General features: G+C 44.2%; 98 protein-coding genes, 1 other RNA gene and 1 other annotated feature (2 of these 100 cut by a window edge). Of the genes, 68 read left to right on the top strand and 31 right to left on the bottom strand.

The features are described 5' to 3' along the window. Positions 1 to 75 carry the 3' portion of a DUF2642 domain-containing protein gene (locus tag BLV90_RS06735; RefSeq protein ID WP_091738246.1) on the top strand. It extends 552 nt beyond the left edge of the window, so the window shows 75 of its 627 coding nt (coding positions 553–627); the start codon falls outside the window, past its left edge; the stop codon is at positions 73 to 75. 198 nt (positions 76 to 273) lie between these two features. Further along, on the top strand, positions 274 to 1785 hold the full coding sequence (locus BLV90_RS06730; protein WP_091738243.1) for an L-lactate permease: 1512 nt from the start codon (positions 274 to 276) through the stop codon (positions 1783 to 1785). A 267-nt stretch (positions 1786 to 2052) separates the two neighbouring features. Here BLV90_RS06730 and BLV90_RS06725 read toward each other — a convergent pair whose 3' ends face one another. The 3 genes from BLV90_RS06725 to BLV90_RS06715 form a co-directional block, all read right to left on the bottom strand. After that, positions 2053 to 2919 (bottom strand): SDR family oxidoreductase, encoded by an 867-nt coding sequence (locus tag BLV90_RS06725; RefSeq protein ID WP_091738240.1) that lies wholly within the window; start codon positions 2917 to 2919, stop codon positions 2053 to 2055. After that, positions 2920 to 3912 carry an SDR family NAD(P)-dependent oxidoreductase gene (locus BLV90_RS06720; RefSeq protein ID WP_091738238.1) on the bottom strand — a complete coding sequence of 331 codons (993 nt, stop codon included), beginning with the start codon at positions 3910 to 3912 and terminating at the stop codon, positions 2920 to 2922. Positions 3913 to 4171: 259 nt separating this feature from the next. Then, positions 4172 to 5077, bottom strand: a complete 906-nt coding sequence (locus BLV90_RS06715; RefSeq protein ID WP_091738234.1) for a sulfotransferase family protein — start codon at positions 5075 to 5077, stop codon at positions 4172 to 4174. A gap of 175 nt (positions 5078 to 5252) precedes the next feature. Between BLV90_RS06715 and BLV90_RS06710 the strand changes: the two genes are divergently transcribed. From BLV90_RS06710 to BLV90_RS06695, 4 genes are read left to right on the top strand one after another with little or no spacing between them, the layout of a single operon-like run. After that, positions 5253 to 6248 carry a CgeB family protein gene (locus BLV90_RS06710; protein WP_091738231.1) on the top strand — a complete coding sequence of 332 codons (996 nt, stop codon included), beginning with the start codon at positions 5253 to 5255 and terminating at the stop codon, positions 6246 to 6248. Positions 6249 to 6281: 33 nt separating this feature from the next. Continuing rightward, positions 6282 to 7274 (top strand): CgeB family protein, encoded by a 993-nt coding sequence (locus BLV90_RS06705; RefSeq protein ID WP_091738227.1) that lies wholly within the window; start codon positions 6282 to 6284, stop codon positions 7272 to 7274. A gap of 32 nt (positions 7275 to 7306) precedes the next feature. Continuing rightward, positions 7307 to 8332 carry a CgeB family protein gene (locus tag BLV90_RS06700; protein WP_177167932.1) on the top strand — a complete coding sequence of 342 codons (1026 nt, stop codon included), beginning with the start codon at positions 7307 to 7309 and terminating at the stop codon, positions 8330 to 8332. A gap of 15 nt (positions 8333 to 8347) precedes the next feature. After that, positions 8348 to 9406 (top strand): CgeB family protein, encoded by a 1059-nt coding sequence (locus BLV90_RS06695; RefSeq protein WP_091738220.1) that lies wholly within the window; start codon positions 8348 to 8350, stop codon positions 9404 to 9406. Positions 9407 to 9471: 65 nt separating this feature from the next. On the opposite strand, the gene BLV90_RS06690 is transcribed toward BLV90_RS06695, so the two are convergent. From BLV90_RS06690 to wecB, 4 genes are all read right to left on the bottom strand, one after another. Then, positions 9472 to 10263 carry a PHP domain-containing protein gene (locus tag BLV90_RS06690; protein ID WP_091738217.1) on the bottom strand — a complete coding sequence of 264 codons (792 nt, stop codon included), beginning with the start codon at positions 10261 to 10263 and terminating at the stop codon, positions 9472 to 9474. Positions 10264 to 10335: 72 nt separating this feature from the next. Next, positions 10336 to 11151, bottom strand: a complete 816-nt coding sequence (locus tag BLV90_RS06685) for a glycosyltransferase family 2 protein (RefSeq protein ID WP_091738214.1) — start codon at positions 11149 to 11151, stop codon at positions 10336 to 10338. Positions 11152 to 11155: 4 nt separating this feature from the next. Continuing rightward, positions 11156 to 12514, bottom strand: coding sequence for a glycosyltransferase family 4 protein (locus BLV90_RS06680; RefSeq protein WP_091738211.1), 1359 nt, complete (start codon positions 12512 to 12514; stop codon positions 11156 to 11158). Further along, positions 12507 to 13598: a non-hydrolyzing UDP-N-acetylglucosamine 2-epimerase gene (gene wecB / locus BLV90_RS06675; RefSeq protein WP_091738208.1), complete on the bottom strand. Its 1092-nt coding sequence runs from the start codon at positions 13596 to 13598 to the stop codon at positions 12507 to 12509. Before wecB ends, BLV90_RS06680 begins: the two co-directional genes overlap by 8 nt. A 223-nt stretch (positions 13599 to 13821) precedes the next feature. Between wecB and BLV90_RS06670 the strand changes: the two genes are divergently transcribed. Then, entirely contained in the window at positions 13822 to 14838 is a 1017-nt protein-coding gene (locus BLV90_RS06670) for a glycosyltransferase family 4 protein (RefSeq protein ID WP_177167931.1), read from the top strand. Positions 14839 to 15040: 202 nt separating this feature from the next. Here the strand turns inward: BLV90_RS06670 and BLV90_RS06665 are convergent, their stop codons facing one another. Then, positions 15041 to 15667 carry a class I SAM-dependent methyltransferase gene (locus tag BLV90_RS06665; protein ID WP_091738202.1) on the bottom strand — a complete coding sequence of 209 codons (627 nt, stop codon included), beginning with the start codon at positions 15665 to 15667 and terminating at the stop codon, positions 15041 to 15043. A gap of 201 nt (positions 15668 to 15868) precedes the next feature. Here BLV90_RS06665 and BLV90_RS06660 point away from each other — a divergent pair, with 201 nt between their 5' ends. The 8 genes from BLV90_RS06660 (at position 15869) to BLV90_RS06625 (ending at position 22550) form a co-directional block, all read left to right on the top strand. Next, positions 15869 to 16300, top strand: a complete 432-nt coding sequence (locus tag BLV90_RS06660) for a hypothetical protein (protein ID WP_091738199.1) — start codon at positions 15869 to 15871, stop codon at positions 16298 to 16300. Positions 16301 to 16483: 183 nt separating this feature from the next. Beyond that, entirely contained in the window at positions 16484 to 16921 is a 438-nt protein-coding gene (locus BLV90_RS06655) for a hypothetical protein (RefSeq protein ID WP_091738196.1), read from the top strand. A 208-nt stretch (positions 16922 to 17129) separates the two neighbouring features. After that, positions 17130 to 17567, top strand: a complete 438-nt coding sequence (locus BLV90_RS06650) for a hypothetical protein (protein WP_091738194.1) — start codon at positions 17130 to 17132, stop codon at positions 17565 to 17567. A gap of 199 nt (positions 17568 to 17766) precedes the next feature. After that, positions 17767 to 18213, top strand: coding sequence for a hypothetical protein (locus BLV90_RS06645; protein ID WP_091738191.1), 447 nt, complete (start codon positions 17767 to 17769; stop codon positions 18211 to 18213). Between the two features lie 187 nt (positions 18214 to 18400). Next, the gene (locus BLV90_RS06640; protein ID WP_091738187.1) at positions 18401 to 18856 is read left to right on the top strand and encodes a hypothetical protein; all 456 of its coding nucleotides are present in this window, start codon (positions 18401 to 18403) and stop codon (positions 18854 to 18856) included. A 169-nt stretch (positions 18857 to 19025) separates the two neighbouring features. Continuing rightward, entirely contained in the window at positions 19026 to 20135 is a 1110-nt protein-coding gene (locus BLV90_RS06635) for a glycosyltransferase (protein ID WP_091738184.1), read from the top strand. After that, on the top strand, positions 20132 to 21895 hold the full coding sequence (locus BLV90_RS06630; RefSeq protein WP_091738181.1) for a bifunctional glycosyltransferase family 2 protein/class I SAM-dependent methyltransferase: 1764 nt from the start codon (positions 20132 to 20134) through the stop codon (positions 21893 to 21895). Before BLV90_RS06635 ends, BLV90_RS06630 begins: the two co-directional genes overlap by 4 nt. Further along, positions 21882 to 22550, top strand: coding sequence for a glycosyltransferase family protein (locus BLV90_RS06625; protein ID WP_091738178.1), 669 nt, complete (start codon positions 21882 to 21884; stop codon positions 22548 to 22550). Before BLV90_RS06630 ends, BLV90_RS06625 begins: the two co-directional genes overlap by 14 nt. A 109-nt stretch (positions 22551 to 22659) precedes the next feature. Here BLV90_RS06625 and BLV90_RS06620 read toward each other — a convergent pair whose 3' ends face one another. Beyond that, on the bottom strand, positions 22660 to 24048 hold the full coding sequence (locus tag BLV90_RS06620) for a hemolysin family protein (RefSeq protein ID WP_091738175.1): 1389 nt from the start codon (positions 24046 to 24048) through the stop codon (positions 22660 to 22662). A 198-nt stretch (positions 24049 to 24246) separates the two neighbouring features. Beyond that, the gene (gene mgtE / locus BLV90_RS06615) at positions 24247 to 25614 is read right to left on the bottom strand and encodes a magnesium transporter (protein ID WP_245726272.1); all 1368 of its coding nucleotides are present in this window, start codon (positions 25612 to 25614) and stop codon (positions 24247 to 24249) included. A gap of 202 nt (positions 25615 to 25816) precedes the next feature. Here mgtE and BLV90_RS06610 point away from each other — a divergent pair, with 202 nt between their 5' ends. Beyond that, positions 25817 to 26350 carry a hypothetical protein gene (locus BLV90_RS06610; RefSeq protein WP_091738172.1) on the top strand — a complete coding sequence of 178 codons (534 nt, stop codon included), beginning with the start codon at positions 25817 to 25819 and terminating at the stop codon, positions 26348 to 26350. Positions 26351 to 26440: 90 nt separating this feature from the next. Next, a complete protein-coding gene (locus tag BLV90_RS16175; protein ID WP_177167930.1) occupies positions 26441 to 26593 on the top strand; it encodes a hypothetical protein in 153 nt (50 codons plus the stop codon). Between the two features lie 83 nt (positions 26594 to 26676). On the opposite strand, the gene BLV90_RS06605 is transcribed toward BLV90_RS16175, so the two are convergent. Then, the gene (locus tag BLV90_RS06605; RefSeq protein WP_091738169.1) at positions 26677 to 27573 is read right to left on the bottom strand and encodes a protease complex subunit PrcB family protein; all 897 of its coding nucleotides are present in this window, start codon (positions 27571 to 27573) and stop codon (positions 26677 to 26679) included. Positions 27574 to 27732: 159 nt separating this feature from the next. Here BLV90_RS06605 and BLV90_RS06600 point away from each other — a divergent pair, with 159 nt between their 5' ends. The 10 genes from BLV90_RS06600 to BLV90_RS06550 all read left to right on the top strand — a co-directional run bounded on the left by BLV90_RS06600 (position 27733) and on the right by BLV90_RS06550 (position 36540). Next, positions 27733 to 29403 carry a DNA repair helicase XPB gene (locus BLV90_RS06600; RefSeq protein ID WP_091738166.1) on the top strand — a complete coding sequence of 557 codons (1671 nt, stop codon included), beginning with the start codon at positions 27733 to 27735 and terminating at the stop codon, positions 29401 to 29403. Beyond that, positions 29403 to 31259 carry a helicase-associated domain-containing protein gene (locus tag BLV90_RS06595; protein ID WP_091738161.1) on the top strand — a complete coding sequence of 619 codons (1857 nt, stop codon included), beginning with the start codon at positions 29403 to 29405 and terminating at the stop codon, positions 31257 to 31259. The genes BLV90_RS06600 and BLV90_RS06595 overlap by 1 nt, the downstream gene beginning before the upstream one ends. Positions 31260 to 31295: 36 nt before the next feature. Next, entirely contained in the window at positions 31296 to 31721 is a 426-nt protein-coding gene (locus BLV90_RS06590; protein WP_091738157.1) for a YlbF/YmcA family competence regulator, read from the top strand. A 103-nt stretch (positions 31722 to 31824) separates the two neighbouring features. Then, positions 31825 to 32085 carry a YlbG family protein gene (locus tag BLV90_RS06585; protein WP_091738154.1) on the top strand — a complete coding sequence of 87 codons (261 nt, stop codon included), beginning with the start codon at positions 31825 to 31827 and terminating at the stop codon, positions 32083 to 32085. Positions 32086 to 32211: 126 nt separating this feature from the next. Then, entirely contained in the window at positions 32212 to 33438 is a 1227-nt protein-coding gene (locus BLV90_RS06580; RefSeq protein ID WP_091738151.1) for an MFS transporter, read from the top strand. 191 nt (positions 33439 to 33629) lie between these two features. Then, on the top strand, positions 33630 to 34031 hold the full coding sequence (locus tag BLV90_RS06575) for a hypothetical protein (RefSeq protein WP_177167929.1): 402 nt from the start codon (positions 33630 to 33632) through the stop codon (positions 34029 to 34031). 123 nt (positions 34032 to 34154) lie between these two features. Then, positions 34155 to 34709 carry a hypothetical protein gene (locus tag BLV90_RS06570; protein WP_091738148.1) on the top strand — a complete coding sequence of 185 codons (555 nt, stop codon included), beginning with the start codon at positions 34155 to 34157 and terminating at the stop codon, positions 34707 to 34709. A gap of 32 nt (positions 34710 to 34741) precedes the next feature. Further along, positions 34742 to 35104, top strand: a complete 363-nt coding sequence (locus BLV90_RS06565; RefSeq protein ID WP_091738145.1) for a YkvA family protein — start codon at positions 34742 to 34744, stop codon at positions 35102 to 35104. Positions 35105 to 35426: 322 nt separating this feature from the next. Further along, positions 35427 to 36227 (top strand): septum site-determining protein MinD, encoded by an 801-nt coding sequence (gene minD, locus BLV90_RS06555; RefSeq protein ID WP_091738139.1) that lies wholly within the window; start codon positions 35427 to 35429, stop codon positions 36225 to 36227. A gap of 22 nt (positions 36228 to 36249) precedes the next feature. Beyond that, on the top strand, positions 36250 to 36540 hold the full coding sequence (locus BLV90_RS06550) for a cell division topological specificity factor MinE (protein WP_091738136.1): 291 nt from the start codon (positions 36250 to 36252) through the stop codon (positions 36538 to 36540). Between the two features lie 23 nt (positions 36541 to 36563). Here BLV90_RS06550 and BLV90_RS06545 read toward each other — a convergent pair whose 3' ends face one another. Continuing rightward, on the bottom strand, positions 36564 to 37379 hold the full coding sequence (locus BLV90_RS06545) for a hypothetical protein (RefSeq protein ID WP_091738133.1): 816 nt from the start codon (positions 37377 to 37379) through the stop codon (positions 36564 to 36566). A 364-nt stretch (positions 37380 to 37743) separates the two neighbouring features. Between BLV90_RS06545 and BLV90_RS06540 the strand changes: the two genes are divergently transcribed. Continuing rightward, the gene (locus BLV90_RS06540; RefSeq protein WP_091738131.1) at positions 37744 to 38190 is read left to right on the top strand and encodes a hypothetical protein; all 447 of its coding nucleotides are present in this window, start codon (positions 37744 to 37746) and stop codon (positions 38188 to 38190) included. Between the two features lie 52 nt (positions 38191 to 38242). Here the strand turns inward: BLV90_RS06540 and BLV90_RS06535 are convergent, their stop codons facing one another. Next, positions 38243 to 38473, bottom strand: coding sequence for a hypothetical protein (locus BLV90_RS06535; protein ID WP_091738128.1), 231 nt, complete (start codon positions 38471 to 38473; stop codon positions 38243 to 38245). An 11-nt stretch (positions 38474 to 38484) separates the two neighbouring features. Then, positions 38485 to 38640, bottom strand: coding sequence for a hypothetical protein (locus tag BLV90_RS16170; RefSeq protein ID WP_177167928.1), 156 nt, complete (start codon positions 38638 to 38640; stop codon positions 38485 to 38487). Between the two features lie 354 nt (positions 38641 to 38994). Between BLV90_RS16170 and BLV90_RS16660 the strand changes: the two genes are divergently transcribed. The 7 genes from BLV90_RS16660 to BLV90_RS06505 all read left to right on the top strand — a co-directional run bounded on the left by BLV90_RS16660 (position 38995) and on the right by BLV90_RS06505 (position 44816). Beyond that, the gene (locus BLV90_RS16660; protein ID WP_281242004.1) at positions 38995 to 39117 is read left to right on the top strand and encodes a hypothetical protein; all 123 of its coding nucleotides are present in this window, start codon (positions 38995 to 38997) and stop codon (positions 39115 to 39117) included. Positions 39118 to 39292: 175 nt separating this feature from the next. Beyond that, the gene (locus tag BLV90_RS06530) at positions 39293 to 39502 is read left to right on the top strand and encodes an alpha/beta-type small acid-soluble spore protein (RefSeq protein WP_091738125.1); all 210 of its coding nucleotides are present in this window, start codon (positions 39293 to 39295) and stop codon (positions 39500 to 39502) included. A 130-nt stretch (positions 39503 to 39632) separates the two neighbouring features. After that, positions 39633 to 41216, top strand: coding sequence for an acetate--CoA ligase (locus BLV90_RS06525; protein WP_091738122.1), 1584 nt, complete (start codon positions 39633 to 39635; stop codon positions 41214 to 41216). An 89-nt stretch (positions 41217 to 41305) separates the two neighbouring features. Then, positions 41306 to 41827, top strand: coding sequence for a hypothetical protein (locus BLV90_RS06520; protein WP_091738119.1), 522 nt, complete (start codon positions 41306 to 41308; stop codon positions 41825 to 41827). A 157-nt stretch (positions 41828 to 41984) separates the two neighbouring features. Then, positions 41985 to 43529 carry a glucose-6-phosphate dehydrogenase gene (zwf, locus tag BLV90_RS06515; protein WP_091738116.1) on the top strand — a complete coding sequence of 515 codons (1545 nt, stop codon included), beginning with the start codon at positions 41985 to 41987 and terminating at the stop codon, positions 43527 to 43529. 27 nt (positions 43530 to 43556) lie between these two features. Continuing rightward, positions 43557 to 44186, top strand: a complete 630-nt coding sequence (locus BLV90_RS06510) for a cyclase family protein (RefSeq protein WP_091738357.1) — start codon at positions 43557 to 43559, stop codon at positions 44184 to 44186. 261 nt (positions 44187 to 44447) lie between these two features. Beyond that, complete coding sequence (locus BLV90_RS06505; protein ID WP_091738113.1) at positions 44448 to 44816, top strand: hypothetical protein; 369 nt, start codon at positions 44448 to 44450, stop codon at positions 44814 to 44816. 36 nt (positions 44817 to 44852) lie between these two features. On the opposite strand, the gene BLV90_RS06500 is transcribed toward BLV90_RS06505, so the two are convergent. Further along, positions 44853 to 45311: a hypothetical protein gene (locus tag BLV90_RS06500; RefSeq protein ID WP_143035007.1), complete on the bottom strand. Its 459-nt coding sequence runs from the start codon at positions 45309 to 45311 to the stop codon at positions 44853 to 44855. 86 nt (positions 45312 to 45397) lie between these two features. Here BLV90_RS06500 and BLV90_RS06495 point away from each other — a divergent pair, with 86 nt between their 5' ends. Continuing rightward, a complete protein-coding gene (locus BLV90_RS06495) occupies positions 45398 to 46525 on the top strand; it encodes a S8 family peptidase (RefSeq protein WP_091738107.1) in 1128 nt (375 codons plus the stop codon). Positions 46526 to 46589: 64 nt separating this feature from the next. Here BLV90_RS06495 and BLV90_RS06490 read toward each other — a convergent pair whose 3' ends face one another. After that, positions 46590 to 47885 carry a S8 family peptidase gene (locus BLV90_RS06490; protein WP_091738105.1) on the bottom strand — a complete coding sequence of 432 codons (1296 nt, stop codon included), beginning with the start codon at positions 47883 to 47885 and terminating at the stop codon, positions 46590 to 46592. Positions 47886 to 48050: 165 nt separating this feature from the next. Here BLV90_RS06490 and BLV90_RS06485 point away from each other — a divergent pair, with 165 nt between their 5' ends. After that, entirely contained in the window at positions 48051 to 50030 is a 1980-nt protein-coding gene (locus BLV90_RS06485) for a peptidoglycan D,D-transpeptidase FtsI family protein (RefSeq protein WP_091738102.1), read from the top strand. A gap of 70 nt (positions 50031 to 50100) precedes the next feature. Here the strand turns inward: BLV90_RS06485 and BLV90_RS16655 are convergent, their stop codons facing one another. Beyond that, entirely contained in the window at positions 50101 to 50619 is a 519-nt protein-coding gene (locus BLV90_RS16655) for a gamma-type small acid-soluble spore protein (RefSeq protein WP_091738099.1), read from the bottom strand. Positions 50620 to 50708: 89 nt separating this feature from the next. On the opposite strand from BLV90_RS16655, the gene asd reads away from it, so the two are divergent. The 4 genes from asd to greA all read left to right on the top strand — a co-directional run bounded on the left by asd (position 50709) and on the right by greA (position 55143). Next, positions 50709 to 51557: an archaetidylserine decarboxylase gene (asd, locus tag BLV90_RS06475; protein WP_091738096.1), complete on the top strand. Its 849-nt coding sequence runs from the start codon at positions 50709 to 50711 to the stop codon at positions 51555 to 51557. 15 nt (positions 51558 to 51572) lie between these two features. Next, the gene (locus tag BLV90_RS06470) at positions 51573 to 52196 is read left to right on the top strand and encodes a rhomboid family intramembrane serine protease (RefSeq protein WP_177167927.1); all 624 of its coding nucleotides are present in this window, start codon (positions 51573 to 51575) and stop codon (positions 52194 to 52196) included. Between the two features lie 131 nt (positions 52197 to 52327). Beyond that, positions 52328 to 53542, top strand: coding sequence for an MFS transporter (locus BLV90_RS06465; protein ID WP_091738090.1), 1215 nt, complete (start codon positions 52328 to 52330; stop codon positions 53540 to 53542). Positions 53543 to 54663: 1121 nt separating this feature from the next. After that, positions 54664 to 55143 (top strand): transcription elongation factor GreA, encoded by a 480-nt coding sequence (greA, locus tag BLV90_RS06460; protein WP_091738087.1) that lies wholly within the window; start codon positions 54664 to 54666, stop codon positions 55141 to 55143. A gap of 163 nt (positions 55144 to 55306) precedes the next feature. Here the strand turns inward: greA and BLV90_RS06455 are convergent, their stop codons facing one another. Next, the gene (locus BLV90_RS06455; RefSeq protein WP_091738084.1) at positions 55307 to 55777 is read right to left on the bottom strand and encodes a hypothetical protein; all 471 of its coding nucleotides are present in this window, start codon (positions 55775 to 55777) and stop codon (positions 55307 to 55309) included. Between the two features lie 140 nt (positions 55778 to 55917). Here BLV90_RS06455 and BLV90_RS06450 point away from each other — a divergent pair, with 140 nt between their 5' ends. The 11 genes from BLV90_RS06450 to BLV90_RS06400 all read left to right on the top strand — a co-directional run bounded on the left by BLV90_RS06450 (position 55918) and on the right by BLV90_RS06400 (position 76261). Continuing rightward, positions 55918 to 57057: a metallophosphoesterase family protein gene (locus BLV90_RS06450; RefSeq protein WP_177167926.1), complete on the top strand. Its 1140-nt coding sequence runs from the start codon at positions 55918 to 55920 to the stop codon at positions 57055 to 57057. Beyond that, positions 57054 to 59963, top strand: a complete 2910-nt coding sequence (locus tag BLV90_RS06445) for an AAA family ATPase (protein ID WP_091738076.1) — start codon at positions 57054 to 57056, stop codon at positions 59961 to 59963. The genes BLV90_RS06450 and BLV90_RS06445 overlap by 4 nt, the downstream gene beginning before the upstream one ends. 162 nt (positions 59964 to 60125) lie before the next feature. Then, complete coding sequence (locus BLV90_RS06440; protein WP_091738073.1) at positions 60126 to 63350, top strand: PD-(D/E)XK nuclease family protein; 3225 nt, start codon at positions 60126 to 60128, stop codon at positions 63348 to 63350. Between the two features lie 18 nt (positions 63351 to 63368). Next, entirely contained in the window at positions 63369 to 66911 is a 3543-nt protein-coding gene (locus BLV90_RS06435; protein WP_091738070.1) for a UvrD-helicase domain-containing protein, read from the top strand. A gap of 83 nt (positions 66912 to 66994) precedes the next feature. After that, positions 66995 to 69025, top strand: a complete 2031-nt coding sequence (locus tag BLV90_RS06430) for a transglycosylase domain-containing protein (protein WP_091738068.1) — start codon at positions 66995 to 66997, stop codon at positions 69023 to 69025. Between the two features lie 35 nt (positions 69026 to 69060). Then, entirely contained in the window at positions 69061 to 69432 is a 372-nt protein-coding gene (locus tag BLV90_RS06425) for a hypothetical protein (protein ID WP_091738065.1), read from the top strand. An 86-nt stretch (positions 69433 to 69518) separates the two neighbouring features. Continuing rightward, positions 69519 to 71666: a RelA/SpoT family protein gene (locus BLV90_RS06420; protein ID WP_091738062.1), complete on the top strand. Its 2148-nt coding sequence runs from the start codon at positions 69519 to 69521 to the stop codon at positions 71664 to 71666. A gap of 31 nt (positions 71667 to 71697) precedes the next feature. Continuing rightward, positions 71698 to 72144, top strand: a complete 447-nt coding sequence (dtd, locus tag BLV90_RS06415) for a D-aminoacyl-tRNA deacylase (RefSeq protein ID WP_091738059.1) — start codon at positions 71698 to 71700, stop codon at positions 72142 to 72144. 177 nt (positions 72145 to 72321) lie between these two features. Continuing rightward, a complete protein-coding gene (gene tkt / locus BLV90_RS06410; RefSeq protein WP_091738056.1) occupies positions 72322 to 74340 on the top strand; it encodes a transketolase in 2019 nt (672 codons plus the stop codon). 148 nt (positions 74341 to 74488) lie between these two features. After that, positions 74489 to 74668, top strand: a complete 180-nt coding sequence (locus BLV90_RS06405; protein ID WP_091738052.1) for a hypothetical protein — start codon at positions 74489 to 74491, stop codon at positions 74666 to 74668. Positions 74669 to 74746: 78 nt separating this feature from the next. Next, positions 74747 to 76261 carry a coproporphyrinogen III oxidase gene (locus BLV90_RS06400; protein WP_091738048.1) on the top strand — a complete coding sequence of 505 codons (1515 nt, stop codon included), beginning with the start codon at positions 74747 to 74749 and terminating at the stop codon, positions 76259 to 76261. A 186-nt stretch (positions 76262 to 76447) separates the two neighbouring features. On the opposite strand, the gene BLV90_RS06395 is transcribed toward BLV90_RS06400, so the two are convergent. Together BLV90_RS06395 and BLV90_RS06390 are read right to left on the bottom strand one after the other, a co-directional pair. Beyond that, positions 76448 to 76906 (bottom strand): macro domain-containing protein, encoded by a 459-nt coding sequence (locus tag BLV90_RS06395; protein WP_091738044.1) that lies wholly within the window; start codon positions 76904 to 76906, stop codon positions 76448 to 76450. A 112-nt stretch (positions 76907 to 77018) separates the two neighbouring features. Next, positions 77019 to 77804 (bottom strand): Cof-type HAD-IIB family hydrolase, encoded by a 786-nt coding sequence (locus BLV90_RS06390; RefSeq protein ID WP_177167925.1) that lies wholly within the window; start codon positions 77802 to 77804, stop codon positions 77019 to 77021. A 215-nt stretch (positions 77805 to 78019) separates the two neighbouring features. Here BLV90_RS06390 and BLV90_RS06385 point away from each other — a divergent pair, with 215 nt between their 5' ends. Further along, positions 78020 to 78934 carry a phytanoyl-CoA dioxygenase family protein gene (locus BLV90_RS06385; RefSeq protein WP_091738040.1) on the top strand — a complete coding sequence of 305 codons (915 nt, stop codon included), beginning with the start codon at positions 78020 to 78022 and terminating at the stop codon, positions 78932 to 78934. Between the two features lie 89 nt (positions 78935 to 79023). On the opposite strand, the gene BLV90_RS06380 is transcribed toward BLV90_RS06385, so the two are convergent. After that, on the bottom strand, positions 79024 to 79983 hold the full coding sequence (locus BLV90_RS06380) for a LacI family DNA-binding transcriptional regulator (protein WP_091738037.1): 960 nt from the start codon (positions 79981 to 79983) through the stop codon (positions 79024 to 79026). A 268-nt stretch (positions 79984 to 80251) separates the two neighbouring features. Next, positions 80252 to 81574, bottom strand: coding sequence for an arsenic transporter (locus BLV90_RS06375; RefSeq protein WP_091738353.1), 1323 nt, complete (start codon positions 81572 to 81574; stop codon positions 80252 to 80254). Between the two features lie 769 nt (positions 81575 to 82343). Here BLV90_RS06375 and BLV90_RS06365 point away from each other — a divergent pair. Further along, positions 82344 to 89930, top strand: a complete 7587-nt coding sequence (locus tag BLV90_RS06365) for a non-ribosomal peptide synthetase (protein WP_091738031.1) — start codon at positions 82344 to 82346, stop codon at positions 89928 to 89930. Positions 89931 to 90315: 385 nt separating this feature from the next. Next, positions 90316 to 90834 carry a GNAT family N-acetyltransferase gene (locus BLV90_RS06360; protein WP_091738028.1) on the top strand — a complete coding sequence of 173 codons (519 nt, stop codon included), beginning with the start codon at positions 90316 to 90318 and terminating at the stop codon, positions 90832 to 90834. A gap of 193 nt (positions 90835 to 91027) precedes the next feature. Here the strand turns inward: BLV90_RS06360 and BLV90_RS06355 are convergent, their stop codons facing one another. The 3 genes from BLV90_RS06355 to BLV90_RS06345 form a co-directional block, all read right to left on the bottom strand. Then, positions 91028 to 91816: a class I SAM-dependent methyltransferase gene (locus BLV90_RS06355; RefSeq protein WP_177167924.1), complete on the bottom strand. Its 789-nt coding sequence runs from the start codon at positions 91814 to 91816 to the stop codon at positions 91028 to 91030. A gap of 20 nt (positions 91817 to 91836) precedes the next feature. Continuing rightward, a complete protein-coding gene (locus tag BLV90_RS06350) occupies positions 91837 to 92607 on the bottom strand; it encodes a class I SAM-dependent methyltransferase (protein ID WP_091738022.1) in 771 nt (256 codons plus the stop codon). Between the two features lie 141 nt (positions 92608 to 92748). Next, positions 92749 to 93588: a glycerophosphodiester phosphodiesterase gene (locus tag BLV90_RS06345; RefSeq protein WP_245726271.1), complete on the bottom strand. Its 840-nt coding sequence runs from the start codon at positions 93586 to 93588 to the stop codon at positions 92749 to 92751. 307 nt (positions 93589 to 93895) lie between these two features. Between BLV90_RS06345 and BLV90_RS06340 the strand changes: the two genes are divergently transcribed. Together BLV90_RS06340 and BLV90_RS06335 are read left to right on the top strand one after the other, a co-directional pair. Next, on the top strand, positions 93896 to 95404 hold the full coding sequence (locus tag BLV90_RS06340) for an FG-GAP-like repeat-containing protein (protein ID WP_091738019.1): 1509 nt from the start codon (positions 93896 to 93898) through the stop codon (positions 95402 to 95404). A 270-nt stretch (positions 95405 to 95674) separates the two neighbouring features. After that, complete coding sequence (locus tag BLV90_RS06335) at positions 95675 to 97336, top strand: glycoside hydrolase family 13 protein (protein ID WP_091738016.1); 1662 nt, start codon at positions 95675 to 95677, stop codon at positions 97334 to 97336. Positions 97337 to 97525: 189 nt separating this feature from the next. Here BLV90_RS06335 and BLV90_RS06330 read toward each other — a convergent pair whose 3' ends face one another. Together BLV90_RS06330 and BLV90_RS06325 are read right to left on the bottom strand one after the other, a co-directional pair. Then, positions 97526 to 98317, bottom strand: coding sequence for an endonuclease/exonuclease/phosphatase family protein (locus BLV90_RS06330; protein ID WP_091738013.1), 792 nt, complete (start codon positions 98315 to 98317; stop codon positions 97526 to 97528). A 4-nt stretch (positions 98318 to 98321) separates the two neighbouring features. Further along, positions 98322 to 99980 (bottom strand): PTS transporter subunit IIBC, encoded by a 1659-nt coding sequence (locus tag BLV90_RS06325; RefSeq protein WP_091738009.1) that lies wholly within the window; start codon positions 99978 to 99980, stop codon positions 98322 to 98324. A 559-nt stretch (positions 99981 to 100539) separates the two neighbouring features. On the opposite strand from BLV90_RS06325, the gene BLV90_RS06320 reads away from it, so the two are divergent. Further along, positions 100540 to 101781 carry a threonine synthase gene (locus tag BLV90_RS06320; RefSeq protein WP_091738007.1) on the top strand — a complete coding sequence of 414 codons (1242 nt, stop codon included), beginning with the start codon at positions 100540 to 100542 and terminating at the stop codon, positions 101779 to 101781. Positions 101782 to 101898: 117 nt separating this feature from the next. On the opposite strand, the gene BLV90_RS16650 is transcribed toward BLV90_RS06320, so the two are convergent. Beyond that, positions 101899 to 102024: a hypothetical protein gene (locus BLV90_RS16650; RefSeq protein WP_281242003.1), complete on the bottom strand. Its 126-nt coding sequence runs from the start codon at positions 102022 to 102024 to the stop codon at positions 101899 to 101901. Positions 102025 to 102203: 179 nt separating this feature from the next. After that, positions 102204 to 102448 (top strand) — a binding site (T-box leader). A 57-nt stretch (positions 102449 to 102505) separates the two neighbouring features. Between BLV90_RS16650 and hisS the strand changes: the two genes are divergently transcribed. From hisS to BLV90_RS06300, 4 genes are all read left to right on the top strand, one after another. Further along, positions 102506 to 103783: a histidine--tRNA ligase gene (gene hisS / locus BLV90_RS06315; RefSeq protein WP_091738004.1), complete on the top strand. Its 1278-nt coding sequence runs from the start codon at positions 102506 to 102508 to the stop codon at positions 103781 to 103783. A gap of 17 nt (positions 103784 to 103800) precedes the next feature. After that, the gene (aspS, locus tag BLV90_RS06310) at positions 103801 to 105564 is read left to right on the top strand and encodes an aspartate--tRNA ligase (protein WP_091738001.1); all 1764 of its coding nucleotides are present in this window, start codon (positions 103801 to 103803) and stop codon (positions 105562 to 105564) included. A gap of 45 nt (positions 105565 to 105609) precedes the next feature. Continuing rightward, positions 105610 to 105783: non-coding RNA, 6S RNA (gene ssrS, locus BLV90_RS06305), on the top strand. Positions 105784 to 105878: 95 nt separating this feature from the next. Then, entirely contained in the window at positions 105879 to 106463 is a 585-nt protein-coding gene (locus tag BLV90_RS06300; protein ID WP_091737998.1) for a 5' nucleotidase, NT5C type, read from the top strand. 51 nt (positions 106464 to 106514) lie between these two features. Here the strand turns inward: BLV90_RS06300 and BLV90_RS06295 are convergent, their stop codons facing one another. Further along, complete coding sequence (locus BLV90_RS06295; protein ID WP_091737994.1) at positions 106515 to 107837, bottom strand: AAA family ATPase; 1323 nt, start codon at positions 107835 to 107837, stop codon at positions 106515 to 106517. A gap of 199 nt (positions 107838 to 108036) precedes the next feature. On the opposite strand from BLV90_RS06295, the gene BLV90_RS06290 reads away from it, so the two are divergent. From BLV90_RS06290 to BLV90_RS06280, 3 genes are read left to right on the top strand one after another with little or no spacing between them, the layout of a single operon-like run. Further along, entirely contained in the window at positions 108037 to 108786 is a 750-nt protein-coding gene (locus BLV90_RS06290) for a YczE/YyaS/YitT family protein (protein ID WP_091737991.1), read from the top strand. Further along, a complete protein-coding gene (gene cymR, locus BLV90_RS06285) occupies positions 108716 to 109132 on the top strand; it encodes a cysteine metabolism transcriptional regulator CymR (RefSeq protein ID WP_091737988.1) in 417 nt (138 codons plus the stop codon). Before BLV90_RS06290 ends, cymR begins: the two co-directional genes overlap by 71 nt. 15 nt (positions 109133 to 109147) lie before the next feature. Then, a complete protein-coding gene (locus tag BLV90_RS06280) occupies positions 109148 to 110290 on the top strand; it encodes a cysteine desulfurase family protein (RefSeq protein ID WP_091737985.1) in 1143 nt (380 codons plus the stop codon). A gap of 3 nt (positions 110291 to 110293) precedes the next feature. On the opposite strand, the gene BLV90_RS06275 is transcribed toward BLV90_RS06280, so the two are convergent. Then, a complete protein-coding gene (locus BLV90_RS06275; protein ID WP_091737982.1) occupies positions 110294 to 111370 on the bottom strand; it encodes an NAD(P)H-dependent flavin oxidoreductase in 1077 nt (358 codons plus the stop codon). A gap of 80 nt (positions 111371 to 111450) precedes the next feature. Then, positions 111451 to 112665, bottom strand: a complete 1215-nt coding sequence (locus BLV90_RS06270; protein ID WP_091737978.1) for a YbfB/YjiJ family MFS transporter — start codon at positions 112663 to 112665, stop codon at positions 111451 to 111453. 258 nt (positions 112666 to 112923) lie between these two features. On the opposite strand from BLV90_RS06270, the gene bacA reads away from it, so the two are divergent. The 3 genes from bacA to BLV90_RS06255 form a co-directional block, all read left to right on the top strand. Continuing rightward, positions 112924 to 113730, top strand: a complete 807-nt coding sequence (gene bacA / locus BLV90_RS06265; protein ID WP_091737975.1) for an undecaprenyl-diphosphate phosphatase — start codon at positions 112924 to 112926, stop codon at positions 113728 to 113730. Positions 113731 to 113981: 251 nt separating this feature from the next. Further along, on the top strand, positions 113982 to 114977 hold the full coding sequence (locus BLV90_RS06260) for a hypothetical protein (RefSeq protein ID WP_091737972.1): 996 nt from the start codon (positions 113982 to 113984) through the stop codon (positions 114975 to 114977). A 212-nt stretch (positions 114978 to 115189) separates the two neighbouring features. Next, a protein-coding gene (locus BLV90_RS06255) for an ABC transporter ATP-binding protein (protein ID WP_091737969.1) crosses the window boundary here: on the top strand, positions 115190 to 115343 show its 5' portion. 581 nt of this gene lie beyond the right edge of the window; the window shows 154 of its 735 coding nt (coding positions 1–154); the start codon lies at positions 115190 to 115192; its stop codon lies beyond the right edge, outside the window.

The following is a 115343-nucleotide window of genomic DNA, read 5'->3' as shown; positions in this document are numbered from 1 at the left end:
CTAGAAAAGGGAGACCGGAAGTTTCATGTTCGCTGGGACGCGATTGTCTATGTGTCTCCTATGGAAAATAAGTAAAACAAGTGGCAGTGAAGCCGCTTGTTTTTTTGTTTTTATAAAATAGTTTTATTTAAATGTTGAAACATTATATATCTTATGTTATCTTGTCTTATTATACATTTCTGTTTTAAATGAAGATTAATGAATCTATTGAAATGAGGGGTGATATCTTTTACTTGATCTATCTTTTTTTGTTTTTGCAAAGGAGCGAATGATATGGTTGATTTTTTTCTTGCGATTTCTCCCATCGTGGCTGTCCTCATTATATTATTTGTCTTGAGACAATCCATTGTACGTGCAGGTATCGCGGGTTGTTTATTGGCGTTGGTCATAGCCATCTCTTATTTTAAGTTAAAATCCGATGAGGTGTTATTCCCATTTATTAAAGGAACACTTACGACCTCATCGGTTGCTTACTTTTTGCTTTTTGGTATATTTTTATTTCATCTGATGAATGAACGCGGGGTTATTCGCTCTTTTGCGGCTATCGTTGCAAAATCCACCCATGATCCGGTGCGCCAAGTGCTCATTTTAGCGGTGGCGTTTTCTCCACTAGTGGAATCAGCGAGTGGTTTTGGATTGGCTGCCATCGTGATTTGTCCCATTCTCATCGCCCTTGGCTTTCGTCCTGTTCAGGCGATTATCATTTCTTTGATTAGTTTAAGTGCCGTCCCCTGGGGCTCTCTTGCTGCTGGGACGGTGATTGGTTCCGACTTAGCTCATTTGGATCCCCAAAATTTAGGAACAGGAACGGCACTTCTTTCGCTTCCGATATTTGCCTACTTCGCCATCATCATGACGATTATTGCTGATGGGTGGAAGGGGTTAAAACGACGGTGGTTCGAAGTTCTCCTTACATCGGGTACCCTTGGATTATCGGTGTGGGCATTTAATGCCTTTGTGGGAGTGGAGTTGGCAGGTGTCTTTGGTGCCTTGAGTACACTGGGGGTTGAACTAGCAGTGATCCGCTTCGTTACCCGTCGAGAGGTGGATCAACAAGCAGAATCGGAGATCGGGGCTGCGCTGGCACAGGAAGAGAACTTTGGAAAATTAAAATCACTTAGTCCATACCTATTTTTGATTGGGATGCTTCTTTTTTCACGGTTAGTACCAGGGGTAGCTGAAGTACTTAAAACCCACGCCGTTTTATCATTACCAACGTATCAATTTACGTTCCCTTTTCTTTATTCCCCTGGTTTTTTCCTCATCTTGGTCTGTATCTTTACGATCTGGATCTTTGGTATTAAACAAGAAACAATCACAAAGAGCATGAAACAAACCTGGATCCATTGGTATCCGGTTATCGTTTCCACCCTTTTGTTTGTGATTATGTCTGAAATGATGTCGCTCTCGGGTATGACTCAAGTACTATCACAAACGGCTGCGGAAACCTTTGGTTCTGCATTCCTCTATATCACACCATTAATCGGAGGATTGGGTGGCTTTTTGGCAGGGAGCAATACAGGATCCAATTCGATGTTTATCAAAATGCAAGTACAAACGGCCCATCAGTTGGGCTTATCCGAACAGTTAGCGGCTTACTCACAAAACGCCAGTTCCTCTCATTTGATCATGGCGAACCCCTCAAAAGTAGTCCTTGGTGCGAGCATTGGGGGGGTGCGAGAGCAGGAGAGTGCCCTATTAAAACGAATGCTTCTAGTGGGATTTGGAACAGTTACGATAATTGGTATTGAATTAGTAGTGATACGGATAGTGGGGTGGATGTAGAAAACCTTACTTGATATAAGAACGGGATAGTTGTGTAGCCATTTACCGAACGGGTAGATGGCTTTTTTGTAGGAGGATGATCCTAGTGTAGGAGAGGAATCGAATGGATAAAGTTCAAATATCTGCTCAACTCAGAAGAAGAATAAAGGCTTTTACATTGATTACAACAATGTAAAAGCCTTTAAATTGATTATTATCGAGAAAATAGAATAGGAAGTCTAAGATATTCAGATAAATGCTCAGTAGATGAGTGTGTTTAAGAGCTGTTTAACGTTTCCATTGATAATGAGAGTAACGAGATTGTGGAGCTGCTTCCATCCATTGTTTTAGCTCAAGCAACATATCGCGATAGTGTGGGGGGTGGTATGGGAAATCAGCCCGGGTATTGACGAGGCTTTTGTCTGAGTGAAGGGTATCGCTAGGGTTGATGGGAGCACGCTTCCCTGGAAATACATCTTGGATGATTCGCAGTAGGTCATGTTTGGAAATTTTATTTTTGACACATAGATGAACAAGGCCAGTCAGTGGTTGCTGGATGGCCCAAAGAATAGATTTGGCTAATTCCAGTGTTGTGACACCGTTCCACCATACCTGACGATAGCCTTGTACAGGATTTTGTTGTGCCAAGTACCAATGCAAGAGACCGATCCCAGTTCGTAGTTCGGGACCGATGATGGAAGTACGGATAACGAGGTGCCTGGAATCGATGTCTTCCCCACGTTTTTTAGTTTCTGGATAGGCTCCAGTTGCATCGCGAATGTCGGCTTCGATATAGTTTCCTTTTGTGCCTGAGAAGACACAATCTGTGCTGATATGAATAAGTCGATAGCCGAGAGTAATCCCATAGGTAGAGAGTAGTTGTGGGAGGTCCCCATTGATTTTATCAGCTTGTTCAGGGTGGTTTTCGGCATCTTGATTGAGTAAGCCGACGGCATTAATAACAAGGTCTGGTTTGAGGGTGATTAGCAATCCACTAAGTCGATTGGTATCTAACACATCCAAATAAAGACGTCGGTGGCTTGATTTTTCGGAACGAGTGGTAGCCCATATTTCATGATGGGTGTGTTGGATTAAATAATCCTGGATCATGTGCCCAGCCATTCCGTTTGCTCCGATCACCAGGATTTTTTTCATTTAAACCAACCCGCCCTTCTTCAACAGTTTGTTAATTTCCTCATCATCCATTAGGTATTTGTCAGAGGAGTAGGTGTCAAAATTGCAAGCGGGGAGATGGCTATATTGCTGACGGACAGCAGGAGAAGAATGGGGGGAGAGAATAACATAGTATTTTTCATCATACTGATAGGTGGATTGGCTTTCATAAGCGGAAACAAGGACTTCATGAATTTTTTCTCCTGGACGAATGCCAATTTCGCGGATTGTAGGATTGTGTACTCCAAAATGCTTACCCATTACACGAATGAGATCGAGAATGCGACAAGATTTCATTCGCATAACGAAGATTTCTCCTCCTTTGGCTGCCTGGGCTGCTTGGATCAAGAGGTCAATTGCCTCATTGACAGTGAGGAAAAAACGAGTCATCTCAGCAGAAGTGAGGGGAATCTCCTGTTTTCGTTGCAGTAAGTCCTTAAATAAGGGGACTACACTCCCATTTGTGCCAAAAACGTTGCCTCCACGAATACATGCGAAGCGAGTGTGAGGGCTCCAATCGTTGGCGCGAATGATCAATTTTTCACCGATTGCCTTGGTCATACCATAGAAATTGACAGGATCACAAGCTTTATCTGTTGAGACATCGATCACTTTCTTTACTTTGTGGCGAATGGCTGCCCGGATAACATTTTCAGTTCCCACTACATTCGTTTTTAATGCTTCATCCGGTTGATCTTCACAGATTGGGACATGCTTTAATGCCGCTAAATGAAATAGGATGTCGACACCTTTACATGCTTCAAATACAGCATCCTCGTCCCTTACGTCTCCTATGATAAATTTTACTCGGTTTTCGTTAGCGGATAAGAAGGAACGGTGCATTTTCACTTGGGAAAATTCATTCCGGGAAAATACACGAATCTCCTTGGCCGGTGTGTGGAGAAGACGTTTGACAAGGTTTTCCCCCCAGGAACCCGTTCCTCCTGTGATTAAGATAACTTGATTTTTATACATCGATAATCCTCCCAAACTAAAGGTTATTCGATGAGGGTTCCCAGGCTGTAGGCGCTATAAAGTTACTAATGATTCAGACTAGGGTCTAGCGCATACAGCTTACTTCTGGATTTTCATCGTTGTGTTAAAGCTTCTATACTATATTCTCAGAGCTGGAAAAAGTTTAGGTAGGTACCTGATAGAGGATAAAGAAAGGCAGTTGTCTTCTATTGAATGTGGATAGAACAAAGTGACACTAGCTGTTCATGAATCGGCGTCTTCAGTTTGTTTTTTTTCTAGAACGGAGGGGTGAAGGGAGGTCTTTGATCAAAGGCTTTCCGCTATAGTAGCTATCACATAGATGTCTTACATTTCGTATCATCCAGGGAGAGGTCATCCGTTCCGGGAAGCGGTCAACGATTAAGCAGAGACGATAAAGAGTAAGCAGTAGAGGAGAGGCTTTCCCTTGACAGATTAGATCTTGCACTGAGGAATGAGAGTGGCGTAAATCCGGTTGGATCATATAACTCATCGTTTTTTGTAGAGCAGACTCATTGGGAGGCCAGGGAAGGTCAAGAGTAGTAGCGATATGGCGTAGAGAAGGTTGCCAATTGGCTAGAAATTGATCATAGTGGATAAGCACACGGCGGGTTCCTTGGGAGTATTGTAATGAGCTAAGTGTGTGTAATGCCCACATATGAATTGATTTCTCTTGAGCAAGTCCATCTCTTCTTTTTAGGGAAGATGCAACATCTATAGGATTGCGCACCACAAGGACACAGCGTAAATCAATCGCGAGTTCGTTTAGAATCGATTTCCAAAGAGGAAGAAGGAGGCAGGTTCGTGGATCTTTCCACATCCAAAGGTTTTTTGTAGCAAAATCACGAATAATGATTTTTTTTAAGCTCTCTTTATAGGGTTGTATCTCCTTGCTAATCCACCAACGTATAGGAAGTGGCTTAGTCGCATCCCAGGAGCTATTTAGCTTTTTCATGATCTGCTTATGAATTTGCACAATCTCTAGGTGTTCCCAAAATCCAGTAGGGTTTGTCTCGTGGGGAGCCATGAGTAAGTTAGGTGTACCCACATTGGGGCCTAATAAGTTAACTGCACGAGTGATAAGGGATGTACCACTTCGGTGCATCCCAAGTATACAGATCGCTCGGGCGTTTTGTAGTAGTGCCAAGGATAAGTCCGACCTCCTTCCGATATCTTTTTTTACAATATGAATGGACAAAGGTCAGTGCTTATGCAGGAGTTGATTTTTTTAATGCTTTTTGATTTCGGGCGAACAGGAAATTCACATTGGAAATAACATAGGGTGATTACTGACTTTATGGAGAAAGTGGGAAGTGGTTGGAATGCGGCTGTTATTCATTTACTCCGGTATACAGACGTTGTCCCACTTAGGGGAAAATGTAGTGGGTGCCTTCAAGATGCTGGAGAAAGAAATGGGCAATTTCCACATCCAAACGCACTTTCCTACTACGGACCCCTTAGCCAATCTTGCAGAGAAAATCAAAAGCTTTCGTCCCCAGATTGCCCTTGTCTTTTGCAAAGATGCGCATCCGATGACTCGCTATATTAGAAATTGGGCACCGGGTATCCCGATCGGGCTCTGGGTGGTGAATGACCCCTATCATTTAACGGATTATGAATGGATGGTCCCCAGTTATGACTTTATGCTCACCCAGGATTCAGGCTGTGTCCCCTATTACCGCAACGTTAAAAAGAGGCCCGCATTTCATGTTCCACTTGCGGTTAATCCCGTTCTTTATCGTCCGATGAATGTCTCACCTACGTATCAGTCTGATATTTGTTTTGTCGGTAGTGCGTGGCCAGGGAGATTGCCGTTCTTTGATCGATTGCGAGTTCTCTTGATGAAAAAGAAATTCTTAATCATTGGTGAAGGATGGGAGAAACTGAAATATTATCATCAGTTGAAAAGAGGAATTCGCACGAACAAGATCCCACCAGATGAAGTATCCCGCTATTACAATGGAGCAAAAATTGTTCTTAACATCCATCGTACGTCAGACGATCTAGGTCGGAATCCGAGAAAGGTGCCTGCCTTAACTCCAAATAACCGCACCTTTGATATCGCTGCATGTGGCGCTTTCCAGCTTGCTTCTAAACGCTATGACCTCGGTCGCTATTATCAATTGGGTAAAGAGATGGTAGATTATTCAGATATAACGGATCTGAAACGAAAAATGATTTACTACCTTAATCACGAACAACAACGGAAAAAGATCGCGGAAGGAGCCTATCAACGTACTCTACAGGAGCATTCTTATCATGTTCGAATGCGGCGATTAGTGGGGATTTTACATGGTTACTTACGGAGACGGAATTAATCAAGATCCTGATTGACAAGCAGGTGGTATGGATTGCGCTTACTATATGTCGCCTCAGGGATCCCATCCCTTGCTGATTTAGATCCTAATCTTATCCGGGGATTTCGGATGCTAGCAAAGGAACGACCCGATTTTAGCCTGGCAGTCTTTCGCCCTGAAAAACAGCGGATCTATGGTTTGTTGCAAATGATAAGATCTTTTCGTCCGGATGGTCTCCTCTCTTTACGAGGTCAATTACCCGCTTCCGTAGTGCTTCGCATCCGAAAAATGGGTGTACCTGTGGGTCTTTATATGGTAGATGATCCGTATTCCTTTACGAACCATGTGAAGGTGGTAAAACCATATAGTTTCATGATTACTCAGGATTCAGGCTGTGTTCCTCATTATCAACGGCTAGGGATTCCTACTCTCCATCTACCGCTGGCGGTCGATCCGACCAAATATCGACCATTAGTCGTAGGGAAACGATATCAATCAGATATCTGTTTTGTCGGAAGTGCAACAGATGCGCGGATTGCGATGATTGATGAGATGGCAGGACTCCTGCAAGAACGCCGCTTCCTGCTCATTGGTCGTTGGTGGGATCGACTACGCAATTATGAAAAATGGAAACATGCGATTATCAATCAACCGATCCCAGCAGGGGAAGTGGCGCGTTATTATAACGGAGCAAAGATTGTATGGAATTTTCATCGCGACTCAGATGATGTGAATCGCAACCCACGTAAAATTCCAGCCTGCACACCCAACAACAAAACCTTTGAAATTGCAGCCTGTCGCTCCTTTCAACTAGTCTCTCATCGGAGAGACCTTGTGCGTTACTATCGCATAAATCAGGAAATGGTTTCTTTTCAAGGACGGTCGGAATTGGAGAAAAAAACACGCTACTTTCTACAACAGGATCAGCTCCGTGAAGGAATTGCGGCCCGTGCTCGCATGAGGACGACGAAGGATCATACCTATCGTGTTCGTCTCACAGAGTTTATTCGGGAATGGAAGGAAAATCAGTCAAGCTTGCGATGTTGACGGGGAAAATGAATCCTTCAATGGGGGGTCCTATGCGTTTACTTTTTATTTCACAGGGCATTGGTTCCTTGGCCAACCTCAACCCCAATATGATTACTGCACTACGTGGGTTGGAAAGGGAAGATAGAAGCTTTCAGCTACTTTCCCTTCCGACCTTTGACCTGAAGCGATTAGATAAGGTGATTCGTAGTCAACGTCCCGATATCGCGTTAGTGATGCGAGGGTTTGCAGTCCCCAAATTGTTGATCCATTATCTACGGATGAAGGGAATTCCAGTTGGAGTTTGGCTTGCGGATGATCCCTATCATCTGATGGATAGTCATAAAATCGCTCGCCCTTATCATTTCATCATAACGCAAGAAGCAAGTTGTGTTCCTATATACAGAGCTCGGGGAAAGGCGTGCTATTTTCTTCCGTTAGGAGTAAATCCTTCGATTTATCGGCCGATGGAGGTAAATAAGAAGTATGAGAGCGATGTTTGTTTTATTGGCAATGCATTTCCTGGTCGCCTTGAGATAATCGATGCACTTTCCCCGCATCTGAAACATGAGCGACTCGTACTGATCGGCAAGTGGTGGGATCGGTTGAAAAACTATAAGTTACTTCAACGTCATATTCTCGAGGAAGAAATTCCACCTTCTGAGGTTGTTCGTTATTACAATGGAGCAAAAATTGTTCTGAATATCCATCGTTCTTGTAACGATATTCAAAAAAATCCTAGGAATACGCCTGCCTATTCACCCAATAATCGAACCTTTGATATTGCAGCCTGTCGCTCCTTTCAATTGATTACGCATCGGAGAGATCTAGAAAAGTTTTATAAAAATGGGGTAGATATCGTCTCTTATCATAAACCCTTAGATTTACTCAAAAAGATGGATTATTATCTGAGACATCCTGACGAACGAACAGCCATTGCGCAAAATGCTTATCAACGAACGATGCGAGAACATACCTACGATGTCCGGGTGAGGCGCTTGTTGGTCATCCTACAGAACTATCTGATCAATCACGGAAGATCACGACGTAAAAAATTGATCGAGAAGAAACGAAAGTGAAGGAGAGTAGCCACCATGCGTTTGCTTTATATCGCTTCAGGGGGGCACTCCTATTCGGACCTCGACCCTAACTTCATACGTGCATTTGGGCAATTACAGAATGAACTTCATTGGTTCGGGTTTCGAGTGTATCAACCAGATCGTGAAAGTCGATCCCATTTAGAGCATTTGATTCGCACTTTTCGACCAGAGGTTATCCTTTCCTTGCGTGGGGCATTATCTCCGCAAGAGGTTATCCATTTAAAAAGACAAGGAATCTATATGGGGTTATGGATTGTGGATGATCCCTATCTCCTCAATTTGCATAAACGGCAGGTGGTTCCCTATGAATTTATGGTTACCCAAGAGGCAAGTTGTGTTCCCTTCTATCGGAAGCTAAACAAAGTGTGTTTCTACCTTCCATTGGGTGTGAATGAAGATACCTATCGACCGATGGAGGTGGCTCCTCGCTATCATTCAGATATTTGTTTTGTGGGAAGTGCACTTCCGGCGCGGGTGCAAACTATCGATGCGTTAGCAGAATTTTTTCGCGATAAGAAATTTATCTTTGTAGGTCGATGGTGGGAACGCCTTCAAAGTTATGAGCGTTTAAAGCATAGCATTATCAATGAGACGATCCCACCGTCAGAGACAGCTAAGTATTACAATGGAGCAAAAATCACCCTAAACATTCATCGCACAAAAAATGATGTGCGTGGGAACCCCAAAGGATTACCTGTCTATACACCAAATAACCGCACCTTTGATATTGCAGCATGCCGTTCCTTTCAATTGACTACCCATCGGCGGGATTTGAATCGTTTTCTAAAGGTAGGTCATGAGATTGTTTCCTACAAGGGGATCGCGGAATTAAAAAGAAAGATAATCTATTTTCTTAATCACCCTGGTCAACGGGAACAGTTGGCTATCCGAGCCTATCGGAAAACGCTCCAACATCATACGTATAGGGTGAGAATTCGCGAATTTCTTCATAGATTAAGGCTCCATATGAGTAAAGTTCATACAGCCTCCTTTGGGGAGGTTTGGATACCCGATACGAAAAGAGAGTCTATGGAAAGGGGACGAAGTAATTGAGCTCCTCTCGAAAAAATAGGAGGATCTGCATCATGCAGATCCTCCTATTTTTAAAATGACCATATTTAGGCGTGAAATTTTCCGAGCTGGTGGGGAGGGGCATGAAAATCTGATCCCCCTGTTATAAGAAGATCCAATTGCTTCGCAAGTGCACGATAACGACCCGCATCATCCAAGGTGTGAGATCGGTGCCATATTTCTATGCCGTCGAAGGGATAGGTTTGCAGTAAGGTCTGAACGATCGCGTCATTTCTGATCAGAGCAGGGTGCGCCAATACAGCTTGACCGCCCGCTTGATGAATGAGCTGGATCGCTTCTTCTGGATGGAGGGTTCGTTTAGGGACGGCTGCTGGGCGATCATCTGCTAAGTAGAGGTCAAATGCAGCGCGAAGATCCGGGACATAGCCATGTTGGACAAGGGCACGACCAATGTGAGGTCGACCAATACTTCCACCCTCAGCAAAGGTGAGAACCTGATCCATAGTAAGGTTGACACCCAGTTCGTTGAGCCGATCAAGAATGGCTTGCGCCCGATTTTCACGACTTTTTCGGAAGTGAACTAAGGTTACTTCTAGTTCATCACATTGATAGAGATTGTACCCGAGGATATCAACAGCATGTCCTTCATAACGTGAGCTTAGTTCGATACCAGGAATAATCCTTATCCCGTGCTTCTGACCAGCATCAGATGCTTCGGCAAGACCGAGTAAGGTATCGTGATCGGTAATGGCAATGGTAGTTAGACCGGATTGCTTTGCCAGTGTGACTACCTCTGATGGGGTTAAGGTGCCATCAGAGGCGGTGGTATGGATATGAAGATCGAAGGTACCGGGTATTAGATCATTTAAGATAGACATCGCGACTTTCCCTCCTGGTGTTCATTGATACTAGCTTATCGAAAAGGGAGAGTGTGCGCTAGTGGTGGTTGATCAAGGGCGAAATATCGTTAGATGATTCTCCTGGATGAAAGTTTGTATCATTTCATCGTTAATGTCCTGAGAGATCATTCCACGACGTTGCCTTGCTTCACGTAAGGCCTGTTGTAGTGATTGTCGAAAACGATCTTTGCCTTCGGGGGTTTCTAATTCTGTGGAGACACTGTTAGGAGAGCGATGGCGATAAGCCATGAGGATAGGAGGGATAAAGCGAATATCGCAAATTTCGGACATGCGCAGCCAGTAATCATAATCTTCCACAGGCTCTAGACGATAGTTCCCAACTTTTTGTGCCACAGATTTGCGATAGAGGAAGGATGCCCCGATGAAACAATGGTGAAGCAGGTGTCTTTTAGGTAGCCTTTGCCGTTGACGAAGCTGTTGATAGAAAGCACGAGTGTACATCGGTTTTCCCTGGGCATCGATATAACGAAAGGCACTATAAACAAGGCCGATTTTGGGAGGGGACATAATCATTCTCCGTCGCAAGGTAGCCAGAAAGGGAGGGAAATAGTCGTTATCACTAGAGACCCAAGTGAGGTAGCGGATGGAAGGTATTTTGTAAAGGCGAGCAAATCCATCATTGAGTGCACTTGCCAGCCCTTGGTTTCGTGGTTTATGCAAAATAGTGACACGATGGTCTCTAGCTGCAAAGCGACGTGCGATTTGCTGAGTTGGTAGATTGGCTCCATCTAGTACGATAACTAGCTTAAATTGGCGATAGGTTTGCTTGAGCATGGAGTTGAGAGCGATACGTAGATACGCAGGAACCTGATTGTAGACAGGCATAACAACACCGATGTCGATCACAGTTTCAGCCCTTTCTTCGCGAAAGCAGATTATTAAAAATAGAAAACAATCGTTGACGATATAACTGTATCCCAAAGGATCTTTGGATTGCTAGACGATTTCGCAATCCAACTTGGGCTCGTAGGTTGGGGCGTTGTAGGAGAATAGTTGCTTTAGTAGCAAGGGCGGATACATTTCCTTTAGGAGCTAAGAAGCGGCCATTGTTCGTTGCACGGAAGATTTCTTCAAGGCCTCCGGAACGATAAGCGACCACAGGTATTCCAAAAGTCATCCCTTCTAGCGTCGTGAGCCCAAAGCCCTCGTTGATAAGACTAGGTACGATAAGGAGATCTAGAGCAGGATAGATGAGTCGTAAGTCAGATGAGGTAGGAAGAAGATGGAGGCGGGAAAGGAGATGGGGTTTAACAAGTTGACTACAACGTTTTCGAAATCCAGCTGTACCATCAGGAATATCTGATCGAACCAATAAGTGAATCGGTAGCTGATTCATTGGGAGAAGAGAGGCTAAGCGCATAAAATGGTTATAGCCCTTGTTTTGTGTGGCGCGTATAGAAACAAAACCAACTGCAAGGTCCTTCTCTGTAAGTCCTAAACTAGAACGGACGTGTCTTCGGAAGCGAGGCCATGTAGCCGGTGTTTTCTGGGCAACATCATTCGACACAGGGGAGAGGAGATAGGAGGGAAGTCGGCGAGTCATATGTTGCTGGAAAGCAAGGGTGGATTTTGAGATACCTAGGATCGCTGTCGCATGGGTGGACATGAAGGAGAGAAACTTAGAGAGGGATTGTGATACAGGGATTACTTCTTGTATCCACCAGAGTACAGGTATTCCTGTCCGATGAGCAGCGGCAACAGGTACGGTGTTGACAGCGGTGCTGACCACAATTAATTGTGGGTTAATGCTACGGATTAACTGCACCAGATTAGGAATCGGTTGCCGTTGATGGAAGTGTTCCAGGGCTCCCTCTGGAAAGCCACGTTTGGATAAAGCTAAGCTAAAGGTACGAAAAGGGTGGAATTTCACTTTACAACCTAATGATTGTACCGTGATTGTTAAAGTGGAAGCTCCAGGTGCAATTAAATAGCAATCATATCGGGTAGATAGTTCTTGGATCATGGTGAGAAGAGTTTTTTCTGCGCCGGATAATGGACCTTGTTTAGCCATGTGAGTGAAAAAGAGAATCTTTTGGCGGGTGGAAGGTGCACGGAGTGAGAGTTCCTTTTGATAGAGGTCTTTTTTAGGAAGAACTATTTTCCGTAGAAGTGTGGCCTTCATATACGGTTGGCGTTTTAACTTCATTCTCGAATAGGGTTTATTGTTGAGGGGTGGCCGTATCCAAGGAAGGGGTAAGTTGTTATACATGGGAACACCCACCTAAAATCATATTAACAACCACATCAGACACATAATCTTGCATGTATTCTTCAGGGGGGGACCATTTTCGGTGGCCCTGTGTCATCATTGTGACACTAGAATGAATGCGTTCAGGGGATAGTCCCGATACGACAGCTCCACCACAAGTGACTGTCTCAGGACGTTCGGTACTATCACGGATAATGATAGCTGGTACACCGAGAATACAACTTTCTTCCTGGACCGTTCCACTATCGGTGATTACACACCGGGCGTGTTTTTGCAGCTGAATAAAATCAAAAAATCCAAAGGGTGGCAAAAGTTTAACACCTGGATGGGAAGGATGAATCCCAAACCGATCGATCTTATCCTGGGTTCGTGGATGAACACTGACGATGACAGGGATGTCCTCATTCTGAGCAATCTGTTGAAGAGCATCCATTAGATCTGTGAGACGATCCTTTTGATCGACATTTTCCGCGCGATGGGCGGTAACGAGGATATAGGATCCTGATGTTAATCCTAGGGTACGCAAGATGGGATTTTTCTCGATTTCCTTCTCGTGATGTTGGATGACTTCGAAAATGGGGTTTCCCGTAACCCATACCCGTTGCGGATGATATCCTTCTCTGAGTAGATGATCGCGGCTTTGGGAGGTATAGGGCAAATTAAATGTGGAAACCGAGTCGATGAGACGACGGTTGATCTCTTCTGGAACACGGGTATCGAAGCATCGATTACCTGCTTCCATATGGTAGACAGGGATTCCCATCCGTGCTGCAGGGATTGCACATAATGCGCTATTGGTATCCCCTAAGACAAGGAGGCAATCTGGTTTTTCTCTCATTAAAATCTTATCGGCCTCCTGAAACATCATCCCTACCTGGGCTCCAAATGTTTGTCCACCTGAGGCAAAGTGGATATCTGGTGAGCGAACTTGTAGTTGTTTGAAAAAAACGTCACTGAGGGTTGGTACATAATTTTGCCCGGTATGGACGAGTACGTGGTGGGTAGCTAGTTGGTCTAGCTTAGGAATAATGCGACTCAGGCGGATAATTTCAGGACGAGTACCAAGGAAAGTAACCACTTTCAAAGGGGATCCCCCTTTCTTTTTCAAGTGAATGAATTTCATACGTAAGCCATTAGTAATCGAAAAGTCACTTGTTATAGTGTATGGAGGTGATCACAGACGGGTTCAGGATGTTGTGATAATAAGAGAAAGATGGTTATTTGTTGGTTTTAGAAAAAATAGAGCATATGAGGAGAGCGACTATTATGATTTTATCTATGATGTAGTAATTGGATGGAGAGGAACAATGCAGATGAAAGTGATCATCCCCGCAATTGCCTTACCATTGGGAGGAGGGACAAAGTCCCTGGTAAATATCGCTGATGCGTTGGTGGCTAGAGGGCATCAAGTAGAGGTGTTGGTGGTTAAGAGGATGCCAGTTCACTATCCTTTGCATCGATGCAAGGTAACCGTGATCCCCCAATTGCGGAAGGAATTTATCCCCAAGGGTGACTTGATTCTCACTAATTTTTATACAACGTTTAAACCTTGTTTTATGGCATGGCCTCGTCGATGTGTTCGATTATGTCAGGGGTTTGAACCAGATTGGGTAAAGGATCGCAATTTTGCACTGTGGACGTATCGACAAGGAGTACCCACGATTAGTATTTCAAGGTGGTTGGATAAGAAGCTTCTTCGGGCGACGGGTAGACGAGGTGTTGTGGTTCCTCTTGGTGTCGAGCGCGCCGTATTCCATCCAGGTGCGGGCGGTAAAAAAAGTGGACCCATCAAACGGATTTTGTATATTGCTCGAGAGCCGAGAGGATACCATATGAAAGGTTTTGGGGATTTTTACCGGGCCGCTCAGTTACTTCATAGAATGTATAAAGGGGAATTTATCATTGATCTTGTTTGTCCAGAGCGATCGCTTCAAATTAGGGGTGTTCACTGTCATGTGATCGGTCCCCAAGGACCTGCCCAGATGGCTAATTTATATCGAGGAGCCGATTTATACGTGTCCAGCTCAAGAAGTGAGGGATTTGGGCTCCCTGTCTTAGAAGCGATGGCTTGTGGTACACCTGTGGTAACAACTAATTCAGGTGGTGTGATGCAGTTTTGTCGTCCTGGTGTAAACGCCATTGTTACTCAACCTGGCAATGTCCGTACACTCGCTACAGGGATGTTGACTGTACTGACACGCCCGCAAAAAGCGCATCAGTTGGCGAGGGAAGGATTGAAAACCGCCTCAACTTTGAGGAATGCTCATTTTCGCCAACGGATCGTTACCGTTTTAGAACGTTTAGCCACTCAATTAAAAAGGTGATAGAAAACATCTTATCTTGAGCGTTACCCAAAACGGAAAAAGGACTGCGGATACTAACGCTCAAACGCCCGAAGCAAGTACTCTTGGAGTGTGCCCGAAGGATTATGCCGTGGGGCGCTTTTGCTGTGAAAGTGTCAATAACTGAAGACATAGAGGAAGATTCCCTTTTAGCAAGGGAATCTTCCTCTACTTTTATGTTCTTTTAACGATGAGGGGTTATTCGTATATCAGAGAGTTTCCATAGAGCAAGCGATTTGTCAGCAAATTTACCATGGAATTCTGTACACCCTTCATTGATGACGACTAGGGGAGTTGGGAAGCGAAAAGGAGGAAGCAGAAGATTAATAGGGCGCCAGTTATGACCGGTTGTACTATCCGTATGATGTTTGCGGCGGGGAAAGGTAGTCGTTAAGAGATAGGAAGATCCACTTTGCTTAAAGTTAGCCAGGGCAAGCTGGATATGTGCAAAGGAGAAATGAACAAAACAGTCACGGCAAAAAATGAGATCTACACAAGGAAGTCGGCTACGAGTGATATCAAGGAGACGGAAGGTACGATTGGGTGCTGCAAAACGCTTGCGGTTATGTTGGATAAGGTCTGGAACGATATCACCACCGATATAATGCGGGACCCGAGGGGCAACCTCTTTCATCCAATGAAAATCACCACAGGGTGCATCGAGGATAGAACGGATCTTGTATTGATGGAGCAACCGAGGAAGTGCCCGCACAAGAACTCGGGTCTGCTTGTGGTTGGAACCAGTTCCAGAGGAAGATTCTGGATCTGCCCATCGGTTTTTACGGTAGATATCGGTAAAGATTTGCTTCATAAGGAGAAGACCCCCTTTCAAATCTTGATGGGTGACTTTTAGCCATCCTATGGGAAAGAGGAGCAATGGTGTGGGGGAATGCCTCTATTAGAGAGTTTCTATGAAACTATTTTCCACGCCTGCCATTGATAATCAGTCCAAGCGAGAATAGAAGAAATTCATACCATATAGTAACGCTAGTGAAAGGAGGTGAAGTTACACATGGGCACATTTTTGGACATGCGAACCTCTCAAAACGCTAGCAACCCTTTTACTGCAACCCTAAGCACCTTCGCAACGAACCCGAGCTTGATCGGGGTCATTGGACTGCAAACAAGAAGTGTAGCGAACCCAATTGTAAAACTAGAGGGGACCATTGGGATACAAGCGAGCACGCTCACGTTCGCTACCCTTACCGTTCTCTTCGCACGGGGTACAACGAACCCGACGGGTGGAACGATCGTTTATACAGCGGTGGTAGGAATTCCTACTTTGAGTTTGCTAACTAGCCCACAACTCGTCACAGTGTGTGGTGCTGATTTGTTGGCACCGGCAGCAACTGAGACCGTATACACCATGCTCGCTTATGCTAGCACCGATGCAACCCGTACTGGACCTGAATCCTTCCAGGGAATCGCTGCACGAACAACCTAACCGTAAAAACACACGACTTTTTTAGTTGTGTGTTTTTTTACTATGAAATAGCTGATTTGTCCAAGCAAAAGATTGAGAGAAACATATATTGTATGGATACGATGCATTCATCATAGCTTCACAAACCTTAGACAAGGTCTCTCATCCATCTAATATCGCTAGTGAAAGGAGGTGAAGTCATACATGGGCACATTTTTGGACATGAGAACCTCTCAAAACGCTAGTAACCCTTTCACTGCAACCCTAAGCACCTTCGCAACGAACCCGAGCTTGATCGGTGTCATTGGACTGCAAACAAGAAGTGTAGCGAACCCGATTGTAAAACTAGAGGGAACCATTGGAATACAAGCCGACGCTGTCACGTTTGCTACCCTTACCGTTCTTTTTGCACGGGGTACAACGAACCCCACGGGTGGAACGATCGTCTATACAGCGGTGGTAGGAATTCCAACATTAACTGGTGTTATTGAAACTAGCCCACAAATCGTCACAGTGTGTGGTGCTGATTTGTTGGCACCGGCAGCAGCTGAGACCGTATACACCATGCTCGCTTATGCTAGCACCGATGCAACCCGTATTGGACCGGAGTCCTTCCAGGGAATCGCTGCACGAACAACCTAACCGTAAAAACACACGACTTTTTTAGTTGTGTGTTTTTTTGCTATGAAAATAGTTGATTAGGCCGATGTGATTTTGTCCAAGCAAAAAATGATAGAACACATATATTATAGATATGACCTATTTCGAAATAAAAGATTCCCCATGTAGGTTTCAAAGAGGTTTTTATGATTTCAATCCGTTTGGGCATAGTGAAAGGAGGTGAAGTCACATGGGCACATTTTTGGACATGAGAACCTCCCAAAACTCTAGCTCAAATGGTTTTCCAAATACACCATTAAGCACCTTTGCGACGTCCCCGAGTTTGATCGGGGTCATCGGACTGCAAACAAGAAATGTAGCGAACCCGATTGTAAAACTAGAGGGAACTATTGGAATAGAAGCCTCTTCTCTCACTTTTGCTACCCTAACGATTCTCTTCGCACGGGGGACAACGAACCCGACGGGAGGAGCGATCATCTATACGGCGGTGGTAGGAGTTCCTACTATTGCTGTTCTTAAGGCAAGCACACAAGTCATCTCAGTGTGTGCTGCTGACTTGGCGGCACCGGCAGCAGCAGAGACCGTTTATACTATGCTCGCTTATGCTAACACCGATGCAACCCGTGTTGGACCGGAGTCCTTCCAGGGAATCGCTGCACGAACCTAACCGTAAAAACACACGACTTTTTTAGTTGTGTGTTTTTTTGCTATGAAAATAGTTGATTAGGTCTATATGATTTTGTCCAAGCAAAAAATGATAGAACACATATATTATATGGATAAAATGCATTCATCATAACTTCACGAATCTTAGACAAAGTCTCTCATCCATCGAATATCGCTAGTGAAAGGAGGTGAAGTTTCACATGGGCATATTTTTGGACATGCGAACCTCTCAAAACGCTAGCAACCCTTTCAAAGTACCCCTAAGCACGCTCGCGACGAATCCGAGCTTGATCGGTGTCATTGGACTGCAAACAAGAAATGTAGCGAACCCGATTGTAAAACTAGAAGGAACATTGGGAGTAGAAAGGGGTTTTCTCACTTTTGCTACCGTTACCGTTCTCTTTGCACGGGGTACAACGAACCCGACGGGTGGATCAATTGTCTATACAGCGGTGGTAGGAATTCCTACTCTCCCTTTCGATCCGGAGGGTACTAATATAACAGGCACAGATATCATCACAATTTGTGCTGCTGATTTGTTGGCACCGGCAGCAGCTGAGACCGTATACACCATGCTCGCTTATGCTAGCACCGATGCAACCCGTACTGGACCGGAGTCCTTCCAGGGCATCGCTGCACGAGGCTAACTGTAAAAGCACACGACGATTGAAGTTGTGTGTTTTTTTACTATGAAAATAGTTGATAAGCCGATGTGATTTGTCCAAGCAAAGAATGAGAGAACACATATCGTATGGGTACATGCAATCATCATAACTTACGAACCTTAGATAAAGCCTCTCATCCATATAATCGCCAGTGAAAGGTGGTGAACACATGGGCACATTTTTGGATATGCGAACCTCTCAAAACGCTAGTAACCCCTTTACAGCAACCCTAAGCACCTTCGCTACGAATCCGAGCTTGATCGGTGTCATTGGACTGCAAACAAGAAATGTAGCGAACCCAATTGTAAAACTAGAGGGAACATTAGGGGTAGCAACTAGTTTCGATACTTTTGCTACCGTTACCGTTCTCTTCGCACGGGGTACAACGAACCCGACGGGTGGAACGATCATCTATACAGCGGTGGTAGGAGTTCCTACTAATCCTCCCGCTGCTGTTGGTGGTATAACGAGTCCACAAATCATCACAGTGTGTGCTGCTGATTTGCTGGCACCGGCAGCAGCAGAGACCGTTTACACCATGCTTGCTTATGCTAGCACCGATGCAACCCGTACTGGACCGGAGTCCTTCCAGGGAATCGCTGCAAATACTGCTACGACTCCGTAACGAACCTAACTGTAAAACACACGACTATTTTGGTTGTGTGTTTTTTTACTATGAAAATAGTTGATAAGCCGATGTGATTTGTCCAAGCAAAAAATGAGAAAGACACATATCGTATGGATGATTCGAAATAAAAAAAGATACTCCACGTATGGTTTCAAGGAGGTTTACAATGATTTCAATCAGTTTATGCATGATTGTAAAGAATGAAGAGAAAACCTTGGACAAATGCTTATCATCCATCCATGATTTGGTAGATGAGATTAATATTGTGGATACAGGGTCTACGGATAAAACAAAGGAAGTGGTTGGTCGCTACACCGAGCGAATGTTTGATTTTAAGTGGGTGGATGACTTTGCAAAGGCGCGCAATTTTTCTTTTAGTAAAGCGACAAAGGATTATATTTTATGGTTAGATGCGGATGATTTCTTGAAGGAAGAAGATCGGGAAAAGTTTCGTGAATTAAAGAGAGATCTCGATCCTACGGTCGACCAGGTTTCGATGCTATACAACCTTCATTACGATGATAAAGGAAATGTATTTAGCCGCATCCGCCGGGAACGTCTTGTGAAGCGATCGCGTAACTACCAGTGGCATGATCCGGTTCATGAATACTTGGAGATCCATGGAAAGATCATGGATAGCAACGTTGTTATTCATCATGGGAAAATTCATCACAATAAAGCCCGCAATCTATCGATATATGAAAAACGGTTAGAACGAGGGGAAACCTTCTCTCCACGAGATATATATAATTATGGGAATGAACTCATTGAAAACGGGAGATTAGAAGAAGGGCTTGAACAATACGAAAAGTACTTTGCTGCTAATAGCCCCTATATCGAGGACAATATCTCTGCTTGTGGGTATGCAGCCCATTGTTGTCATTTGTTGGGGAAAAGGGAAGAGGAGCTAAAGTATTTACTAAAATCCTTTGAATACCATGCCCCTCGCGCTGAGTTTTGTTGTCGACTGGGTTTGTGGTATCAAAGCAGTAACAACCCTGATGCTGCATTGAGTTGGTACAATCATGCTACTCAGATCGCTCCGCTACATGATTGGGGAATGACCAATGTAGCAGCACGTACGTGGATACCTCATCTACAAATGGCTGTGATTTATGGAGCGCTTGGTGAAATCGAGAAAGCTTATGAACAGAATAAAATTGTTCTATCCTATAACCCAGATGATCCACAGGCATTGAACAATAAAAAGAAACTGGAGTCTTATCTAGCAAAGGGGATTACTGTAGCTACCCAAGCGGGGGGGGAGAAGACTTGACACTGTCTAGTATCACAAGCATTGTGATTCCCGTCCGCAATCAGATGACTTATACAAAACAATGTATCGAAAGCATTCGTGAGTATACAGCAAAGGGCAGTTATGAATTGATCGTTATCGATAATGCTTCCGATGATGGGATAAAAGCATGGCTTGCTGCGCAAGAGGATATTCACTTAATCAGTAATACAGAAAACCTCGGTTTTCCTAAAGCTTGCAATCAGGGTATCCAAGTAGCTAAGGGAATACGGATTCTTCTATTAAATAATGATACCGTCGTCACACCTCGGTGGTTAGAAAATCTAATCGACTGTCTGGAAAGTGACAGGGATATTGGCGCGGTTGGTCCAGTGACCAATCATGCATCTTATGGAACGGCGATACCCGTTCCTTATAAGCACCTAGAGGAGATGCAGTCCTTCGCTATCAACCATAATAAAAGCGATCCTTCTCTATGGGAGGAACGAGCTAAGCTCATTGGATTCTGTCTTCTCATCCGAAGGGATGTTCTGGAGAAGGTAGGTGGATTGGATGAGCGCTTCTCCCCTGGTAATTACGAAGACGATGATTGGTGTTTTCGGGCGCGTGTGGAAGGATATCGCTTATTCCTTTGTCGGGATACCTTTATTCATCATCATGGGAGTGCTTCCTTTGCTCAAGAAGGAAATCGCTTTACCCAACTTTTGGAACGTAACCGTATCGTCTTTCATGATAAATGGGGACTTGATCCGACAAAGGCATTTCATGTACAGCATGAACAAATGGAGTGGATGGATTTAGGGTGGCAAAGGGAACAACGCGTGCTAGAAATCGGATGTGGCGCAGGTGCGACGTTGCTAGCGTTACGAAATCAATACCCTATGATTCGTTTGTATGGAGTGGAATCCAATAAAACCGCTGTGGTAGCTTCCGCTGGAGCAGGAGAGGTTGTGGAACAGGAATTAGATGCTCCCCTACCCTGGCCAGAGGATTTTTTTGATAGCATTCTACTTGGTGATTGTTTAGCCAACGTCAAAGACCCAGCAGTGTTTTTGCAACGTTTAAAAACTCATCTAAAAAAAGATGGGACATTGTATGCTCTATTGCCTAACTTTTGTCACTACGGGACACTTTATCATCTGTTAGAAGGTCGTTTGTTAGATGGTGAGATTCATCGATTCACCTGGTTATCGATCCAGTCCCTCCTTCAAAAGGCTGGCTTGCAACGGATTAAGGTGAAGGGCTTAATCCTCCCGGACTCTTCAGAGGAAACAAAGCAGTGGATTGATTCCTTAACTGCCCTTTCTTCACCAGGGATGAGGGAACAATATTTGATTTATCAGTTTTCCGTAAAAGCTTTACGTGGAGAGTCGGCTTTTCTTCGTAATCTAAAATTCCTCATTCGTCGCGTGGAACAAGAGATTGACGAGGAGGAGAGTGTACAAGAGGTTTTAGAGAAATTGGTCAATCATACTGTCACGATCGAGGAAGTTATTGAGATCATTCATAATGACGTGGTCAACCAAATGGAGACGATTCATAAAATTGCCCAGGTGTGTTATGAAAAAGAACAGGAGCCGCATGCCTTGGCTTTGATGGAAACAGCTGAAGGGTTAATGCCTGACCATCGCGATACCTTGCTCAACTTGGCATTACTTTGGCAAGGTCGAAGAGAGCCACAGAAAGCGCTCTCGTATCTGAAGAGGATTAAAGAAAAGGATGAGAATACGCTGAAATTGGTGGCATACATCCGAAAGGCGGTCGCTGATGGATCCACATAAGATTTGTTTTATCTGGTGTGTCAATGACGAAGCCTGGTTTAGTGAATCGGAACGATATGTCGATTCTCTGCGCGTTCCCAAGGGATTTACGGTGGAAAAAAGGTGTATCCAGGGAGCAAAGATGATGACAGCGGGGTACAATGAGGGAATGAAGAAATCAGATGCTAAATATAAGATCTATTTACATCAGGATGTCCTCATCCTTCATCGCGATTTCTTGATTGATGTCCTCTCTCTTTTTCAAAAGGAACCCAAAGTTGGGATGATCGGTATGGTAGGTGTTACTCATATTCCGGAAAATGGGATTTGGTGGGACGGGGAAGAGAAGGTTGGACAGGTGTATGATAGCCATATTGGACGCATGGAACTCCTTTCCTTTGCCAGGCGGGAGGGGGACATTACTAAAGTAGAAGCAGTGGATGGATTATTGATTGCCACCCAATACGATCTACCCTGGCGGGAGGATCTCTTTGATGGTTGGCATTTTTATGACCTTTCTCAATCGATGGAGTTTATCCGTGCAGGTTATGATGTCGCTGTCCCCCAGCAAAAAACACCCTGGACGATGCATGATTGTGGTGTAGTCAATGTGCAAAATGGGTTTAATGAGGCGCGGCAATGTTTTGTCGCTCACTATCTACAGGAGTCTTCCTAACCACACTTAAAGCGGTTATACAGATCAAGGAATTAGAGCGAACATACCGCTTCATTTTAAGAGCAAAGCAAAACCGCCTTTCCGTGATGAAAAGGCGGTTTTGCTTTCTTTATCGGTTATTTTGAAAGTGCCTGCGCACTTCTTTATTGCTTTCTTCTCTAGCCTCTTCTTCTTGTTCTGTTGAGTCGGGTGTCGACTCTTGACTTACCAAAAGTCGGCTAACGCTTCGTTGCTCAATCTCTTGTACTTTAAAGATAAATTGCTCATAATGAACGACGTTTCCTACTTCAGGAACTTCATTCAACTGGGAGAAGATCCAACCCCCGATGGTATCATTATCTTGGTCTTCAATAGTTGACCCAAAATAATCGTTTACTTCCTCGATCAAAAGGCGAGCATCGATAGAGGTCTCATTGCCTTGCTTTTGGAAGAAGGGGCGTTCATCATCAAATTCATCCTGGATCTCCCCAAATATTTCTTCGATGATATCTTCCGTGGTGACAAGACCTGCCGTACCGCCATATTCATCGACGACGATGGCGACTTCCGAACGGTTTTGTTGTAAAATACGCAACACATCCTTTAGTTCCATCGTTTCGGGCACCATGACGGAAGAGCGAGTTAACTCCTTGAGAACAGGAGTTTCTCCATTGAGTAGCTTTTCATAGATATGGCGAATATGCACGATTCCAACAATGTCATCTTTATCTTCACGACAAAGGGGAAAACGGGTATGGCGTGCTTCCCGAATTGTTTTCAGATTTTCTTCAAGAGAATCGTTAAAGTATAAGCAAACCATATCCACACGAGGCACCATAACTTCACGAGCAACCCGATCCGCAAATTCAAAAATATTGTCAAACAAGGAAAGCTCGGTTTCGTCAATGTGTCCACTTTTTTGACTTTGGGTCATTAACATGCGGATTTCTTCTTCGGTATGTCCCTGTAAGTGTTCAGGATTTAGCTCAACTCCTGCCCACTTTAATACTTTATTAGCAGCACCGTTTAATACATAAATGAATGGGTAGAAAAACCGGTGAAACCAATCTAAAGGTGCCGCTATCCATAGAGTAGTTTTCTCAGCTTGTCGAATCGCCAAGGATTTAGGAGCCATTTCACCAAGTACAATATGGAGAAATGTAATAACTAAAAATGCAATGATTAGGGAAAGAGTGGAGACAAGTAAATCAGGTACTTTGGGTGAGATTAATTGAAGGGCAGGTTCTACGATCATATGGGCGATGGCTGGCTCCCCCACCCAACCTAAACCAAGAGAGGCTAGGGTAATTCCGAGTTGGGTAGCAGAGAGATAGACGTCCATTTTATTGATCAGTTTTTCAGCCGCTTTGGCACGACGATGTCCTTCTTCGCGCAACTGCGCGATCCGAGTCGCACGCACCTTGACGATGGCAAACTCCGAGGCTACGAAAAAACCATTAAGAAAAACGAGGAAGAGCACAAGGAATAGATTCCAAGCGATCTCGATAATACTTCCCAAGCGAACAACGACCTCCCGAAGTCAGTTTGCTTCGTACACCTTAGCCTGCACGAAACTAGGCGAAAATTATTACAGATACTTACAAGCTTATCAGAAAGCCTATGAACTGTATAGTTAAGTGCTGAGGAGAATAACCTACGCTTTTTTACTATTCCCTCATCGTTCAATACAAAAAACCTCTCCAGGAAAAAGAAGAGGCTATTGTATGTACTCAATAAATGTTGTGGCCAGCCCTAAGTAGATAGAGAGTGCGATGACGTCGTTAATCGTCGTGATGAGAGGACCAGAGGCGATTGTTGGATCCACCTTTAGTAGATGTAACAGGATCGGGATCAATGTACCGCCGAGGGTTCCGAGTATCAAGGTAATCTGGAGGGAACCAGCAACAATCAATCCTAAAACCCAATCCCCTTCCCAAAAAGTGACCAAACCGAAAATAAAGAGGCTACATACCATCCCAATGATAACTCCGACAAAGCCTTCTTGGCGGAGGATCTGAAAGTATCGATCCCGGGTCAATTGACCAGTAGAGAGTCCACGGATGACCAAAGCTAGGGATTGTGTACCTGTATTACCTGTCATACCAGAGATCATGGGCATAAAGGTAGCCAATATGGCGACTTTTTTTATGGTTCCTTGAAAAAAGCCGAGGAGGGAGGCGGTTAACATGCCGATACAGAGGAGGAGGATCAACCATGGGATACGACGTCGCGCAGAAGAAAAAGGATGGGTAAGCACATCCATTTCCGTCTGCCCGACGGCGGATAGTTTCGCGATATCTTCCTGTGCTTCTTCGATTAAGACGTCAACGACATCATCGATGGTGATAATCCCGAGTAGCCGTCCTTCTTCGTCTACTACGGGAATAGCAAGGAAGTCGTACCGTTCCATGATTTTAGCGACTTCTTCTTGGTCCATATCAGCAGGTACAGAGATAATCCGTTCGTACATGATGTCGGGAATCGGTGTTTCTGGTTGGGCGATGAGTAGTTCACGGAGCGAGACAACACCAATCACCCGATCATCGGCATCGATGACATAAATATAATAAACCGTTTCCGCTGTAGGAGCTTCTCTGCGTAAGTAAAGAATTGTTTCTTCGACGGTGTAGTAGTCATAGACACTAACATACTCCAGCGTCATCTTCCCGCCAGCAGTATCATCTGGATAATGAAGCAGTGCTCGAACTTTATCTGCCTCATCCCGTTCCATTCCACGAAGAAGGGTTTGTACGTTGGTTTCATCCATCTCGCCCATCAGGTCAGCTACTTCATCAGAAGACATCCGATTGAGTACCTTGGATGTTTTGTCAGCACCAACGTTGCCTAATACCTCTTGTTGCTCATCCGCTTCTAATTCCTCTAGCAAATCAGCGATCTCTTCTGGATCCAACAATTGGATAAAATGATGGCGATAAATACCTCGAAGCTGGAAAAAAATTTGTCCAAGATCATAGGGCTGTAGTTCCTCGATCAGAGGGCGAAGATATCGCCGATCCCGTTTTTGGACTGCTAATTTGATAGCGTCTAGATCGATTTTATGTTGTTGTTCTTCTGTATCCGTCATCGCGTGTCCTCCTTTCTGTAGGGAATCGAAATCTCCATCATCATAACAGATCAAAGGTGCTTTGGAAACGAAAAAGCACGGGGAGAGTCCTTTTGAGGACATGGCTAAAAACATTGGATACATCAAGATGTTAAAGGATAGATAATGTATGAATCTAACACCCATATACTAAGAAGAGGATAGCGAATGGGGGGAATGATCTATGGTTTATTATGATCCAAGTTTCCCAGGAGGTAGTTGGTTCTTCTCGGGGCCACCAGGGATGGGCTCACCTTATCCTGGTCAGCCAGAAAGTGATTGGTCTTATCCGAGTCAACCTGGGGTGATGGGCTCACCCTACCTAGGGCAACCAGGAGGTGGTTGGTCTGATACATCAGGAAGCGAGTGGCCTTTCCCTGGCCCAGGAAAGCCAGGGTTACCCTATCTTCCAGAAGCGTACTCCTTTTTACCAGGGCAATCTACCCCTGGTTGGAGTCCATGGACGGGGCAACATCCAATACGGCATCCGGGACAAGTGCCGATTACTGGAGCTAGTTTTCCACATTACTGGCCAATGAATCCAAAGCCAGGCTCACCTTTCCCCAGATATGGCCCCAACTCACAACCTACTGATTCAGCACCACACTACCCTGAGCAACAATCCACTGCTCAAAAATTGTACCCACTCTGGGAGTCACCAGAGTCACCGGAATCTCCTTGGTTTTTTGTACCAGAAACATCCGAGTCCCATAAATAATCCAGGGTTGTTTCCGAAAAAAATCCGGCATGAGATAAAGGGGGGTGGGGAGACTAAACATGCCTAAAGGCACTGGAAGGGGTGAGATAGATGCGGATCGATGACGGAGCAACACGACGTGAGCCTGAGATTACGACGCCCCGTGAACCCCTGACCACTGCTCCGGAACAACCGGAACGGGGGACAGATCCCGATGAGCGTCGACGAAGAGAGAAGGACGATGAACGACGACACTTGGCATAGAGATCTACGGATCTTAAGTGAAGAATAATCCCCCATAGCTAAAGCTACGGGGGACTTTATATTACCCGATCTAGGTGAGCGGATTAACGGTTTGGTTGGTCCTTAGTGGACTGTTTTTTTATGTGGTATTCAATTTCTTTGTCCTTTTCTACACGAGGGATGGAGATTACCTGGGTAGGGTGAGTGATCATCTGAGCCACCATTCCATCGGGATTTGGGGAGATCTCCTGGGCATAGACATGAATTTTACCGTCTTTCTCAATCACATTTTCTATATTGATGCGATAGCCGCTTGTACGGCGCTCCCCAAGTCCAATAATCAAATAAGTATGATCACGGTGATTGACCATCACATGGCCACCCTTTTTAGAGGAACGCATATCGGATAACTTATCCTTCACGTTTTCTGGAAGGGTTTTCCCCGATTCTACTTGCTTAGAAAGGATTTTCCCTTGTGTATCTGCATCTTTGGGGGGCATTGATTCTTTGCCATCTTGAGAGTCCTTGCTCTTAACTTCTTCAATGTGCGTTTTGTACTTTAGATCGTCATCCGTTTTAATCGAAATGACAGTCAACGGAGAAGTGACGGCTTGGGTGTTTATTGAATCTTTTTTCGGTGGAACTTCCTCAGCGTTTACATGGACCTCTTTACCTTGTTGGGTAACTTCCTTCACTTTGATTGACCATCCACCGGTGTTCTTCTCACCTGAGGCTAGGAAGAGATAGATTCGTCCATTATCCTCAACCTTCGCTTGGATACCTTCTTCGGCTTTAGTGGAGCGCACTTCTGCCCACTGCTCTTTTACTTTACTAGGTAATTTATCTAGGGATTCCTGTTGAAAAGGAAGGGTGCGTTCATCTTTTGCTGATGGTGAGTCACCCGCTTTATTATCTGGGGATAGGAAAGAACCCCCACAACCCATTGTACCAAATAATAATGTGCATCCTAACATCATTGAAATCACCTTCCGTTTTCGCATCCTTATTGCCTCCTGTCTGAGTCTTTATCTTTCAGACGGGGGATCCTACCTAAAAGTTGCAAAAAGTTTTCGAAAGTTATTATTTGCCTACGACAGGGTTCTCTTCGTTATGTTTTCCCGCATTTTTAGGAAAACTAACCGAAAAGGAGTTGGGGACGAATGAAATTTGATACAAAACGACCTCTGATCGTGCAGAGTGATTGGACGGTCCTTCTTGAGGTTCATCATCCAGACTACCATAAGGTAAGAGAAGGATTGGCTGCGTTTGCAGAGTTGGTCAAAAGCCCAGAGCATATTCATACTTATCAAATCACGCCTCTCTCGCTTTGGAATGCGGCGGCGATGGGTTTGAAAGTAGAAGAAGTGATTCACTTCCTGCGGGAAAATGGGAAGTTTCCTTTATCCGTTGCTTTTTGCAAGAGAATAGAGGATAGCTTTTCTCGTTTTGGCCGGATTGTCTTGCTGCAAGATGAAGATCGCTTACTGTTGAAGTGTAATCAACAGGAATTCTTTACAGAACTAATACACACTGAGAAATTGAAAAACATGATTCAGATAGAAAATGGTCAGTTTTATATTGCGGCGGAAACACGTGGATGGATAAAAGAAGAATTGATTCGTTTAGGGTGGCCTGTTTGGGATCAAGTGGGATTTAATGACGGGGAGCCGCTTGCTCTTCATTTTCGGAAAAGAACCCGTTCAGGATATGATTTCCAATTGAGGGACTATCAGCAGAGAGCGATTGAAGCTTATTGTACAACTGAACAGAATAGCCATGGAGTTGTCGTTCTCCCTTGTGGAGCTGGTAAAACGATCGTGGGGTTAGGGGTGATGGAACGAATCGGGCGGGCCACATTAATTCTTACCCCTCATACTACCTCTGTTCGTCAGTGGATCCGTGAATTATTGGACAAGACGGACCTGACAGAGAGCGAGATTGGAGAATACTCAGGAGACCAGAAATCGGTAAAGCCCATAACGGTAGCTACTTATCAGATCCTTACTCATCGTGATTCAACAGGGCAGTTTACCCATATGGATTTATTTAATCAGCGAGATTGGGGTTTGATCGTCTACGATGAAGTTCATCTATTACCCGCTCCTGTATTTCGTGCTACAGCGGATTTACAAGCAAAACGACGCCTTGGTTTAACTGCCACCTTGGTAAGAGAGGATGGAAGGGAGCGGGAAGTTTTTAGTTTGATAGGACCTAAACGAATCGAAGTACCGTGGAAGGAGTTGGAGGAGAGAAGGTGGCTGGCAGAGGCTAGTTGTACAGAAATTAGGACAGGACTTTCTCGGGAGGATCGGATCATCTACACGGATGCAGCGAAAAAACATAAATATCGCATTGCCGCAGAAAACCCTGCGAAGGAGGAGCTTGTACAAAAGATCATTGATCGCCACCAAGGGGATCGCATCTTGGTTATCGGCCAGTATTTGCGACAGTTGAAGGGGTTGGCGACGCGATTACAATTACCTTTATTAACAGGAGAGACCCATCAGGATAAGCGAGAGGCACTCTTTGATGCGTTTCGACGCGGAGAGGTCCCTATCCTTGTCGTCTCCAAAATCGCCAATTTTGCCATTGACCTACCTGATGCAAGTGTTGCCATTCAAATATCAGGTGCCTTTGGCTCAAGACAAGAAGAAGCCCAACGGTTGGGGCGTATTTTGCGACCAAAGAGCAGAGGGAACCATGCGTATTTTTATAACCTGGTCAGTCGGGATACCATCGATCAAGAATATGCGCTCCATCGACAACGGTTTCTAGTAGAACAGGGTTACCCGTATCAGATTGTTGAGGAAGAACAGTGGGGGAGGGCCTGATGGAAAGTTTACATACATGCTTAGCTTCCTTATCGCCTCATGTTCGAGGAAGTATTGCTAAGGAACATAGCTGGGATGGAAATAGCGACGATTTAGCGAGTTTGGCAGAGACTATAATCAATGCCGCAACGGAGCTTGCCATGACTCATCATATGGAAGCCACTTTGCTTAGACGAGTCATCTTTCTTGGAGGGGATCGTTTTATTGGTGTAGAGGATGAGCATGTGAAGGAGGACTTATCACCGCTTCATGCTCGTATGGGTTGGATTGCTCTCCGTAGAAAGGGGTTTGTTTATACCTTTCGTCGATCATGGGGAGAGAGTGGGATATGGTGTCCGAAAGAGATTCGTGATGCGTGTTTAATGGTTTGGTTACCTACCCCCCCTCGCGGAATAGAGGGTGTTTCTGTGGAGGGTACTGATCCGGTATCAGGAGTGTGGAATGATGCCTTCCATCTTTTGTGTATGCTGGATCGAGAGAATTTTCCCTTAACTGTAAAAGGGAAAATTCCACAACATTTTCTACGTAAGTTGATGGCTGAATTGGATTTAGAGGATGAGGGGCTTGAGGAGTCCCCGTGGAATAAGGAAGATATATCGCCTCGTTTATCTCTACTCTTTTCCTTTGCAAAGCAGGAGGGATGGATAGAGAAAACAGAGGAGCAAATTGTATTAAATGAAACATCGGCAAATAAATGGCTACAACTCTCTTGGGAAAAACGCCTGCAAGGGATGTTTTCTTTTGTGCGGCAACAATTCCTTCAAGTTCATCCAGAATGGGATAGTTTATGGCGATGGATGGAGCGCCAAGGAGAAGGTCCAACACTCCTTCGGAGTACATGGCTCGAGTGGAAAGCGATAGCAAATTCTTCATCCACTCTAGAGGAGTGGGAAGTCAAATGGCTGCGCCCCTTGGAGGCAATTGGTTGGGTGGAGATGGGGGAGGTTGATGAAGGAATCTGGTGGAAGTGGTCATCTTGGGCACCTCCCATTTGCGAGCAACTTCCCCAGCTTCCCACTTATGTAAAACCGGACTTTGAAGTGTTGATCCCTGTTTTTACACCTGGAAGTGAGCGAAGATTATTAGCCCAGTTTGCGGATTACATGGGTGGTGAGCAATTCTTTGTTCATTATGAAATTACCGTTTCATCAGTACGTCGCGGGATGGAAAAGGGACTCTTGGTAGCAGATATGGAAAAGGTGCTCACAACCTTGTCTACCTTTCCGTTACCCGAAAATGTACTGCACAGTCTGATCCTTTGGGGAGAGCAACACGCTCGGGTACGGATTGGCCACGAGATTCTTCTTCAAGTAAGTGATTCGGTATTAGCTGATGAATTACTCATAGATCCAATTTTATCGTCCCTTCTTGGTGATCGAATAGGTCCTACTCATTTTTTACTGGATACCAATGATTTGCCTGCTGTTCGGGAACGATTGGAAGCTAGAGGGACTCCTTCCTTGGAGATAACGAAAGGTGATAAGGAGTTTATAGAGGATAAACCTCTTCTCGAAATCCATAACGATCAAAGAATAGAGGATCGTATTCCTGAATGGGAGGAAGCCGTTCCAGGGATAACGCAGATCCCTCGTTTGTGGACCTCTGCACCACGAGGATATCATTCCACGACGCTAAGGAAGTTGCTAGAAAAGTCGATACAAATGGGTCTGACAGTGAAGTGGCTTGACAAAGAGGATCGTGCCCACCAATTTGTAATCCATCGTCTGTTTCGTAAAGAGGGAATATGGAGGGTTGAGGGGCAAGAAACGGCAGAAAGGGAAAAGGTTTCTGTTTCTCTGGAAGAGATGGAGCAGGTTCAAATTATCTTGCCATGGGAAGAGAGCATAACTCCATAGAACGAATTGTGTTAACATGGAAGTGGAGGGATCGTTATGAATTCGTTGGATATGACAGAGTTGCTGTCTGAAGCATATAGTTTAGCTGATCGAATCAATGAATCGAAGGAAGTAAGTCGCTATTTGGAGCTGAAACGTGCATTGGCAGAGGATGAGGAAGCAAGAAAACTGATTAACCGTTTTCAAACGAAAAAAGAACTCTTTGCAGAGGCTCAACGGTTTGGCCATTTCCATCCAGATTATCATCGTGCTAAGGATGAAGCGAAGGAATATTTGGCAGAGATCCGTAAGTATCCGCTCATTAAAGAGTATCTAGAACTTGAGGAAATATTGGATCAATTGCTAAATGGAGTAAGTCAACGCATTGCTAATGCTGTCTCAGAAGATATTAAAGTGCCTGTAAACGATGAGATTCAAGCGATGCGTGAAGCGAACCAAAAGCGACGGAAAAGTTGTGGTTAATTCTAGTAAAGGTTTACTTGCAAGTGTGAACCGTGTTATCATTATACCACTTCAGTGTGTGTAGTTTACGGATGACTGATGTGAAAAAAGGAGACACGATCCCATGTCGATGATCATCGCGGAACGGCTTGGATTGGCCGTATGGGTGAAGGATCTCAAGGCTGCTCGTTCTTTAGGACGTATGGGCAATATCCACTATGTATCGAAACGGCTGAAATATGTTTTTCTATATATCGACGGTCAGAAAGCCGAACAGACGATTCGCAGAATTGAACGATTGTACTTTGTTGATCGAGTACAGCGATCATTCCGCCGAGAGTTGTCGACGGAATTTCATAAACTGAATCAATCCCCGACTGTTTAGGCGGGGATTGATTATTTCTATTTAAGTGGGCTTCTTACGAGTGAGAGGCTATTTTTTTCATCCATATGTTTCGTGTATCGTAATATTTGTAACCAGATAATTTATGAATGGAAAGGGATCTTATATATGGAAACTTGGAAGCGAAACTTGTATATATTGATGGTCTCACAATTTCTTGTGATGGGTGCAATGAGTATGATTATCCCCTTCCTTCCTCTATATCTAAGGGAACTAGGGATGACCGATCCTGATAAGACACAGCTTTGGTCAGGTCTAATTTTTGGCATCAACTTTCTCTCTGCTTTTTTGTTTGCTCCTGTATGGGGAAGCTTAGCAGATAAAGTTGGGCGTAGGATTATGGTGCTTCGATCCGGATTTGGAATGGCGATTGTCATTTTTTTGACAGGCCTTGCTGCAAGCCCTTTACAACTGCTCTTGTTACGGTTGTTAAATGGGACGGTGTCTGGATTTATTCCAGCTTCCATATCCCTCACTGCTACAAATACCCCGAAAGAGAAGTCAGGATATGCTTTAGGGTTGCTACAGTCGGGCGGTGTAGCAGGTAGTATCATGGGTCCCTTTATCGGAGGGGTATTAGCAGAGGTGGTTGGGTTTCGATCCATCTTTTTTCTAACCAGTGCGGTTATTTTCTTGGCAACCGTCGTTGTGCTTGTATTTGTAAAGGAAGAAGTGAAACCAGATCCAAAGGTGGCTCGGAAAGGTTTTTTCTCGGAGGGGTCCTTTATTCTCCATCAAAAACCACTCCTTTTCCTTTTTAGTGTAGGCTTTATGTTGCAATTTGCTATGGTAGCTCCTATGCCGCAGATGTCCTTATTTGTCTCTCAGTTGGGTGCACCAGGGGGATATATTGCTTTTTTTGCTGGTTTAGTCGTAGCTGTGACGGGATTAGCCAATATGCTGGCTTCTCCCTTTTTAGGTCGGTTTGGTGATCGGCATGGTTCGGAACGTGTTCTCTTTTACTCCATGATCGGCACGGCTCTTTTGTTTATCCCGCAAGCATGGGTAGGAAATGTATGGCAGTTGTTGGGGCTTCGCTTTTTGTTGGGCTTATGTGTAGGGGGACTTTTGCCATCTCTTCATTCCTTGATTCGTAAACATGCTCCTGATGGGAAAGAGAGTACAGCATATGGATACAGTACTAGTGCTACGTTTCTTGGCAATATGCTTGGACCGATCACTGGAGGTTTTCTAACAGGGATTATCGGTATTCGAGGTCTATTTCTAATAACATCGATGATGCTTCTAATAGGAGCATGGTGGTTAAAATTAGGATTAAATCATAGAAAGAAAACGTCAAAACAAAGTGTGTCACGCAAAGTTTCCTCAGCCTAATCGCTACTATCAGCGGTTAGGTCTTTTTTTAAGAGCAAAAATCCGCAGTTATCGGGTGGGGGATGTCCAACCTTATTCTCATTACCGACATAGAAATATATAGAAGGGCGTTGGGGGTAGACCCAACAATGGAAAGATTGCTAAAGGAGTGTATCGTGTGAAGCGAATGAAAAGAGCTGGCTTCCGCCGTCGTGCAGTTGGCGCAGGTATCAAAGGTTTTGGCGGCTTTGGCGGCGGTGGCTTTGGCGGTTGCGGCGGTGGCTTTGGCGGTTGCGGCGGTGGCTTTGGCGGTTGCGGCGGTGGCTTTGGCGGTTGCGGCGGTGGCTTTGGCGGTTGCGGCGGTGGCTTTGGCGGTGGCGGCGGCTTTGGCGGTTGCGACGGTGGCTTTGGCGGTTGCGACGGTGGCTTTGGCGGTTGCGACGGTGGCTTTGGCGGCTTTGGCGGTGGCTTTGGTGGTTGCGGCGGCGGCTGTGGTGGCTGTGGTGGCGACGGGGTCTGGTAAGTACACTAGAAAGATAGGAAGTAAATGGAGGAAAAACTCCTCCTTAAAGGTAATTATTGGTTTGCGACCCTATTGGTCGCTTTTTTCATGAAAATAGGGGGTTTTTCGTGAACTTTTTGGTTATGGAGGGTGATTCTTGCCCTATATAGCTGGAAGAACGGGCTTAAATCCCTTACAATGAATAGAAGGGCTGCTAAAAAGGAGCGGAATCGCCGTGGGTATTTTTGATGGTTTGAAGAGTAAATTGGAAAAAGGATTGGAGACGACCAGTCAAAAATCGAAAAAGGTGTTAGATATAAGCCGATTGACATTACAGCTTAGAGGGAAAAAGGAATACGAGAGTGAGTTGCATATGAGATTGGGGCGTTCACTCTATGAGCGCTGGGAAGCACATGGCGATATGGAAATGACCGACCGTACCCGCTCTCTCCTTTACAATATCAAGGAAATACGTGAAGTTATCCAATCGATGGAAGACCAATTGACAGAGTTAAAAAAAGAAGAGGAACGAAAGCATCCTCCAGAAAATATGCAAGCTCCGCCTTCCCGGGAAGTCAAGACGGAACGCCAGGCCCTTCCTAGTGGAGATGATTTGCCAGGAGAAAGGATTCAATCATCCTCTAATCAAACCCCCGTATCCGATCATAAAACTTCATCCTCATGGGATGCTTGGGAAGGGCAAGGGATTTTTCTATGTCCACACTGTAGTAAAGAGGTAAGAGATACAGAGAAGAATTGTATATACTGTCATGGAGAGATATATAGCTAAAGCTATAAGAGGCGAAGGGGTGTGAGTGCCGAATGACTTCAAGTGATCTGGAGCAAAAAGTAAAAAAGGTTCTAGCTTCCTTGATCAAAAAAGCGGACACTCCGAAGGGATCTCGTAGAATTCTGGACGATTTTAATGGGAAGGTGAATCGAGTTGGAGGAATCCAGAAGATTATAGGGAAATTAAAGATTTTATATGACTACTTCAGACATCCGGCCACGAGCCGCACAAAAAAAGCATTAGCTGGGGCAGCGTTACTCTATTTTATTATCCCAAGTGATGTATTGCCTGATCTGATTCCGATTGCTGGGTATGTAGACGATGCAGTAGCTCTAGGAATCGTATGGAAGTTACTTTCAAGAGAGCTGGACCGCTTTGATAGGCGGATCCGATGAACAATGAGAAATTAATGGACGCAAACTATTTCTTTTGCTTCTGTTATGCGGTCAAGTTTGATACAATAATAGGGAATCTTGTTTGTTCATGTCAATTTAACAAAATCATTGGAATTTTTACTGATATGCACATCACCAATCCGTGGCAACTCTTTCTAACAAAAGTCAACCCTTGAAAGCGGATTTGGATCAATCGATATATCGTATAGTGGAATGGGTTGTTACATAGGGACTAAGGATCAATAGACGATGTAGTAGAAGAGGGCAATGGATCCCGAAGGTCGAAGATAGACAGAAGGACAAGGGAAAGGGGCAACGAGTGATGAAGCAGAAGTCCGTAGCAATTACCGTGACAAGCGGAAAAGGTGGTGTAGGAAAATCAACCACCGTCGCATCCGTTGGCCTTGCGTTGGCGAAACTGGGACGTGAGGTTTGTGTTATGGATACGGATATTGGTCTACGTAAGTTGGATTTGATGTTAGGTTTGGAGAACCGCATTGTTTATGATTTAGTGGATGTGGTCGAGGGGACAAGTAAGTTACGGCAATCCTTGGTGAGACACAAGGAATTTCCTACCCTAGGCCTTCTACCAGCTGCCCAGACGAGGTATAAGGAAGAGGTGACACCGGCTCAGGTTAAAGAGTTGGTGGATGAGTTGAAAAAAGAATTTGAAATTATCCTAATTGATTCTCCAGCAGGGATCGAGGGAGGGTTTCGCAATGCGATTGCTCCAGCAGATCGGGCGATCTTAGTTGTAAATCCTGAGATTCCATCCGTTAGGGATTCTGATCGGGTGATTGGTTTATTGGAATCTGCCGATTTGGAGACAATTGATTTGGTAGTAAACCGAGTTCAACCCAATATGATCAAAGATGGCGACATGCTCAGTGTTGAGCGCGTTCAAAATCATCTAGCGATCAATTTACTGGGCATTGTTCCTGAGGACCGACGGATTATTCGTTCATCGAATACGGGTGAACCGGTAGTATTGGATGATAGATCCTTAGCTGGACGTGCGTTTAATAATATTGCGCGGCGGATCAATGGCGAAGAGGTTCCTTACTTAGAATTGGAGGAAAGCAGCCTCATCAATCGGATCAAGCGGATTTTTCATATCGCCTGACTAAAGTTACGAGGTGAATGTCGTGGCCTTTTTGAATATGTTTGGCAAAGATAAAGAGCGCCCTACAGCGGCGACGGCGGATGACCGCCTCTCCCTCGTGCTCAGTTATCAGCGATCAGATATCGATGAACGGAAATTGAAGCAATTTCAGGCAAGGCTGATCGATTTATGTGATGACTTTGGTTATGATGTGGTGGGGCAAGTTGAAATACGCCCGCAATCCCGGCAAAGGGACAATACGACGGTGTTAAAGGCGAGCATACCCGTTCGCTTGAGAGAAAAAGGGGAAAATGAAGAGAGCGCAGGTCTTTAAAGACCCTGCGCTCTCTTTTTTATTTATATGGATTTGTTGCGGTTCAAACATTCTTCTAAAAAGCGAGTAATCACAACGGGAAATTCTTTATTGTCTTGTAATGTGAAGAGGGAGAAGGAGACCCGGGTGTGTCCGTATTCTTCCATAAGTTCCATCAATTTGGTGCGAATGGCAGTATTGGGTCGGCCATAGCGATTTTCGAAGGCTTTAATAACCATGTCTTCCTCTGTGATGTTGCTGGAGGCGTCGAGGTTTTCAAGGAGATTTTCAGATTTTTGGTGGACTCTTTCGAGGGCAGCTGCAGCTTCTGTATCATCTTCTAAATAAGGACGGAAGACAGGAGCGCTACCGTCAAGATCGCGGATGATCGGACGTTGAATCTGCCAACCTTCTAATTTACGGCGACGACGTGGACGTGGCTCAGGCATACGGTTAAACCGTTCGGGATATTTACGACGCAAGGTGTAAATCCGTTGGTAAATTGCACCTTGCGTTCGGTTGAGCTCTTTTTCTAATTTAGCGATTGCAGAAGATAATGACTGTCCTTGGTCCATATAGCGATTAACCCATTCAATAACGACGTCTTCTTCTTGATCAGACCAACTATTAAGACGGTTTTCTCCATCGGCGGATGGCTTATTCGATAAGAAACGTTCAGGATATTCACTACGGAGTTTTCGAACATGAGACATGATACCTGCAAATCCGCGATTCAGATCGTTGGATATTTCACGGAGGATTTCTCGCTCACGAACACCTTCGGCTAAGCCTTTATTGATCTTTCCGATAATTTGTTCATTTTCTTCATCTGTATATTTCCCTTTTTTTGTATCAAACATGCCATCCCTCTCCCCATTTGGTCTTGTTATATTATTTAATATAACAGAAAAGAAATCATCATTTCCACTAAAATATTAGATAAAGTAACTTTATGTAAGTGAGAAGAAGTTGATTATAATAGGTTAAGTACTATGTTGTTCTGTGGAATCCTGGATAAAACGATAAAAAATAAGCGGTTTATAAGTTGAATTTTCATACCAATTATCCCTCCCTTCGTATAAAACTACCTTTCTATGGCGATAAAGGAAATATACTCAGTTAGGGTAATAGAGAACCGGAAAATGGTTCTTTATTAAAATAAAACATAGAAGCATGAAACCACTAGACATCATGATTCCAGTAAAGAAAAAGGAGGGATGAGGGATGACGAATAGGGCCGCATACGATATTAGTTCACTATTAACCTCGCGACAAACATCACTAGAGAGAAGCTATGCTAATCCTTGGGAGTTGGAGGGACCTGTCCACCGAGATTGGGATGTGGTTTCGAGAGCCTCCCTGGTCATCCTATGGGGGTTATTAGTTTACCCTCGGCTGGATCCTGATATGAAAAAAAATGGTGAACCCCAAGTTCATTTAGCTCATGTGCGTTCGATGTTTGCAGAACATTTAGGAGCAGATGAAGAATGGAATCGGATTTTGAATAAATTGACACGAAATGATTACATTCGATGTTCTGAAGGATGTGTATATGCAGGTGCACGCTTGTGGACAGCATTAGATGCCTCGCGGATGTATCATCTTTTTCGAACCTCTGTACTCGTTAGAAAGATGGCTACAGAAAAGAGCAGCAACGACAATAACGGATAAGGTACCCCGATCACTGGGGTACCTTATCCGTTATTTGTGATTGAATGATTTGCTATAGATCGCGGATGGATTCAAGGAAGCGACGCAGAGCCTTCCGTTGTTCAGGAGAAAGGTGAAGGGCAATATGAACCAATTGTTGAATATCCTCAGGCAAATTAGAGTTTGAAGTTGCTTGAAGATTGTTATGCTTGCCCAGGCGATTAATTGCTTCTTCGAGATGGGACCGTGCTTCATCGAGTTCTTTGTAACTCTGGATTAGTAATTTTTCAGTGGGGGAATTCATCCCAGTTCCATTTACTCCTTTGTGGAGTCGAGTAGATGGTCGACCTCCCGTTGGATTCGGATTAATTCATCCGTGTTTAATTTGTTCAAGTCTCTGATCATGGAATTTAACTTCATTGAACGAAATTCTTCCAGTAAGGAAGGCTTTATATGGGTCTCCACAGACATGGGAACCCTCCTTTCCCAACAGCAAATCGTGTACTTATGGTATGAGTGATAATCAACATTCCTGATGAGTGAGTTCTATTTTATCAAAATTTAGGAGAGGGTCAATGACGAGTAGAGTATTAATTTTCGCGAACTTGTCACTTTTTCAATGGAAAGCTTGATCTAGGGGCTTTTTTAGCATCTTTAGGTGGTTGATTGATAAATAGAGAGGAATCTGGGGGTTTGTGTAAGTTGTGCCAAGGGTAAGAGGAAATCATGTCATGAGAATGACGCAATGAATGATGGTTTCATCTCTTAGTAAGCGAGGTGTTTTTCATTCAAGAACAATTGCAGGAAATCAAGAGCAAACTGTTGATGAAAAAGGAAGAGTACAAGCAAGCAATCGAACGCCACGAATTTCTGGAATTACATGTGATTCAGGAGGAAATCGCAGAGCTTCGCACGCAGTGGGAAGCGCTGACTAAAGACTCTGGGTAAGAACGAATATAGGTAAGAATCATAAAAGGGAGGTGGATGATATCATTCACCTCCCTTTTAGTTGTTGTTAAGGTAGTTTTTGGTAGGTGGAAGGTAATTCCCAGAAATTCACACGCATTATGAAGAGACTTGCTCCGCATGATATAGGTACCATCTACAAGGAGGTGAAACCGACATGCCACAATCACGTGACCGTAACTCCAATCAACTGCTCGTTCCTGGCGCTACTCAGGCTCTTGATCAATTGAAATACGAAATCGCTTCTGAATTTGGTGTTCAACTTGGTCCTGACACCACTTCTCGTGCGAACGGTTCTGTAGGTGGGGAAATTACTAAGCGTCTTGTCGCTCTAGCTGAACAACAACTAGGTGGCGGTGCTCGGTAACACAATTTTATAATTTGGTTTCGCCGAGGCAGCGGGTTATCCCGCTGTCTTTGTTATGCTACAGGAATGCCAGGAGATATCGTCGAAGAAATTAATGCTATCATCCATAAGCGGTAGGAGGGTATTGAAAATGGAAATAACGATTCCAAACATGTATAACATGACTCAGGATATTGATCGATACGCTGTAAACCCGGATGCGGTGGCTCTTCGCTGGGAAAATGAACAAGGAGAGCAACGAGTATTAACTTACCAAAACTTAAAGCAACAGTCGGATCGTTGGGCACAAGGATTTCTTGCTCACGATTTGAAGAAGGGGGATCGTATCATGATCCTTCTTCCCCGTATTCCAGAGGCTACCCTGGCCTATATAGGAGCATTAAAGGCAGGATTGACGGTTATACCCGGATCAGAGATGCTACAACCTAAGGATATTCGATATCGGGTCCAACATGGTGAAGTGAAAGCTATCGTCTTTGATAGAACCCTAGAGCGCCAAGTAGCTCGTGGATTAGAGGGCACTTCCTCTGTCAAGGTTGGTTTTGTACTAGGTGAAACGACACGGAGTGATTACTATTCTTTAGAGACATTAGGTGAAGGAATTACGGAACAACCCTTACCTGCCATTCGGAGTGAGGATATGGCTTTTATCTCGTATACCTCAGGAACAACGGGTGGGCCAAAGGGAGTTCTTCACGTACACGGTTGGGCAGTACCTCATCAATGGGTTGCTTCCAAGGAATGGTTAGATATTAGGCAAGGAGATACCGTCTGGGCAACTGCTGGGCCTGGCTGGGCAAAATGGATTTGGAGCCCCTTTATGTCTACATTGGGAGCTGGGGCGACAGCCTTGGTATATCAAGGGCGATTTAATCCAGAAAAAACCCTGGCTCTTATCGAAAAGTATCAGGTCAATGTCCTTTGTTGTACTCCTACGGAATATCGTATGATGGCGAAGGTAGATGGTCTTGAGCAGTTTGATCTTTCCTGCTTACGAAGTGCAGTCAGTGCAGGAGAACCCCTTAATCGTGAAGTGATCGATACCTTTCGCCACTATTTCCATGTCAATGTACGAGATGGATACGGCCAAACAGAAAATACTCTTTTGGTAGGTACAATGAAGGATATGGCTGTCAAGGCAGGTTCTATGGGTAAGCCCACAGCGGGCAACTTAGTTTCAATCATCGACGAAAAGGGGAATCCTGTTTCTGTTGGACAAGTTGGTGATATAGCTGTCCATAAGACGGCTCCGGCGATGTTTAAAGGGTACTATAAGGATCCTGAGCGAACAGCAAAAGCTTACCGGGGAGAATGGTACTTAACTGGAGATCGAGCACGGGAGGATGAAGATGGTTACTTTTGGTTTGAAGGTCGCGGAGATGATATCATCATAAGTGCAGGGTACACTATTGGTCCGTTTGAAGTAGAGGATGCTTTAGTCAAACACCCTGCTGTACAGGAATGTGCTGTCGTAGCTAGTCCAGATGCTGTGCGGGGCTCGGTGGTAAAAGCTTTTGTTGTGTTGAAGGGCAATCAGCCAGGTTCTGAACCCTTAATTAAAGAACTGCAGGAGCATGTGAAGGGGTTGACGGCACCTTATAAGTATCCCCGTCTCATTGAATTTGTAGCGGAGTTGCCAAAAACAAGTAGTGGTAAAATTCGACGTGTAGAGTTGCGTGAAAGGGAACGGTTGAAACATAAAAAAAGCAAATAAAAGTTGAGTAGATGAAGAACGAGGTTGGCTTGAACACCATGATTTGCTGGGGTATAATTTTTCTAATTGCACAGAAGGAGCCGGGTGACATGCGCATATTTCCTCACGGTAATGTGGTCAACTTTAACGATTCGGTTCGGGAGATGACCGCTTCGGAATTGGAGCAATTACTTACTACTCAGATAGAAAAGCAATCTGCTGTGGTGACAGGTCATTTGGATATGAAGGCAGAAGCCGTTTATTTATATGGCCAAGCTGAACAGGTTCGAGTAGACGAGGAAGGCGGGGAAGTCATTGTTACTTCCCGCTCAGAAGATGAGCCTTATGAGGCACGATTCTCTTTTGATGACCTTCTCCTAAGTCATGAGATGCATTTTGATATTATCGTGGATGGAGAAGAGACGATTCGGTATCCGGTCTATTATGTTACATTTGCACAGGAAGGGGAAGAAATCACGCTCTTTTTTGCCCAAAAAGAAGGGGTAAATGAGCCTCTCCACTATGTGACAGAATTTTGGGCGCAGGCGGGAGAGATGGGGCGAGATGCAACATTTGACACAGGAGGCTGCTCCCTTCCCTCTGATTTCCGTAGTCGCCTTAAAAACTGCTAAATCCTAGGTGGTCTTTTGTTCGGGGTTTTCCAAAAACTGTGGACTCGTACTTCCTGTCGACAGTTTTTTTGTGTAATTTTTAGCTGAGAGTGATTTTTCTAGGATAAGCGGGAAGTATGATAAGAGAACCAAGGATCATGAACAGGAGTGAAGGCACATGTCAAAACAAATTAACTCCAAGGAACCCTTTGCAATGGTGATCTTTGGTGGTGCTGGTGACTTGGCACAACGCAAGTTATTTCCGGCTCTATACACCTTGCACCGAAGCGGTTTTCTACCTGACAACTTTTCGGTGTTGGGTGTGGGGCGTTCTCCGCGGGAAACAGAGGATTATCGTCAGTTTTTACGGAATGCAATTACCCAATTCGCTCGAACCGAAGTGGATAATGAGGAGGAGTGGTCCTCCTTTGCTGAACGATTTGATTACCTGTCTATCGATGTCACTGATGCTGGAACTTATGATGAATTGGAAAGAGCTGTAGCAGAGCAGGAGAAGCAATTTTCTTTACCAGGAAATCGACTCTTTTACCTAGCTGTGGCACCAAAGCTCTTTGGCGTAGTAGCTGAGAACTTGAAAGCAGGCGGATTAACAGAAAATAATGGTTGGAAGCGACTCGTGATCGAAAAACCCTTTGGACGAGATTATCTGTCTGCTGAAGCGTTACAAGAACAAATCAACCGTTCTTTTCCAGAGGAAGAGGTTTATCGGATCGACCATTATCTTGGGAAAGAAATGGTTCAAAATATCGAAGTGCTCCGCTTTGCCAATTCCTTATTTGAAAACCTATGGAATAATCGCTACATCAGTAATGTCCAAATCACTGCTGCGGAGATAGTAGGAGTGGAGAATCGTGCGTCGTACTATGATAGCGCAGGGGCACTCCGGGATATGGTGCAAAACCATATTTTACAATTGTTGATGATGGTTGCTATGGAACCACCTAGTCACTTAAACCCTGAGGCTATTCATGATGAAAAAGTGAAGGTGTTACGTTCTCTCAGGCGCTACGAAGAACATGATGTGAGTCAATATATGGTGCGGGGACAGTATACGGGCGGATTTATAGATGATAAGGAAGTCCCTCCCTATCTAAATGAAGAAAATGTACCAGAGGGTTCGACCAATGAGACTTTTGTTGCGGGTAAATTATATATTGATAATTTCCGCTGGTCTGGCGTTCCTTTCTATATACGGACAGGGAAACGAATGGCTGAAAAATCAACGGAAGTGGTAATACAATTTAGGGATGTACCGAAACATTTATATTTCAACAAGGATAATAATTTAGGCTCGAATTTGCTTGTAATCAAGATTAACCCAGAAGAAGGGCTTGCCCTTCAGATGAACGCCAAAAAACCTGGCGTAGCTAACCAAGTGGTTCCGATCATGATGGACTTTTGTAATAATTGCGGTGTAGACACCCCAGAAGCTTATGAAAGTTTGATTCGAGACGCATTGGAAGGGGATCGTACCTTCTTTACAAACTGGGAAGAGGTTTCCCTGGCGTGGAGATTTATCGATCCCATTCGACAAGCATGGGATCAGGAAGGGGAGGAGACCCTTGCACCTTATGAGTCGGGTTCTTATGGTCCAAAGGAAGCCGATGCATTGCTTGATCAGGATGGATTTCAATGGGTTTCTCCTTATCACCCCGAAACCGAAAAAAAACCAGTTGTTCGTGGACAGGAAATTAGTGATTAAAGGCTTGAAGAGAGGAGTTTGCTGATGATGAAACTTTATGATATCTCTATGCCGATTCATGAGGGCATGGCTGTATATAAAAATAAGCCAGAGAAAAAACCAAAGATTGAATGCGTTCAGGATTTCGATACCAGTCCAGCAAGAGAATCCCGAATCACACTCGATGTGCACACAGGTACTCATGTGGATTCACCGCTACATATGCTACCTGAGGGTGGAACCATGGAAACCCTTAATATCGAAACGTTAACGGGGCAAGTAAAAGTAATTGATCTAACAGCAGTATCTGAAGGAATAGGAGCTAATGATTTAAAGGGCTACGAGATTGAAGAGGGAGATTTTATCCTGCTGAAGACGAGAAATTCTGGGCGTGAAGATTTTGATTTTGAATTTGTTTTTCTTGCAGAGGATGGAGCGCGTTGGCTCGCTGAAAGAAAAGTAAGAGGGGTTGGCATCGATGCCCTAGGTATCGAACGGAGTCAACAAGGGCATCCCACTCATAAAATCCTATTTAATGCAGGTGTCATCATTGTCGAGGGGTTACGATTAGGGGAGGTTCCAGAAGGAATATACTTCATGGTGGCTGCTCCGATTAAACTTATCGAGACGGAAGCGGCTCCTGCACGAGTATTGTTGTTCGATAATCTTCCGATATAAATTTAATGAAAGCCTCCTAAGGGTTTTTTATACCCTTAGGAGGCTTTCTCATGATCTAATTTCGTGCAGGAAGATACTTCTGCAAAGACTATATAACTTAATTTATTTGAATATTCAGTTTATAATGGGTTAGATCCTTTTGGACTAGGTTAGCGCCTCTTTTGTCCCCCTAGTGGGTGTCTGACGTGTGCATTACCCCAAAGTGTACATACAAGTAGTGGTGTAAAGGTCAGAGATGACCCACAAAGGAGGAGGGGTCCCATGTCCGATTCCGAACTGACAAAAAAACACTTCGCTGATTGGATCAATCAGACCGTTGGGAGTAATGTAGCCAACGAAAAGATAATGGAACAACTATTACTCGATGCAAAAGAAAGTTACTCTCGTCAAGGTTTAGATGGATTTTTTGAATATATCCGTCAATTAACTCAGGCACCCCTATCGAACACGCAACTGAAGCAAATGATGGACACCGTGGTCGGAGCAGGAAGTGCTACGGAAGCTTTTCGCCAACTCTCAGATCATGCCCAAATGCCTGCAGAGTCTGTTCAATTGGTAGAGGAGGGCAAACAGGCTGTTAGTCCAAATCGCCGCGAAAGAAGAAAAGGGAGAAAAGGAACTCGCGGCTAATAAAACGGGCTGCGTTTTGGCAGCCCGTTTACGGATTCAATTGCGCTTCTTTTTGTTTGTCAAGACCTTGTCGATTAGCGCAGGAAGACTGGGAGAATTGAGAAGATCATAGAAACTATCCCCGTTTTTGGAGTAGGGTGGCGGAGGTGACTTCTCCATCACTGTAGGACTTGAATCTTTTCCCCCCGTAGACGAAGACGCTTTCTTCTCCATCTTGATCTCGGATAAAACTTTTAGAACATTTTGCAGGGCGTCCTTGTCGTGTACCGCTTCTGTTAGGTTGGAGACGGCACTTAGCCATTGGTCCATCTTGGAGGCATAGGAGCGAATCTGCCGGGAAAGTGTGCGCATCTCATCCATCTTCTTTGATAGCTGAAGTGGAGGCGTTACCTTCTCCTGAGTAGCTGATAGTGTGGGGCGATTGACGGTCTTACGATGAGGTCGGGGAGTCCTTTTCCGTGTTGAACGTGAAGTGTACAGTTTTGGTGGTTTCAACGGTACCACCTTCCTAAGTGAGAATCTGGATCGGTCTCAATATATTCAAACAAGGGTTTATCAGTGAGTGAAGGAGATGAGTCGACATGACGAAGCCCGATTGGTTGCCGGGCACGTTACCGATGTTCAACCGTAAACCACGGGTGAGAAAAATCTTCCATCTAAAAGGCTATCGGAGCCCGAATCACTGTCTCCGGGAGATGAACCGTTGTGGTGGGCGTCCGTTACGTGTGCTTCCTCAACTGGGGGTGGTGATCGGAGAATTTTATGGAGAAGAAGGGCTATACAGTCTTGAAGGGCATCCTGATGTAGCCTATTGGGAAGTGGATTCCCGAGTGACGATCACTGATCCTTTTGTTGGTGAAGTATCGGAGAATACCGATCGGCTTCCATGGGGAGTTCAGCGGATTGAGGCCCATAAAGTATGGCGATATACCAAAGGGCGCGATGTAAATGTAGCGGTTATCGATACAGGGATTGCCAGTGATCATCCTGCTGTGCGTGAAAACTATAAGGGTGGCATCAATATCCTCTCCCCCATGTTTACCCCCTATGATTATAACGGCCATGGTACACATGTTGCGGGTACGATTGCAGGTCGGGCGGAGGATCTCCTCGGCGTTGCTCCTCGAGTTAATTTGTTTGCAGTAAAAGCATTTAATCGTAAGGGAAGTGCCAATCTATCCGATCTTCTATCTGCCATCAACTGGTGCATTGAAAATAAGATGCAAGTAGTTAATATGAGCTTTGGGATGGCAAGGGTATCGGATACATTAGAGCAGGCGATTCGAACCGCTTATCAAAAAGGGTTAGTCATGGTGGCTGCTGCAGGGAATCAGGGGACGTCGGGGGATATCGATTATCCTGCTCGTTTTTCAGAGACGATTGGTGTGACGGCTACGGATCGGACTGGAGATATCGCCAGCTTTAGTAACACAGGACCGGGTGTGGATATAGCGGCCCCAGGAGATAAGGTGAGTTCGTGCTGGCTTAACGGAGGTACACGGGTAATGAGTGGGACTTCCATGGCAGTTCCCCATGTAGCGGGTACCGCAGCACTGCTTTTTTATCTTCGTCCAGAATTGACACCGGATCAAATAAGGAAAATTTTAATGAATTCGACGGTTGCTATCTCAGGTACCGATGTGGGTCTATTACAAGCCCATCATTCCGTACAATTATTAGCTCGCTATATGGGGCGATACGTACCATGAAAATGGGATGTTACAAAAAAGAGGGGTCAGAGCACCCATAGGGACGCTCTGGCCTCATTTTAATTTAATCGACGAGTGATGAATCTAAACGAACACAACCGACTCCTTGTTCATTTGCAGGACGATGGATATCCAGTGAATGTTTAGTCAATGCTTCTTTAATTTTATCGGGTGTCCAGTCTGGATGACGAGTGAGAAGGATGGCTACGAGGCCAGCGACAATGGGTGTGGCCATAGAGGTTCCTGATAGCGTGCAATAATGATCCCCTACACGCGTTTCGGGGGACATTTTGTCGATATAGGATCGTTTGACGCGTAAGGAGGTGATATCGGTTCCAGGAGCGACGATATCTGGCTTGGTAATTCCATCAAGAGTAGGTCCTCGACTCGAAAAGGAGGCAATGATTTGTTTTGAACCATCAGGTTCCCCCTGATCATCCGTAGCACCTACAGTGATAATGCGAGGATGGTTGCCAGGACTCGATATCGTCCCGGAATCTGGACCATCATTGCCAGCGGCGGCCACGACAACGATTCCTTTTTCCCAGGCTTTTTCAACAATTTGTGAGACGGGGTCTTCCTGGTAACTGGTTGTACTCCGACTTCCAAGGGAGAGAGAAATGATTCGAATCTGATATTTTTCGCGGTGATCAATACACCATTGAATTCCGGCGATTACATCGGATAAATTACCTGTTCCCTTGCGGGCGAGTACTTTTACCCCAACCAATTTTGCAGCAGGAGCCGTTCCGCGATATCGATTGTTTGAAGAATGCCCGTTTCCAACGGCATCACCTGCACAATGCGTGCCATGACCATTATCATCATAGGGTTTTGTTTTATTTTTGACAAAATCCTTGAAGGCAAGAATTCGTGATTCAGGATAGGTTAAATCAGGGTGAGGATGAATGCCCGTATCGACGATAGCGATTGTTGCTCCTTCTCCTTCGTTGTCGTGTTCCCAGGCAAGGGGGGCGTGAGTAGCTTTGGAGGCGACATCGAGTAACGTATATACCTTTCGGTCGAGATAGATTCTTCGCACTTCAGGGCATGTTACAGTTTCTCGTAATTGGTGAAGTGTAAGATGTACTCGATAGGTTAGGATGCTTGAATAATAATTAGATTCCGATGAATGAGGGCTTTGTAAGGTTTTTTGAAGAGTACTGCTGGTGATGGTTTTCTCATTCAATTGAACCAATACGGGAATGCGCTGAAAGCGCTGTAAAACGGGTAAAAACGCGCGGTGCATGATGCAGGGCACCCAGCGGAGAATGGATAGACGGCGAATCAATGAGCTGCGAAGATCAGAATCCATTTGTTTGCCATGTTGACGGATCCATTGGAATTCAGCTAGGGCCATCTTCTATCGAGCTCCTATCTATGAAATTCGTTTCATAGCAGGATATGTTCTTAACGCGATCATGGTCACCTCATCCGCCTACATTCGTTCCTGCGCTCCAACTGATTTTTATGTTAAACTAATAGGGTAAATTGCAGAGAATGAGAGAGGTTGAAGCTACTTTATATGCTGAATTCTCAACGCCGCGGTACTAAAGAAAAAGAACGAACACTCCACCGTCTCCATGCTTTATGGCTTACTGTATTCCTGCTGTTTGTGGCGCTACTTCTACGATTGAGCTGGGTACAATTGAGTAGCGGAGAAAAATATCATGATTTAGCGGCGAAAAATAATTTCAAACAAATCCCAATTGTCGCTCCCAGAGGAAATATATACGACCGTGGGGGCAAGCTTCTTGTAGGAAACCAACCACTTTATACAGCGATTTACTTGGAGACCGATCAGACGACCGAGCAAAAACTGGCGATGGCCAATAAGTTGGCCACGTCACTAGGGATGCCCCGCAAGGATGTCTTGAAAAGCATGGATGTGGGATTGGATACAAAGGGAAAACAAGTCCCACGCAAACAGCCACCATACTACCCCAAGAAAATTAAGGATCGACTGACGGAAAAGGAAGTGGCTCGTTTATCAGAACATCCCTCGGAGTTTAAAGGGGTGAACGTCATATTAGAACCCTTGAGGGAATATCGAAAGGACTCATTTGCTGTACAGACAATCGGGTATGTTCGGCCCTTTCAAGGGGCAAAGACTGCCCTGGAAAATTATAAACGAGCATCTAAAAAGTCGAATAGCGGCGATTATCTCGATTGGGAACAAGTAGGGATGGATGGCTTAGAGTATAGTTATCAGGACCAACTAAGAGGAAAGAATGGGTACCGCATTGTGCGAGTTAATTCCTCGGGTAAAGTACAGGAAGTTATTAAAAAGGTGAATCCTCGTTCGGGCAATAAACTGTACACGACCTTAGATGAAAAAATGCAGTCAGAGGGAGAAAAAAAGGTACAGCAACACCTTTCCTATCTACGGAATCAAGCACCAGGAAGGGATCGTTCTCCCTATGCCCGAAATGCCTATGCAGTGGCGATGGAAGTGAAAACCGGTCGGATTCGTAGCATGATCAGTTATCCGGATTATGATCCCGATATTTGGAATGGAGCAGTCACTGCCCAGGACTATAAAAAATTAACCTACAGTATACGTAACGGAACGATTACAGAAGCTCCATATGATGCGCGAAATGCGGTTAACCCAGATAAGGAGTATCGACGTCACCCCCTATCAGTGCTACCGCTTGGCTCCACCTTTAAACCGATGATGGCATTGATGGCATTGGATAAGGGGTTAATCAGTCCCTATACATCCTTTAAAGATCCAGGTGCTTTTTACTATGCATCTTCTACTCCTCCGATCCGAAATTCTAGCAACCATAATTATGGCATGTTAAATGTGAAAAGTGCCTTAGCTAAGTCGGCGAACACGTTTTTCACTTGGGTAGGTAGTCGTTGGTACCATAAGGAAGGTAAAAAAAGCATCAAGGAGTTTCAAAAGTATACCCATCAATTTGGACTAGGCTCATCAACGGGGGTTCCACTAAAAGGAGAATCGAATGGCACAGAGGATTATGTATCGATTGCCGCTAAAAACTCTGGCTTGAGTGGAATGGTTCTCGCATCTTTTGGACAAGCTCAACGATATTCAGCGATGCAACTGGCTCAATTTACAGCTACCGTTGCTAACAATGGAAAACGCATGACTCCACAGCTGGTAGAAAAGATCGGCAATAAAGGAAGTGACGGGGTGATTAAGCCCAAAGTGATGAATACTTCTGGAATCGACGCCAGTCACTTTCAAACGGTGAAGGATGGGATGGTAGCTGTTACACAACCAGGTGGAACGGCCTCTCACTTATTTAAAAATTTGCCATTTAAGGTAGCGGCAAAAACTGGAACATCGGAGCAGGATATTCCTGGCCGTGGACGAGTAGAAAACTCTGTGTTTCTTGCCTTTGCGCCAGCTAATGATCCTAAAATCGCTGTTGCTGTTATCGTTCCTGAAGGAGGATACGGTGGTAAAGGAGCAGGTCCGATCGTTGAAAATTTGATTACCAATTATTACGAGCGATTTATGAAAACAAAGCAGTAAGTAATTAGCGTGTTATGATAGTTAATAAAAGATCCCACCCCAAAAAAGGGTGGGATCCAAGGTCATCTGATTACTTCTGTTGCTGTCCTTTGTTCGCCTGAGATTGTTGGTTTTGCTGGCGAACTTGCTGAGCATTTGTTTGCTGAGCATTGGAAGCAGAAGCAAATTCATTCTTGTACTGTTTTTGCGCAGCTTTTTGCTGAGCGTTTGCAGCAGAAGCAGCAGAAGCGAATTCGTTTTTATACTGCTGTTGAGCGTTCTGCTGCGAACTCTGAGCAGCAGATTGCTGATTTTGCTGACGAACTTGTTGCGCGTTCGTAGCAGATTGAGCGTTCGATGCAGCATTGGAAGCAGAAGCGAATTCATTCTTATACTGCTGTTGAGCGTTCTGCTGCGAACTTTGAGCAGCAGATTGCTGATTTTGCTGACGAACTTGTTGCGCGTTCGTAGCAGATTGAGCGTTCGATGCAGCATTGGAAGCAGAAGCAAATTCATTCTTGTACTGCTGATTTTGCTGATTTGCTTGCTGATTTTGCTGGCGAACCTGTTGGGCGTTAGTTTTGGATGCCCCTTTTGGTTGGTAAGCCATGGGTATCACCTCCGTGGCTAGTATTGTGTCCCGAAACAAGGGAATCACTCATATAAATGTCATCTATTTATTGGTTAAGGAGGACGGCAATGAAGGAACAGCTACTTATCACGGTTTTGAAGGCATTACCGAAAAAAACCATCTCCCGTTGGATGGGAAGTTTTTCCCGTACTTCCTTCAGTCGTCGCTTCATTCCTTTTTACATCAAACGATTTAATGTGGATATATCGGAGGCGGAGCATCCAGTTACAGCGTACCCTACTCTGTTGGACTTTTTTGTACGAGATCTTAAAGAGGGAGTTCGTCCCATTGACTCAGATCCAGAAGTGATCACAAGTCCAGTAGATGGAGCGGTTTCCCAGAAAGGGTGTATCGCAGAAGGTACAATGCTTCAAGCGAAGGGTGTTACATATTCGTTGGAGGCACTACTCGCTGAAGACTCTTTATTAGCAGCTCAATTTGCCGGGGGAGATTTTCTAACCCTTTATCTCAGTCCCCGGGATTATCATCGTATTCACGCTCCTGTTTCGGGTAAAGTGACCGCTCTGACCTATGTTCCTGGCACGTTGTTTCCGGTAAATGAGCTAGGAGTACAGCGTGTGCATGGCCTTTTTGCCCGGAATGAGCGGTTGATCACCCTGATGGATAGCCCTTGTGGAAAAGTAGCGGTAATCAAAGTGGGAGCTACCAATGTAGGGAGCATTCGAGTGAATTATGAACCAGAAGTTTGTACAAACCATCCGAAGCAAAAGAAAATAGTAAGGAGAGAATATTCCACCCCTGCGTGGTTAGATAAAGGAGAAGAGATGGGCCGCTTTGAGTTTGGCTCTACGGTTATTCTTTTGTTTCAAAAGAATCGTGTGAAATGGATAAAGGATTTAAAAGCGGGGGTACCCGTTCGGATGGGTGAGGCGCTTGCTCGCAAGGCGCAGAGTTAGAGGAGGAGAATGGGAATGTTTAACCATACACAATTACCATTGCGCCGCTTTCGTTCGTATTTTCCAATTGTGACCGGGATTTTATTGGTTCAGTCAGTGGTTTACCTGTTAATGACGTTCAATGGGGGTTCAACGGATGCAGATACGCTCATCCGTTTTGGTGCCCTTGAGAAGTCTTTCTTGATCCAAGGAGAATGGTGGCGATTAATTACTCCAATATTTATTCACATTGGCTTGGCTCATTTTATTTTCAACAGCTTTGCTCTTTATCTCTTAGGTCCTCAATTGGAATGGTTATTTGGTAAATGGCGTTTCTTCATTTTGTATATGGTGACGGGATTTGCAGGTAACTTAGCTTCCACTACCATTGAACCTATAGGAATTAAGGCGGGAGCCTCTGGTGCGATTTTTGGATTGTTTGGAGTATATCTTTATTTATTTCTGTTCCGAAGAGGGTCAATGGATCAGGAAACAGGCAAGAGTATCCTCGCTTTAGTAGGTGCTAATCTTATTCTGAGTGTAATCGTTCCTAATGTAGATTTAACTGCACATTTGGGGGGGCTTTTTACAGGAATGCTATTGGCAAGTACGCTATTGCGGGGAAGACATGAAAAGAACAAGGGCGAGTTGGATAAGTAGGATGGATTCAAACTTGCCAGAGTTATACATGGAAAAGAAAATTCTTTGTGAACCGCTCAGGTGAATTTTTTACCTGGGCGGTTTTTCTTTATTCGAAAAAGGGTTGGGTACACTATTGGGTGGTGAGGCCTATGCGTTTATTTGGAAACACAAATCGATTAGACCGTTCAGCGTGGTTACTCCTAATGATCAGCGGATTATTTGCTGTGTCTACTGCGCTATCTAACATCTTTGTTAATGTGTACTTTTGGAAAATAAAGAACGACTTTGGGATCATCGGTCAATTTAACACGGCCAATTATTTGTGGATGGCGATCACATTTATCTTTGCAGGGCGATTGGCAAAGCAAGTGGATCGGGTCATAACGATCCGCATCGGAGTTGTGCTATTGGCAGCTTTTTATTTATCCGTCTTGTTAATGGGAAAAGATGCGGTCAATCATGTGTTCTTTTTAGGTAGCTTTTTAGGTATTGGGTCTGGGTTCTTTTGGTTATCCTTTAACGTTCTTTACTTTGAAATCACGGAGAAGTACAATCGGGATATTTTTAATGGATTTAGTGGGTTGTTTACCTCCCTGTCAGGGATTATTGCGCCATCGGTGTCCGGTTGGATTATTACTCGGATTAATCATTTCACAGGTTATCGTATCATCTTTACCCTGTCGTTACTGGTGTTTCTTGCAGCTGTGGCAGTTAGTTTTATGCTACAACGACGTAGTGCCAGTGGGCGATATCGACTATTTGATGTACTAAAACTGTGTCGGAAACGCGAGAATCATTGGTTTTGGGTAAATTTATCAATGATTGGACAAGGAATGCGGGAAGGTCTATTTGGGTTTTTGACCAGTCTTCTCTTTTATGTTGCTACCCGAGATGAGTTGGCTTTAGGTAGTTACTTAACCGTCTCTTCTTTTTTTGGGTTACTCTCATACTTTATCGTTGGGCGATATATGAGGATTCGGTGGCGAGATGAGAGCATCTTGTTTGGAACCGTGATGTTAGGAATCGTAAGTCTGCCTCTTCTCTGGGATATTAACGCATGGACATTGGCTATCTTAGGGGTAGGATCCGCTTTTTTTTACCCGATATATATGGTGCCCCTTACTTCTGCTGTATTTGATGTGATTGGAGAAACTCAGGAGACGGCTAAATACCGCGTGGAGTATGTGGTTGCGCGTGAATTGGCCCTTAACACAGGAAGACTCTTCGCAGTGCTCGTTTTTTTATGGTGGGTAATCTATATGCCTACAATGGTTCAGCTACGTTGGTTAGTGGTACCGTTTAGTTTCGTCCAGATGTTCACCTGGTTGATGATTCGCAAGGTACCGTTATTAGAACAGGAGTAACAAAGAACGTTTTCTATTGATCCTTCTATAGCTAAAAACCGCGATATCCATCGGGTTTTTAAAAATCCATTGACTACCTTGTGGGGTCATTCCCTTTTTGAATATGTTGACACTCCCACGGCTGAAGCACCCCAAGGGCCACTTCCTTCGGGCGCCGATGGGATTCTCGGGTAGTTAGCGCACTCAACTCATTTCTGCTTCGTGGAACTCCCAAGTTCAGGGGTGTGCCATCACCCCGTCCCATGCAGTTAGAAATGTACCCGCATGGGCGGCGTACCTGTTACCAGTACGCTAGTTAGACCCAGCCCTCACTCTCATGGTTTTACCTAGTAGGAGAGGTCGGTTCGCTACTAGAACCCCACCCATGACGTACGTGGGAACGAAACCCGCTACCAGCGGGATGAGCACCGCTCATGCGTTCACTATATCAAAAGGTGTTGCGCCTAGCACTCCAAAAAAGCAGGGGATCAGAGCAACGCCGACTTTCATCCCACCCTTGAAAGAAGTGGGCTTTCAGCGGCATCAATCTGTAAATCGCATTTTTTAATCTTGCTTGGTATTTACTTTCTTTTTCAAAAGTATCGCCATAGGTTTAAGGATTGTGGTTTGGTGGAACAATCGAAAAGTCGCCGATTTTCTTCCGGTGCTTTTTTAGTATTGCTTCGACAGAAAATGGGCGTGACAAAGGTATCATCGAGGTTGGAGGTTTTGAAAAAATTTAAGCGAGTGCTTTCTCATACCTTAACTAGGAATATAAGGGTTATGGGGAGGTGTTTCCGAGGTGAGCAAATTTAAAATAGAGAGCTCTCTCTTTCAAGGTGGAAGTATTTGTGATAATATATCACTCAGTCCGATTGCTCATCCTGTTAAAGGCGTGAATCTTCTTAGGAGAATTCGTTGAATGGGACCTGATTGGATGCTCCTCATGTGCAATGTAAGATGAATTTGCTGGATCCTGTTGATAAACATGGGATGGAGTCCGAGATGGCTGAATATGATTCAATCACAAGCGATTGTGTATTTGTGAGTGGTCTATTTTTTCAGATGGATTCCACCATGAAAAGGCTTACATTCTAACAATTTTATTAAACGGTAGATGTTTTTTTCAAGGAGGTAACGGTATGGCACAACAGAAAAAAGAAGTGCTATTAACAGAAGAAGGGCTTGCTAAAGTAAAGGCCGAACTAGAAGCTTATCGTACCAAACGACGCCCAGAAGTAGCCCAACGGTTAAAAGAAGCGATTGCTCAGGGGGACTTGAGTGAGAATGCGGAGTATGATGCAGCAAAAGAGGAGCAAGCTTTTGTTGAAGCGCGGATTGTTACTCTGGAGAATATGATTCGCAATGCTAAGATTATACACACGGATACGGAAAATAAAAGCTTTGTTGGTGTGGGTTCAAAAGTGACGATTCAAGAGATTCCTGATGGAGATAAAGAAACCTATACCATTGTGGGCAGTGCCGAATCGGATCCAATTTCAGGGAAGATATCCAATGAATCTCCGATTGGCTCTGAACTGATTGGTAAACGAGAAGGGAATACGATCAAAGTTCCAGCCCCTTCTGGTACGATTGAATTTAAGATTGTATCGATTAACTAAGAAAATAGCAGAAAATCTCCCGTCCAAGACGGGAGATTTTTACATGGCGAGGAAGATGGATTTTTTACGTCTAAACAGTATGGTATGCTTGAACGTAATCCATTTTTATAGATCCCCTGATGACTTCTTAGGGGGTGCGAATAAAGTAGGTGCAATTGGGGAATTAAGCCCATGTCGGAAGAGAATCGGACTTTTGAGTGGCTTTTACGTAATCAAGTAAAGGGATCAAAGATTGGCGACTATGATACTCTATCCATTGTTGTTGATGGTTTTTGATGAGAAGGCGAGGAGGATCCCAGATCTTTGTTGGTCGTGTGATAATGATCTCTCGAATGGGATGTCCAACAGGGGAAGAGATCAGAATGACTGGTTTTGGGAAGCGAAATTTTACGTATTCTTCGGGTAGATTGGAGGAACGCATGCCCATCATTCGATCCAAACCCTTTAGAACTTGTTCTAACTCAGATTGACTGATTCGATTAACGGTAAAGGATTTCCCCTCTCCATGATGGACACGTACTCCATTCACCTCAGATATCCGAGCAGGTGGTTGGGATGTGGCTTGGGTGTAAGTGGGTAGTGTGAGGACAATAAGGGTGCTGAAAACGAGAGATAAACCATAAATACGACGCATGGTAAAACCTCCTTTTATCGGTTTCCTTCCTATTTTGGGAAAATAAGAGGTTATTCATACAACAAAGAGGACCCAGCGCCGGTATGACATTATCTAGTGATAAGGGACGAGCCAGACTTTTTACACAAGGTGGGACATCGATGAATGATGTGACATTCTTACATACAGCGGATTTACATATCGATCTTCCTGTTCGAGGATTTAAGGGTAATGAACGACAACGTGCAACACGCCATGATGATTACCGCCGAACCTTCGGGCGCATTGTTGATCTTTGTGTAGAGCGAAAGGTAGATTTTTTATTTATTGCAGGTGATTTTTTAGAATATGCCACGGTAAGGCGTCAAACGGTTGCCTGGGTTATTAGCCAATTAGAACGGATAGCGGAGACAAAGGTGCTTATCGCACCAGGGAATCATGATCCACTGCGGGAGGATTCTTTTTATCGCACCTTATCTTGGCCAGAAAACGTTCATTTTTTTGCTGAAGAATGGGAAGAAAAGTGGTATCCCGAAATGAACTTACGGATATGGGGTCGAGGATTTACACAATTTGAAGAGCAAGTGACCCGGTATCCCACTGTGAATGGAAGAACCGATGAACGCCGCCTTATGATCCTACATGGGACTTTTCCGATGCAGGAGGAATCAGGGCCATATTATCCTTTGTCTGAAACGGGATTAACTCCACTGGAAATGGACTATATTGCACTGGGTCATATTCATCAGGCAAGGGATATGGAGCTTAATAATCAGCGGAGAACAAAGATTTCTTACCCTGGCTCTCCAGAAGCACTTAATTGGACAGAAATCGGAGAACGGAGGGTGATTCTGGGTAAGATGACCCCTGAAGGGTTTACGATTGAGTCGATTCCAATTGAGAGTCGTTGTTATGAAATCGATGAGATTAATCTGACGGGGTGTGAGACAGAGGAAGAACTCTGTGAGCGGATTCTAGTTCAGATACCACCTGGTCAAGGCCGGGATAGTTGCCGTCGGCTGATATTAGAAGGACGTCGTCGGGTGGATTTTGAACTGTCGGAGGATTGGATTTTGCTCCAACTTGAGGAAGCAGGGTTCTTTTATGTGGAGCTGATCGATCATACGATACCGGATTATGATTTGGAGAAATTGGCCCAGGAAGAGGGATTGACAGGGGTCTTCCTCCGGCGGATGCAGGAGCGAGTGGCGGAGGCGAAGGAAGAAGAACAAGGGATGCTGGAGCGAGCCCTTTATCAAGGGTTAGACGCTCTCCTCGGTTCGGAGGTGAGCAAAGGATGAAAATTGATCGCCTAGCTTTCCGCGGCTTTGGACGATGGGTGGATCGTTCCTTTGAGTTCAGTGAGGGGCTCAATCTGCTTGAGGCTCCTAACGAAGCAGGAAAATCGACCCTGATCCAAGGGTTGGATGCACTTTTGTATGGAGGGAAGAAAGAAGGGGTTTCCCGCCGGCAAAAAGCAGACTGGTATGATATATATCTTCCGTGGAACAGTGACCGATATGGAGGAGAGGTCGACTTTACCTTAGAAGGGCAAGAGTACCGAATTATTCGTTCTCTGCGTTGGGACGAAGACCGAGAACAACTTGTCTTAAGGAGTACTGGACGGGAATTAACGGGTGAGTTTGAGATGGATCGACGGAAGGATCGTCGTTTTATCGAGGGTTTAACTGGATTATCTGTGGATCTATTTACCCGTGTGGCACATATAGGCCCACAAACGAGTGGGGATGATCGACATGTGGTTGAACGAATTCGGCAGATCATTACCCAGGGAGAAGAGACTGATTTAAAGCCCGCATTAGAACGATTAGAGCGCGATATTCAACAGATTGGAAAGACGGATCAGGCACGAAGTAAGCCCTATGGAGCTTCAGTGGCCAAGGTAGCAGAGCAGGCCGAGGAAGTGAAGGAATTGCGCCGGCTGTATGAGGATCTACGCGGGGATCAGGCTCGCTTGGCTACCCTTAAAAATGAGTTAATGACTTTAGCAGAAGAGCAACACCGATCCCAGGAAGAAGTAGGGCAGATTAAAAGGCGGGTTCAACGGAGTGAACGCCTTCATCATCTCCGTGATCAGGAGGAAAACCTTCGCTACCGTCTCTCCCGTTGGGAAGCGGTGGCTTCAAAGTTCCGCCAATTAGAAGCGAAACGACACCAAGTGATGCCAGAGCACCTACTTAGTGCTGAGGAAACCAATGAGTTGCGTCAATTGATGGAAGAGAGAAACACACCAATCGTTCGTTTAGAAGTGATTAAAAAACGTTTAATTGATTTGGAGGAGGAAGGAAAACGAGTCGCAGCAGAAAATAGCCACCTCCTCAACCTGGATGAATCCCTCCTGCAACGGCACATTCATCGATTAGATGAAGCTTCTCGACTTGAAGAGAAGCTAAAGGCCCCTGATGCAAAAGGGACGGTGGATGATCGAGTTAAGGGAATGCAATTGGAGAAGGATACGAGTCGTCTGATGGAGCTCCAGGAACGAGAAGAGAGTTATCGACGGAATCGTAGAGAGTTAGAAGATACATCGGCAACGTTATCCAGACGATTAGACCTTTTTGAAAGGGAGCAGTTTATCTCCCAAGTGGTGGACTCCCAGATCCCTCCTGGTAAAACAAGCTCAAAGTGGCTTTTCATGGGTGGAGGGGGCCTGGTGATTGGGGTACTTTTGATGCAACAATCCGTATTCTTTGGTTGTCTTACCCTTTTTGGTGGAGGAGTTGCTCTGTATCGATACTATCGTCTCTGGGGAGTTGATCGGCAGATTCACCAAGATTGGTTAGCGCAACGTTCCAGTATGCAGGGGGATCAAGAGCGATTGCGTAGGGAGAGGGAAGTGGCTGAAGCGGAAGGAGAGTCACTCAACCAGGAAATGCTTCGTACACGCTTAGCGGAGAAGCGGAAATTGTTACAAACGGCTTATGATGAGCTAGCCATTGTCATTAAGGAGCAAGAATCCATTTTTAGTCGATGGAATGTGGCTTCACTAGTGGAACTCCATAAAAAAGCGGACGAACAACGGAAGCGAATTCAAGATCGGGAGACGGCGAGTCAGCTGGATCAACAATACCGTGAGCGTTTGAAGGAGATCTACCAGGAAGCGGTTCCCTGGGGGGAAGAGAACCAATTAACCAATCGTTTAGGGCCTTACCAAGTAAAGAATTGGTTAGAAGAGTTGACTAAGGTGGCAGATGAGGCGCGTATTGCCCGTGAAACCGGTCAACGGATTAAACTGGAGACGACGACTCTAACCCAAGAACAAAAGAGTCTGGAGGCTACTCTTGAGCGAACTGAACAAGAGGTAGCACGTTGGACAGAGCGGCTCGGGACAGGGGACTTCTCTTTATGGAAAAGTTGGCTTGAAGCTGGGGATCATGTACGTCAATTGGATGAGCAGATCCGGGAAGCGTTACGGGAAAAAGAGGAACTGACCCAAGCCATGGAGGAGGAAGAATGGGAAAAACGACTGATGGAAATAGAGGAAGAGTTAGCCTCTCTTGATACAGGAGAAGAGGAGGTGCCTCTTCCCGAGCTAAAGGCGTCGTTTACGGAAGCCGAGGGTGTACTGGATCGGGTAAGCCATTTCCATCGTCAGAAGGAAGTCGAGGTATTGAAGCTAGACGAACGCCTGCAAGTACGGGCTGATGGCCTCCCTTCACTAGCGGATCGAGAGACGCAGTTGGATGAAATGAGGGAACGTCTAAAGGTTCTAACGGAACAACGGACTGCTTTAGAAACGGCTCGGGATGTTCTACTCGAGGCAGCGCAAGAGGTGCAGGAGGATATCGCTCCCCGCTTGCGTCCCTATGCTTCTCAATGGCTGCAGAAGATTACTGGACGTTATGAGGATTTATTGATCGATCCTGCGAAGGGGTTGGAATTAAGTGTGTTTGTGCCAGAGACAGGGGAGAGACAACCTATAGAGCATCTCTCCCGTGGAACTGTGGATCAAATGTACTTTGCCCTTCGTCTCTCCCTGATCCGCTTTTTCTCCGAAAATACGGCCCCCTTACCGATCATTCTCGATGATAGTTTGGTTCACTTTGATGATGAACGTCTCAAGGAAGCTCTTCAAATTCTAGGGGAATTGTCTGAAACCCATCAAGTGATTCTCTGTACCTGCCAGAAACGAGAAGGGCTCTTGTTAGAAGAGTTGGGTATCTCCCTTAATCGACAGGCAATCTAAATGGAAGTTCGATATACTCTGAAGGAGAGGAGTGAAAGCCGATGCAACCTATAGGGGTGCACCGGTTTTTTACTCCCGTGGGCTAGAGAAGCTATTTTGTTAAGTGGATGATTGGGCTATACTGTGACCCACTCAACTTTCCTTGATAAAGAGGTGAAAAAAATGCCTGGTCGCCTTGTGCTCCATCCAGCCATCGAGGCTAATCGCGGAATGGGGCTTCTCCATCTTACCCCTAGAGGGGAGCAGCAGATCGTTTACCTAGTGCCAGGAGCTCAATCTGTAGGTGAATATCGGCGAATCGTACATAGTAGGGGATTGTCCGAGAAGCAGATCCAACTAACTACCTTCGATGCTTTTGTAAGGGAGTTATACCCACAATCCAAAAAGCACTTGATGACACGCATCGAACAGGAATGGTTGGCCCGACGTGCGGTAGAAGAAGGGATTCGGGAAGAACCAGGCTATTTCCAAGGAATGACGGATCGAGTGGGTTGGTTGAAAAAAGTAGAGGCCCGTATCGGGGAATTGAAGCGAGCGGGCGTTCGTCCTGAACGGCTGACCACCCTGTGGAAACATCAAGGGGATGGCTTGCCTGAACTGGCGCGTGTGTTTTACACCTATGATCGTCTTTTGAAGGAGCATGATCTCCTCGATCATGAGGAGCCTTATTTTTTAGTGATGGATGCGATTCGTAAGGAGGAGATTACACTTCCGACTCATGTAGTGGCGGAGCAATTTCCGGACCTTTCCTTCCTCCAAGAACAGCTGTTGATTCAATTAATTACAGCGGGTGTTTCCGTTGAGTTGCATTTGGCTTGGGATGAGGAACGTCCTCGGCTATTTGAAGAGACGAAAGGTCTCTGTGATCGGCTAAAAAGGCGAGGGTTTGAAATCGAGCAAAGGCAGGGTCATAAAACTAAAAAAAGAAGGAAGTCCCTTGATCATCTAGCACGATCCATCTTTGCTACTGAACCGCGCAGGGAAGTCTCTTCCGATGTAGAGGTGATCGCCGCTCCTGGATTGGAGAAGGAAGTTACGTTGGTAGTCGCTCGGTTAAAGAGATGGTTACGGGAGAGCGGATCTCCATTAAACAAAGTAGCCTTGGTCACCAATCAGGCGAATTCCTACTTTCCCCTTCTCATGTCTGCTTTGGAGGAGGCAGGAATCCCTTGTACGCGTACATTTTCACGTCCATTGAAAGAGCATCCGTTGATATGGACCCTTCACACTGCTTTGTCTATGCAGAGTATGAAAAAAGAGATGATCCCCCTTCTTTTAGAAAGCCCTTTACTACCCTGGTTAGCGGATAAATCATCTGCAGTTTCCTGGACGGCAATATGGCAAGGCTTGGGTTCACCTGAACGGGGCGAATTACTCTCTCGTCGAATTGACCAAATCACAGAGGATGAACTGCAGAAGTGGGAGATTTCACAGGAAGAGTTAGTAGGGATGGTCGATCTTTTTCGCTGGGTGGAGGGTGTACCTCAACATCCGCTATCTTGGAACGAGTGGGTAGCGTGGTTTACAAGTTGGGTAAAGCCGTTAGATGACCGTGAGCGTAGGCAAACCCTTGCCCGGAATCCGATGTTGTTACCGGTCATGGCTGAGGAATGGAAAGCCTGGTCAGGATTACGAGAGATCATCACGACCTGGCAAGGCATTTTTGCGCAGAGGAACTTAGGGGAGCAAATGTGTGATCGAGGAGAGTTCCTCTCTGCCTTGGAGCAGGCAGCTGAAGCAAAGCAGATCGAGGGTAAACCTGGTCGTAGAGGAGGTATCCATCTACTAGAACCCAATCAGGTGCGAGGGGATCGATACCAGGGTGTATTTCTCCTCGGTTGTGTAGAGGGAGAATGGCCGCGGCCTATTGCAGAGGATTGGCTCGTCTCTGATGAGGAACGGGAGCGATTGCGGCGGGAAGGGGTTCATTTGGCTTTGGCTTATGAACAGCGAACCCATCAGTTAATCCCCTTTTTCCATTGTGTAAGTGCTGCGGAGGAGAAGCTGGTATTATCCTATCCAGCCAGTGATGTGGAAGGGCGAAATCGCCTCCCTTCCCCCTATTTAGATGAGGTGAAGCGAGTTTACAAGCCTGAACCATTTTCTGAGGAGATACCTGGTATCTCGGAGTTGCTCCCCCTATCATGGCAAGTCAGTACTTCTCTTAACAAAGGGTTAGAGCGGGGGATTGCTCTCCTAGGTAGAGTAGGGGGAAAAGATCTAAAAGAGAAGGATCTACAGATGGCCCGTAGGATTGTGGAGCGGGTCAGGGAAGAGAGGCCCTCTTTTATAGCGAGTGTAGCGGAGAAAATAAAGGTAGAAAGTCAGCGCCAATCTGAAGGCAAAACCTCCAAATATAGCGGCTCGCTTACTACGGATGTATGGGGACCGGAAGTGGCTAAGGCCATGAAGGATCAGGTATGGAGTGTCACCCAATTGAATGAGTTGATGCAGTGTCGCTTTCATTTCTTTGCAGGTCGAATGGTAGGTGCTCGGCATATTTCAGAGGAAATAGAAGGACTTTCTCCACTGGAAAAGGGAGAGTTACTTCACCGCATCCTATGTCGATTTTGGGATCGTTATCGCAGAAAATCCTTACCTGATTTTGAGCTTGCAGAAGAGGATCTGCGTGGGGTGGCCAATGCCGTATGGCAGGAGTTTGTCAGCAAGGATTCGCAAGAAAGAGACCCCCTCTATCTTCACATCGAGAAATCGCGATTAATACGTAAAGTACTCGGAATGATTCGGCATGAATGGAGCTGGAGAGAGAAGGAGGATGTTTCCGACTTTCGCCCCATCTTGTTGGAGTTCGGCTTTGGGATCGAAAAGGATGAGGAACGGATTCGACGAGGGGAGATCGATCCTGCTACCATGGCGAAGCCAGTGGAGTTACCCCTTGCCAATGGTGAGCGTCTTCGACTGAAAGGAAAAGTGGATCGGGTTGATCAGGATGAGCTGGGTCGATATATCCTGTACGATTACAAGTCAGGGAATGCTCCTGATCTTGCCCAGATTAAAGAGGGAGCTTACCTTCAATTGCCTCTTTATCTATGGGCGGTGCAGGAAGTCTTTTCTTTAGATTCTAAACTGGCGATTGGTGTTGCCTTTTTTACCGGAGGGAAAGGAAAGGATGGCCAGCCTCCGACGGATAATCGGAACAAGGGGCTCTGGAGGAAGGAAGAGGCAAAATTAGCGGGGATTAGTGGACGAGTCACCGGATTATTCCCAGCAGATGAATGGGAAGAGGTGATGAACCGGATTCGTCTACAACTAAGGGATCGATTGGAACGTGTTGAAAAAGGGGATTTTGCAGTGGAGCCTACCTGGGAGTGTCCCACCTATTGTCCCCATCGAGGTATTTGTCGGGTGAATGCCTATCCATCCTAGAAGGGAGGGAGAAGGGGTATGACGGGTTGGCAGATGACCGCAGAGCAACAAGAGGCGGTGAATTGTTTAGATCAGGATTGTATCGTTGCCGCGGGAGCGGGGTCTGGGAAAACCCGTGTGTTAGTGGAACGGTTTCTGTCCATATTAAAGCGTCATCTATCAGAGAAAGATCCACTTTCGATGGTAGTAGCGATGACCTTTACCGAAAAAGCGGCTACCGAGATGAAGCACCGGGTAAGAGAAGGGATCGCACAAGAGATGAGAGGGGCTCAGGAGGAAGGGCGATCAGTGGAAGCCGACCAATGGTATCGCATCCTATCTGATTTGGAAAGGGCCCGGATTTCGACGATCCATTCCTTTTGTGCGAGCTTACTGCGTGAACACCCTGTTGAAGCAATGATCGACCCAGACTTTCGCGTGTTAGAGGAGTTGGAGGCAGAGAGCCTTCTTAAGCGAGCGATTACCAGTATCCTCCCGGAATGGATGGCCAAACTGAATCCATCCGTAGCGATGGAACGGTTGATTTTACGTTGGGGAGTAGCAGGTACAAGAGAACGACTGGCACAGCTTTATCAGGAGATGACCGGTCATGGTTGGGTTCCAGAGCAGCTTGGAAACCTTACAGGAAAACATTTACGAGAGACGGAGAAAAGGTTGATCAAGGCGGAACAAAAGCTCCTGCAAAGGGTACTGCTAGCTGGGGATGGTATGCTCACACTTGCGGGAGGTAAGTTGTGTTCGCGTTTTCAAGAGGATTGGCCGCGCTTAAAGAAGGAGCTACAATCAGCCGACTATAGGATGGAGAGGGTCGGACTATTGCTAGAGATTAAAGGCCTTCTCGGGGGGAACTGGGGTCGGAAGGAAGAGATTTTAGTGCCTCGGGATCGATTAAAAGAGGAGTGTCTGGAGCTTCAATCCGTGTCCGATGGCGTTTCATGGATAAAGGGCGAGCATGAGGTTGTCCCCTTCCTTCTTTCTGCCATCAAGGGGATGCATCAGAAGTATAATGAAGAGAAAGAAATGGCTGGAGTGCTTGACTTTGATGATTTGCAATCTCGGGCGGTGAGATTGCTTCAAGAATCGTCTGGGGTTGCCCAGAAAGTGCGTGGACAAATTCGTTATTTAATGGTGGATGAGTATCAGGATACGAATGATTTCCAGAAAAAATTGACGGATCTTCTATTGCCAGGCCCTGGTGGGGAGCGGATTCCGGGTAAATGGTTTGTTGTAGGTGATGCTAAACAATCCATTTACCGCTTTCGTGGTGCAGATGTATCCGTATTTGGACGTACTCGAAGGGAGATTGAGGAAAGTGGAGGGAAAGAGGTGGCGCTGCTGGATAATTTCCGGTCAGAGGCTTCCTTAGTACAGTTTGTCAATGCTCTATTTGGCCGCTTGATGTCATCGGATCCCGAGTGTGATAACTATTATCGAGATACTCGGGCCCACCGTGATCCCGGAGAAGAAGAGGGACGGGTGGAGTTTCTTCCGATCCCCGAGCGAGCAAAGGAGGCTGGGGATCATCGCCAATGGGAAGCGACAGCGATCGCGAAGCGGATTGGGGAGCTGATCGAAGAGGGAACCTCTCCGCAGGAGATTGCTATCCTATTGCAAGCGATGACCCATGTAAAGATCCTAGAGAATGCGTTACTACAAGCGGGAATTCCCTATTATGTTGTAAAAGGGGATGGTTTTTTTACGCGTCAGGAGATTTTGGATGTTTACCATTTGTTGCGATATCTTGCGGACCCAAATGATCGTCTAGCGTTAACAGGTCTGCTTCGCTCTCCCTTTTGTGGGATCTCTGATGAAACGTTATGGGTTATCAGTCGTGGGGAAGCCTGGGAGAAGGAATGGGTAAAGGGGTTGAACATGGAGAGCCTTTCCCCTAGGGAGCATAATAAATTGACCTGCTTTGCAGAACTTATCGCACAGTGGAGGAGGTTGAATGGTCGGGTAACCGTCGCTGAACTATTGGAACAAGCAGTGGAGGAATCCGGGTATCGCTATGTTTCCTGGGCATTTCCCCAAGGGTCTCAGATCGTGGCCAATGTGGATAAATTCCTTCGTCTCCTTCGTACTTGGCAGCGGGAGGCACCTTATTCCCTGCAAAGGGTCTGCAAAATGATCAACCAATGGATACAGGAGGGTGTACGGGAGACTGAGGCTAAGGTGGAAACGGAGGATGGAGCGAGTGTAAAGCTGATGACTATTCACCAGTCAAAGGGTCTCGAATTTCCTGTTGTGTTTATCCCTGACCTCTCCCGAAAACTTCCTCCAGAAACTATCGATGTCAAAGCAGATCGTGAATGTGGGTTGGTGTTTTGTCTGTCGGAAACGGATCTATCGCGCCTAGAAACCTACCGCTGGCGGGGAGTAAAAAACCGGGAATCTCAGTTAGCGCGAGAGGAATCCCTGCGACTTTTTTATGTAGCCATTACCCGGGCAGAAGAGCGGATTGTGTTCAGTGGGTTACCTGAAGAGCACCGAGGTTTGAAAAAGGGTGGGGATCTATTAGCGGCAGATACGTGGAGTAAATGGCTGGATGGGGTACTTGGATTTGATCGGTTGGATAGGGAAGCTGGCTGGTGGCGATTCCCTAAGGAGGATGGTCCTCCACTTCGCCTTCTTTTCTCTATGGATGAAGAGGATGGAAGGCTGGAAAGAGAAGAGCCTGCGCTGCTTGATGAATGGCTGAGCCATGAGGGGTCGGTGAGTCAATTAGAGGACGACCACTTACCGGAACACGTGCTACCCAGAGGATGGACGAATGCAGACTCCCAAATGATCAGTGTGACGGATCTGACCATGTTGGCCAATTGTCCGCGTAAATTTTATTATGCCAAACTATTGGGTCTCCCAGAGATAGGAGAAGGAGATCCCAGCGAAAAATCACGGAGGAGTTATGATCGATTTCGCCTAGATTCTCGAATAAAGGGGCAGATCGTCCATCGATTATTGGAGATTCTGCCTCCGGGACCGATCTCTTCACAAGAAATGAATCTCCTCTATCATAAAACTTTCGCAGAATGGGGAATTCGTGAAGAAGATCATCTGCAATCCGTGGCGGAAATTGCTCCTCTCGTGAAGGCTTATCGCGGAAGCCGATTCTACCGCGACCTTTCCCAGCTCTCGGGAATAAAACAGGAGGCCCGTTTTATTGGACAGACGCAAGGGCTGGAGATCGAAGGAATCATGGATCGAATTCAGTGTACCCCTGAGGGAGAATGGGAGCTGGTCGATTATAAGACCAATGATGTGACCGGGGAGGAAGTGGCTGATGCGGCAGCGGAGTACCTTCCCCAGGTGTATCTCTACGCGCTAGCCGCTCGAGAAGAGTGGGGAATACAACTGGCTCGTGGCATCCTGTATTTCCTCAAACCAGATGAGCAGGTAGAGATCGAGATTAATGAGGATTGGATGCTAAAGGCGAGAGGTCGCTTGGATGAGTGGGCACAACTTTTGCAAAGGGGAAAAGATCTAACGGATTTTACTCCTTATCCAGGCAAGCGTTGTACCTACTGCGATTATCGGTTGATCTGCGAAGGAGCATTTGAGTAAGAAGGAATTTTGGTTGTGGTATGATATTGTGAACTGATCCCCCTAATGTCCCTGTGTGGAAAAAGAAGGAGGGAAGTTTACGCATGGGAGTGGAGTCAAAGAAAGTAATGAAGTTCCTTCATGATTATTGGTCTCGGAAGTGGGTGCGCCGCAGTGTCTGGAGTATAGGGGCTTTAATAGCAACTTTTCTGATTGTTACTAATATCCTCATTCAGATCCAAGATGTGAATGCCTTGGCCAAGGCGACACCACAGCCTACGATCATCTATGATCGGAATGGAAAAATTGCTAGTAAAATATCAGCCTCACAGGCTGAGGGTGTGAAGTTGAAAGATGTTCCTCCTGCGATGATCCAAGCTGTAGTATCCATTGAGGATCAACGATTTAAAAGTCACTCGGGAGTGGATTATTTAGGTACCCTCCGGGCAACAACAATCAATTTAGGGGCAGGACGAACCGTCCAAGGGGGGAGTACCCTTACTCAACAATTAGCGAAAAATGTTTTTCTGACCCATGAACGAACTTATCAGCGAAAGTTAAAGGAAATTCTCCTTGCAAAAAAGATCGAACGGACTTATTCGAAAAATAAGATCATGGAGAAATATTTAAATACGATCTATTTTGGTGAGGGGGCCTGGGGACTAACCAAGGCAGCCCGTACTTACTTTGGCAAAGAACCCTCCCGATTAACGGTGAGCGAGTGTGCGACGTTAGCGGGATTAATTAGAGCACCGTCCAGTCTTTCGCCTGTCAAACACTTTAATCAAGCCATGGAAAGAAGAGACACTGTACTACGACTAATGGAAGAACAGTCCTATCTTACAGCTGCTCAGGTAAAGAAAGCTCAAAAGCAGGAGGTTGTCCTTAATGGACAGGAGACAGATCAGTACAAAGGTAGGTACCCATCCTATGTGGATGCCATCATCCAAGAAGCAATCCAGCGTTATAATTTGACGGAAAAAGAAGTGTTAAACGGTGGGTTGCGTATTTACACGGAGTTGGATCCCCAGATGCAAAAGGGTGCGGAGTCCGTTTATAAACGAGAAGAACTCTTCCCTGCTTCAGTCGATGGTGAGATGGTTCAAAGTGGTTCCGTTCTTGTGGATCCCCGCACAGGCGGGTTACGGTCTCTTGTGGGTGGTCGTGGTAAGCATGTGTTTCGTGGATTTAACTATGCGACGCAGTTAAAACGTCAACCAGGCTCTTCATTAAAGCCCCTCTCGGTTTATGCGCCTGCGATTGCCGGAGGATATAAGATCGACACCCCTTTGAAGGATGAGCCGATGACCTTTGCGAATAATTATGCCCCCAAAAATTATGGTGGTTCTTATAATGGGAAAGTTACTATGTATGAGGCTTTGATTGATTCCAAAAACATTCCTGCAGTTTGGTTGCTCGATCAATTAGGGATAGAAAAAGGAATCCGCTTTGTGAAAGCAGCAGGAATACCCTTGACGGAAAAGGATAATCGCCTGAGCCTTGCACTAGGCGGCCTCGATGTAGGAACTAGTCCACTCGCGATGGCACAAGCTTATTCAGCCTTCCCCAATAATGGTGTCATGATAGAGACCCACGCGATTCGTAAAATAGAGAACCCAGAAGGAGAGACGATTGCCCACTGGTATAAAAAAGCGACGCGCTTGATGAAACCTGCTGTTGCTCAACAAGTTACTTATATGCTTCAGGGAGCTGTACGAGAAGGGACAGGGAAACGAGCTGCTGTTTCAGGCTGGCCAACAGCGGGAAAGACCGGTACAACACAACTTCCTGACAAGACTCAACAGGGCTCAAAGGATCACTGGTTCGTCGGATATACGCCAGAACTGGTGGGAGCGGTCTGGATGGGGTATGACCAGACGGATGAAAAACGCTACCTCTCCACTGCCAGTGGCCAGACGACAGCGCCGATCTTTCGTGAATTGATGGGTGAGGCACTCAAAGGGAAAAAGGCTTCCTCATTTGATCTATCGACAGTGAAATGGAAAAAACCTCCCCGTATCGGTGAGGAAGATGATGAGAAAAAGGATAATCCCTTAGATGATCTATTGGATTGGGGCATACAAAAGGGGAAAGAACAGTTGAAAGAAGGATTGAAAAACTGGTTTAATGGATAAATCGTCATCGCGAATGAAAAAAGGAGCGGAATGAATTGACTTGGATCAGTGATTTTTTTACCCAACTGGTTGGTGCATTTGCCCGGTTGGTGACGGCTGGTTTTATTGTTTGGATGACATTTGTCATCATCATTTTTTTCAAAGAGCTTTTTACTCCCGGGGATATTCGGGTGCGAGAATACCTTTATCGGGTTTGGCGCAGGTGGTTACTTTCTTTTGAACTTACGTCCTATGGCGGGATCGTTGTCGCTTTGTATTACCTTTTCAAAGGTGGAGAAGAAGCAGATCCACTGTTATATAGTTTGATTCTGGTCTTTGCGATTCTGGGATCTTGGTTCTTTATCCGCCTACGGATTCGTTCAAGTTTGCGCAAGAAGAAGCGCGATGCAGAAAATCCTGAAGGATAATAAAGAAGGCCCCCCTTTACTTCGTGGAAACATTTCGAGATAATATAAGGAAAATGTTTTTCAAATCTCTCCTAGGTGAGTGAGATATGCCGATAGAGGAACTACTTGAAAAAGCAGGCTGTTATTTGAAAAAAGAAGAGCTTGAATTGGTAGAGCGAGCCTATCTCTTTGCTGAGGAGGCTCATGAGGGACAAATCCGTAAATCTGGAGAACAGTATATCTATCATCCAGTAGCTGTTGCGGGGATTCTTGCTGACTTGCAGATGGATGCCACCACATTGATGGCGGCGATTCTTTATGATGTCGTTGAAGATACAGGTGTCACCTTAGAGATGCTTGAGGCAGAGTTCGGTGAGACAGTGGCTCAAATCGTAGACGGTTTGACTAAATTGTCGAAACGAATGAAGTATAAATCCACCGCAGAGCATCAGGCGGAGAATCATCGTAAGATGTTTGTCGCCATGGCGCAGGATATACGTGTGATCTTGATTAAACTCTCTGATCGTCTTCATAATATGCGAACACTCAATTTCTTACCCGAGGAAAAGCGTCGTCGGATTTCCAAAGAGACCTTGGAGATTTTCGCACCGCTAGCACACCGCCTCGGGATTTCGACGATCAAATGGGAGTTGGAGGATAGTGCTCTTCGCAATATTAATCCCCAGCAATATTACCGGATTGTCAATCTGATGAAGAAGAAGCGGGCAGAACGGGAACAGTACTTGGATGAAGTCATCGCTACCTTGCGGGAGAAATTGGGAGCGATGAGCCTAACCGCGGATATCTCTGGACGTCCAAAACATATATACAGCATTTATCGTAAAATGGTCAAACAGCATAAGCAGTTTAATGAAATCTACGACTTATTGGCTGTACGAGTCGTTGTCGAATCGATCAGAGATTGCTATGCCGTTCTTGGTATCATCCATACGATCTGGAAGCCAATGCCGGGTCGCTTCAAAGATTATATCGCAATGCCAAAGACCAATATGTATCAATCCCTGCATACGACGGTCATCGGACCCAAAGGTGAGCCCATTGAAGTTCAGATCCGAACCAAAGAAATGCATCGTATTGCGGAGTACGGGATCGCGGCACACTGGGCATACAAAGAAGATCACCAAGACGATAATGTTTCCTTCAATGAAAAGTTGAAATTCTTCCGTGAGATTCTGGAGCTACAGCAGGATACCAATGATGCCCAAGAATTCGTCGAAAACTTAAAGATGGACTGGTTTTCTGATGCGGTATTTGTCTTTACCCCAAAAGGCGATGTATTGGAACTTCCCGCGGGTTCGGTTCCCCTTGATTTTGCCTTCCGGATTCATACCGAGGTGGGTCATCGCTGTATCGGGGCAAAGGTAAACAATAAAATTGTTCCTTTAGATTATCAGTTAAAAACAGGGGATATTGTTGAAGTGTTAACCTCCAAACACTCCTATGGCCCTAGCCGTGATTGGCTGAAGATTGTCCAATCCTCACAAGCGCGCAATAAAATTCGTAACTGGTTTAAGAAAGAGCGCCGTGAGGAAAGCATTGCTAAGGGACAAGAAATGGTGGAAGCCCTTCTTAAAAAACGCGATTTTGACCCCTCTGAAGTGTTGTCTACGGAGCGGTTGAAGGAAGTAGCTGCGAAGTTCAATTTCCAGGATGAGACGGATATGTATGCCGCGGTTGGGTATGGAGGAATATCTACGACCCAAGTATTCAACCGACTCACGGAAGGGCTTCGTTCAGAGGAAGTGAAGCCGCCAGTTCTTCCTGATGTCAAGTCCATGCCTACCCGTCGCCGGACCGGTGGGGTAAAGGTAAAGGGAGTAGACAATCTTCTCGTTCGTCTTTCTCGCTGTTGTAACCCAGTGCCTGGGGATGAGATTAAAGGATTTGTTACTCAGGGTCGTGGTGTATCCGTTCATCGCTCGGACTGTGCGAACTTAAACAGTGTGGGTAAAGAGCGGATGGTGGAGGTAGAGTGGGAAGGAGTACCTGATCAATCCTTCAATGTGGATATTGAGATTTCGGGACTGGATCGAGCAGGGTTACTCAACGAAGTATTGCAAGTCGTTTCCTCTACCGGTGTGGAACTATCAGCAGTCAGTGGAAGAGCAGACCGCCGGGGGCTAGCCAAGATTGATATGAGTATCTCCATTCGCAATATCAACCATCTCCAATCGGTTGTCGATAAAGTGAAGGGCGTGCGAGATATTTACAGTGTTCGGCGAATCATGCAGTAAAGGGTATCTGATGGCTTGAAGGAGGATGGTTGTGCGGATTGTCTTGCAACGAGCAAAGGAAGCTAAAGTAACCGTTTCAGGGGAGACTGTGGGGAAGATTGGCCCCGGTCTTGTCTGTTTAGTCGGTTTTACTGAAGGAGATGGGGAGAAAGAAGTGCGCTGGATGGTGGACAAGCTGATTCACCTGCGCATCTTTGCGGATGAAGAAGGAAAGATGAATCTCTCCCTGTTGGATACCGGAGGAGCAATTCTCTCGGTTTCACAATTTACTCTGTATGGTGATTGTCGTAAGGGACGTCGCCCTAACTTTATGTCTGCGGCTAAGCCAGAGTTGGCTACTGAGCTTTATAATGGTTTTAACGAAGCATTGCAGGGAAAAGGAATTTCAGTGGAGACAGGGGTTTTTGGAGCGATGATGGACGTGTCCCTTATCAACGATGGCCCTGTCACGTTAATTCTTGATAGTCCTAGCGAATAGTACTTAGGTTGGAAAGGGTCTTCATTTAATGAGTAGGCCACGGAAGAATCATTGTAGCCGAGTGGATGATACTTGGGTGCATAGGGATGTTTCTAGGGCATGCTAATAACGAGAAAAGATCTCAGATCCATACCATTAAAATGAGAATTTCATAAGAACCCAAGGGGGATTTTATTCATGTCCAGCAATACTAACCAGTCCATTGAGTCACTCGCTGTCAATACGATTCGTATGTTATCTATCGATGCAGTAGAGAAGGCAAACTCTGGCCATCCAGGTATGCCGATGGGAGCAGCTCCGATGGCCTATGCATTATGGGCTCGTCATCTCAAGCACAACCCAGCGAATCCAAAGTGGTTTGATCGTGACCGTTTCGTTCTCTCTGCAGGTCATGGCTCAGCGCTGTTATACAGCTTGCTCCACTTATTTGGCTATGGCCTTCCAATGGAAGAGGTAAAAAGCTTCCGTCAATGGGGTAGCCTCACTCCTGGGCACCCAGAGGTCAATCATGGAACTCCTGGTGTAGAAGCCACTACAGGTCCTTTGGGACAAGGGATCTCTAATGCCGTTGGGATAGCGATGGCAGAGGCACATTTAGCCGCTCGCTACAACCAAGATAGGTTCTCTGTCATCGATCACTTTACGTACACGATCTGTTCTGACGGGGATTTGATGGAAGGGATCTCTCATGAGTCGGCTTCACTAGCTGGTCATCTTAAACTAGGGAAATTGATCGCCCTTTATGATTCCAACGATATTTCTCTGGATGGAAACCTCGCAGAATCCTTCAGTGAAGATATACAAAAACGCTTTGAAGCTTATGGTTGGCAAGTGCTTCGCGTGGACAATGAAAATGACCTTGACGCGATTGGTCAAGCGATTGAAACAGCACAAAAAGAGACCTCCAAACCTACGCTTATCGAAGTAAAGACCACTATTGGATTTGGTAGCCCGAACCTTGCAGGCACCCATAAAATCCACGGTGCTCCCTTTGGACCAGAAGAGCGGGAAGAAGTACGGAAGGCTTATGGCTGGGAGTGGGAAGAGCACTTCTACATTCCAGAAGATGTGGCTGGCCATTTCGAAAGCTTGAAATTCGCAGGAGAAGAAGCTGAGAAGAAGTGGAATGCTCTCTTCGCAAGCTACAAGGAAGCATACCCATCCTTGGCTCAAGAGTTAGAAAAAGCGATTAACGGTGAGCTACCAGCTGACTGGGATCAAGCCCTGCCAACGTACCAAACGACTGATAAAGCAATTGCTACCCGTTCTGCATCTGGTGAGGCCCTTAATGCTGTGGCCCAGGGGGTACCTAACTTTATTGGTGGTTCTGCGGATCTAGCCTCTTCCAATAAGACCGAGTTGAAAAAACAAGGCGTTTTCCATGCTGAGGATTATGCTGGTCGTAACATCTGGTTTGGAGTACGGGAACATGGCATGGGAGCTGCATTGAACGGGATGGCTCTCCATGGTGGTGTAAGACCTTTTGGCGCGACATTCCTGGTCTTCTCTGATTACTTACGTCCATCGATCCGTTTGGCGGCAATTAGCAAACTGCCTGTCCTCTATGTATTTACCCATGATAGTATCTCCGTTGGGGAGGATGGCCCTACTCACGAGCCTGTCGAACAGATCCCAGCACTACGTCTTATCCCGAATCTAAAGGTCTTCCGGCCAGGAGATGCCAATGAGACAGTATCCGCTTATCGCTATGCGTTGAATCATCATGACGGTCCTGTTCTCCTCGCACTTTCCCGGCAAAACCTGCCCATCCTTGAGGGCACCGCAGAAGCGTCGACTAAAGATGCTTTGAAAGGCGGTTATGTGCTAGCCGATTCTGAGGGAACCCCAGATGTGATCTTGATTGCTACAGGTTCTGAAGTAAGCTTAGCAATGGAAGCAAAAGAGAAGCTCAAAACTCAAGGAGTTAATGTACGTGTCGTCAGTATGCCTTGCCGTGAGCTCTTCCTGGAACAACCAGAAGCGTACCGTGAATCGGTCCTCCCCCACGCGGTGACCGCTCGGGTCGCTATCGAGGCCGCCTATCCAGTAGGCTGGGAACAAATCACTGGCGATGCTGGTGAGATCATCGGTATCAACACCTTTGGTGCTTCTGCTCCTGGTAATCTGGTGCTGGATAAGTACGGATTTAATGTGGATAATGTGGTAGCCCATGCAGAACGTGTGTTGAAGGGATAATCATCTACTAAGAGTACCCTCCTAAAGAGCTCCCGCTCATTTAGGAGGGTTTTTTATGTCACCACAAAACAAAGGTAGTTTATTACCTGGGTAGTCCTGTTCTCTTTTTTGGGCAGAATAACAAAAAAGAACCCTCAAGGAGAAAATCATGCGCAGGACTCAACGGGAGCGAGAATTTATGATCCATATGACCCTATTTGGCTTTGCTGATCCACAGGATAACCAAGAAGTAAAGGAGCCCAGCTTAGAAAACGTGGAACGCCCACACAATATAGGCCGTGGTGCCCTTACCCCCATGGAATCTTCGTTGATTTCCAGCGATGGCTGAGCTAGACTGAAATGAAAGAATCGGTTAAGCCAAGTGAGGGGGGACACGGGCCCCGAGAGAGGGTGCCGTGGTTTTGACGTGAAAAATTGGAGTGTAACAGGGGTAGACCCGTCCTTCTATTTGGATACGGAGCGGATTATTGGACTCTTCTTCCCGAAGGCGAAGGTGAATCCGGTAGGGGAAGAGAAGATGGATACACGCCTTCACTTTAGTGTGGAGGAAAAAGGGGAGCGCATAAAAGCGTCGGTAACCCTTAGGGATTCTGAGGTAGAAGATCGGACATGGCATGCCACTTATGAGCAGGAAGCGATAGTGGATGGACCTTCGAAGGAAGTTCGGCGGCGGATCAAACAGGTGATGAAACACGCCTTGTTGCAAGTGTTGGAAGAAGCTACTGGCACTCGTCAACCCTGGGGAATCCTGACTGGAGTTCGTCCGACCAAGTTATATCATGGGATGATGTTAGAGGGGATTTCCACAGGAGAAACAAAAAGAATCCTGGAGCAGAATTACTCTCTGATGCCCTATAAGATTGACCTCTTAGAAGAGATCGTCCAGCGACAGACAAAGGTGTTGCCAGATCTTTACCAATTGGATCAAGAGGTGAGCCTCTATATCGGGATTCCCTTCTGTCCAACCAAATGTGCCTACTGTACCTTTCCTGCCTATGCGATCCAGGGCCGTGATGGGTCAGTAGAGGAATTTTTAGCAGGTCTGCATGAAGAGATTGAAGCCGTAGGAGGGTGGCTTGCACGGCAAGGTCGCCGGGTGACGACGATATACTTTGGTGGGGGAACGCCGACATCGATTACTGCCTCTCAACTGGAAGCATTGTTTATCCAGATGAAAAAGTATATTCCGGATTATGATCAGGTTCGTGAATTGACGGTAGAGGCAGGGCGTCCAGATACCCTTGATGTGGAGAAGTTAGACCTATTGAAGCGGTGGCAGGTGGATCGGATTAGTATCAATCCCCAAAGCTTTGAGGAGAATACCTTAAAGCTGATTGGCCGCCACCATACAGTGAAAGAGACGCTCGATAAGTTCCATCTCGCACGGGAAATGGGGTTAAACAATATCAATATGGATCTGATCATCGGCCTTCCTAATGAAGGGCTAGATCGTTTTCGTCAGTCCCTTAAAGTGATGGAAGAGTTGCGGCCAGAATCATTAACAGTGCACACGCTATCCTTCAAACGAGGGTCCCATATGACACGCAACCCCGATAAATACAAGGTGGCAGGTGGGGAAGAGATCGGTCAGATGGTTCAAGAAGCTCGGCAATGGACCCAGTCCCAAGGCTATGCGCCCTATTATCTCTACCGCCAGAAAAATATCCTGGGTAACCAAGAGAATGTAGGCTACGCTTTTCCAGGAGAAGAGAGTTTGTACAATATCAGTATCATGGAAGAACGGCAGACCATTATCGGATTAGGCTGTGGGGCTGTCAGCAAAATCATTCCACCTGGTGGAGGGCGTCTCACACGATGGCCCAACCCAAAAGAGCCCCAAGCGTATATTGATACCTACCGTGAACAGACGATAAAAAAGCTAGCCGCTCTTGATGAGGCTTATGGTTTGGTAACAAGATAAACAAATGATGAAGAAAGTCGCATAAAAGCTGTATAGACTTGGCAAGTTTAGAGACGATTGATTGGCGATAAGAGTGACCATGTACTAGCTCTTGTAGAGTTTTGCTTACTTATACTAAAAGCGGACGGGGTGCGACTGCACACCCTGTCCGCTTTTAGTAAGCTTTTTGATGATGATATTTTTCCATCATATTTTTTCTGGTGGAATCAAGTGAACATCGATTTCTGGGGAAAGCAGAAATGCATTAATAATAGCCTGCTCTATCTCCTCCCAGGGAGGTCCCCCAGGCTCATATCCTAATGCTGGAATGGTGATGGAACGGATGTTCCACTCTTCACATGTTTTAACTAGATCGATCAGCCCGTGTTTGATGTCATCAAGGCGTGTAGGACGCCGATTTCTTTTTAAAGGAAAATTGATAATGTATTGTGGCCCATCGCCCTCTGGAATTAACGGAACAACGTACATTTCTCCTACTTTGATCCGGCGCAGGCGACAGGCACGGCGGTAGGCGATAAAGTTCATCGGAAAAGCGTTGCGAAGGGTGAGCATGGGACCCGCTTCAAGCCAGCCGGTGCAGTTAATTGGATTGATGACAGCCTCGGTGGAAATTTGGGTGAGAGGGGTGTTTTCTATGTTAATCATCAGTGTAAAATCTCCTTCCCTCACCAAAAATTATGGGGTAGTTGCAGGAAAAAAACAAGCACCGAAAACGAAGAAGTAAATTGAGGGAAGTGACCGCAAAGGTATTAATGGATCAGCCTATCAGTTGCAATCTTTTTAGTCCAGTAAAGATTCCATGATTATCACAACTAGGCGCAATATAATTTGATACGACTTTAACCTCTGGTACACCGTTCGCCATAGCAACGCTATTCTTAATGAAAGTAAGCATTTGGATATCATTTTCTCCATCTCCAAATGCGTAACAATCATCTAAGTGGATTTGCAGACGTTCTATTAGTAATTTAATACCGACTACTTTTGATACGTCTTTAGGAAGTACATCAGCCCCAAAATCCCCCCATCGAATAAATTGGTAGTTAGGAAAAGTTGCTTTATATAGACCTTCCTCTTCTCTAGTACAAAAAAGGTTCAACTGGTTAACACCAACATCATAAAAGCATCGGGGATCTACATCGGGGTAAGGTAATTTTAAGTGCTTGAAGCTTCTCTCTGCGTAAATATGATTGGCATGGCTTATTAGAAAATTATCCTTGTTCCCAAATCCTACTACATGTTGATTTGCGTAAGCTAAATCGGTAATATCCTGAATCATCTCTTTATCAAGGAGATTGTTCTGCATAATCTCTCCTTGATGTACAACTAACTGACCATTTAAAGCAATATACGTGTTTATGTTTAACTCCCTAGCGATGTGTACAAACATGCTAGGGGCACGGCCTGTTGCGATTGCAACGATATCGCCCTTCTTTTGAAGGGCGTTGATAGCATACTTAGTACTGTTTAATATGGTCTTCTCCTTAGTAAGCAAGGTTCCATCAATGTCGAAGAAAATAATTTTTCTATTCATGGCTTCCATCCTTCCTCTCATTGAGAAGAATATAAACCATGAAATGCATTTCACAGCAATCCTTAATTTGTTCTTGTTTTTTGGTAATTACCCCTTGACATGAAATCGTTATCATGAATTAAGCTCTTTTTGAAAGCGCTATCTAGTAGTCTCTCCGGTTTAACGGGCCAATCATTCTTTAACAATAGACAGCGCTTCGCTTAAATAAAAGGAGGGATTCTATCATGGGGAAGAACAATATTTTGGAAGCAGAATTAAAATTAAATGATCGTTCTAATGGACAACCTTTACGTGTATTAACCGAGGAACAGTTTGCTTTTTGGTTAGAATATGGTTACGTCGTTATCAAGAACGCAGTAAATAAAGAGGATTTGGAGCGGTTGACCAAACTAATATGGAATTTTGCCGAAAAGGATCCCAACGATCCAACAACTTGGTATTTGAGTCCCTCTCCTGAAATGAAGATGAAGGAACTGAATGGTACAGGTATGGTAGAACTCTACAATCATCAATTGATGTGGAACAATAGAACTAGCGAAAAGATCTATAACGCTTTTGTTGATATCTGGGGAACTGAAAAATTATGGACCAGTATTGATCGAGTAAACTTAAACCTACCGAAAAAGGATGGTCAAGGATCCGATGGTTTCATTCATTGGGATGTCGACACTTCAAAAGACCCATTACCAGTGAATGTTCAAGGTGTCCTATCATTAGTAGATGCCTCTGAAGACATGGGGGGATTTCAGTGCGTCCCTGAATTATTCAGGGATTTTCCAGAATGGGCTAAGAGCCAACCAAAAGACCGTGATCCATACCATCCAGACCTAACGGGATATACCCCTACAAAAGTCGTGGCAGAAGCAGGGGATTTACTGATTTTTAACAGTATGCAACCCCACGGTATACGAGCAAATCATTCAAATAAGGCAAGGCTAGCGCAATACGTTTCCATGTTTCCAGCACAAGAAGATAATACTGAGCTAAGAAATACTCGTGTCACATCGTGGCATGATAAAGTATCTCCAGTCGGTGATGCCTTCCCTGGCGATCCACGTGAATGGGAAAAAAAGCACCATGAACGTGCGATTCTAACTGAACTTGGGGAAAAATTATTAGGTTTAAAAAGCTGGGAGTAAGCGACAACACACTAAAGTCGAATAAGTGGAGATGCATAGTAGCATTTGCAACAATTGGTTGATGAAGTAGGTGTAGCTCGCTAAAAGGGCTACACCGTTTTTCTTTTTACAATTTCTAAGTCAATTTCATGTTTGGTCGTTTCTGACAACAGCGCTTGTTCAACCAGTAACTGCCCGATAGAATATAGTGGTATGTCTATTGTAGTTAGATGCAGAGCTTTTGAAATTTGTTGATTATCAAATCCTATGATTGCTACGTCTTCAGGCACAGACCATCCTAAATCGTTAAATGTAGTCAAAAGGCCAGCCGCCACTTGATCATTCGTTACGAGCAAGGCGGATGGACAATCGCCACTCTTATAAAGGCGTTGTGCTAATTTAGCACCGTCCTCTAAATATAAACAACCCGTGTATATGTCCCTCTCAAGAAGGTCTAGGTTTTTACTTTTGTAAAAGTCCCTGAATGCTTTTTCACGCTGAATACTGCTTGTCCCTTTTCTTCTGCTAATACATATTCCTATCCGAGTATGGTTAGATTCAAAAAGAAATTCTAGAGCGTCCTTAAAACAATCATAATGATTTACATACGAACAACTGATTCCCTCTATATCAACATCTTCAAATAGTACTATTTTTCCGCTGGAGTTATACTCTTTTATTATATTTAAGCTCACTCGACGTGAGCAAAAGATCAAACTATCTATTTGTTTGCTTTTTAGCATATTAAGGGCATCGATTTCTTTATCCTGGTTATAGTTTGTCTGGAAAATGACTATTTTAAAATCTGTGTTAGATACTGCTTTAGCTATTCCATTAGCTAACTGGCTGAAGTATGGATGGTCCAAAAAAGGAATAACAATTCCTATTAAGCAAGTTTTGCCTCTTTTTAAATGGATAGCGTTAATGTTCTGTGTGTATCCAGTTTTCTTTATTGCTTCTCTAACAGCCGCAGCTTTATCTGCTTTTACATAAGGGTGATTATTTAAGACCCTTGAAACCGTTGCTACAGATACCCCAGCCAATTTCGCTACGTCATGTATATTTGCCACATGAAGCCCCTCCTTAAATAAGCAGGTGATAATTATTGATTTTTTCTATTAGTTTTTTTAAGGTCGATAACTCCATGTTTTCTATACAGCTTTAGGAACAAGAAAGCTTGGCACCTCTTTAATATTAGTATACGCCTATGTGTTACGATTATTGGAAACTAGCTACCTAGTACTTTCTGGATTGGTAAATAGCCATAATATTTATTATAGGTTTAACCTGAGGGACTAAATGATAAAACCTACTATCAGTATGATGTTTCCCTCCTGGCTAAAACAACCAAGAAACCCAATAATACAAGATAATTAACGTAAATAACGTTGCAGGAGGGATGACGATAAACGTGACTTTTACATACTGCCACCACGTAATTTTTACATTCTCACGATTTATTATATGCATCCACATTAATGTAGCTAGTGTCCCTATTGGAAGAAGTAACGATCCCATGTCGCTTCCGATAACATTTGCCAGATACGAGATTTTTAAAGTGAGCGGATTGAGATGCATTTCCGTTAGCGCGAGTGTTCCAACCATTAACGCTGGGTGATTATTAAAGAGATTGGATAGAACAGATAAGAGCATACCCATTATTATACTTGCATGCAGCAGATTTCCGGAAACTATGGGATCCATAAACTGAATAAGCCATATTGTTAAACCAATGTTATGCAATCCGTAAATAATCACGTACATACTAAAGGCGAAAACAAATATATACCACGGAGTTTTTTTCAGAATATCAATCGGCGATATTTTTAGAGAAATCCATCTCCATCCTAGCAATACGACAGAGCCAATGACGGCCATAACAGAGACAGGAATCCCAAAATACGAAGCGATAAAGAGGCTCACACGGACAGCAAGTACAAAAATGAGGATTTGGCGCATAAAACGAGAACGTTCCTTCTCCGATAAAGGAGGGGACACAGGTGTAAGTACATAGTATTTAGCGGCTGTAAGGCCGGATACCGTGTTAGGAATTGTTTTTGGAATACTCTTATAAAAACGAAGAAATAGTAGCATAGAAAGGAGCAATAAACCAAGAGTGGCTGGAAAAAACATCATCGCCGCTTGCATATATAAATCCATATGCACAATTTTCAATGCTATTAAATTTACGATATTGCTTACCCCAATCGGGGCACTGGAAGCAGTGGCAATTAGTGCTCCAGACAGCAAATACGGTATTTTTTGATGGTTTTCCAAGTCCATTTTATTCAGTAAGAACACTATAATCGGTGTCGCAATCAAAATGCTACCATCGTTATTGAAAAAAAGTGTCATCAAAAAACATAGGAGGTTGACATACCAGAATAAGCGAATGCCTGATCCTTTCGCTTTGACGGCGATCCTCTCTGCCATCCAGTGAAAGAATCCAAAGCTTTCTAAGACAATAGCCATCACAATTGTGGCTATAATGGTGATGGCTGCACCGCTTATTGTTTCTGCGATTTGACCCACGTCCGATAATGAAACACTTCCAATGAGTATGACAAGAATCGCACCTATCGTCGCAGGAATTGCTTCATTAATTCCTCTAGGTCTCCAAAGAATAAACAATAGTGTAACCAACATAGTTATAATTGTCATCAAAACCAATGGTTGAAACCTTCTTTCCTATAGGAGCGTTTGCCATTACTCTATTATATGTAAGAAGATATAATAGAGTTTGGACAAAAGACAACGGTAAGCATTTTCCCTATGCAGCTGAAAATGATGAAATGACCGCTATCCTTGATTCCGATCCTAGAAAGACAACCATTGATGAAACAAAATTTAATCTAAGTAAAAAAGTGATTGGAAAATGAGGAATTGAAGAGCATACGGTATTCGCCGGGTGCTCTTTTTTTTGCCCGAGAGGTCCAAAGATCAGAACTCATTTTGACAAAGCGATAGGATTTTACACGAGACAGACGAGGAAGCGTGAGTTTTTTACCCCTTCCCAAGTGTGATCATATTCGTATATAATAAAATAAATTATAAGGTCTACTAATGTATAAATTTATTAAATATTACTTGAATTCCATAAAGTAGCAAACCATTATCATTAACTAATCCATCGGATGTAGTAAGTTTGTATTTAACCAATTTTTAACGGAATGGAATGAAACCAGGTGGTAGCCAATCGAAACCGGGTTGGATGAAGGTTGCAAAATCAAGTGAAGTAGAAGAGCGGATTCTTTTCGCATCCAAAGAACATTTTGTAAGAAGGGCCTTTGCGTATTTATGGTTGGGTAGACCGTCTAAGCTTGGAGTTGGAGTAGATCCTATCAGTAGAGGATGGGGCTCCCAAGAATCCTTGCCTTAAGGCAGTGGATTGTAAATAGTGATATGCCCTATTCTAAGGAGGAATAGTATTATGGATACAAAATTAGAAAACCCTAAGTTGATAACCGAAAAACAATACGATGTAACAGAAAACCAGAAGGTATTATGGTTGGCTCGTCAAATGGACTTAGAAGCTGGTATTTATAATGAACCCGTTTCTATACAAATAAAAGGAAATTTAGATCGTAAAAGACTGCAAAGAGCCTTGCAACATGTTGTAGAGAAACATATAGCGTTACAAATGAATATTGTATCCACGAATGAAGGTTTAAAACAAATTAAACAAGAACAGTTATATGTAGATTTGGAATTTTATGACTGGCCATCCTATTCTATGTTTGAAAAAAATCAAATGTTGGAAGAATCATTAATATCAAACCTTCACACAAGATTTAATTTAACCTCAGATGCCTTGTTTCGGTTTCAACTGTATCGATTGGAGTCAAATGAATATTTCCTTCATCTGATGTTCCATCATATTATTTTTGATGGTTGGAGTTTAGGATTATTCCTGAAAGATTTAGAACGAGCTTATTCATCAAATCAAACTATTGAAATGGAAAAAAACGATGATGGAATAAACGAATATAAAAAGCTTCTAAATAAACATCAAAATTATATCGGATCGGAAGAGTATGCTTCTTCTGGGGAGTATTGGCGTGCGAAATTAGACGGCACATTATCGTGGAGTGAATTTCCAACAAGGTCCGCAAGATCGCTTGTAACAACATATCAAGGAGGTGCTTTACAATCTGCTATAACGCCTACTCTGTCTAATTTTGTAAAACAATTTTCCAAGGAAAATCATGTGAGCTCATACCGTGTATGGCTTAGCATTTACGTTGTATTGTTACATCAGATGACAAATCAGACAGACCTGTTAATTGGAATGCCAATAAACACCAGAAGTCGTGATGAACGAGAGCGAGAGGTATTTGGTTACTTTGTGAACATCGTTCCGGTGCGCATAGCATTTTCACCAAACGAAACGTTTACAGAGTTAGTTCAAAAAGTGAATAAAACGGTACAAGAAGCTATCGTGCATCGGCATTTTCCAATGAACCATTTGATCCAGCAATTAGATAAGAATCGAAAAGGAAATAAACTGTCTTTATATTCAACAGTATTTAACATGGTAAAACTCCCGAAATTGAAAATGGAAAACTTTGAAACGAAAGTCATCACTCATCAGAAGCGAGTAAGTGTTTTTGATATGGTATGGCGATTAGTTCAAAATCAAGGAGATTCTTTAAATCTTGAAATTGACTTTAATTCTGGCATGTATGATGAAAAAGACATTCAGAATTTTGTAGATAGGTTTCAAAATATACTACGGGTATTGCTGGAAAATAGTAAGATGCCTATAGGCCATTTGGAATTACTTTTACCGCAAGATTATGATGTATATCAACGTAATTACACATTTGCTGAGAGCGATGTACTGTCTAAACCATTAGATCAACTCATTGATGTACAAGCGGATACACAGCCAAATGGTATTGCTATAACGATGGGCCAGCAGAGTATCACTTATCAAGAATTACGGACCTTGTCAGATCGAATGGCGCAAACTTTACTTCATCAAGGGTTGCAAAAACAAAATCGAGTAAGCATTATTATGGATCGTAGTATAGAGGCCATTGTGTCTATGATTGGAGTTCTAAAGGCAGGAGGTACTTATGTACCTGTAGATCCAGATTTTCCGATAGATCGGGTTCTTTTCATCTTACAAGATAGTGAATCTACTCATATTATTACAAGTCAAAAGGTTAGTTTACAACCTTTTCAAGTAGGCAAACAAGTGATTATATATGAAGACATGCCTACACAATTCATTGCTGAAAAAAGAAAACATACAAATTCAATAGATGATGCTGCCTATATCATTTATACATCTGGCTCTACCGGAAATCCTAAAGGTGTATTAATTCCTCATCAGGGAGTCATTCACTTTATACAATCCTTGAAAGGTACGTATCATTTACAGCAAAGTCATGTACACTTGCAATTTGCATCGCTTAACTTTGATGCATCTGTCTGGGAAATCTATAGTTGCTTGCTTACTGGAGGAAGACTGTATGTTTTATCTGAAATGGAAAGGAAATCTTCCAGTTACTTCATGGAAGCGATTCAAAAACAACAAGTCAATTTCTGTCTTTTACCTACTGCGTTTTTCCATATCTTAACGCAAGCGTCTGTTGATGAATTAAAAAAATTGAAATCATTGAACTATATATTTGTTGGAGGTGAGACATTACTACCGGAAACGGTTCGCAAATGGCAAGATAAGGTCGGATTGTTAATTCCGGTTGTAAATGCATATGGTCCAACAGAATCGACAGTATGTGTTGCCACCTATCCGATTATCGACAAGATAAATGCAACACAGACCAATATACCGATTGGAAGATCATTATCACATACACAAATTTACATTTTGAACGAACAACAGCAAATTTGTCCGCCATATGTTCCTGGAGAGATTTATATTGGTGGAAGTAGCCTTGCACAACAATATATTAATCAACCCGATAAAACGAAAGAGGCATTTGTGACTGTACAATCACCAAATTCCTCCATGGAGAGAGTATATAAAAGTGGTGATCAGGGTCGTATTACACAAGATGGACAAATTGAATTTTTAGGGCGTATAGATAAGCAGGTGAAGATTCGTGGATATCGTATCGAGTTAGAAGAGATTGAAGAGCAACTACTTCAACACCCAGCTATTCAGCATGCATCGGTAATCGTTCATCAGAATAAAAATGGTGATCAGCAATTGATTGCTTTTTATATATTGCAAAAAGGGACTAGTGTGAATGCTGAAGATATCCAAGGATACCTTTCGAAAAAGTTACCTTATTATATGCTGCCGAATTACATGCAAGGTGTAGGTGAGCTTCCCTTCACACCGAATGGAAAGATAGATTATAAGTCACTACAAAAGCAAGTGGGCTCCTTGTTAGAAAACCGTACCCATAAGTATATTCCGCCCAATACAGATACTGAAGTGCAATTACAAAGTATCTGGGCAGAAGTTTTACGAATGAATGCTGATCAGATAAGTATCGATGATGATTTTTTCACAATAGGTGGGCATTCTCTCCTCACAGTCCAAGTCATTAATCGGATTCAATCTAGATTCCATGTGCAGATCAGTTTAAAAGACCTTTATGTATATCGAACCATTCATGCATGTGCTGACTATATCGATCAATTACAGCCTATAGGTATCGAGAACATCGTCACGCAAATTCCTGAACGGACGTATTATCCGTTATCACATGCCCAAAAAAGACTTTGGTTTTTATACAAAAGGTTTCCAGAGGATAGAACGTATGACATCCCTGTTCAGGTGAAAATACGGCCTGGTATAAAAGAAGATATATTGAACAAATCTTTGTATGAAATTGCAAAAAGGCATGAAATCTTCCGAACGGTTTTCATGGAAAAACAAGGGGAGCCAGTGCAACACATTCACGAAGAGATACATGCTACATCTACACACGTGGATATAACCCATATTGACAAGAGAAAACGAGCAGCCTATCGGCTGAAGAGTATTGAAGAGATTGATTCTAAGGCCTTTGAGTTTGAACGAGGTCCGTTATTCCGAGCAATATTATTCTCAGAGAGTGAAGATTGCTCTTGGTTATATTTGAATTTCCATCATATTATTATGGATGAATGGAGTTTACAACGATTTATAAAGGAATTGTTGGAGATATATAATGCAATATTGCAAGATACGCTTGTTTATGCTACTAAACCAACGGCCCGATATGTAGATTATGTTGCATGGCAAAACGAACATCTAGCCGTAGGAACATGGGACACAGAAAAGCAATATTGGGAACAGGAGTTTAAAGGCGAGTTACCTCAATTATCACTGCCATATGATCGGATGCATCCTAGTACTCCTTCTAATCGCGGTGGAGTGCTTTCTAAGAAGATGGATTCTGTGTATTTGTCAGATATAAAAAAGATTGCAGAACAAGAGGGAGTCTCCCTATTTATTTTGCTATTCGCTGTGTATACACAATTTTTACAGCAGATATGCGGGCAGAATGACCTCATTGTAGGAACGCCTGTGACAGGCAGGCAACATGAAGCATTTGAAGATGTACAAGGCTTCTTTGTAAACACGGTTGCCATTCGAGTAAATACAACAGGCACTTCTACAATGAAAGAATTGTGTGAAGTCGTAAAAGAGAAATCTCTTTTGGCATTCCAGCATCAAAATTATCCGTTTGATAAAGTAATTGAAGTAGTAAACCCTGACCGAATAAATGAAAATCCCATTTTCCAAACGATGTTTAGTTATCAGCAGAATCTAGTAGAACAATGTAAATCGCATCAACTGAACATAGAGCCAGTAAATCAAGCGATTAGTAAATTTGAGTTATCTCTTACATTTGTGGAAACAGAAGATGACCTAGTGATGGACTTGGAATACAATGCTGATCTATTTGAAAGAGAAACGATTTCACGTTTTGCAGAACAACTGTTTCAACTGATTCAGCTCATACAGACCGATTTTACGACTCCTCTTTGTCAATTGGATATGTTGAGTGAGACAGATAAAACGGTGTATGAAAAATTGAACGATACGTATATGCCGATGCCCTTACAATCGTCTATACAGGAACGTTTTTATCAGCAAGTGCATAATAGACCCCACGCGATTGCAATTTCTACAGAGGATGGTTCGTATACCTATGAAGAGGTGAATCAATATTCTAATCAAATTGCTCATTATTTGATTGAAAAAGGAATGCAACACAGTGATGTAGCTACCATTTTCTTAGATCGTAGTGTCGAAAGTATCTTATGTATGCTAGGGGTACTTAAATCTGGCGGTACCTATGTGCCAATTGATGTCAAATATCCATCGGAACGTGTATCTTATATATTAAATGATAGTAAGGCAAAGCTGATTCTAACAAATAAGTCTCTGAAAAAAGAATCACTATCACATGATGGAAACGTAGTTGTCATAGAAGATATGTTAGCATCGTCTGCGACTCAAGACATCTTAAACAAAAACACAGCAGAAGATACAGCTTATATGATTTACACATCTGGATCCACGGGAAATCCAAAAGGTACATTACTCCGCCATGCGGGCGTACTCAATTTAGTGGAATGGCGTTCACGAGCATTTCATATAACAGAGCAAGATGTAGTTTCCCAATTTGCTTCTCACAGTTTTGATTCGTCTGTAGCAGAAATTTTTTCGGCTTTATTAACGGGAGCAACACTTCACCTGTTAAATGAGGAACAACGGTATTCCCCACAGGCATTTTTCGATGCAGTTGCTACTTATAACATTACGATTTCAGATGTGGCAACAGCCTTTTTTAAACAATTAGCATATGGATTATCTTCAAAACATCTCGTTTCGTTAGATAGTTTACGTGTGTTAATTATTGGAGGAGAAGCTGCATCGGCAGAAGCTATTCGACAATGGCAATCTAATGTGGACAGTACGGTAAAAATCGTTAATGAATATGGTCCTACGGAAACAACGGTTAGTTCTTTGTTTTACACTATTCCTACCGAATTAGGCAGTAGTGTCACTCATATTCCTATTGGAAAGCCTATTACTAATACAAAAGCTTATATTTTAAATGAAAACATGCAGCTGTGTCCTATTGGAGTAATAGGCGAACTGTACATTGAAAGTGTTGGAACAGCAGTCGGGTATGTAAATCAGCCAGAAAGAACCAAACAATCATTTTTGCCTAACCCGTTTTCTAAAGAAAAGCATTCTATTTTATACCGAACAGGCGATCTAGCGCGACTATCACTAAATGGAAATATAGAGTATATGGGTAGACGTGATAGACAAGTGAAAATAAGGGGATATCGTATTGAACTAGGTGAAATTGAGGATGTACTTGTGCAAGAGCCTCGTATTCAACAAGCGGTGGTTCTACCTGATAAGGAAGGAAATGAATTGCATGCCTATTTCACTGTTTATAACCAAGCAAAAGTAGGTACTGAAGAAGCATATAATCATGTTTCCGCAATATTACCGGAATATATGGTACCAAAAGGATATGTTTGTGTACCAGAGATTCCTGTCACCCAAAATGGCAAAATCGATGTTCAAAAATTACTAGAGCAGAATCAGATACAGTACAGGAAAAGTAGCAAACTCCAACCACCTGTTACAGAAACACAAAAGATACTAGCTAATGTTTGGGAAGAAGTATTAGACATCAAAGAGTTAAACATACAAGATGATTTCTTTGCTCTAGGAGGACACTCATTAAAAATTATGCCTGTTTTGGTGAGACTAAAACCTTACTTTCCTAACTTGCGTATACAGGATTTCTTTCGCTATCCTACAATAGAAGAAATGGCGGGGAAAATAGAGGCAGATGCGCTTCAACAAGGAAATAGGTTAACACCAGTTGTGGAAGAGTTTAAGGAAAACCAAATTCATCTTTCTGAGCAAGAAAACAGAAAGAAATGGGATGAAATAATACAACAACCACCTCGTTGTGTATTATTAACAGGTGCAACAGGTTTCCTTGGTTCCTCTATCTTAGAACAGCTACTAGGTTTTCCTGAGACAGTGATTTATTGCCTAGTTCGAAATCAAAAACAAACTTCAATAGAACAAAAAGTGCGAGAAAAAATGCAGTTTTACTTTGGGAGTTCTATTATAGAAAAAATGGAAAATCGCGTTCATTTCATTGAAGGAGATTTGAGCAAAGAATATTTGGACTTAACACCAAATATTAGAGAACAATTGATTCAGGATATAGACTCGATCATCCATTGTGGTGGAGATGTGCGTCATTACGGAGACAGAGAGTATTTTATACAGGTCAATGTGGAATCTACTAAATACTTATTGCAAATGAGTAAAGACGCACAAGCGCGTTTTCACTATATCTCAACAACTAGCATTTCTGGACATGCTCCTCATGATGCTAAAGAATTTCTGTTTTCTGAACGAGAATTTGACAGGGGACAGCAGTTAGAGAATGTGTATGTAGAAAGTAAATTTATGGCAGAAAAATTAGTAAGAGAAGCAATGAAAAAGGGTGTACCAGCAACAGTGTATCGTGTAGGAAACCTAGTAGGGGATACGCTTGGCGGAAGGTTTCAAGAGAATATTGAAGGTAGTGCTTTTTATCGATTGATAAAAGCTATCTTAATCCTAAAAATGGCACCGGACATCCATACGTACATTGATCTAGTACCCATCGATTTTGGTAGTAAAGCCATTGTGCAATTGGCGTGTACAAAGGGTACAGAAGGAGAAACTTTTCATATTTGCAATCCTGTTCAATTGGAATGGAAGCAGTTTATTGAATACTTGAGACAGAACGGCCATCCTATCGATATGGTAAGCAATGAACTTTTTTTCAACTTGTTTGAAGATGATACATTATCTGACGAACAGAAATATGCATTGGAATTGATAGTGCCTTTACTAGAAGAAACAGCTGAAAATTCTTTAGCAATCCCAACGTGTCAATATACGCAACGCATTTTGCAAGCAGTTGATACGGTATGCGAATTTCCTGATGCAAAGTTTGTATCTAATTTGATAGAATACGGATCCCGTAGAGGATTTTTCCCACCTCAACAGAGAACATAATCCGATTTTCGCTTCAAAGATATTTAGAGCACCATATGTACTAAAGCTTCTCTCACAAAGAATTTTTACGTGGTTATTGATCGCAAAGCGCTGACAGTGATGAATCGACAAAACCCTGGTGATGAGTAGAAATAGCTAACGTCCTCTAGCTTTGTCAGAGGACGTTTTTTTCTGGATAGCTCTCCTCTTAAATGGCGTCTTCACCGTTGCCGCTTAAACTTCTTTCCTATAGGAGCGTTTGCCATTACTCTATTTTATGTAAGAAGATATAATAGAGTTTGGACAAAAGACAACGTAAGCATTTTCCCCATTGCGTTCTAGCCAAAGAGGACATCTAAGCTATTCTGTGGTTAGAAAAAATAACAGTAGTAGGGTGGTACCCTAAATGGAGAATGAGAAGATGTCAATACAAGATTTTTTTATTTTTAATTGTCTAGAAGAAAAGGATTTACCATTATTACATCGATGGTTTCAAGAGCCCCATGTCAAGAAATGGTGGCCTGTTCCGAAAGAAAAAGAAGATTTTTTCGACTCTTATTTGAAGCGAATCCATTCGACTGAAATTTCTCTATATTTTGTTTCGTACGGCAATATTCCCATTGGTTTTTTACAGGCCTATCCCGTCGATCGTTCAAAAGAAACCTGGCTACCAAAGTTGCCTAAAAATACTATTGGTATCGATCAATTTATTGGGGAAATTGATTTTGTTGGGAAAGGATATGGGACAAGTTTTATTAAGAAATTTATTGACCAGCTGTTAGCTGAAAATAATGAAATGACCGTTATCCTTGATCCCGATCCTAGAAATAAGGCGGCCATTAGGTGCTATGAAAAAGTTGGCTTTGTTCGAGTAGGTATATTCCCGAGAAAAGGTGATCTAGCATTATTAATGCGCTATAATTAGTGAACTATGTTTTGATATAGAACGCCCCGCCTATGGCTTCTAGAAGCCTCATAGCGGGGTGTTACTCGTCGTACGTGTCCGGTCTACATGTCAGTCAAAAAGCTTTGCAAAGGCTTTTTTTCACTGCTGACGAGCTAGGTGGTGAGAGAAAGGGTCGCGTGAAAATGTGGAAATCAATAAAATGGAGGTTTATTTAACTACCTACCTTGGTTCCAGTCCATACTGTCCAGCGATCACGGTCAGGAATATTAGTAAGGATTCCTTGGGTGGTATATTCCTGATGAATTTTCTGGGTGAGAGAGAGAAGTTCAACATCGGAGAGATCATGTAGAATAGAGCGGCCCGTTCGATTGAGAATCTCCTTTTCCAACTCATCCAGGGTGTTATAGGTACATCGCGTCTCCCAGAGAGTTTCGGATTTGATTTCACTCCATCCTGCGATGTTCATCGCATGGGAGACATCTTCTCTGTGATGGCGCCGAGCGATTTCGATTTTTTGTAACTCTGAACAGTAGGACATGATGTAGCCACGCAAGTGATGGGGTTCCGCAGGGAGAAGACAATCTTCTGGTGTTCGATCTTGGATCAATAATGTGCCACCCGTCTTTAAAATGCGCCGACACTCAGCAAGAATGGGGGCAAGGTCGGTCAGGTGATGAATGACTGCTCGAAGGAAAAGTAGATCCGCTGTTTCATCAGCAAGACCGGTATCAGTTACGTCGCCTAGTTGCCAATGTACACGATCACTTGGTGTGGTCGCTTCCGCTTCTTTTAGCATCACTGGGGAGGAGTCGATACCGATTACTTGCTGGGCGCCCATGCCAAGAAAGACACGGCTATATATCCCACCACCACATCCTAGATCGACAATGACTTTACCTTGAGGATTTACTCTTTGTTTTAACCATCTACACCAGTCGAGATCAGCAGTACGAGAAGCATAGGAAGACCGATTATGCTCGGCAAAAAAATCGATAGGCAATGATGTACCCTCCTTGGTAATTACAAAGGGCGCTGAGCTGTCCAGAGTCCCTTGTGCAAAAGAAGATAAGGAGCTGGTGAAACAAGATCAAAGTCAAATAGTCGTTGCAAGGTGGGAGAGGAAGTCGATAGTAAACGGCGTACTTCTGAACGAGAGGCGAGAGGGGTATCTGCTCGACGGAACCAGTCTTCTAACTCAACGGTGTTTGTCCATTCGTGTTGAAGGGATATCGATGTAAGTCCTCCTGCTGCGATGTATTCTTGCCACTCATTTTTTGTCCAGGCATAGAAGTGGGATGGATCGCGTAAACGTTCGACTTCATTGATTAATAAGTTCGCCCCAGGTTCAGAGGGGGCATAGTTGTCAATGAAAATACATTTACCACCAGGCACGAGTACACGGCGGAATTCAAAAAAAGCGCGTTCGGGATGGGGAAAGTGGTGTGCAGCAATCCGACAGGTGACCAAGTCAAAAAGTTTGTCTGGGAAGGGGATCGCTTCTGCATCACCTTGAAACCAGGTGATATTGGTCAGCTTACGTTGGCGTGCCCCCTCCTCTGCAATTTGTAACATTCTTTCCGTTAGGTCCATACCAACGACACGGTTAGCGATTGAACTGAGGGTAAAAGCGGTATGTCCTGCACCTGTAGCTACATCCAGAGCAAGCATCGGTGAACCTGCAAGTTCTGAGATCCAGGTAAGGTCAGAACCGCTTGCGTGAATCGTGCTTTTTCGATAACTGGTTCCTGTCTGGGTAAATTGTTTTTGTACGGCTTGTTTGTTTTCCTCCATTAATTGAAACCTCCTGTTTCATTTAATGAAACTAGATTTCTTTGTATAAAACAAATATATCACATTTAGGGATGATATGAATGGGAAAATGTTTGGAATAGAAAAAACCTGAGACGTTTTCGTCCCAGGTTAACGTGTTCCTTACTTACCGAACTCAGGATAGTTGGAGATGATACCATCAACACCTGTGCTTCGTATCTTTGTTGCTGATTTTTTGTCAGGGAGGGTATAGGGGAGGGTCTTCATTTTTAGGTTGTGGATGCGTTTCACAAGGCTACTATTGACAAGTTTGTAGTTGGGGTTTATGTAGTCTGCAAAAGCTTTCCATTCCGTAAGCTTGTTATCGGAGACCCCCGATGCATATTCCGTTAAGCTGACAAGTACGCCTGTTTTTACTATGGGTTGGAGTTGGTTATATTTTTTAACCGAGGGAGCATTAAAGGATTGAACCACCACTTTATTTGGATCACGGGTCAGCCCTGTTTTAGTAACCATTTGGGCGACTTCCTTTTCAATTCCAGGGTAGAGTTCGGGTTTTTTCAGCTCGATAAGGATGCGGATGGGTTTATTTCGATAGCGGTTGAGTGTCTCTTCTAAGGTAGGAACTTTTTCACCGGCAAAGGATTTATCGAACCAGCTTCCTGCGTCTAGTTCACGGATTTGCTTGAGTGTAAGGTTTTTAACAGAACCTTTTCCGTTGGTGGTACGATCAACCGTTGTATCATGCATAATCACCAGACGCCCGTCTTTGGTTCGCTGGACATCCAGCTCAAAGGAGGTTGCCTTCATCGTAACTGCTTTATCAAAAGAAGCGATGGTGTTTTCAGGAGCATAACCGGAAGCCCCCCGATGAGCGACATTTTCAAAGGTACTCTGGGATTCTGCCAGTGTCTTATTCGCAGACCATTCACTGAAGGGAGAAATACCGACTAGGGCGAGCATCAGGGTGAAGACCGCTACCTTTTTTACCAATCGAAACACTTGGCAACCTCTCCTTATCGTGTGATCACTACATAGTGTAATTACGAGATATGAAGTGTGTATTAAGGAGAGGATAATGAGTGTGATAATTATGTAAATTTATCAGAGTTGTCGATCAGTTACAGAACCATTCAGGTTAAACGTTGGCTAATCGACAACCCTGCCGCAGGATGTTTTAGGGACCAATGAGGGTAACATCCGCAGTATTTGTTGCCTCTATTATGAAGCATACCGGCCGCTAATTAACCCTTTACCATATCGAAGCATAGGCTACTACTGGAAATGAGGTTCATGAGGAGGAATATTTATGGTTTGTCCCGCCTTTGTTACTACGGGCCCCTTTGCCACCGATACTACTCCAATCGGGGTTATTGGCGCTGATTTTAATAATGACGGCAATATCGACCTCGCTGTCACTAATGCCGGAAGTAACACCGTCTCCGTTTTTTTAGGAGACGGTAGCGGAACCTTTGGTGCTCAAACTACCTTTGCCACCGGAACTAGTCCAACCGGGATTACTAGCGCTGATTTTAGTAATAATGGTAATTTCGATCTCGCTGTCGTAAATGCAGGAGATGCTACCATCTCCGTTTTGCTAGGTGACGGTACTGGATCCTTCGGTCCTCAAACTACCTTTGCTACCGGAGGTAATTCAAGCGGGATTACTAGCGCGGATTTTAATAATGACGGCAATCTGGATCTTGCTGTCACTAGTCTAGCAGATGGCACCGTCTCCGTCCTATTAGGAAACGGTAGCGGATCCTTTGGTCCTCAAACCACCTTTGCCACAGAAAATATTGCATTTGGGGTTACTAGTGCCGATTTTAATAATGACGGCAATCTGGATCTCGCTGTCTCCAATCAAGGAAGTAACACCGTCTCCATCATGCTAGGAAACGGTACTGGAGCCTTTGGTCCTCAAACCACCTTTGCCACCGGTGCTGCCCCAGCCGGGATCGTTAGCGCCGATTTTAATAATGACGGGTTTATCGATCTCGCTGTCGTTAATGCAGTAGATAACACCGTCTCCGTCTTGCTAGGAAACGGTACTGGAGCCTTTGGTCCTCAAACCACCTTCGCCACCGGAACGATTCCAGCTTTTGTGACAAGTCCAGACTTTAACTGTGATGGCATTCCGGATCTCGCTGTCACCAATCAAGTAGATAATACCGTCTCCATCTTGCTAGGAAACGGAAATGGTACCTTTGGTCCTCAAACTACCTTTGCCACCGGAACTAATCCAAACGTGCTCACTAGCGCCGATTTTAATAATGATGGGGCCCCTGACATAGCTACCGCCGATGCAAATGTTAACAGTGTCTCCGTCTTTCTCGACGACTGTGTCCGCCCTTTAACCTGCTCGGATCAAGTGCTACCCAATGATCCTGGAATCTGTGCAGCAACCGTTCCTTTCCCATCGGATCAGTGCGTCAATGTTGCCACTTCCTGCGATCCAGATACCGTAGCAGTGGGTAGTCCAACATCAGTCACTTGTACTGCAGCCAGTAACCTGAACCCAGCGAATATAGAAGCGTGTACCTTTACGGTCACGGTGAATGATACCGAACCGCCTGTCTTTACGAACCTTAGAGATATTGACGTTGAGGCGAATAACTCCATTGGAATGATCGTGACTTATCCCGATCCCACGGTCACCGATAATTGCCCGGGTGTGATCACGGCCACCTGCACTCCTACCTCGGGCTCTTTTTTCCCAGTGGGAGCGACGATTGTTACCTGTGTGGCCACGGATACGAATGGCAACTCCACTACCGGAACTTTTACGGTTACTGTCATCCCATTTGAGGAGGAGTAAGGTAGAATAACCTTACAATTTTACATTTCACTCCGTGAAAATAGTAATGGTTAATCGTGAAGTGAAATCCCAGGTGATACCGAACGATAAATCTCATGAGAAGGCTTCTTTGTGCGTTATTTTGGGATAGGCATTTCCAAAAAATGACCACAAGGGGGCTTTTTTTCTCCTAACTTTGGCTATTCGACATCCCTTGCAAACTCATCATATTTTGTTATGATTGCATTATGAAAATGCTTGCATTTATATACATAGGGGGGAGAAGGGGTTATGAGTAAAACATGGTGGAAAGAAGCGGTAGCATACCAAATTTATCCGCGTAGCTTTATGGATTCAAATGGTGATGGTATTGGAGATTTACAAGGTGTTATTTCAAAATTAGATTATATGAAGGATTTGGGGATCGATGTAATTTGGATTTGTCCGATGTACAAATCACCAAATGATGATAACGGTTACGACATTAGTGATTACCAAGATATTATGGATGAATTTGGGACGATGGAAGATTTTGATCAGCTATTAGAAGAAGTTCATAGCCGTGATATGAAGTTGATCATTGATTTAGTTATTAATCATACAAGTGATGAACATCAATGGTTTATCGAATCACGTTCTTCTAAAGATAATCCAAAACGTGACTGGTATATTTGGCGGGATGGAAAGAATGGTAAAGAGCCGAATAATTGGGAAAGTATTTTTAATGGATCGGCATGGGAGTATGATGAGAAAACAGACCAATATTATTTACACCTTTTCTCACGAAAGCAACCGGATTTGAATTGGGAAAATAAAGAGGTCCGTGAAGTATTATACAACACTGTTAATTGGTGGCTTGATAAAGGCGTAGATGGTTTTCGAGTGGATGCGATTAGTCATATCAAAAAAGAAGAAGGCTTGAAAGATATGCCTAATCCAGATGGATTAAAGTATGTTTCTTCATTTGACAAACATATGAATGTTGAGGGGATTCAACCGCTTTTAGAAGAGTTAAAAGAGAATACGTTCTCAAAGTATGACATCATGACTGTTGGTGAAGCGAACGGTGTAGATGTCCAAGATGCTGAACTTTGGGTTGGAGAGCAAAAAGGGAAATTTAATATGATATTCCAGTTTGAGCATGTAAGCTTATGGGATGCTGAAACAAAGAAAGATTTAGATGTTGTTGAACTGAAGCGTATTTTCACGCGATGGCAAAAAGGTTTAGAGAATAAAGGGTGGAATGCACTTTATATTGAAAATCACGATAGAACGCGGATTGTCTCTACCTGGGGCAACGATGGAGTATATTGGCGCGAAAGTGCAAAAGCTTTAGGTGCGATGTACTTCTTTATGCAGGGAACTCCATTTATTTACCAAGGACAAGAGATTGGTATGACAAATGTGCAGTTTCCAAATATTGAAGACTATAATGATGTTGCGGCAAAAAATCTATATCGTAAAAAACGCGAGGAAGGCGTTTCCCACGATGAGATTATGGAAATTATTTGGGCAAGCGCTCGGGATAATTCCAGAACACCTATGCAGTGGAATGACGATTTAAATGCTGGTTTTACGACAGGAACTCCGTGGCTGGGGATCAACACAAACTATCCGGACATTAATGTTCAGAAACAACAAACTGATGAGCATTCAATTTTAAATTTTTATAAACAAATGATTGCGTTGAAAAAGAAATACGAGGTATTCACCTACGGAGTCTATGATTTACTTTTAGAAGATCATCCGCAAATCTATGCGTATACGCGTACGCTAAACAATGAAAAAGTGGTTGTGATTAGCAATATATCAAAGGATCAAGTTGTATATGATGAGAATCAGTTCAAGTTAGAAAGTGATCGTCTGCTATTAAGTAACTACGAAGTCGAAGCACATGATAAGGTTACTACGATAACTCTAAAGCCTTATGAAACAAGGATTTATCAGGTTTAAAACAAAAAAGGATGCAACATAGCATCCTATCAGAGTGTGGAAAAAGCAACTCTTCGTTAAAAAGAGTTGCTTTTTCTTAATTTATCAGAGGGTACAATATCGACCTAAAACTGCGTTCAAGTAGGAGTGTCCCAAATGTACCCATAAGAAACCCTCATAGCTTATAGGCCATGAGGGTTTCTTCTATATTCATATATTTAGTTTCGCTTCAACCCCAAAGTGATCTGATATAACACGATAATTAATATCGTTGAAGATAACTTGGGAGGAGATCACCTCTATAGCTTGATTACTTAAAACGAAATCAATTCGTAGGTCTTGCTTATTCTCCTTCCAACCAGCAATTTTTCCTTTTACAGTCGTTCCATCATCTTTTTGTTTCGCCAATTCGTAAGTGTCATATAGACCCTGTTGCATGAGATAATCGTAGCCTGCTCCTCTCAAATGGGCATTATTATTGAAATCACCCATTAAGAAAGAAAGCTCTTGGTTGTTCACTTGCCCCATTAATCGATCTACTTGTTTTTGAAAGGGTTCTTCCTCATCATCCCACCAACCAAGATGGCATGAATAAATAGTTATCGGTTGATCTTTATAAGAGATGGTTGCACTAACGATTTTGCGTGTTTTCCAATTATTTGTGTCCTCGCTTTCTGATACAAAGAAAGATCTTTCTTTAATAATTGGACACTTCGTTAGAACTGCCAACCCCTCTTCAAATGTGGCAAAACCAAGATGCGAGAACCCCCAAACCATCTGGTAATCTACTACACCAAGCTTCTTCAGTTCATCAAGTAATACAATCCCATAATTATCTCGTTTATTGTCACCATATACATGTTCTGCTTCCATAGATTGACTTACTTCTTGCAATGCAATGACATCATACTTTTTTTCTTGAATTGTTTTTGCAAGGTATTTTATTTTTTCTATCTGGTTTTCTTCTTGCCAAGAATGGCAATTTAAAGTTAACACGTCCATGTGATTAAACTCCTAAGATATCTTGAATGTCTGATTTTATTATGTCCGCTTTCGGTCCATAAACTGCTTGGACCCCTTTATCTTTCACAATCAATCCTAAAGCCCCTTTTTGTTTCCACTTCGCTTCTTCTGCAACACCATCTGTCTCCTTCACTGTGACACGTAAACGTGTCATACAGGCATCTACATCAACAATATTATCTTTCCCGCCTAGCATTTCAATAACACTTGTTGCTAATGAGCCTTCCGTTCCATTTGTAGCCACATTGTTGTCTTCTTTTCCATCTGCAGTAGCATCTTCTTCACTTTCAGTATAATTACCAGCGCGTCCCGGCGTCGGTAAATTGAGCTTTTTAATTAAGAAATTGGCTATTGCGTAGTTTAATCCGAAAAATACAGCTGTTACAACAACAAAATTGATTAGATCTCTTGCTAAACCTGCTTTTATAAGCAATGGTGTCCGAGTTAACAACTCAATCAACCCAAGCGCGTGAACACGCAAGTTAATAAGGTCTGCTACAGCGAATGCTAATCCAGTTGTAATAGCATATACAATATACAATACGGGTGCAATGAACATAAACAAGAATTCGATTGGTTCGGTTACACCTGTTAGAAATACTGCTAATGCCGCAGAGAGGAACATGGGTTTATATTTATGACGCTTTTCTTTATCTACATTACGGTACATGGCCAATGCGATACCAAGTAATGCTCCAGATGAAAGAATAAGTTGTCCTACTTTAAAACGTGCTGGAACGACATTGTTTAATAAATCATTGTATGCTTTCATATCACCCTTAGCTAATAAGTTATTTAAATCTGTAATCCAAGCAAACCATAGGGGATCTTGTCCCACTACAGCTTGTCCTGCTTTTGCCCCTGACAGCATTGTATAGGTGCCACCAAGCTCGGTGTAATTTATTGGAATCGTTAACATATGATGAAGCCCAAATGGTAGTAATAAGCGTTCTAACGTTCCAAATACAAACGGTGCAAGAACGGGTGCACTATCCTTTGAAGTTGCAATCCAACGCCCAAATTCATTTAAACCACTTTGAAAGAGAGGCCATACAAACGATAATACAATCGCTGTAATTGTCGAACCGATGATTACCATAAATGGTACAAATCGTTTGCCATTAAAAAAAGCCAACGCATTTGGTAATTTGTCGAAGTTATAATATTTATTATAAAGTGTTGCTCCTAAAAACCCCGAAATGATACCAATAAATACTCCCATATTTAATGCTGGTGCACCAAGAATAGAAGTAAAATAATCTTTTACAAGTAAATCTCCAGCTAGTAATGAAGAAACCTTCGCTTTTGAATCCGTTAACATGGCACTGTCTACGTCAAAAATTGCACCTGTAATTCGATTGGTTACTACAAATGCTAATAATCCTGCAAGTGCTCCTCCAGCACGTTCCTTTGCCCAAGAACCCCCAATTGCTACTGCAAATAAAATGTGCAAGTTAGTAATAACGGACCAACCGATATCTTCCATGATTCTTGCAATTGTGCTAAGGAAACTGATATCGCCAGCTGTCATACCAAGTAATTTTCCGAGAGAAATCAATAAACCTGCAGCTGGCATCACAGAAATAACTACTAACAATGCTTTCCCAAACTTTTGCCAAAAGTCAAAAGACGTCAATTTCATCTGTATCTACCACTCCTTGTATAAAATACATTTTTCGTTGTATAAACATAAACCCATTGTAGTAAAAGCGTTTTCATATTTCAATAAGGGAATAATTTTACCACTTTAACAAATAGTACCATTCAAAATGGAATTATATTGAAATATTTAATGAGCACGTTTCGTGAAACATGCTCATTAATAATCGAGCAAAAAATTGAATAGAACAAAAAATAAATTAATTTGAAAAGGTTCCTTCTGATTTTGGTAGAAGTTTTTGTTTATATAAAGGGAAGTTTAAGATGTTGTTAGTAATAAAATATAAGAAAAATTGTTTGTATTTTAATAAGAAATACATTAGCATTAGTTGAAAAACCTTGTTATTTTTTAGAATTTGTTTTAAAATGTACACAAAAGCGAAAAGGTTATTCTGAGGGAAATTAACATCATTGTAAATGGGTTCATTTGGGCATATTGCTTTCATTTTCTCATTTTGCTAAAGGTCGCATACACTGAGGAAATAGGTATAAGAAGCTACTGGACAACTCAAACCAGGCGAAGGAATCCGGGAGGGAAGAGAATGAAGGATGGATGGTTAGTCTGTTCGGGATGTTCCTATAAGATTCCCTATGATGCTGGAATAGGTCAGTGTACGTGTGGAGGTATCTTCTTTGTTGGTTATGACCTGGAGCGGGTGAAGGCGAGTTGGGCAGCATCTCCTTTGAGGGAACGAGCCTCCACAATGTGGCGTTATCATGAGCTACTGCCTGTAGAGCATCCTGAAGAGGCAGTTACCCTAGGTGAGGGTTGGACACCGATGATCCGGATTCCAGATTGGGAAGAGAAGCTTTCCTTGAACCGCTTGTGGGTGAAAAGAGATGAACAAAACCCAACCGGAAGCTTTAAAGCAAGAGGATTTTCTGTGGCAGTCTCGTTGCTAAAAGAACGAGGGATCAATAAGGTAGCGGTCCCGTCCAATGGAAATGCCGCCTCAGCGTTAGCGGCATATGCGGCACGTGGGAAATTGGAAGCCTTTGTTTTTGTACCGATGGATTGTCCAGGAATTATTGTAGAAGAGTCTATGCGTTATGGAGCTAAAACCTATCGTGTGAATGGCCTTATCCATGATGCAGGAAAGATAATAGAAGATGGAAAATCGTCAGAAGGTTGGATCAATGCTGGGACTGCGAAGGAATTAGGTCGACTTGAGGGCAAAAAGACGATGGGTCTCGAATTGGCAGAACAGCTCTCCTTTGAAATGCCGGATGTATTATTGTATCCAACTGGTGGAGGGTCGGGATTGATCGGAATTTGGAAAGCCCTTTGTGAATTGAAAGAGATGGGACTCCTCCATGGAGATCTTCCGCGATTTGTCAGTGTACAGGAAGTTGGATGTACCCCTGTCGTTGATATCTTTCACTCAGGAGCAAAGGATTTTGTTCCCTACAGTGAGGATACGACCTCGTCTCCTACAGGTGTTCGTGTGCCGAATCCACCAGCAGGGGGTCTCATTTTATCGATTCTTCGTAAGACAGGTGGAACAGCAGTCGCTGTTGACCAGAGAGAGATCAGACAGGCACAAAATTATATGGAACATCAGGGGATTTCTGCTTCGCCAGAGGGTGCTATTGTCTTTGCTAGCTTGCTCCGTTTGCGTGAGACGGGAGATATTCGGGCTGGAGAACGGGTCGTTTTGTATAATACGGCTCATGCATTGAAGTATTTAGAGTGGCCTCTTCCTTCTTCTATCCCCGTGATTAGCAACTATCGTGAATATGCTGCGAAGATTGCCAATGCACAGCAGATAACCCCTCAGGAGTAGAGTAGTAATGATTATCCTCTGTAATACAACACAAAAAAACCCCATTTCGGGGATAAGTGCAAAGGATATAAATAGAAGCGAATCGGGACAGTCAAAGAGAAGTGATCAAGTTGTTAATCAGAGATAAGAGTTATCGATTTGTTGCTTAATCCATTGAGCAGAACAACATTCATTTAACTTAGTATCGCGGTTTTCCTCGATTGGTTGGCCACAGACAGGACAGACTTCCTTTTGCGTATACAATTGTCATTCCCCCTCATCTGTACTAATACAGATATTATAATATAACAGATGGAATATGTAAATACTGTTATAGTACAAAAACAGAAATTTGGGCGAGGATTTTTCAGCGTCTCTTGACTTATGATTGAATATCCCGTACAATACTGACTTATATAATCAAGAGAGTTTACTCTCTAACCATTTCGCCGATGAAGGGAAAAGTACTTGATCGAAGGACAGTCAGAGAAGAGGCGTCATTGGCTGTAAGCGCCTCTCTGTACCAGTTCAAGGAAAGACACCCAGAGGCTCCAGGTCGAACTCCCTGATGGGATAATAGAGCTGGACGGTTCGCCAGACGTTACCTGGCGTTGAGTGGAAGGCATATCGATGAGCCTTCAACAAGGGTGGTACCACGGGAATTGTTAACCAATCTCTCGTCCCTGACATTGCGGTCAGTGGCGGGGGATTTTTTATATTTTGGAGAAAAAAGGAGGCGTGTAAGGTGAGCTTTCAGATACCCCGGGGCACAGTTGATCTAATGCCAGGTGAGGTGGAAAAGTGGCAATACATCGAAGAGAAGGCACGTGAGCTTTGTCGTCGGTATAACTTTTCTGAGATTCGCACCCCACTTTTTGAACAAACGGAGTTATTTCAGAGGGGCGTAGGCGAAACCACGGATATCGTAAGTAAAGAGATGTATACCTTTATGGATCGAGGCGGGAGAAGTCTTACACTTCGTCCAGAAGGGACGGCAGGCGTTGTGCGCTCCTTTGTTGAGAAAAAAATATACGGGGAGCCCCAACCAACCAAATGGTACTACATCGGTCAGATGTATCGTTACGAACGTCCTCAAGCAGGCCGTCAACGACAGTTTCATCAGTTTGGGATCGAAGCATTTGGTGCCGTGGATCCTGTATTAGACGCGGAATTGGTCGATCTCGGGTGGCAGTTTATTCGTTCGGTAGGAGTTAGTGGGGTGAAAGTAGCACTCAACAGTGTAGGTTGTTCTAGGTGCCGTCCTCGCTATCGGGAAAAGTTAGTGGAATACCTCACTCCTTATAAAGAAGAGCTTTGTAAAGATTGTCACACCCGCTTGGAGCAAAATCCGATGCGAGTCCTTGATTGTAAAAAGGAAGGGTGTCAACGGGTAACGGAAGATGCTCCGCGGATGGTGAACTTCCTATGTGAAGAGTGTGCGCCTCACTTTGAAACAGTAAAAGAGAGTTTGGACCTTCTAGGTGTGGAGTGGTATCTTGATACACGCTTAGTCCGTGGATTGGATTACTATACGCAAACAGCCTTTGAGTATATCTTAGAAGGTCAAGGAGGCCATGCTGGATCGCTTGGTGGTGGTGGTCGGTATAATGGCCTTGTTCAAGAGGTCGGAGGTCCTGAAATGCCAGGGGTTGGTTTCGCTCTTGGCTTAGAACGGGTGCTGCTGGCATTGGAGAGCCGTGGAGTTGACTTGCCCTTGGCGAGCGGTGTCGATTGTTTTATCGTCTCCTTAGGTGATGCGGCGAAGAAACGTTCTGTTCTGCTATTGAAGGAGTTACGCCAGATGGGGTCGACCGCTGAGCGAGATTACCTGGATCGTAAAATGAAAGGGCAATTGAAGGCGGCGGATCGCGCCTCTGCCCGTTATGTGGCCATTGTAGGTGAGAATGAATTGGAGAAAAATCAGGTTGTGGTCAAAGAGATGGCCACAGGTGAGCAAAACACGATTCAATTGGATAAACTGGCGACCTATATCCGTGAAGCTTGTGGAAAAGGTCAAAGCTGATGAAGGGGCGACGATAGATGCGATACCGAACACATACCTGTGGGGAATTGGACAAACATCATGTAGGCGAAACGATTACGATCAATGGCTGGGTTCAGAAGCGGAGGGATTTGGGAGGGCTGATCTTCCTCGATATACGTGACCGCTCTGGTATTGTCCAAGTGGTATGTAACCCCGAGCATGCGCCAGTGGCAAGTGAAATTGCTGAAAAAGTTCGTAGTGAGTATGTATTGGCTGTGCGAGGACAAGTGGTTTCCCGGGCAGAAACTACGGTGAACACCAAGATGAAAACGGGCAGGATCGAAATCTTTGCTGAGGAGTTAGAGATAATCAACGAAGCGAAGACCCCTCCCTTTGCTGTTGAGGATGATATTGAGGTGGATGAAACCATCCGCCTGAAACATCGCTATATCGACCTTCGCCGTCCAACGATGCAACGGACCTTGACCCTTCGTCATCAGGCGATGCAGATCATCCGTGGTTTTCTCTCGGATCATGACTTCATCGAAGTTGAAACTCCGATGTTGACGAAGAGTACCCCCGAGGGTGCGCGGGATTATCTTGTACCCAGTCGTGTTCATGAAGGTGAATTTTTCGCCCTACCCCAATCTCCTCAGATCTTTAAACAACTCCTGATGGTATCAGGAATGGAGCGTTATTTCCAAATTGTCCGTTGCTTCCGGGATGAAGATCTGCGTGCTGATCGGCAACCAGAATTTACGCAAGTGGACATTGAAGCATCCTTTATTGAACCAGAGACGTTTCTTTCGATGATGGAGGAAATGGTGGCCAAGCTTTGTGAAAGGACCATTGGATTAAAGGTTTCCACTCCCTTTGAACGTCTCACTTATCGCGAGGCGATGAATCGTTTTGGTTCTGACCGTCCGGATCTGCGTTTTGGAATGGAACTCGTGGATCTCTCCGAGATCGTAAAGGAGAGTGGTTTTGGGGTCTTTGCTTCCACTGTTGCGGGGGGAGGCCGTGTTCGTGCGATTAACGTGAAGGGGCAGGCGGGTTGGAGCCGGAAACAGATCGATGAGTGGGGGGCAGAGGCTCAGCAATTGGGTGCTAAAGGGTTAGCTTGGCTATCAGTAAAAGAAGAAGGGGCAAAAGGCCCAGTTGCCAAATTCCTCAATGAAACCGAGTGGCATGATATCATGAAGGCGACTGAAGCGGAAACGGGAGATGTTCTCTTCTTCATCGCCGATCAACCCAAAAAATCTGCTGAGGTATTGGGAGAACTTCGGGTTCGCTTGGCTAATAGCCTCGGCTTGATTCCAAAAGACGTATTCAAGTTTGCCTGGGTGACCGAGTTCCCATTGGTTTCTTATGATGAGCAAGCGGATCGGTGGTTTGCAGAGCACCATCCCTTTACCAGTCCGATGGATGAGGATCTGCCACTTCTTGAGACAGACCCAGGGAAAGTAAGGGCAAAGGCTTATGATATGGTACTCAACGGTTACGAATTGGGTGGGGGTAGTCAGCGGATTCATCGCCGAGAAGTACAAGAAGCGATGTTTCGTACACTCGGGTTTACCAAGGAACAGGCGAAAGAAGAGTTCGGCTTCCTCTTAGATGCCTTTGAGTATGGAGCACCTCCCCATGGTGGTGTAGCTTTTGGATTGGATCGTCTGGTGATGCTATTGACGGGTAGAAGCAACCTACGGGATACGATTGCCTTCCCGAAAACAGCGAGTGCAAGTTGCCTTTTGACCCAGGCGCCATCGTCTGTGGAAGAGAGTCAACTGCGCGAACTTCATATCTCGATAAGGAATCAGTGACTTGATTCTGAATAGATCGCTGTGTTAAAATAAAATCACAAAAAGAGAGCCCTGAGATGTACGTGGGTTTCCGAAAGTTTTGAGCCAACACCATTATAGCGGGAGCTTGCGTCACGGATGAGCGCAGATGCCCTATGGGACCTGTTAACATTAGTGCAGAGCACCCACCTGCGAGAGCAGGTTCGAAACTGAGGAGGCCACGACATATATGGGGCTCTTTTTTTTGTTTAATTTGATGATTCACACGATAAAGAATGAAAGTTCTTTGTTGAGTGTGGGATAATAGAGGAGATTTCAACGAGAGGAAGTCTGCCATGATTATCGGTGTAGATATTGATGGAACGATTAAGAATACCCGGGATGCAGCGGTTACTTCTTTTAATGAGGAATTGGGGAAGTGCGTAAATTGCAAGGATGTTAAGGATTTTTATATGGATAAGGCATATGGAATTACTCGTAAGGAAGGGCGCCGTTTATGGCGAAAGCTAGAGGCTAAGATTTACGCCCTAGGCATCCCTTTGGAAAATGCTGCAAAGGTATTAACCGATTTAAAGGAAAAAGGGCATACGATTTATTTTATTACCGCGCGCCCCAATATAGAGAAGGTTGCCTGTGTGACACGGGAGTGGTTAGAGAAGCATGGGTTTCCTTATGATGGTGAGAACTTATACATGAACTCCCAGAATAAAGGGAAGGTTGCGCGGGAATTAGGTGTGGAACTCTTTTTTGAAGATGATCCCCATCATCTAGATAATTTAATTCAAGCGAAGATACCGACGGTAGTGATGGATGCCATCTATAATATGGCATATACCACAGAGTCCAAAGGGGTATACCGGATGACACATTGGGATCAAGCCTATCAATGGATTGAAAAAGAGGCAGGGTCTCGAACCTAAAGCCAGGTGGTCTGGCGATGTGAAACCATAAAAAGACGTGACCGGATCCGATCACGTTTTTTTATGGTTTTGTTTTACCCAGGCCATATATTCTTGTAATTTTCCTTCATACCCCTGGTTTGTTGGGTGGTAGAAGGTACTGCTCGAGTGTTCATCAGGTAAGTATTGTTGGTCAATCCATCCCCGTGGGTGGTTGTGAGGATAGAGATATCCCTTGCCACGACTTTGATCCTTTGCACCAGGAAAATGAGAATCCCGTAGGTGAGGAGGTACTTCTGCACGGGATTCGTTTCTTACTGCACTGAGGGCTTCGTTGATTCCACGAACAACCGCATTGGATTTAGGAGCGGTGGCAATATAAAGGACAGCTTCAGCTAAGGGGATTTGAGCTTCAGGGAGACCGATATGTTCCACTGCTTGGGCAGCGGCTGAGGCGACCAAAAGGGCACGTGGATCAGCAAGTCCCACATCTTCTGCTGCATGGATGAACACGCGACGAGCGATAAAGCGTGGGTCTTCTCCCGCGTGAATCATTTTAGCCAAGTAGTAGAGGGAGGCGTCAGGATCTGAGCCACGCATGCTTTTAATAAAAGCGGAGATCGTGTCGTAATGATTGTCTCCTTTTTTATCATAGCGGATGACCTTACGTTGGATGGATTCCTCGGCGATTTCGAGGGTTATATGACGAAGGCCATCCTCCTTTGGAGGTGTGGTAGTGACTGCAAGTTCAAGAGCATTCAACATATTTCGCGCATCCCCTCCAGCGATGCGGACGATATGTTCCAGGGCTTCAGGCTCTAGACATGGGCGATAGAGACCCAACCCACGTTCATCCGAGAGGGCTCGCTCGGCTAGTTGAGTGAGATCCTCTTCGCTGAGAGGGTGGAGTTGAAAGATTCGGGAGCGGGAAAGAAGTGCCGAGTTGACCTCAAAGGAAGGGTTTTCAGTCGTTGCCCCTATAAGGATGATCGTTCCATCTTCTACATAGGGAAGCAGGGCATCTTGTTGGGTTTTATTAAAACGATGAATTTCATCGATAAAAAGTAATGTACGGGAATCATACATCCCAAGCCGCTCTCGTGCCTCCTGGGTGACACGGCGGATATCGGATATACCAGAAGTAACAGCGTTCAACTGTTCAAATAGCGCCTGAGTTGTCCCCGCAATCAACTTCGCAAGGGTGGTTTTGCCTGTGCCGGGAGGGCCGTAGAGGATAATGGATGATAGTTGGTCGGCTTCAATGGATCGACGTAATAACTTTCCTTTTCCTAAAATATGAGTTTGTCCTGCAACTTCATCAAGGGTACGTGGGCGCATACGCGCTGCAAGGGGTCCCTTTTGTTCATTTTGCTGTCCATAGTCGAAAAGATTCATATCAATAGCGCAGAATCCGCCTGTACACTTCCTTTCCAGCAAGATAAGATAACCATCAATCGTCTCGTTTCTCCATGATTATCACACTGGGACTTGCTTGGCAAGAGATAGGGGCTTTCTCGGCATTCGTTCCTGGTTATGATACACTACAAGGAGCGTAAAGGTTGTCGAAAATCATCGGAAAAGAAGGGTTGTTGCGTTGCGAGTAACAAGTGAGATGGACAAGCGCAAATGGGGACAGGGATGGATTAGCACACATGGGCGTGTTTGGATGATCCGTTGGGGAGCATTTTTTTGTGGATTAGCGATCATGGCACTCGGCATCGCTATGATGGTTCGAGCGGATTGGGGGCTGGCCCCTTGGGATGTGTTACATATGGGCCTAGCTATCCAGACTTCCTTATCAGTGGGCACTTGGCTACAAGCAGTGGGTTTAGGAACGATCTTGATAGCGGCATTACTGGATAAAAAAATTCCAGGTCCAGGTGCTATTCTTAATATGATTTTGGTTGGCTGGTTGGTTGATCGTTATTTGGAGCAGTCTTGGCTCATCGAACCGTCTCTCTGGTGGGAAAAAGCCTTTCTGATGGGGCTCGGTTTTCTGTTAATCGCGATTGGCAATGGAGTGTATATCGCCCCCCGTCTAGGTGCAGGGCCTCGAGATGGTATCGTTATTGCGATAAACAAACGCTGGAATTACTCTATCAGTCGGGTACGGATGACGATGGAAATCAGTGTCTTGCTCCTAGGATGGATGCTTGGCGGACCTGTTTTTATTGGAACGGTATTGTTTTCAATATTTATTGGACCTTTTATGCAGGTTTCGATACGATTTTGGGAGAAAATGATGGAACAGTGGCTGGGAAGGAGAGAAGTTGATGAAAGTTTCGACCAAAGGAAGGTACGGACTTACTATCATGATGGATTTGGCGACAAGGCACGGGGATAAACCTACCTCACTAAAAAGTGTGGCAGAGCGGCATGATCTATCCGAACATTATTTGGAGCAATTAGTTGCTCCTCTGCGTAATGCTGGATTAGTGCGTAGTGTGCGTGGTGCCTATGGCGGATATAATTTGTCGCGTCCTCCTGAGGAAATCACGGCGGGCGATGTGATCCGAATATTGGAAGGGCCGATTAGTCCAGTAGAATTTGAAGAGGAAGATAACCCTGGACGGCGGCAATTATGGAAAAAAATCCGTGATGCGATTGCCGAGGTGTTGGATAACACCACATTGGCTGACTTAAACAATCAATCCTCAGATAGTGATGACTCTTACATGTTTTATATTTAAAGGCAGGGAGAAATTATGGCGATTTATTTGGATCATGCGGCAACAACACCGATCCACCCTGAAGTGAAGGAAGCGATGCTTCCCTATTTAGAGGAACGGTTTGGCAATCCGTCCAGTATCCACAGTTTTGGGCGTGAGATTCGGAATGCGATTGATCAGGCGCGGGATCAAGTTGCACAGGGGTTGGTTGCCAATCCAGGACAATTATTGTTCACGAGTGGGGGTACCGAGGCAGATAATCTAGCGTTGGTTGGTTCCGCATTGGCACGCAGAGAGAGGGGACGAGATCACGTTATAACCTCTGCTGTGGAACATCATGCGGTGTTGGATACTTGTTCGTATCTAGAACGGTTGGGGTTCCGTGTAACCATCCTACCTGTAGATGAGACAGGCCGTGTAGCCCCAGAGGACCTACGTCAGGTGGTTGATGAGAGCACGGCATTGGTTAGCATCATGATGGGGAACAACGAAGTAGGGACTATCCAGCCGATTCAGGAACTAGGTGCTATTGCTCATGAAAGCGGTGCTTGGTTTCATATCGATGCGGTACAAGCCTACGGGGTAATTGATATCGATGTGCGAGAGTACCCTGTGGATCTTGTGACCATCTCTTCTCATAAGATCAACGGTCCTAAAGGAGTAGGTGCTCTCTGGCTCGCTGAGGGTGTCAATCCATGGCCCCAAATGTATGGGGGACAACAAGAGAGACGTCGCCGAGCAGGGACGGAAAATGTTCCTGGCATTGTTGGCTTTGGTAAAGCGGCTCAAATCGCAACGGCTCATCGTCAGAAGCATCGCGATGCAGTCACCTGTTGTCGTGATGCGATGTTGGCTGAGTGGAGAAACGCTGGAATCGAGTTTCAGATCAATGGTCATCCCACTGAGTACTTGCCCCATATCCTCAATGTAAGTTTTCCTGGTACAGAGACAGAAACGGTACTGATGAACCTGGATATCGAAGGAATCGCTTGTGCAAGTGGTTCAGCCTGTACATCGGGAACGTTGGAGATTTCTCATGTATTAAAGGCGATGAAACTCCCTGAAGCCATTATTCGCTCGGCGATTCGGTTTAGCTTTGGATTAGGCAATACGCCGGAGCAAGTAGCAGAGGCCGCACGAACGGTGGCTCATGTGGTGAAGCGGCTACGAAGGAACTGAGGATTAGCGTGAGAGACGCCGTAATTGTTCCGTCACTTCTTGTTCTATACGCTGAATCAGCTCTTTGGCGGACTCTATGCGAGATAAAGAAGCAGCTTGTCCACCGAAGAGGGACATAAATTCAGGATTGTCTTGCTGAGCCGCAATGTTGCGCAATGGTTTAGTCAGGTTATTTTGGATGGGATAAGGTGGGATGGTTCCAGAATAGGAGTTCATCTCCTCGATAAATTGATTATGTACCCCTCGTGCGGGTCGACCAGAAAAAGCAGTGGTGATCATCGTGCTACTGTCTCGACTCTCCATGAGGGCTTTTTTGTGTTGCGAATGAGCATTGCTTTCTATGGTTGTCAGAAAGGCGGATCCCAATTGGACACCTGCTGCTCCTAATGTGAGGCTGGCAAGTACCCCTCGGCTATCCATGATTCCACCAGAAGCGATGACAGGAACGGAAACCTGATCCACTATTTGTGGAACCAGGGCAACGGTTCCGATGAGAGGGAGTGTTTCGCTGGGCTGGAAAGTACCTCGGTGTCCACCTGCCTCACTTCCTTGTGCAACAATCACATCCACCCCGCGTTCTTCCAAAACGACGGCTTCTTCTACGGTTGTGGCTGTGCCGATAAGGAAGGTCTGATTCTTTTTCAATTCTTGAAGAATGTCAGCGGAGGGGATACCGAAGGTGAAACTAAAAATAGGTACCTTTTCCTCAAGCACCACAGCTACTTGATCGGAAAAAGAGAGCTCTTGATTAGGCGTCTTTTCCAGTTGTGAAACGCCAAGGGCACCCTCAAAGGATTGTAGATGTTTTTTCATACGAGCAATACTAGCAGTGTCGACGTGATGCGGAGAGGGAATAAAAAGATTTACAGAAAATGGGCGGGAAGTTTTCTCCCGAATCGCGTGGATACTTTTACGTATCTTTTCTGGAGATAAATAGCCTGCTCCTAAAGTACCCAGTCCACCAAGATTGGAGACGGTAGCCACCAGCTCAGGTGATGTTATCCCCCCAGCCATTCCTGCCTGAATGATCGGGATCGAGAGATTGAGTGCTTCTGTCAGAGTGGTTTGTTTCCAACTCATGAGAATCCTCTCCCTTTTTATAGATCAGTTGATTTTTTTCGATGTTTTACCTGATAATAGGGTTGTTTTGTTAATGAAAATCAACCGTGTACAATCAATTTAGCGGATTTTTGTTGTTTTTTTCTATGGTACATATACTGGATGAATAAACACGAAGCTCCAAGTAGTAACACACTACTAGCAATCGCTAAGGATAACGAGTAGCTATGGGTGTAATCCGTGAGAAGGCCTGCGCCAATAGGGCCTATCATCTGACCAGCACCGAATACGGCAGTAAAGTAGCCGATGATTCGACTGCTATGGACGGGAGAGAGTTGTCGTCCCCAAGCGGTCGTTAATGTACTAATTCCCATAAAAGTGGCTCCAAAGAGTAGGGAACTACCATAGATACCCACTGCATTGGGTTGAAGTACGGGTAAAAATATACCGAAGGCTTGCAAAAGGAAAATGACAATGAGGGTTTGCAAGTATCCCCAGTGCTTTGCGAGCCAGGACCAGATAATACACGATGGAAAGGCTGCTATGCCTGCAATCACCCAGCTGAGGGACGGCGGGTTGTGAGCAAGGGAAGGAGTCTCTGCCGCTAAAGCGACTAGGAAGGTCCCCGTTACAATATACCCAAGTCCTTCGCATCCATAGGCTATCATTACCCAGATGAAGGACTTCGTTGGTGGCGATTGAGGAGGAGAAGCTATGCCAGTAGGATCAGGCGTGTTTTTGGGATCCGGATCGGTCGATTCTCGTAGCCCCCACCATACGATACCTACTAGCACAACACACAAAATCATCAGCCCCAACCAAGCCCCATCCCAATCCCATCTCTGGACGAGGAAGGGGACGGCTAAACCGCTGATAGCGATTCCTAAACCGACGCCGCTATATAACCACCCAGCTAAGCTCATGCGCTGATGCTTAGCCAAATGGTCGAGTACGATCCCAGAAACAAAGACAAAAACCATGGCACAAGTAACACCCGATATAAAACGAAGAAGAATCCATAGATTGATACTCGTTGTGCATCCGATTAGTCCAGTGGTTGCAATATTTATCACTAAACTGATACGGAGAAGAAGAAGGCGCTGATGTTGCCAACCCATCGCCCCTGCAAAAATAGCTCCTAGTAAATAGCCTAGATAGTTACTCGCTGCTAGGTAACCAGCAATGCTATCCGAGAAATGAAGAGCTTGTTGCATAGGAGGCAGGAGTGGAGTATATGCGAAACGTCCAATTCCCATTGCAATCATTAAAGCAAGTAATCCAGATAATAGTGAGATTGTGATCCGTGAGGATTGCAATGATTTTCCTCCCTTTTTAATTGAAATGGTTTATCTGTTAATGTAGCATCTGTAAAGTGGGTCGTAAATGAGAGTGAGTAGTAGAGAGAGATTATATTCTGATGGTAAGTATAGATAAGTAGATGTTTAGAGGATAAATGAAGAATTACAGAAAATTCATTCGTCAAAGGTTTGCATGGTCAAAAAGGTTACTTCCGTTTACAATCGATGAGGAGAGTGAAAGCTTTATAGAATGGAGATTGGAGTTGACCAGAGTTCATGGAAATCATCAAGGCAATTATTCTTGGATTGGTTGAAGGCCTGACGGAGTTTCTCCCGGTTTCATCAACGGGGCACATGATTATGGCAGCGGATCTGATGAACTTTACAGGAGAGCGAGTAAAGACATTTGAAGTAGTGGTCCAATTAGGGTCGATTCTGGCAGTCGTAGTCGTCTTTTGGCGACGGTTACTAAGCATAGTGGGACTTGCCAAGGCACCAGGGCCAGACACTGGTGCCGGCAAACTAAATATCATCCATGTACTTTTAGCGATGTTGCCCGCTACGGTATTGGGCTTACTGGCTCGGGACTGGATTAAGGAATATCTCTTTGGTGAAAATATGCAAACCGTAATTCTTGCCCTAATAGCGGGCGGTATTTTAATGATTTTTGCAGAAAAGTTTTCTCGGCCAGCGGTGACAGAGACACTGGATCAAGTGACATACAAGCAGGCAATTGGTATCGGATTCTTTCAATGTCTTGCCTTATGGCCTGGTTTCTCCCGCTCAGGATCAACGATCTCAGGAGGATTACTCGTTGGGATGAGCCATCGCGTAGCGGCGGAGTTTACCTTTATTGTGGCGGTTCCGATGATGATTGCAGCAAGTGGATTAGATCTCTATAAAAGTTGGGGTGTTTTATCGACTTCGGATATCCCGATGTTTGTAGCCGGTTTTATTACCGCATTCTTAGTAGCATTGTTTGCCATCGTCACCTTCTTGAAATTGATCTCTAAAGTGAAGTTAACACCCTTTGCCTTGTATCGTTTTGCAGTGGCCATTCTGTTTTGGATGTTCTTGTTATAATCTTTCTTTGCATAGAGGGGACGATCTGTCTGTACAGACAGATCGTCTTTTATTGTTAATCAAAGCTGCCTACGGGTAGCTTTTTTATTTACAAATTGTGGGCATGAAGGATCAGAGATATAGTACGGTGGCAGATTGCCTTACCAAAACAAAAAATATTATAAATTATATTATTAACAAACTCCATTAAATATTGTATAATTTACAAGTCTGAGAAATCGTTGGTATCTTAATTGGAGAGGTAGATCGGAATGAATAAGAAACGTCTTGTCGTATTGATGACAACCTTAGTAGTATTGTTTGGTACAGTTTTTAATGTGTCGGTTGCTAGCGCAGCATCAACTTTTAGTAATACAAAGAGCGTACTGGTAGCTGTAGGATCAAGCTACGCTACTCTAAGCGATTCACAGATTCAATCGATTGCTAATTCCAATGTAACTGATTTTGTACTCGTTCCCGATGGATCTACTAAGTATAATAACAGTGAAAATAATTATAAAAGTGTACTTGCTCCTAAAGTTGTAGATTTGGCAAATAGAATAATTTCAAAAAACTCCAACGCAAAAATCTGGATTGGTACCCCCGGAGTTGATGCTAGTATTGCTAGTACCAGCTATACACCGATTAACAACTATCTGACTACAGTGAAAAATTCACTAGGATCAACAAAGTGGTCAAACAATGTTGTTGGAGTATACATGAACATGGAAGCTATTTGGGGGAACGTTGACTATTCAAATCTAATGACTAATCCTTCGATAAAGCTGATGAATGATCTCTCATACAGTGTCCATACTTCTTTAGCAAAGAAATTCATGTGGGCTCCATACTATGGTTATGGTACAAGTGCTGCAACATTAATTAAAAATATGGGCTATGTTGTAAATAAAACCAATATATTTGACTTGGTCCTAATTCAACCACATTACTACTTTGACTCAACTGTAAAATCCAACTTAGATGGAGTTTACTATAGTGTTCAAAAACAAGCAGTGACTTATCGAGACGGCGTTGTAGTTGTGCCTAAAACGTCTTCCACTGTTATTGGAGTAGACATGGAAGGCGATTGGCATTTAAGATATCCATCTGTTGATAGTACCTATATTGACCGATACAACGAGCAGGTTAATAAATATACCTCTTTAAAAGGGAACTATCCATTTGCTTTCTATATTGGTTATGGAAGTGATGGAAGTGATCTTGTCGCACTGACTGCTTCATATGTAAGTCCGTTTTATAATTATTAAGCTCTGTGACACTTCGGGGTTCCTGCAAGTAGAGATTTAAGAGTCTTTCAAGCATCCTTAACAGGGTGCTTTTTGTGTATGGGGTTCATTCTTTATTTTGCATTAGCATCATTCTAGGCTGTCTATCCATGTAGGTGAAAAAGTGTGATAATATCATGTTGTATAGCATTAGACTAAAAATTAAAAATCTACCGTAAAAAGGATTGTTGCCAATGATATGGCTAGGTAACGTTAGTAAAAGCTACGAGAAAGGGGGGGAGTTAGCAGTAGATAGGTTGCAATTACAAGTGAAACCGGGTGAGATATTTGGCTTCCTTGGGCCCAATGGAGCAGGGAAGACCACCACGATTAAAATGGTGACGGGAA

The organism is Marininema mesophilum (assembly GCF_900106775.1).
Lineage (GTDB): Bacteria > Bacillota > Bacilli > Thermoactinomycetales > DSM-45169 > Marininema > Marininema mesophilum.
Note: the sequence above shows the minus strand (reverse complement) of the source record. Positions and strands in the feature narration are given on the sequence as shown.

Bases quoted from the DNA above. Each gene is read 5' to 3' on its own strand.
- BLV90_RS06730 (WP_091738243.1), top strand. From the start codon at position 274: ATGGTTGATTTTTTTCTTGCGATTTCTCCCATCGTGGCTGTCCTCATT.
- BLV90_RS06725 (WP_091738240.1), bottom strand. From the start codon at position 2,919: ATGAAAAAAATCCTGGTGATCGGAGCAAACGGAATGGCTGGGCACATG.
- BLV90_RS06720 (WP_091738238.1), bottom strand. From the start codon at position 3,912: ATGTATAAAAATCAAGTTATCTTAATCACAGGAGGAACGGGTTCCTGG.
- BLV90_RS06710 (WP_091738231.1), top strand. From the start codon at position 5,253: ATGCGGCTGTTATTCATTTACTCCGGTATACAGACGTTGTCCCACTTA.
- BLV90_RS06700 (WP_177167932.1), top strand. From the start codon at position 7,307: ATGCGTTTACTTTTTATTTCACAGGGCATTGGTTCCTTGGCCAACCTC.
- BLV90_RS06695 (WP_091738220.1), top strand. From the start codon at position 8,348: ATGCGTTTGCTTTATATCGCTTCAGGGGGGCACTCCTATTCGGACCTC.
- BLV90_RS06690 (WP_091738217.1), bottom strand. From the start codon at position 10,263: ATGTCTATCTTAAATGATCTAATACCCGGTACCTTCGATCTTCATATC.
- BLV90_RS06680 (WP_091738211.1), bottom strand. From the start codon at position 12,514: ATGTATAACAACTTACCCCTTCCTTGGATACGGCCACCCCTCAACAAT.
- BLV90_RS06670 (WP_177167931.1), top strand. From the start codon at position 13,822: ATGCAGATGAAAGTGATCATCCCCGCAATTGCCTTACCATTGGGAGGA.
- BLV90_RS06665 (WP_091738202.1), bottom strand. From the start codon at position 15,667: ATGAAGCAAATCTTTACCGATATCTACCGTAAAAACCGATGGGCAGAT.
- BLV90_RS06660 (WP_091738199.1), top strand. From the start codon at position 15,869: ATGGGCACATTTTTGGACATGCGAACCTCTCAAAACGCTAGCAACCCT.
- BLV90_RS06655 (WP_091738196.1), top strand. From the start codon at position 16,484: ATGGGCACATTTTTGGACATGAGAACCTCTCAAAACGCTAGTAACCCT.
- BLV90_RS06650 (WP_091738194.1), top strand. From the start codon at position 17,130: ATGGGCACATTTTTGGACATGAGAACCTCCCAAAACTCTAGCTCAAAT.
- BLV90_RS06645 (WP_091738191.1), top strand. From the start codon at position 17,767: ATGGGCATATTTTTGGACATGCGAACCTCTCAAAACGCTAGCAACCCT.
- BLV90_RS06640 (WP_091738187.1), top strand. From the start codon at position 18,401: ATGGGCACATTTTTGGATATGCGAACCTCTCAAAACGCTAGTAACCCC.
- BLV90_RS06635 (WP_091738184.1), top strand. From the start codon at position 19,026: ATGATTTCAATCAGTTTATGCATGATTGTAAAGAATGAAGAGAAAACC.
- BLV90_RS06625 (WP_091738178.1), top strand. From the start codon at position 21,882: ATGGATCCACATAAGATTTGTTTTATCTGGTGTGTCAATGACGAAGCC.
- mgtE (WP_245726272.1), bottom strand. From the start codon at position 25,614: ATGACGGATACAGAAGAACAACAACATAAAATCGATCTAGACGCTATC.
- BLV90_RS06610 (WP_091738172.1), top strand. From the start codon at position 25,817: ATGGTTTATTATGATCCAAGTTTCCCAGGAGGTAGTTGGTTCTTCTCG.
- BLV90_RS16175 (WP_177167930.1), top strand. From the start codon at position 26,441: ATGCGGATCGATGACGGAGCAACACGACGTGAGCCTGAGATTACGACG.
- BLV90_RS06605 (WP_091738169.1), bottom strand. From the start codon at position 27,573: ATGCGAAAACGGAAGGTGATTTCAATGATGTTAGGATGCACATTATTA.
- BLV90_RS06600 (WP_091738166.1), top strand. From the start codon at position 27,733: ATGAAATTTGATACAAAACGACCTCTGATCGTGCAGAGTGATTGGACG.
- BLV90_RS06595 (WP_091738161.1), top strand. From the start codon at position 29,403: ATGGAAAGTTTACATACATGCTTAGCTTCCTTATCGCCTCATGTTCGA.
- BLV90_RS06590 (WP_091738157.1), top strand. From the start codon at position 31,296: ATGAATTCGTTGGATATGACAGAGTTGCTGTCTGAAGCATATAGTTTA.
- BLV90_RS06585 (WP_091738154.1), top strand. From the start codon at position 31,825: ATGTCGATGATCATCGCGGAACGGCTTGGATTGGCCGTATGGGTGAAG.
- BLV90_RS06580 (WP_091738151.1), top strand. From the start codon at position 32,212: ATGGAAACTTGGAAGCGAAACTTGTATATATTGATGGTCTCACAATTT.
- BLV90_RS06565 (WP_091738145.1), top strand. From the start codon at position 34,742: ATGACTTCAAGTGATCTGGAGCAAAAAGTAAAAAAGGTTCTAGCTTCC.
- minD (WP_091738139.1), top strand. From the start codon at position 35,427: ATGAAGCAGAAGTCCGTAGCAATTACCGTGACAAGCGGAAAAGGTGGT.
- BLV90_RS06545 (WP_091738133.1), bottom strand. From the start codon at position 37,379: ATGTTTGATACAAAAAAAGGGAAATATACAGATGAAGAAAATGAACAA.
- BLV90_RS06540 (WP_091738131.1), top strand. From the start codon at position 37,744: ATGACGAATAGGGCCGCATACGATATTAGTTCACTATTAACCTCGCGA.
- BLV90_RS06535 (WP_091738128.1), bottom strand. From the start codon at position 38,473: ATGAATTCCCCCACTGAAAAATTACTAATCCAGAGTTACAAAGAACTC.
- BLV90_RS16170 (WP_177167928.1), bottom strand. From the start codon at position 38,640: ATGTCTGTGGAGACCCATATAAAGCCTTCCTTACTGGAAGAATTTCGT.
- BLV90_RS16660 (WP_281242004.1), top strand. From the start codon at position 38,995: ATGAAAAAGGAAGAGTACAAGCAAGCAATCGAACGCCACGAATTTCTG.
- BLV90_RS06530 (WP_091738125.1), top strand. From the start codon at position 39,293: ATGCCACAATCACGTGACCGTAACTCCAATCAACTGCTCGTTCCTGGC.
- BLV90_RS06525 (WP_091738122.1), top strand. From the start codon at position 39,633: ATGGAAATAACGATTCCAAACATGTATAACATGACTCAGGATATTGAT.
- BLV90_RS06520 (WP_091738119.1), top strand. From the start codon at position 41,306: ATGCGCATATTTCCTCACGGTAATGTGGTCAACTTTAACGATTCGGTT.
- zwf (WP_091738116.1), top strand. From the start codon at position 41,985: ATGTCAAAACAAATTAACTCCAAGGAACCCTTTGCAATGGTGATCTTT.
- BLV90_RS06510 (WP_091738357.1), top strand. From the start codon at position 43,557: ATGAAACTTTATGATATCTCTATGCCGATTCATGAGGGCATGGCTGTA.
- BLV90_RS06505 (WP_091738113.1), top strand. From the start codon at position 44,448: ATGTCCGATTCCGAACTGACAAAAAAACACTTCGCTGATTGGATCAAT.
- BLV90_RS06495 (WP_091738107.1), top strand. From the start codon at position 45,398: ATGACGAAGCCCGATTGGTTGCCGGGCACGTTACCGATGTTCAACCGT.
- BLV90_RS06490 (WP_091738105.1), bottom strand. From the start codon at position 47,885: ATGGCCCTAGCTGAATTCCAATGGATCCGTCAACATGGCAAACAAATG.
- BLV90_RS06485 (WP_091738102.1), top strand. From the start codon at position 48,051: ATGCTGAATTCTCAACGCCGCGGTACTAAAGAAAAAGAACGAACACTC.
- BLV90_RS16655 (WP_091738099.1), bottom strand. From the start codon at position 50,619: ATGGCTTACCAACCAAAAGGGGCATCCAAAACTAACGCCCAACAGGTT.
- asd (WP_091738096.1), top strand. From the start codon at position 50,709: ATGAAGGAACAGCTACTTATCACGGTTTTGAAGGCATTACCGAAAAAA.
- BLV90_RS06470 (WP_177167927.1), top strand. From the start codon at position 51,573: ATGTTTAACCATACACAATTACCATTGCGCCGCTTTCGTTCGTATTTT.
- BLV90_RS06465 (WP_091738090.1), top strand. From the start codon at position 52,328: ATGCGTTTATTTGGAAACACAAATCGATTAGACCGTTCAGCGTGGTTA.
- greA (WP_091738087.1), top strand. From the start codon at position 54,664: ATGGCACAACAGAAAAAAGAAGTGCTATTAACAGAAGAAGGGCTTGCT.
- BLV90_RS06455 (WP_091738084.1), bottom strand. From the start codon at position 55,777: ATGCGTCGTATTTATGGTTTATCTCTCGTTTTCAGCACCCTTATTGTC.
- BLV90_RS06450 (WP_177167926.1), top strand. From the start codon at position 55,918: ATGAATGATGTGACATTCTTACATACAGCGGATTTACATATCGATCTT.
- BLV90_RS06445 (WP_091738076.1), top strand. From the start codon at position 57,054: ATGAAAATTGATCGCCTAGCTTTCCGCGGCTTTGGACGATGGGTGGAT.
- BLV90_RS06440 (WP_091738073.1), top strand. From the start codon at position 60,126: ATGCCTGGTCGCCTTGTGCTCCATCCAGCCATCGAGGCTAATCGCGGA.
- BLV90_RS06435 (WP_091738070.1), top strand. From the start codon at position 63,369: ATGACGGGTTGGCAGATGACCGCAGAGCAACAAGAGGCGGTGAATTGT.
- BLV90_RS06430 (WP_091738068.1), top strand. From the start codon at position 66,995: ATGGGAGTGGAGTCAAAGAAAGTAATGAAGTTCCTTCATGATTATTGG.
- BLV90_RS06420 (WP_091738062.1), top strand. From the start codon at position 69,519: ATGCCGATAGAGGAACTACTTGAAAAAGCAGGCTGTTATTTGAAAAAA.
- tkt (WP_091738056.1), top strand. From the start codon at position 72,322: ATGTCCAGCAATACTAACCAGTCCATTGAGTCACTCGCTGTCAATACG.
- BLV90_RS06405 (WP_091738052.1), top strand. From the start codon at position 74,489: ATGCGCAGGACTCAACGGGAGCGAGAATTTATGATCCATATGACCCTA.
- BLV90_RS06395 (WP_091738044.1), bottom strand. From the start codon at position 76,906: ATGATTAACATAGAAAACACCCCTCTCACCCAAATTTCCACCGAGGCT.
- BLV90_RS06390 (WP_177167925.1), bottom strand. From the start codon at position 77,804: ATGGAAGCCATGAATAGAAAAATTATTTTCTTCGACATTGATGGAACC.
- BLV90_RS06385 (WP_091738040.1), top strand. From the start codon at position 78,020: ATGGGGAAGAACAATATTTTGGAAGCAGAATTAAAATTAAATGATCGT.
- BLV90_RS06375 (WP_091738353.1), bottom strand. From the start codon at position 81,574: ATGACAATTATAACTATGTTGGTTACACTATTGTTTATTCTTTGGAGA.
- BLV90_RS06365 (WP_091738031.1), top strand. From the start codon at position 82,344: ATGGATACAAAATTAGAAAACCCTAAGTTGATAACCGAAAAACAATAC.
- BLV90_RS06360 (WP_091738028.1), top strand. From the start codon at position 90,316: ATGGAGAATGAGAAGATGTCAATACAAGATTTTTTTATTTTTAATTGT.
- BLV90_RS06350 (WP_091738022.1), bottom strand. From the start codon at position 92,607: ATGGAGGAAAACAAACAAGCCGTACAAAAACAATTTACCCAGACAGGA.
- BLV90_RS06340 (WP_091738019.1), top strand. From the start codon at position 93,896: ATGGTTTGTCCCGCCTTTGTTACTACGGGCCCCTTTGCCACCGATACT.
- BLV90_RS06335 (WP_091738016.1), top strand. From the start codon at position 95,675: ATGAGTAAAACATGGTGGAAAGAAGCGGTAGCATACCAAATTTATCCG.
- BLV90_RS06330 (WP_091738013.1), bottom strand. From the start codon at position 98,317: ATGGACGTGTTAACTTTAAATTGCCATTCTTGGCAAGAAGAAAACCAG.
- BLV90_RS06325 (WP_091738009.1), bottom strand. From the start codon at position 99,980: ATGAAATTGACGTCTTTTGACTTTTGGCAAAAGTTTGGGAAAGCATTG.
- BLV90_RS06320 (WP_091738007.1), top strand. From the start codon at position 100,540: ATGAAGGATGGATGGTTAGTCTGTTCGGGATGTTCCTATAAGATTCCC.
- aspS (WP_091738001.1), top strand. From the start codon at position 103,801: ATGCGATACCGAACACATACCTGTGGGGAATTGGACAAACATCATGTA.
- BLV90_RS06300 (WP_091737998.1), top strand. From the start codon at position 105,879: ATGATTATCGGTGTAGATATTGATGGAACGATTAAGAATACCCGGGAT.
- BLV90_RS06295 (WP_091737994.1), bottom strand. From the start codon at position 107,837: ATGAATCTTTTCGACTATGGACAGCAAAATGAACAAAAGGGACCCCTT.
- cymR (WP_091737988.1), top strand. From the start codon at position 108,716: ATGAAAGTTTCGACCAAAGGAAGGTACGGACTTACTATCATGATGGAT.
- BLV90_RS06280 (WP_091737985.1), top strand. From the start codon at position 109,148: ATGGCGATTTATTTGGATCATGCGGCAACAACACCGATCCACCCTGAA.
- BLV90_RS06275 (WP_091737982.1), bottom strand. From the start codon at position 111,370: ATGAGTTGGAAACAAACCACTCTGACAGAAGCACTCAATCTCTCGATC.
- bacA (WP_091737975.1), top strand. From the start codon at position 112,924: ATGGAAATCATCAAGGCAATTATTCTTGGATTGGTTGAAGGCCTGACG.
- BLV90_RS06260 (WP_091737972.1), top strand. From the start codon at position 113,982: ATGAATAAGAAACGTCTTGTCGTATTGATGACAACCTTAGTAGTATTG.